Source organism: Dyadobacter sediminis (genome assembly GCF_005860765.1).
In the GTDB taxonomy this organism is placed as follows: Bacteria; Bacteroidota; Bacteroidia; order Cytophagales; family Spirosomataceae; genus Dyadobacter; species Dyadobacter sediminis.
Genome location: NZ_VCEI01000030.1, coordinates 57,297 through 172,639 on the forward strand (window position 1 = coordinate 57,297; position 115,343 = coordinate 172,639).

Annotated in this window: 89 protein-coding genes and 2 tRNA genes (1 of these 91 only partly in view); 48 read left to right on the top strand and 43 right to left on the bottom strand. The window is 43.7% G+C overall.

Going from position 1 to position 115,343, the window contains the following annotated elements:
* The 3 genes in view from FEM55_RS21675 to FEM55_RS21685 are tightly spaced (at most 48 nt apart) and all read right to left on the bottom strand, a layout consistent with a single transcriptional unit that may run on beyond the window.
* Positions 1 to 170, bottom strand: the 5' portion of a protein-coding gene (locus tag FEM55_RS21675; RefSeq protein ID WP_166444595.1) for an efflux RND transporter periplasmic adaptor subunit. It extends 931 nt beyond the left edge of the window; the window shows 170 of its 1,101 coding nt (coding positions 1-170); its start codon is at positions 168 to 170; the stop codon falls past the left edge of the window.
* On the bottom strand, positions 151 to 3,312 hold the full coding sequence (locus FEM55_RS21680; RefSeq protein ID WP_229208601.1) for an efflux RND transporter permease subunit: 3,162 nt from the start codon (positions 3,310 to 3,312) through the stop codon (positions 151 to 153). Before FEM55_RS21680 ends, FEM55_RS21675 begins: the two co-directional genes overlap by 20 nt.
* A gap of 48 nt (positions 3,313 to 3,360) precedes the next feature.
* Positions 3,361 to 4,740, bottom strand: coding sequence for a TolC family protein (locus FEM55_RS21685; protein ID WP_082218089.1), 1,380 nt, complete (start codon positions 4,738 to 4,740; stop codon positions 3,361 to 3,363).
* 184 nt (positions 4,741 to 4,924) lie between these two features.
* Between FEM55_RS21685 and FEM55_RS21690 the strand changes: the two genes are divergently transcribed.
* From FEM55_RS21690 to FEM55_RS21700, 3 genes are all read left to right on the top strand, one after another.
* Entirely contained in the window at positions 4,925 to 5,602 is a 678-nt protein-coding gene (locus FEM55_RS21690; RefSeq protein WP_082218088.1) for a response regulator transcription factor, read from the top strand.
* The gene (locus FEM55_RS21695) at positions 5,599 to 6,972 is read left to right on the top strand and encodes a sensor histidine kinase (protein WP_082218087.1); all 1,374 of its coding nucleotides are present in this window, start codon (positions 5,599 to 5,601) and stop codon (positions 6,970 to 6,972) included. The genes FEM55_RS21690 and FEM55_RS21695 overlap by 4 nt, the downstream gene beginning before the upstream one ends.
* A 98-nt stretch (positions 6,973 to 7,070) precedes the next feature.
* Positions 7,071 to 7,811: a hypothetical protein gene (locus tag FEM55_RS21700; RefSeq protein WP_082218086.1), complete on the top strand. Its 741-nt coding sequence runs from the start codon at positions 7,071 to 7,073 to the stop codon at positions 7,809 to 7,811.
* A 124-nt stretch (positions 7,812 to 7,935) separates the two neighbouring features.
* On the opposite strand, the gene FEM55_RS21705 is transcribed toward FEM55_RS21700, so the two are convergent.
* The 3 genes from FEM55_RS21705 to FEM55_RS21715 all read right to left on the bottom strand — a co-directional run bounded on the left by FEM55_RS21705 (position 7,936) and on the right by FEM55_RS21715 (position 10,331).
* Entirely contained in the window at positions 7,936 to 8,199 is a 264-nt protein-coding gene (locus FEM55_RS21705; protein WP_082218085.1) for a hypothetical protein, read from the bottom strand.
* A gap of 867 nt (positions 8,200 to 9,066) precedes the next feature.
* On the bottom strand, positions 9,067 to 9,750 hold the full coding sequence (locus tag FEM55_RS21710) for a DUF2490 domain-containing protein (RefSeq protein ID WP_082218083.1): 684 nt from the start codon (positions 9,748 to 9,750) through the stop codon (positions 9,067 to 9,069).
* Positions 9,750 to 10,331, bottom strand: coding sequence for a hypothetical protein (locus tag FEM55_RS21715; RefSeq protein ID WP_082218082.1), 582 nt, complete (start codon positions 10,329 to 10,331; stop codon positions 9,750 to 9,752). The genes FEM55_RS21710 and FEM55_RS21715 overlap by 1 nt, the downstream gene beginning before the upstream one ends.
* Positions 10,332 to 10,774: 443 nt before the next feature.
* Between FEM55_RS21715 and FEM55_RS21720 the strand changes: the two genes are divergently transcribed.
* From FEM55_RS21720 to FEM55_RS21745, 5 genes are all read left to right on the top strand, one after another.
* Positions 10,775 to 11,269, top strand: coding sequence for an RNA polymerase sigma factor (locus tag FEM55_RS21720; protein WP_082218081.1), 495 nt, complete (start codon positions 10,775 to 10,777; stop codon positions 11,267 to 11,269).
* Between the two features lie 171 nt (positions 11,270 to 11,440).
* The gene (lgt, locus tag FEM55_RS21725) at positions 11,441 to 12,253 is read left to right on the top strand and encodes a prolipoprotein diacylglyceryl transferase (RefSeq protein ID WP_082218079.1); all 813 of its coding nucleotides are present in this window, start codon (positions 11,441 to 11,443) and stop codon (positions 12,251 to 12,253) included.
* 474 nt (positions 12,254 to 12,727) lie between these two features.
* Positions 12,728 to 13,390, top strand: coding sequence for a DUF305 domain-containing protein (locus FEM55_RS21735; RefSeq protein WP_082218078.1), 663 nt, complete (start codon positions 12,728 to 12,730; stop codon positions 13,388 to 13,390).
* Positions 13,391 to 13,397: 7 nt separating this feature from the next.
* Positions 13,398 to 14,042: a DUF305 domain-containing protein gene (locus FEM55_RS21740; protein ID WP_082218077.1), complete on the top strand. Its 645-nt coding sequence runs from the start codon at positions 13,398 to 13,400 to the stop codon at positions 14,040 to 14,042.
* Between the two features lie 275 nt (positions 14,043 to 14,317).
* A complete protein-coding gene (locus FEM55_RS21745; RefSeq protein ID WP_082218076.1) occupies positions 14,318 to 15,571 on the top strand; it encodes a type II restriction enzyme NmeDI-related protein in 1,254 nt (417 codons plus the stop codon).
* A gap of 39 nt (positions 15,572 to 15,610) precedes the next feature.
* Here FEM55_RS21745 and FEM55_RS21750 read toward each other — a convergent pair whose 3' ends face one another.
* Together FEM55_RS21750 and FEM55_RS21755 are read right to left on the bottom strand one after the other, a co-directional pair.
* Entirely contained in the window at positions 15,611 to 15,958 is a 348-nt protein-coding gene (locus tag FEM55_RS21750; protein ID WP_082218075.1) for a DUF6799 domain-containing protein, read from the bottom strand.
* A 73-nt stretch (positions 15,959 to 16,031) separates the two neighbouring features.
* A complete protein-coding gene (locus FEM55_RS21755; RefSeq protein WP_082218074.1) occupies positions 16,032 to 17,237 on the bottom strand; it encodes a sialidase family protein in 1,206 nt (401 codons plus the stop codon).
* Between the two features lie 91 nt (positions 17,238 to 17,328).
* On the opposite strand from FEM55_RS21755, the gene FEM55_RS21760 reads away from it, so the two are divergent.
* From FEM55_RS21760 to FEM55_RS21895, 28 genes are all read left to right on the top strand, one after another.
* Positions 17,329 to 17,730, top strand: a complete 402-nt coding sequence (locus FEM55_RS21760; RefSeq protein WP_082218073.1) for an HYC_CC_PP family protein — start codon at positions 17,329 to 17,331, stop codon at positions 17,728 to 17,730.
* Between the two features lie 107 nt (positions 17,731 to 17,837).
* On the top strand, positions 17,838 to 18,905 hold the full coding sequence (locus tag FEM55_RS21765) for a YncE family protein (RefSeq protein ID WP_082218072.1): 1,068 nt from the start codon (positions 17,838 to 17,840) through the stop codon (positions 18,903 to 18,905).
* A 37-nt stretch (positions 18,906 to 18,942) separates the two neighbouring features.
* Positions 18,943 to 19,488 (top strand): heavy metal-binding domain-containing protein, encoded by a 546-nt coding sequence (locus FEM55_RS21770; protein WP_220466403.1) that lies wholly within the window; start codon positions 18,943 to 18,945, stop codon positions 19,486 to 19,488.
* A 30-nt stretch (positions 19,489 to 19,518) separates the two neighbouring features.
* Positions 19,519 to 20,184 carry a DUF2231 domain-containing protein gene (locus FEM55_RS21775; RefSeq protein WP_138283458.1) on the top strand — a complete coding sequence of 222 codons (666 nt, stop codon included), beginning with the start codon at positions 19,519 to 19,521 and terminating at the stop codon, positions 20,182 to 20,184.
* Between the two features lie 42 nt (positions 20,185 to 20,226).
* Positions 20,227 to 21,516 (top strand): efflux RND transporter permease subunit, encoded by a 1,290-nt coding sequence (locus FEM55_RS25315; protein ID WP_138283459.1) that lies wholly within the window; start codon positions 20,227 to 20,229, stop codon positions 21,514 to 21,516.
* A gap of 2 nt (positions 21,517 to 21,518) precedes the next feature.
* Entirely contained in the window at positions 21,519 to 23,453 is a 1,935-nt protein-coding gene (locus FEM55_RS25320) for an efflux RND transporter permease subunit (protein ID WP_138283460.1), read from the top strand.
* Positions 23,437 to 24,690 carry a TolC family protein gene (locus FEM55_RS21790; RefSeq protein ID WP_212748329.1) on the top strand — a complete coding sequence of 418 codons (1,254 nt, stop codon included), beginning with the start codon at positions 23,437 to 23,439 and terminating at the stop codon, positions 24,688 to 24,690. Before FEM55_RS25320 ends, FEM55_RS21790 begins: the two co-directional genes overlap by 17 nt.
* A complete protein-coding gene (locus FEM55_RS21795; protein WP_082218068.1) occupies positions 24,668 to 25,990 on the top strand; it encodes a heavy metal-binding domain-containing protein in 1,323 nt (440 codons plus the stop codon). The genes FEM55_RS21790 and FEM55_RS21795 overlap by 23 nt, the downstream gene beginning before the upstream one ends.
* 3 nt (positions 25,991 to 25,993) lie before the next feature.
* Positions 25,994 to 27,211: an efflux RND transporter periplasmic adaptor subunit gene (locus FEM55_RS21800; protein ID WP_138283462.1), complete on the top strand. Its 1,218-nt coding sequence runs from the start codon at positions 25,994 to 25,996 to the stop codon at positions 27,209 to 27,211.
* 28 nt (positions 27,212 to 27,239) lie between these two features.
* On the top strand, positions 27,240 to 27,803 hold the full coding sequence (locus FEM55_RS21805; RefSeq protein ID WP_171036629.1) for a DUF3347 domain-containing protein: 564 nt from the start codon (positions 27,240 to 27,242) through the stop codon (positions 27,801 to 27,803).
* 64 nt (positions 27,804 to 27,867) lie between these two features.
* Positions 27,868 to 30,591 carry a multicopper oxidase domain-containing protein gene (locus FEM55_RS21810; protein ID WP_138283464.1) on the top strand — a complete coding sequence of 908 codons (2,724 nt, stop codon included), beginning with the start codon at positions 27,868 to 27,870 and terminating at the stop codon, positions 30,589 to 30,591.
* 148 nt (positions 30,592 to 30,739) lie between these two features.
* On the top strand, positions 30,740 to 32,806 hold the full coding sequence (locus tag FEM55_RS21815) for a copper-translocating P-type ATPase (RefSeq protein WP_082218029.1): 2,067 nt from the start codon (positions 30,740 to 30,742) through the stop codon (positions 32,804 to 32,806).
* Between the two features lie 325 nt (positions 32,807 to 33,131).
* Positions 33,132 to 35,396: a heavy metal translocating P-type ATPase gene (locus tag FEM55_RS21820; RefSeq protein ID WP_082218006.1), complete on the top strand. Its 2,265-nt coding sequence runs from the start codon at positions 33,132 to 33,134 to the stop codon at positions 35,394 to 35,396.
* Positions 35,397 to 35,456: 60 nt separating this feature from the next.
* Complete coding sequence (locus tag FEM55_RS21825) at positions 35,457 to 35,666, top strand: heavy-metal-associated domain-containing protein (protein WP_082218007.1); 210 nt, start codon at positions 35,457 to 35,459, stop codon at positions 35,664 to 35,666.
* A 125-nt stretch (positions 35,667 to 35,791) separates the two neighbouring features.
* Positions 35,792 to 36,400 carry a DUF305 domain-containing protein gene (locus tag FEM55_RS21830; RefSeq protein ID WP_170916751.1) on the top strand — a complete coding sequence of 203 codons (609 nt, stop codon included), beginning with the start codon at positions 35,792 to 35,794 and terminating at the stop codon, positions 36,398 to 36,400.
* Positions 36,401 to 36,430: 30 nt separating this feature from the next.
* Positions 36,431 to 36,775, top strand: a complete 345-nt coding sequence (locus FEM55_RS25525; RefSeq protein ID WP_082218009.1) for a four-helix bundle copper-binding protein — start codon at positions 36,431 to 36,433, stop codon at positions 36,773 to 36,775.
* 174 nt (positions 36,776 to 36,949) lie between these two features.
* On the top strand, positions 36,950 to 37,411 hold the full coding sequence (locus FEM55_RS21840) for a hypothetical protein (protein ID WP_082218010.1): 462 nt from the start codon (positions 36,950 to 36,952) through the stop codon (positions 37,409 to 37,411).
* A gap of 763 nt (positions 37,412 to 38,174) precedes the next feature.
* A complete protein-coding gene (locus FEM55_RS21845) occupies positions 38,175 to 38,558 on the top strand; it encodes a DUF6799 domain-containing protein (protein ID WP_082218011.1) in 384 nt (127 codons plus the stop codon).
* A 611-nt stretch (positions 38,559 to 39,169) separates the two neighbouring features.
* The gene (locus FEM55_RS21850) at positions 39,170 to 40,045 is read left to right on the top strand and encodes a hypothetical protein (protein ID WP_082218012.1); all 876 of its coding nucleotides are present in this window, start codon (positions 39,170 to 39,172) and stop codon (positions 40,043 to 40,045) included.
* Positions 40,046 to 40,074: 29 nt separating this feature from the next.
* The gene (locus FEM55_RS21855; protein WP_082218013.1) at positions 40,075 to 42,084 is read left to right on the top strand and encodes an FAD-binding oxidoreductase; all 2,010 of its coding nucleotides are present in this window, start codon (positions 40,075 to 40,077) and stop codon (positions 42,082 to 42,084) included.
* 23 nt (positions 42,085 to 42,107) lie between these two features.
* Positions 42,108 to 42,869 carry a hypothetical protein gene (locus FEM55_RS21860; RefSeq protein WP_082218014.1) on the top strand — a complete coding sequence of 254 codons (762 nt, stop codon included), beginning with the start codon at positions 42,108 to 42,110 and terminating at the stop codon, positions 42,867 to 42,869.
* Complete coding sequence (locus FEM55_RS21865) at positions 42,866 to 43,636, top strand: cytochrome c3 family protein (RefSeq protein WP_082218015.1); 771 nt, start codon at positions 42,866 to 42,868, stop codon at positions 43,634 to 43,636. Before FEM55_RS21860 ends, FEM55_RS21865 begins: the two co-directional genes overlap by 4 nt.
* A 689-nt stretch (positions 43,637 to 44,325) precedes the next feature.
* The gene (locus FEM55_RS21870) at positions 44,326 to 44,541 is read left to right on the top strand and encodes an SHOCT domain-containing protein (protein ID WP_082218016.1); all 216 of its coding nucleotides are present in this window, start codon (positions 44,326 to 44,328) and stop codon (positions 44,539 to 44,541) included.
* 413 nt (positions 44,542 to 44,954) lie between these two features.
* Entirely contained in the window at positions 44,955 to 46,337 is a 1,383-nt protein-coding gene (locus FEM55_RS21875; protein ID WP_082218017.1) for an NAD-dependent succinate-semialdehyde dehydrogenase, read from the top strand.
* Positions 46,338 to 46,708: 371 nt separating this feature from the next.
* Complete coding sequence (locus tag FEM55_RS21880; RefSeq protein ID WP_131962168.1) at positions 46,709 to 47,290, top strand: hypothetical protein; 582 nt, start codon at positions 46,709 to 46,711, stop codon at positions 47,288 to 47,290.
* 806 nt (positions 47,291 to 48,096) lie between these two features.
* Complete coding sequence (locus tag FEM55_RS21885; RefSeq protein WP_138283466.1) at positions 48,097 to 48,408, top strand: transposase; 312 nt, start codon at positions 48,097 to 48,099, stop codon at positions 48,406 to 48,408.
* A gap of 5 nt (positions 48,409 to 48,413) precedes the next feature.
* Positions 48,414 to 49,298 (top strand): IS3 family transposase, encoded by an 885-nt coding sequence (locus FEM55_RS21890; RefSeq protein ID WP_138283467.1) that lies wholly within the window; start codon positions 48,414 to 48,416, stop codon positions 49,296 to 49,298.
* A gap of 233 nt (positions 49,299 to 49,531) precedes the next feature.
* Complete coding sequence (locus FEM55_RS21895) at positions 49,532 to 51,853, top strand: multicopper oxidase domain-containing protein (RefSeq protein ID WP_082218020.1); 2,322 nt, start codon at positions 49,532 to 49,534, stop codon at positions 51,851 to 51,853.
* Positions 51,854 to 51,982: 129 nt separating this feature from the next.
* Here the strand turns inward: FEM55_RS21895 and FEM55_RS21900 are convergent, their stop codons facing one another.
* The 17 genes from FEM55_RS21900 to FEM55_RS21975 form a co-directional block, all read right to left on the bottom strand.
* Entirely contained in the window at positions 51,983 to 52,903 is a 921-nt protein-coding gene (locus FEM55_RS21900; RefSeq protein WP_138283468.1) for an IS982 family transposase, read from the bottom strand.
* 302 nt (positions 52,904 to 53,205) lie between these two features.
* Complete coding sequence (locus FEM55_RS21905; protein WP_138283469.1) at positions 53,206 to 54,432, bottom strand: hypothetical protein; 1,227 nt, start codon at positions 54,430 to 54,432, stop codon at positions 53,206 to 53,208.
* Positions 54,429 to 54,872, bottom strand: coding sequence for a QcrA and Rieske domain-containing protein (locus tag FEM55_RS21910; RefSeq protein WP_082218022.1), 444 nt, complete (start codon positions 54,870 to 54,872; stop codon positions 54,429 to 54,431). Before FEM55_RS21910 ends, FEM55_RS21905 begins: the two co-directional genes overlap by 4 nt.
* Positions 54,873 to 56,069, bottom strand: coding sequence for a di-heme oxidoredictase family protein (locus FEM55_RS21915; protein WP_082218023.1), 1,197 nt, complete (start codon positions 56,067 to 56,069; stop codon positions 54,873 to 54,875).
* Positions 56,070 to 56,203: 134 nt separating this feature from the next.
* Positions 56,204 to 58,225 (bottom strand): heavy metal translocating P-type ATPase, encoded by a 2,022-nt coding sequence (locus FEM55_RS21920; protein ID WP_082218024.1) that lies wholly within the window; start codon positions 58,223 to 58,225, stop codon positions 56,204 to 56,206.
* Between the two features lie 13 nt (positions 58,226 to 58,238).
* On the bottom strand, positions 58,239 to 58,859 hold the full coding sequence (locus FEM55_RS21925) for a hypothetical protein (protein WP_082218025.1): 621 nt from the start codon (positions 58,857 to 58,859) through the stop codon (positions 58,239 to 58,241).
* A gap of 2 nt (positions 58,860 to 58,861) precedes the next feature.
* Complete coding sequence (locus FEM55_RS21930) at positions 58,862 to 60,076, bottom strand: efflux RND transporter periplasmic adaptor subunit (RefSeq protein WP_082218031.1); 1,215 nt, start codon at positions 60,074 to 60,076, stop codon at positions 58,862 to 58,864.
* 39 nt (positions 60,077 to 60,115) lie between these two features.
* The gene (locus FEM55_RS21935) at positions 60,116 to 64,504 is read right to left on the bottom strand and encodes a CusA/CzcA family heavy metal efflux RND transporter (RefSeq protein WP_082218026.1); all 4,389 of its coding nucleotides are present in this window, start codon (positions 64,502 to 64,504) and stop codon (positions 60,116 to 60,118) included.
* Between the two features lie 87 nt (positions 64,505 to 64,591).
* Positions 64,592 to 64,912: a DUF6660 family protein gene (locus FEM55_RS25435; protein WP_082218027.1), complete on the bottom strand. Its 321-nt coding sequence runs from the start codon at positions 64,910 to 64,912 to the stop codon at positions 64,592 to 64,594.
* 747 nt (positions 64,913 to 65,659) lie between these two features.
* Entirely contained in the window at positions 65,660 to 66,880 is a 1,221-nt protein-coding gene (locus FEM55_RS21940) for a site-specific integrase (RefSeq protein WP_138283470.1), read from the bottom strand.
* A gap of 250 nt (positions 66,881 to 67,130) precedes the next feature.
* Positions 67,131 to 67,206 (bottom strand) — tRNA-His (locus FEM55_RS21945).
* 98 nt (positions 67,207 to 67,304) lie between these two features.
* Positions 67,305 to 67,913 (bottom strand): superoxide dismutase, encoded by a 609-nt coding sequence (locus FEM55_RS21950; protein ID WP_138283471.1) that lies wholly within the window; start codon positions 67,911 to 67,913, stop codon positions 67,305 to 67,307.
* A gap of 64 nt (positions 67,914 to 67,977) precedes the next feature.
* Positions 67,978 to 68,430 (bottom strand): nucleoside deaminase, encoded by a 453-nt coding sequence (locus tag FEM55_RS21955; protein WP_138283472.1) that lies wholly within the window; start codon positions 68,428 to 68,430, stop codon positions 67,978 to 67,980.
* Between the two features lie 79 nt (positions 68,431 to 68,509).
* Positions 68,510 to 71,185 (bottom strand): Ig-like domain-containing protein, encoded by a 2,676-nt coding sequence (locus tag FEM55_RS21960; protein WP_138283473.1) that lies wholly within the window; start codon positions 71,183 to 71,185, stop codon positions 68,510 to 68,512.
* Between the two features lie 76 nt (positions 71,186 to 71,261).
* Positions 71,262 to 74,324 carry a serine hydrolase domain-containing protein gene (locus tag FEM55_RS21965; RefSeq protein ID WP_138283474.1) on the bottom strand — a complete coding sequence of 1,021 codons (3,063 nt, stop codon included), beginning with the start codon at positions 74,322 to 74,324 and terminating at the stop codon, positions 71,262 to 71,264.
* A 180-nt stretch (positions 74,325 to 74,504) separates the two neighbouring features.
* Entirely contained in the window at positions 74,505 to 75,212 is a 708-nt protein-coding gene (locus FEM55_RS21970; protein ID WP_138283475.1) for an ATP-binding cassette domain-containing protein, read from the bottom strand.
* 38 nt (positions 75,213 to 75,250) lie between these two features.
* Entirely contained in the window at positions 75,251 to 76,366 is a 1,116-nt protein-coding gene (locus FEM55_RS21975) for an acyltransferase family protein (protein WP_138283476.1), read from the bottom strand.
* 232 nt (positions 76,367 to 76,598) lie between these two features.
* On the opposite strand from FEM55_RS21975, the gene FEM55_RS21980 reads away from it, so the two are divergent.
* Complete coding sequence (locus FEM55_RS21980; protein ID WP_188584519.1) at positions 76,599 to 77,003, top strand: hypothetical protein; 405 nt, start codon at positions 76,599 to 76,601, stop codon at positions 77,001 to 77,003.
* Between the two features lie 15 nt (positions 77,004 to 77,018).
* Here the strand turns inward: FEM55_RS21980 and FEM55_RS21985 are convergent, their stop codons facing one another.
* The 5 genes from FEM55_RS21985 to asnS all read right to left on the bottom strand — a co-directional run bounded on the left by FEM55_RS21985 (position 77,019) and on the right by asnS (position 84,687).
* A complete protein-coding gene (locus FEM55_RS21985) occupies positions 77,019 to 78,686 on the bottom strand; it encodes a complex I subunit 4 family protein (protein ID WP_138283477.1) in 1,668 nt (555 codons plus the stop codon).
* Positions 78,687 to 78,724: 38 nt separating this feature from the next.
* The gene (gene nuoL / locus FEM55_RS21990; protein WP_138283478.1) at positions 78,725 to 80,674 is read right to left on the bottom strand and encodes an NADH-quinone oxidoreductase subunit L; all 1,950 of its coding nucleotides are present in this window, start codon (positions 80,672 to 80,674) and stop codon (positions 78,725 to 78,727) included.
* Positions 80,675 to 80,737: 63 nt separating this feature from the next.
* Complete coding sequence (locus FEM55_RS21995) at positions 80,738 to 81,949, bottom strand: serine hydrolase domain-containing protein (protein ID WP_138283479.1); 1,212 nt, start codon at positions 81,947 to 81,949, stop codon at positions 80,738 to 80,740.
* A gap of 94 nt (positions 81,950 to 82,043) precedes the next feature.
* Positions 82,044 to 83,183: a fibronectin type III domain-containing protein gene (locus FEM55_RS22000; RefSeq protein WP_138283480.1), complete on the bottom strand. Its 1,140-nt coding sequence runs from the start codon at positions 83,181 to 83,183 to the stop codon at positions 82,044 to 82,046.
* 67 nt (positions 83,184 to 83,250) lie between these two features.
* A complete protein-coding gene (gene asnS / locus FEM55_RS22005; RefSeq protein ID WP_138283682.1) occupies positions 83,251 to 84,687 on the bottom strand; it encodes an asparagine--tRNA ligase in 1,437 nt (478 codons plus the stop codon).
* Positions 84,688 to 84,882: 195 nt separating this feature from the next.
* On the opposite strand from asnS, the gene FEM55_RS22010 reads away from it, so the two are divergent.
* The 3 genes from FEM55_RS22010 (at position 84,883) to FEM55_RS22020 (ending at position 86,480) form a co-directional block, all read left to right on the top strand.
* Positions 84,883 to 85,521 carry a hypothetical protein gene (locus FEM55_RS22010; protein WP_138283481.1) on the top strand — a complete coding sequence of 213 codons (639 nt, stop codon included), beginning with the start codon at positions 84,883 to 84,885 and terminating at the stop codon, positions 85,519 to 85,521.
* Positions 85,522 to 85,541: 20 nt separating this feature from the next.
* Complete coding sequence (locus FEM55_RS22015) at positions 85,542 to 86,318, top strand: enoyl-CoA hydratase/isomerase family protein (protein WP_138283482.1); 777 nt, start codon at positions 85,542 to 85,544, stop codon at positions 86,316 to 86,318.
* Between the two features lie 88 nt (positions 86,319 to 86,406).
* Positions 86,407 to 86,480: transfer RNA gene (locus FEM55_RS22020), tRNA-Arg, on the top strand.
* An 870-nt stretch (positions 86,481 to 87,350) separates the two neighbouring features.
* Here FEM55_RS22020 and FEM55_RS22025 read toward each other — a convergent pair.
* From FEM55_RS22025 to FEM55_RS22040, 4 genes are read right to left on the bottom strand one after another with little or no spacing between them, the layout of a single operon-like run.
* The gene (locus FEM55_RS22025) at positions 87,351 to 88,292 is read right to left on the bottom strand and encodes a beta-1,6-N-acetylglucosaminyltransferase (protein ID WP_138283483.1); all 942 of its coding nucleotides are present in this window, start codon (positions 88,290 to 88,292) and stop codon (positions 87,351 to 87,353) included.
* A gap of 5 nt (positions 88,293 to 88,297) precedes the next feature.
* Positions 88,298 to 89,233: a DUF6625 family protein gene (locus tag FEM55_RS22030; protein ID WP_138283484.1), complete on the bottom strand. Its 936-nt coding sequence runs from the start codon at positions 89,231 to 89,233 to the stop codon at positions 88,298 to 88,300.
* Positions 89,199 to 89,966: a glycosyltransferase family 2 protein gene (locus tag FEM55_RS22035; RefSeq protein ID WP_171036630.1), complete on the bottom strand. Its 768-nt coding sequence runs from the start codon at positions 89,964 to 89,966 to the stop codon at positions 89,199 to 89,201. The genes FEM55_RS22030 and FEM55_RS22035 overlap by 35 nt, the downstream gene beginning before the upstream one ends.
* Before the next feature lie 25 nt (positions 89,967 to 89,991).
* Complete coding sequence (locus FEM55_RS22040; RefSeq protein WP_138283486.1) at positions 89,992 to 92,379, bottom strand: TonB-dependent receptor; 2,388 nt, start codon at positions 92,377 to 92,379, stop codon at positions 89,992 to 89,994.
* A gap of 213 nt (positions 92,380 to 92,592) precedes the next feature.
* On the opposite strand from FEM55_RS22040, the gene FEM55_RS22045 reads away from it, so the two are divergent.
* Entirely contained in the window at positions 92,593 to 94,110 is a 1,518-nt protein-coding gene (locus tag FEM55_RS22045) for a DUF6734 family protein (protein WP_308420228.1), read from the top strand.
* 29 nt (positions 94,111 to 94,139) lie between these two features.
* On the opposite strand, the gene FEM55_RS22050 is transcribed toward FEM55_RS22045, so the two are convergent.
* The 9 genes from FEM55_RS22050 to FEM55_RS22085 form a co-directional block, all read right to left on the bottom strand.
* Complete coding sequence (locus FEM55_RS22050) at positions 94,140 to 94,856, bottom strand: HlyD family secretion protein (RefSeq protein ID WP_138283488.1); 717 nt, start codon at positions 94,854 to 94,856, stop codon at positions 94,140 to 94,142.
* A 12-nt stretch (positions 94,857 to 94,868) separates the two neighbouring features.
* Positions 94,869 to 97,172, bottom strand: a complete 2,304-nt coding sequence (locus FEM55_RS22055; protein ID WP_138283489.1) for a peptidase domain-containing ABC transporter — start codon at positions 97,170 to 97,172, stop codon at positions 94,869 to 94,871.
* Positions 97,173 to 97,184: 12 nt separating this feature from the next.
* The gene (locus FEM55_RS22060) at positions 97,185 to 98,390 is read right to left on the bottom strand and encodes a radical SAM protein (protein WP_138283490.1); all 1,206 of its coding nucleotides are present in this window, start codon (positions 98,388 to 98,390) and stop codon (positions 97,185 to 97,187) included.
* A 32-nt stretch (positions 98,391 to 98,422) separates the two neighbouring features.
* Positions 98,423 to 98,602 carry a hypothetical protein gene (locus FEM55_RS22065; protein ID WP_138283491.1) on the bottom strand — a complete coding sequence of 60 codons (180 nt, stop codon included), beginning with the start codon at positions 98,600 to 98,602 and terminating at the stop codon, positions 98,423 to 98,425.
* A gap of 714 nt (positions 98,603 to 99,316) precedes the next feature.
* Positions 99,317 to 100,441 (bottom strand): sensor histidine kinase, encoded by a 1,125-nt coding sequence (locus FEM55_RS22070; protein WP_171036631.1) that lies wholly within the window; start codon positions 100,439 to 100,441, stop codon positions 99,317 to 99,319.
* 28 nt (positions 100,442 to 100,469) lie between these two features.
* Positions 100,470 to 101,300: a LytR/AlgR family response regulator transcription factor gene (locus FEM55_RS22075; protein ID WP_138283493.1), complete on the bottom strand. Its 831-nt coding sequence runs from the start codon at positions 101,298 to 101,300 to the stop codon at positions 100,470 to 100,472.
* 529 nt (positions 101,301 to 101,829) lie between these two features.
* Positions 101,830 to 104,991, bottom strand: coding sequence for a lantibiotic dehydratase (locus tag FEM55_RS22080; RefSeq protein ID WP_138283494.1), 3,162 nt, complete (start codon positions 104,989 to 104,991; stop codon positions 101,830 to 101,832).
* A 346-nt stretch (positions 104,992 to 105,337) separates the two neighbouring features.
* Positions 105,338 to 105,511 carry a class I lanthipeptide gene (locus FEM55_RS25040; RefSeq protein WP_171036632.1) on the bottom strand — a complete coding sequence of 58 codons (174 nt, stop codon included), beginning with the start codon at positions 105,509 to 105,511 and terminating at the stop codon, positions 105,338 to 105,340.
* Between the two features lie 92 nt (positions 105,512 to 105,603).
* Positions 105,604 to 105,783 (bottom strand): class I lanthipeptide, encoded by a 180-nt coding sequence (locus FEM55_RS22085; protein ID WP_138283495.1) that lies wholly within the window; start codon positions 105,781 to 105,783, stop codon positions 105,604 to 105,606.
* A 288-nt stretch (positions 105,784 to 106,071) separates the two neighbouring features.
* Here FEM55_RS22085 and FEM55_RS22090 point away from each other — a divergent pair, with 288 nt between their 5' ends.
* From FEM55_RS22090 to FEM55_RS25325, 7 genes are all read left to right on the top strand, one after another.
* Positions 106,072 to 107,280, top strand: a complete 1,209-nt coding sequence (locus tag FEM55_RS22090; RefSeq protein WP_138283496.1) for a lanthionine synthetase LanC family protein — start codon at positions 106,072 to 106,074, stop codon at positions 107,278 to 107,280.
* Positions 107,281 to 107,300: 20 nt separating this feature from the next.
* Entirely contained in the window at positions 107,301 to 108,527 is a 1,227-nt protein-coding gene (locus FEM55_RS22095; RefSeq protein ID WP_138283497.1) for a lanthionine synthetase LanC family protein, read from the top strand.
* Between the two features lie 11 nt (positions 108,528 to 108,538).
* Positions 108,539 to 109,462 (top strand): LLM class flavin-dependent oxidoreductase, encoded by a 924-nt coding sequence (locus FEM55_RS22100; protein ID WP_138283498.1) that lies wholly within the window; start codon positions 108,539 to 108,541, stop codon positions 109,460 to 109,462.
* 44 nt (positions 109,463 to 109,506) lie between these two features.
* Positions 109,507 to 110,379, top strand: coding sequence for an LLM class flavin-dependent oxidoreductase (locus tag FEM55_RS22105; protein ID WP_171036633.1), 873 nt, complete (start codon positions 109,507 to 109,509; stop codon positions 110,377 to 110,379).
* 23 nt (positions 110,380 to 110,402) lie between these two features.
* Positions 110,403 to 113,444 carry a SusC/RagA family TonB-linked outer membrane protein gene (locus FEM55_RS22110; RefSeq protein ID WP_138283500.1) on the top strand — a complete coding sequence of 1,014 codons (3,042 nt, stop codon included), beginning with the start codon at positions 110,403 to 110,405 and terminating at the stop codon, positions 113,442 to 113,444.
* A 10-nt stretch (positions 113,445 to 113,454) separates the two neighbouring features.
* Positions 113,455 to 114,846: a RagB/SusD family nutrient uptake outer membrane protein gene (locus FEM55_RS22115; RefSeq protein WP_171036634.1), complete on the top strand. Its 1,392-nt coding sequence runs from the start codon at positions 113,455 to 113,457 to the stop codon at positions 114,844 to 114,846.
* A 197-nt stretch (positions 114,847 to 115,043) separates the two neighbouring features.
* Positions 115,044 to 115,172: a hypothetical protein gene (locus FEM55_RS25325; RefSeq protein ID WP_262710603.1), complete on the top strand. Its 129-nt coding sequence runs from the start codon at positions 115,044 to 115,046 to the stop codon at positions 115,170 to 115,172.
* Positions 115,173 to 115,343 lie beyond the last annotated feature (171 nt).

Below are 115,343 nucleotides of genomic sequence, written 5' to 3' on the forward strand. Positions count from 1 at the left end.
AGCTGAACGTGCTGGCCTACTTTCGCAGAGCTTACCATCCCAAGCTTTACAGCTGGTTTGCTCACGCTTTTTTTCTGTGTTTTAGTGTCGGCAGACTCTGAGGACGAGCAAGCGCTGAACACGGTTAGCCCAATTGCAAGGGCAAGACAATTATATGCTATGTTTTTCATAAGTAGTTTGGTCTGAGTGCCCATTGACATGCAAATCTGATGGAGTGGGTAGCGCGTTTTCAAGGGGTAAAAGGGATGGATCTTTATAAGCTGTTTTATTTTGTAAAAACACATATACCTGGGGTACGATGTAAAGGGCTGCCAGCGTCGAAGCGATCAGCCCGCCGATGACCGCGCGACCAAGTGGGGCAACTTGTTCTCCGGCTTCCCCGGTTCCCAAAGCCATTGGCACCATACCTGCCACCATGGCAAAGCTGGTCATTAACACTGGCCTTAAACGCACACCTGCACTTTCTAATGCTGCCCGGCGCACGTCGCGGTACTCCCATCGCAGCCGCTCGGCATTGGTTACGATCAGGATCGCATTGGCAACGGAAATACCCGTTGACATAATGATACCCATGTAAGATTGCAGGTTTAGTGTACTGCCAGTCAATAGCAGAAATGCAATTGAGCCCACGATTACGGCTGGCACTGTTGAAAGGATCACCAGCGACAACTTAAATGATTGGTAGTTAGCAGCCAAAAGCAAAAAGATCACCACAATTGCAATGCCCAGTCCAAGTTGCAAGCTGTCCAGTGTTTCGGTCAAAAGCGATGACATTCCCTTTACTTCTGTTACCAGACCTTTGGGAGCCGCTCCCAACCCTGTGATTACTTTTTCAACTGATCGGGTGGCACTACCCAAATCCTGGTGATGGATGTTGGCTGAAACGGTTACAAAGCGCCGCGGCCCGATACGGGCGTATTCCCCTGGAAGTGTATCAACCGAAAAGGTTGCCACATCGGCTAGCACCGGTCTGGGCTGACCTGCTACCAGCGGGATTTCCTGTAACTGGGCCATGTTTCGCATCGCAAATTCTGGGATCTGGACCTGCACCTGGTAAGTATAGGCTGCCTTTTGATCGAGCCACTGGTTTTTTTCGGTGTAGCGGCTCGATGATGTTGAAGCCGTGATCGATCGCGCGGTTTGCTGTAAGCTCAGTCCCATTGTTGCCAGTTTCTGACGGTCGAGTTTAATATTGATGACCGGGAATTTAAGCGGTTGAATAATACGTACATCCCGCAGATGATCCTGCTGTGACAACCCCTTCACGAGTTTATTTGCATAGCCTTCAATTTCTTTCATATCCCTTCCTGCAACCTGTACTTCTATAGGTGTAAAAGCCCCGCCACTCATGAGCTTTTCAGTCAAATCAGCTGGTTCGAATGACAATGTAATCTCTGGCATCTGTTCGGCTACGGCCATTCGGATCCTTTCTTTCAAATCCTGCATATTGGTTTTATACTCAGGATCAAGGCCAACTTTGATCACCGCGTCATTGGGGCCGCTCGTGCTTACATATAAATTAGTAGTCGCGTAGTTGGTAGGAACAACGCCCACATAAGCAGACGAAATCGCCAGGTGGTCATCAGAAGCCTGGTTGACCAATGCCAACAGCTCACTTACCTTCTCCTCGGTCCGTTCAAGCCTTGTCCCATCGGGTGTTTTCATGCGGATCACCATTTGGCCGGAATTCAGCTGCGGAAGCATGTCTTTCCCAATCCAGACGAATCCTGCTGCCGCCAACGCAAAAACGACAACGAGATAAGCTCCAACAACGAGTTTGTTGCTTTTGACAAAACGCTCATTCTGGCGCATGAAGCCGCCCCTTACCCTATCAAAAAAAGTAACCTTACGCTCGGCACCAGCGGATTTCTCATGCACATGCTCTTTGAGCATCCAATTAGCAAGGATCGGCACCAGGCTCTGAGCCAGGAAATAGGATACCGTCATGGCAAAACCAATCGAAAGCGACAGCGGCAAGAACATCGCCCTGGGAACGCCCGACATAATAAAAGAAGGCGCAAAGACGGCAATAATACAAAGCAGGATCAGCAGCAACGGCAGGGCTACTTCCTTACAGGCATCGTAAATAGCCTGTTTCTGGGGCTTGCCCATCTCAATGTGCTGGTGAATGTTTTCAATGGTCACCGTGGCCTGATCTACCAACACGCCTATGGCTAGTGCCAAGCCCGACAAAGTCATGATGTTGATCGTTTGACCTGCAAGGCTTAGCATTAGCACGGCGGCGACGATAGAGACAGGGATCGTAATGATTACAATCAGCGAAGAGCGCCAGTCGCCCAGAAACAATAGTACCATTAGGCCTGTCAGAATTGCGCCCAGCCCTCCCTCAAACAGAAGGCTTTTTACAGAATTGATTACAAAAATGGACTGGTCGAATTCGTAAGCTACTTCAATGTCGTCGGGAAGCAGACTGCGCATTTCGGGAAGCCTGGCTTTTAATGCTGTCACCACATCCCATGTGGATGCGTCAGCGGTTTTCACAACCGGAATGTAAGAGGATCGGCTGCCATTGACCAGGGCGTACCCAGCCGTCACATCCGATGCATCAGCCACATTACCCAAATCACGAAGGAACACGGTCCGGTGCCCGTCTGTGGTGACGGGGATCTGGCCAAAGTCTGAGACCTGATCTTCCAGCGAGTTGAGCGTGGTTATATAAGATGTATTGCCAATCCGGATGTTACCAGAAGGGGTCATCGCGTTATTGGCAGCAAGGGCTTCCACTACTTCGTCAGGCGAAATGTTTAGGCTGCGGATTTTCTGCGGGTCAAGGTTGATGACGATCGTGCGCGAGTTGGTACCGATCGGAGGCGGCGCAGTAAGTCCAGGAACGGTTGAAAATAGTGGCCTGATCCGGGTAACGGCCAGTTCGTGGATCTCTTTAAGCGAGCGTGTTTTACTGCTGAATACCAAATCACCAATCGGAACTGACGATGCATCATAACGCACTACCTGTGGGGGCAATGCGCCGGGGGGAAAGAACTTCATCGCCCGGTTGACCTGGATAGCAACTTCGGCTGCGGCCTGGGCCATGTCGCTGCCTTCGTAAAAAGCCAGCTTGACAACAGTAAGCCCTTGGACGCTTTTGCTGGAAATTTCTTTGATACCGCCAATGTACAGGAACTGGTCCTGCATACGGGTAGCAAAGAAACCTTCCATCTGCGCAGGAGACATACCCCCGTAAGGTTCGATCACATAAATCACCGGTGAGTTAAGCCGTGGAAAAATATCAATCGGTATGCGGCTAGCCGACATAACCGAGAAAACAACAAGCCCCGCAATAAGTACCATGACTGATATAGGGCGTTTTAATGAAGCTGATAGCATATTTATACAGGGTTATGGACGCCTGAAAAGATCAAAAAATGGTTCAAAATCACTGGTAGCATAGGCCTTTTCCAGTCTGACTGCCACGGCGCGGCGCTGCACGTCGATCACCTGCCGCTCAACCCTGGTCAAAAGCTGCAAAGCATCGGTGATACCCAAGATATTTTCTATCCCATTATTATAAAGTGACATGCGTTGCTGGTAGGCAAGTGTAGCGGATCTTACCGTGACGGGAAGCTCACGCAGGGAAAGTCGGATGGACGACATTACAGAGTCTGCCATCGCTAGTGTGTTTTGCAGTTGCACCTGCTCGACAGTCAAGAGGCTTGCCGCTTCGCGCACACGCCACTGCTGCTGGATAGCGCGTGTTTTGACCCTTTTGAAATCAATGAGGTTGACCGTTGCGGCCAGTCCCACTAAAAAATTAGTACGGCTATAGCCGAAGCCCTGACGGATTGGGCCGAAGTTATTATCAATATCAAGGCTGGTTCCTCTTGCTGAGACAGCAGTAAGCAGCGTAACCCGGGGCAGAGCAGATTTACGGATCATGTCGATCTCTGCATTCTGACGGGTAAGCAGGTTACTGCGGTATCTGAGCAGTGGATGCGATGTCAGCACTGTACTTGGAGCAGGCTCTCCCAGCAGCAAACCACCATTGAAGGTGGTATCCACTTCCAGCTCATTTACCTGACGGCCCGTGAGTGTTGCCAGCTGGACATTGGCCCTACGGTACTCTTCCTGCATCTGATAGTAGCTCAGCTTGGCGCGTGATAGCTCGACAGAAGCCAGTGAAGAATCCAGTCCCGGCCGGATGCCGTTTTGTACCAGGTTATTGATAATACGCCTGACTGTATCAACCCTGGCCAGGTTCTGCTGCTCGATTTTGAGGTTTTGCCTGAGCCATACCAAATCCAGATAGGTTTTAATAACGACCTGGCGAAGTCCAAACTGCTCGCGTTCCAGTCCCGACTCCCCTACTGCGATGTCGGCATTGGCCAGTTTATTTTCGGCCCCAAAGCGGCCAAAGTTATAGATCTCCCAGTCGGCAGAAGCCAGTGCGATATTGCCCGAAGCCAGATCAGATGCGTTTTCGGGTCTTCTTCCACCAGACGTGGGAACAATAAGGCCCATCGAAAAGTAAGATCCCGAAAGCCCGTTGGCTGTTCCCAGGTTAACCTGGTCATGCAATTTGACATTAGGAAGCCGGTTATCACGCAGCACCTGCAAATTGGCACGGAAGGCTTCAAGCGCAGATCTTTGCGCTGCCAGCGTAGGATAATGGTTGATGGTCGCTTCAACGGCTCCCTCCAAACTCAGGGTTTGCCCCAGAGCAGGTGGATGCCGGTAAAAGACGAGCGTTACAAAAAGGGTTAGGATTAGACAGCGGCTCATAGCTTTAATATCGAGTAGCGCCTTGTTTGGCGCCGGGGTACATCTTACTGGCTTCAAATTAAAGGTGCACCTGGTTAGAGGGTGGTGAGAAGGTTATTAGAATTTGGTGAGAAGGGCCCGTTTTTAACGATATTCTAATCCCGATCCCTAATTTTACTCCGTCAAATAGCCAGAAAATAACAGCATGAATGTCTTAGTTGTTGAAGATGACCTGGAACTTACGCAGTTCATTCAGAAAGGGTTGCAGTCAGAGGGTGCGACCGTTGCGATAGCATTCGATGGGGTGATCGGAAGAAGTATGGTCAATGAGAACAAGTTTGACGTTGTTGTGCTAGACGTGAATTTGCCTGGATTGAACGGTTACGACCTTTGCAGGTTCATTAAGCAGAACTGGCCAGCCGTGCCGGTGATCATGCTGACGGCCCTGGGAAGCCTTGATAACAAAGTGATGGGTTTTGAAGCGGGTGCTGACGACTACTTGGCAAAGCCTTTTGCCTTTAAAGAACTGCTTTTTCGTTTGAAGGCCTTGGCAAGACGTCATCCATCGCGGGCTCCCAGGCCCAAGCGGCTGCAACTTCTTGACCTGGAAGTAGAAACGGATTCACACCGGGTTTGGCGCGCTGGCGAAAGGGTCGAGCTGACTGCCAGAGAATATGCGCTTTTGGAATACTTTATGCTCAACCAGGGGAAGGTCATCAACCGTGTGGATCTGCTTGAAAATGTCTGGGATGTACATTTTAATACCAACACAAACGTAGTTGATGTGTATGTGAACTACCTGCGCCGCAAGATCGACAAGTCGGAACCGCGCCTGCTACATACTGTGTTCGGGGTCGGCTATTTGATGGGGCCGGAGCCATGAGTATTAAGCAACGCATTACCATCGTTTTTGGCTTTCTGGTAGCGGCTCTGTTGCTAGTCTTTTCAATCTTCATTTACCAGGCTTATGAATCTTACCGACAGTCGCTGATGCGTAACCGCCTTCAGCGCAGGGCAGTGGCTGGACAATTATATTTTGAAAACCGCCTTGAATTTCATCGTTCCAGCTACCTGACCCTTCCCGACCAGCACGAATTTTTGGTAGATAGCAGCAACAAGGTTATTTATGAGTCTTCGGGAACGAGTGATTATAAGCTTACCTCGGAACTCCTTAATGAAGCCCGCAAGCAAGAAGTCTATTTCAGTTATAAATCCAGACCCTTAAAAAGGGTTAAAGAAGGTATTGCCTTGTCCTTTAAAGTGGATGGAAAGCGTTACGTCTCTGTTGTCACGGCGCACGATCTTAGCGGGATACAAGCAAGTGAGAGCCTTTTTTTTATTCTGGCCAGCGGCAATATTATTCTGCTGGTGATTGTTGCTTTTGCCGGGTTTTTCTTTGCGCGCCGCGCCATGCGACCCTTCGACGAGCTGATCGCTCAGATGGACCCGGCGGCAGTGAGCGACTTTTCATTCCGGTTGCAGGGCCGCAAAGGTGCTGATGAAGCTGCATATCTGGCAAATTCCTTTAATGAGCTGCTAAGCCGTTTAAACGCACTGGCTATCAGTCAGGAGCATTTTGTTTCCTACGCGTCACATGAGATCCGCACACCCCTAACAGTTGTAAAGGGAATCCTTGAAACCTCGCTGGCTTACGATAAGCAGCTAGCCGATGTCCAGCAAAGTATGGAAAAGGCGCTGGTTCGCTTAGAAGGTGCTATCGAGCTTGCCAACTCACTGCTGCATTTAGCGGAAGTCGAAGGTTTGCAGTCTGCAAGAGTCCGCGATGAAATTAACATCGTCGATACGGTGCTGGATACAATCACCTACTTTGGTGAGAAGCGGCCAGACCAGCAAATTGACCTGGTACTGACAGATACCTTTACCCAGCAAAGTTCTAATCTTAGGATTCTAGGGAATGCGACGCTACTGCGTACGGTTCTGACTAATATCCTGGATAACGCAAGCAAATACTCACGGCAAGAGCCAGTGGAGCTAAAAGTTGATTTAGAACCTTCGTGGGTCATTATTACAGTCACTGATCTGGGTATCGGCATCCCGGGCGCTGAGCTAGATGATGTGTTTTTACCGATGATGCGGGCTGGTAATGTGGGAAATGTGCCAGGCTTTGGTTTAGGGCTCACCATTGCAAAGAAGATTATCGACATACACAAAGGGCAGCTTAGTGTAAAATCCATGAAAGACAAGGGCACCGCCGTTTCAATAAGACTGTCTGCTCTGCCGCTGGCAGATTAGCGCGCTGCTTGCCTGCTAATATATCTTTAAAATAAGCTTTCACCTGATTTGCATCACCCATAGTGGCGCATTGTCCCCCCTTGTCAATGATGATAGATATGCCTGAAACTTTACTGCTAGTCAAAACGCCATTTGAAAAATCGCTCGCTCAGCGCATTAATTATGCTTGCTCTATTCTCGAAATCGTAAGCGCGTCCCAAATCTATGTGCCAAAGCGTGAAATGGATGCTACGGATGGATTACAAAAGTCGCTTGAAGCCTACTCACGAGTTAATACCCACTATTTTAATGTGTTTGAAAAATATTTTAAGGCAGCCACCGAGCGCAAATCGCTGATCAAAGGTGCAGGCCAAAGTGTAAAGCGAACTGCGCAGTTGATAAACCGGTGTATGATCAGTGATCTTACAATCGATCATGCCCGGCGCAAACAAATTAGTGCCCTTTACCGTAGGATCTACGCACAAAACCGTCTGAATGCACCTTATGACTTTTCCAGGCCATCTCACAATCAGGACATTCAAGATTACTTTCATAGTAATCAAGTGATACTCGATGTTTTCAAAGAGATGGTTGCTCAGCTTGATACGTATATATTTTCGGGGCAAAAGCAGCAGTTTTCACTCCCGCATTGTTACCTGCTGATTTCAGAAATGGAAATGTTTAATGCAGAGATAAGCCTGCTCACTGGCAAACTGAATGTACTCAACACTGAAAGGCTTGAAATTTTTGATCGGATTGCAGAGCGGTGCGAGGCTATTTGCAATAGAAGCCGGTTCATATTCGGCGCTAGCTCGCCTACATTCAAGCTTATTAAAAGGCGCAGGTTATCAGTCAGATAGGCCAACCCTTGGTTTCGCTGTATTGATTAATTATCAATGCTGCCAGAATTTTTGAATAACCCTGCCATGTTTGGTTTATCAGTATCGTACTACTTTTCAGGATATCTTAATATAAACCGAGGGCTTAACTGGCTTCTTCCTGCAAAAGATCTGCCAGTTGGTCAATCAAAGCATCACTTTGCTCGCAGTATTGTTTCTCACTTAAAAGGCCTTTATTGTAACGTGACAATAGACCATCCAGCTGGCTTTCTACCCTGTACCTGCTTCTACTACAGGCATGTTTTGTACCGCCTACCATAGCATGCTGTCTGGCAATTTCCAGGTGATTGGCAATTAAAAAAAAGACAACCCCCGTGGACAGTATAATCAGCAGGTCGACAAGTATCATAGCATTCCAGGTAATGACTGGTAGCAAGCGCTGCCACTGCTACTGCAAATTGGTGGACTCATAGAACTTCCTGTATTTAGGGCTACACGCCCATATCTTGTAGCATGATCGAGCACATCCGCTTCAAAATACTCCCTATACCTTGCAAAACGCCCAGCACAACACAGACAGCGAAAATAAACGGCAAAAAGATCAACCATCTTAGCGCCATCGTAGCATTGAATTTTCTAATGTTCCTGCCCATGTCTAATACATAAAGGTAACAATAATAAATATAATTTATAAAGGAAATACTTGCTCTTCGTAATTCAATTACTTGTAAGAGCTCTATCAACTATAACTCCAAAATGAACGGCGTAATAACACATGTAATTAAAAGGCTGCCCTATAATCATCCAATGGCTTAATGAGATGAAGATGCCCACAATTGACTTAATGCTGCTAACTGTTATCAACCAAGTGCTAGATGATCTCTCTGAGCCATCTGTTCACTTTCTTGTACACGCAGAATACTCCTTTACTGATGGCATAGATCCTATTTATGGACCAATTTTATTAAAACAGGATTTCATAGACATTCTTGAGGTCACCCAATCAGGTATAAACTGTAAGGTCCATGTCAACAAATCCGCAGATGATTCAGATTTTTTAATCAGAATACCGTATCAGAAAATTTGGAAAATATCGCGCTTCTATTCGCTGGATTTTAAAGATGAATACATCTTGTACATGAAAGGGTAAACTAAAAACATCATCAGTCGTACCTTACTTCGGGTTTAACCCAGAAGCAAGTCCCAACCATGGTTTACCTGGGATATCCAAACGTTTCTATTTTCATCAAGCAGGTTTTTAACTGTAATTCCGGCCTTATATACTTAGAAACCATCCAATAGTTAACCACAGTTGGTGGGATCTAACCACCTGTGAAAATCCATTCACACGGTATTCTAAACCAAGCTCAATTTTATTATCATCGGTTGCATTGTATCCCAGGGCAAGTGATGCACGGATCTCCAAATCTGCTTCTTTGTCTGACCAAAGGGCCAGATATTCGTTATTGACTTTCCCATAAAATTCCTTTGGATCAATCTGCTGGCCGCTTAACGGCGTTTCACCTCCAAAGCGGTACCGAAGCCTGAATTCTGGTGGACTCCCATCACTAAACGTCTCATCCAAGACAACTCTATGGGCGATAATGAAGACTTCCAGCTCTTTTACGTTACTAAACTGTTGTATAAGGCGATGCGTAAATTGGCCGTCCTCTAACCTGGCCAGGTACCCCCCACCTATTGTATTGTCTGCTGAAATCTTTTTGGTAAGTACCCAGCTTAGATCCGTTCTTTCATATTTCAACTGCTGATTCAATGGCGCCTCGCGCTGTTTTTCTCGAAAAATTTGTCTTGCCTCCAATTTCGTGTTCAACTTCCAGTTTTCTGCAACTTTGACGTTGACATTAAGTTGGGGAATTGACCCAGCCTTGTAACTGGCCTGACCAAAAGCGGTTGCACTAGTTAATACAAATAAAAAACAACCAAGAAGGGCTTTGTACATCAATAAATCAAGTTATCAGTGTTGCGTTGTACAATTTCCTTAATGCTAACGATTGTCCCGTCATTTTCAGAAAGTACTTCATAATAGCGCTCAACTTTGCGGCGAGACCCTTTCAAGATAATTTCATAACGGACCAGAACACCCTTTACAGCAATGTCTGCAAGCAAAGATTCTTTTAAGATGTGCTCGGGTCCCTTCCAATGCAATTGGGTCTTTACAATTTTATAACGTGAAAAGGATTTGCTTAGGGAATCTTTCAGTTTTGCTTGCCCACTTGAATTCATTTTACCAATACTTGACAATATTTCAACATCCTGAATTTCTCCGGATTCGTCGAACTCGATGCTGTAACGTTTGCCTGAATATTTCAACTTGGCTTCTACCGACTTTCCGGTCAGACTCTCTTCGCCATACCAATGGATTTTTGACTTCTTAAACACCGAGGAAACAAAATCAATTGCCTTTGCAGGAACAGCCTTGTGCTTGATGCTGAACTCGCGTTCATACTTTTGTTGTCCTAGGCAAGGTGTACAAAAAAACCAGGCAATCAGGCCAAAGATGATTCGATTATAAAATTCCATACTAATCATGAGATATTATTTCAGGCACTCAGGTACTGGCTAGGATACGGCGTTGGAATCTAAATATAAAACTATGTACCACATGCATTTACTTTGTCTGGTGACCAGCTCAATAAAAAACCTAATATTCTTTGCAAAACCGTCACACTAATCAATCGTGGAATATTACTACTAACTACCTTATCCGCCTCGATAATTCTTCCCATACTGTGAGAAGCTTCCGATTGATTTGAAGGTTATCAAGCAATTTAAAGAGAAAAGCCTAAGAAGGATCCTGGCCATCTAATCGCGTCCTTTACGGTGCTAAAAAGCAGGATACCTAACCTAATAGCCATGTTCTTCCAAGCAGAAAGAAATGTTAACATAAAATAAAAAAGCGAATTTGTGACAATCTCAACTAGAAAACATACTAACAATAAAAATGCTCTTGAAACTCAGTACTTATGTCTGTTGAAAAAGATTTTATCAAAACGATCCAGGAAAACACTGGTATAATCAATAGTATTTGCAACACTTATTTTTCCAGATCTGATGATTTCAAAGATGCCAGGCAGGATGTCATTTTACAGCTTTGGCGTTCCTTTCCAACATTTCGAGGTGATTCAAAGATCAGCACCTGGATTTACAGGGTAGCCCTTAACACAATTTTAGCCAAGAGGAAAAAGGATCACAACTTGGGTGCAAATGAATCGTTGTCGCAACTGCACCTTGATCATATTTCTTCTTGCGCTGATGTGAGCGCAGATTTTATCCAGGAATTTGCCTGGTTGGTTAGCACCCTCGAGGATTGTGACAAGGCTATTATCATCCTTTTGGCCGAAGGATATTCCAATAAGGAAATTGCTGCTATACTTGATCTAACTGCAACGAATATAAGCACAAGGCTGAACCGCATAAAACACAAACTCAAAGAACGTTATCTCAATGAACAACAATAGGTTAAAACACGCTTGGGAGCAACAAAAAATGAATTTTGAAGATCCGCTGATTTCTGAGGACGATATTTTATCTATAATACACCAAGAGTTCAGCAAACAGCAGAAACTTCAAAGGCTTCTTTATAATGCATCGTCCGTTATATTCTTGCTCATTTTTTGTCAAACCTGCTAATGCTAAACTACATAATCTGGGATGCTGAGCCCGAAGTATTCTCCTGGTCAAGTGTTCCGCGTTGGTATGGAATCTTTTGGGCAATTGGCATATTCCTGAGCATTTTTGTGGCGACCTACATCTTTAAGATTGAAAAGCGCCCTGACAAAGAAATTGACAAGCTTACCCTGTTTTTAATCGTTGGTACCTTGGTTGGTGCGCGGTTGGGGCATATTCTATTTTACGAACCCCTGCATTACTTGCAGCATCCAATTGAGATTTTGCCTGTCTCCTTAACCCCGTCATTTCATTTTACCGGACTTGCAGGGCTAGCCAGCCATGGCGGTGGGATTGGCCTGATTATGGCGGCTTTCATTTTCGCTAGGCGGAAAAAAATGGATTTCCTTTGGCTCCTGGACCGGATTGCTGTTGTAGTCCCATTATGTGGGGCATTCATACGATTGGGAAATCTAATGAATTCAGAAATGATTGGAATTCCAACTAATATGCCTTGGGCATTTGTATTCACCCATATTGATAATATCCCAAGACACCCGGCTCAATTGTACAAAGCGATTTATTGTGGTCTGATATTCGGACTCGTTTTTCATCTATGGCGCCGCAAACGTAACAAATGGGGAGATGGGGTACTATTTGGAATTATGATATCGATCCTTTTTTCATTCCGCTTTCTCGATGAGTATTTTAAGGAAAATCAGGAAGCTTTTGAAAATAGTATGCTGCTCAATATGGGCCAGATACTTAGCATCCCGTTCATTCTCCTCGGATTGCTTATCATTGTTGTCCAAGTGAACAAGCCTGCACATCGCTGAGTATTGACAATCAAAGTACAATTTAACGTATGCCGACAACACTTAACTGTAAAATATTCGCGTTCCCAGCCACGATATGCTATAAAATTGAAAAATGGGCATAGTTCGATTTAACCACGGTTTGAATGAACCCACCTGTGCAAACTATTTCTGTTTAAACTGCGCAAAACAATCCTAAAATTTACACTATGCGTTTACGATATATCTGACATTTTAAGCATGAGTATCCGGGCCGATTCTCAGCACTTACGTAAGCTTAAGGATGCAGCTGATCCAAGCGAGAAAGGTTGGGCAGACCGTGTTTTATTCATCCGGAAAATCATTAGACATTTCATCTGATTTTAGGGTTTTGCAAACTGCACAGACAGTGCCTCAAAAGGTTGTCTATGTGACCATAATAAGGAATGTCCTGTGAAAGCTGTGAGCACCACATAAAAAAGGAGGTTACGTTCGATAAGTTAGAGCTGCAATGGCATGAAAATTGTTGGAAGTAAGAAACTTTTTAATACTGATATGAAAACACTAAAAATCCTAGCACTATTAGCGGCAACGTCTTTTTACTCATGTAAGGATGATGCCGAAGGAATCATTGTCCAAGATCATGATACGAATGCTTTTATGGCAATCATGCACAGTATGAATGCTCAAATGGATGCAATGAAAATGACAGGTGACGCTGATCACGATTTTGCAAGTATGATGGTAATGCATCACCAAGGGGCAATAGATATGGCAAACAAAGAAATTGAGATTGGAGACGACGCCAATATTAAGGCAATGGCCCAGCAAATCATTGATAAGCAAACGGCCGAGAAGATGGACCTTACAGAATGGTTAAAAACCCACACTCCCCAATCAACTGCAGAAGGCCAGGCTTTTGATGCAGAAATGATGGAGGTGATGGTAAAAATGAAAAACTGGAAAGATATACAGGTGCTTACAGGAGATGCTGATGCTGACTTTTCAGAGCTGATGATTGTGCACCACCAGACTGCAACAGACAATGCATCCTCGATTCTACATCACGGTCATCACGCGGATATCAAAGAAATGGCCAAGATGATGATTCAGGATCAGAACAAAGAAATAACTGACCTAGCAGCTTGGCTAAAAGAGAACGGTCCTTCAAATCAATAATAATGTTATGAAAACAAGTATCATTTTTACGTCAATATTTGTGGCATTAGCATTATGCCATGCTTCTGCTTTTGTAGCGGATGACTTGCATCAATCAATGAGTAAGATGATGCAGAAAATGAAGTCAATGAAGATGACTGGTGATGTTGATAAGGATTTTGCAAACATGATGATAGAGCATCACCAAGGAGCTATAGATGCTGCTAACGTGGTTTTAAAATCTGGAAAAGACCCGAAGATTAATGCAATAGCAAAAAAAATAGTTGCGGAGCAGCCTAAAGATCAACAAAATCTGCGTTTGCATATATCCGCCGAACATAAAACTAACGCAGAAAAGGGGTCGGAACATGCTACCCATGGCAATAATCCTATAAGCGCTCCGCCCTCGAAGGGCAATCAATTTACGAATGAAATGAAAAACATTTTGAATCAAATGGATTTAAAAATGAAAAACATGAATATGACTGCCAATGTTGATCATGACTTTGCAAGCATGATGATTGATCATCATAAAGTTGCAACTGATATGGCCCAAGCTGAAACTAAATACGGAAAAGTTGTCGAAGTAAAGTTATTAGCAAAAAAAATTATGTCAGATTCACAAAAAGAGATCAGTGAATTACAAAAATGGATGAACGGTCATCACAAGTAAACTTACTGACTTGATTCAGTGAGCCATATTGAAGTTACTTTTCAGCCCTTGTCTTCGAAACGCAGACAGGGGCTTTATTGTTGTAGGATTTACAGTTGACCCTTAATTTTCTAAAATTTGCAAGCTGGTCTGCTTTTGACGTTGGTATTTTCACTAGAATACAATTTTTATAGCTAGAAACTTTTGAAGTTTGCTGGTAGTTGAGTTATTCATTTATACTATTGCTACCACTTAATTTGTATATGCCTTTAATGCTGAAAGCAAAGACCTAAACCATGATCAATATTATCAATCAATATAAATCTGATCCAGAATCAGTGTATCAAACCTGGTTTATTAATAATGAAGAGCGCTTAAAGGCTTTCCGTTCCATCCGGCGAGGTGTACAACAGATTGTATTGGACATCAAACAGGGCAAGTTTCCCAACGATTTCCGAGGATCCTCACTTGAATTTGTTTTGAACTGTATCACCGAGCAAAAGCAGGTGTTTGAAGGCGCTGCGCATCCTTTTTATTGGAAGCCTAAACTAAGGATACCTGATATTTATGAAAGTCAAGCCAATAAAAAAGCATTTGGCCAGTTTCTTGAAAACTGCCTGAATGCAAGTAAAGAAGAACAATTGATTAGAGAGATTATCCGGTTAGACGAATTGAAAATAAAGGGGTTAGGCCCTTCTGTTGCTAATATTTTGTATTTTCTACATCCTACACTGATACCTCCCTTTAATACTGCTATCCTTAACGGGTTTAATTACTTGTATAAAGATAAAAAGAAGCTGGGATCGTGGTCTGAATACCTCAAAATCCGCCAGGTTATACTTAACACAAATAAGGAGTACTGTCATGAATTGTCAACAGACTTAGGAGCATTTTCAGGATTATTATTTGAGATTGGTACCCAGAAAATGATCTTGGGTATGGATGGGTATTTATCCGTCGAAGAACGTCAAAGACTTGAAAAACTGATAGAAAAACGGCAATCTCAGCTTCGGGAAGAACGCCAGGATGAGAACTTACATACGGAAATGCAGTACCACCTTCTTAAAATTGGGCAAGCTTTGGGTTACGATGCTTTCCCGGCTACTAATGATCAATCAAGGAGCTTTGATGGCCATAAATTCTCATTTTTATGTCAGGCTAACTTTCCCACAATAAAATGTGATCCAGAAACGCGAAATACTATTAAACTAATTGATGTGCTCTGGTTTGCAAAGGGAACGAGTAAGGTGTTGGCAGCCTTTGAAGTTGAGAAGAGTACATCTATATACTCTGGGATTCTGCGTTTAACGGATTTGTCATATAGCATAGCCAATGGTGACGAAACATTCTTTTTAATCGTACCAGACCACCGGGAAAAAGATGTGTGTCTTCAATTATCACGCCCTTCTGTCAAAAGCAATAACGTTTTGATTAAATACATTTTGTTTTCTGATCTAAGAAAACACTGCGATTCTATTTGTAAATTCGGTGACAGTCACCAGATCATGAGCAAAATTGCAAAAAATGCCCCGTTGCATACTGTTGACTAAGTATCTAACGGGGCATTTATATATTATGATAAAAGGCCTTTACCTGGTTCCGGATTTTTTTGGCTTGTGTTTTTTCATGTCCATGTCCATGTCCATCTTGCCCATTTTTCCATCCATATAAATTCCTTCGCCTTCTTTAATCGGCTTTTTGGTACCATCTTTCATCATTACCGTCCCATCTTTCATAACCATCGTTCCGTTTTTCAACGTCATATCCTCGGTCATAGCAGTCATTTCACCGCCTTTCATAACCATCAACTTCCCATCATGCATCATGATACAATCTTTCATGGAACCATGCATCTTGTCCATCTTCTTTTCTTTATCCTGTGCATATACACTAAAGGATAAAAGAATTGCTACCGCAAAGGCAAGTAATTTTTTCATTGTTCTCGGTGGTTAAAATTTATAGTGGGATACTGCTCAATAAGTATGCCACAGAAATCTCTACAAGCAAAATTTACAGTACAAGGGGTTTCACCAGGATCTGTCCATCACGTTCGAAAACACAAAGTGAGGTTTTTTTATCAACCATCATGGCAAGCTTGGGATATTGGCCATTCCCTATCGAAACGGTCTTCTGCCCATTAGGGCTGCGAAATTGAATAGCCCCATCCTTTTGCCAGGCAATTGCAGGCCCTTTGCCGGTTTGCAAAATTACTGGGGTACGGCCCGCACCCAGTTTTATTTCCGGCTTCCCGGGCTCGGCTACATAGACTTCCAGTTGGCGCCTCCAGACTGTGGTAACTTTCCCATTTTCATCAGCTGCCAGGTCGCCGCCATCCATAGGACAGCCATCAATCATAAAGTCCCCTGTTCCAAGTTTCTGGGCTGTGCTAAAATGCTTGCCATTATCCTTGGAGCTGATCAGGTACATGTTCCGGGCTCCATCGAGCTTATTCCGGAACATAACATGCATACTGCCACTTTGATCAAAAGAAACAGTAGGCTTACAGCAGTCACAAATACCTTTTTGCTCTCCCTGATAGATCAATTGATTTTTCTCCCAAGTTAATCCACCATCTCTGGAAAGCGATCCATATAGATTATTGTTTCCCAGCCGTGAATCCAGCCACACGGTATACACATCGTTACCTTTACCTGCACTTAGGCCAGAGAGTGCTTCTTTGGCAGTTGAATCCGTATCAGTAACCTTCACAGGGGCAGACCATTGATTATCTGCATTGGTAAGCCGCATCGAAAACAAATCACCATTGTGGTCACCAACTGTAACAACTGTATATTCTGCTGTTGTAACAATTTGCGGCCCGCGGCCCATACCCAGGCCCATTTTCGAGAAGTTGCCTAGCAGGTCAGGTTTGGAAAAGGATTTTCCCCCATCATTTGAGGATACAAAATACAAGTCCTTGTGATCACCATTTTTGACCCCATATACAATCCGGACCGTTCCATTTTCATCAATAGCGATCTCAGGTTGGCTACCCGTACCTAAATTATATTCAGCATCCGCAGGCCGGGGCAGATCTGCTTGAAAAGCCAGAAAGATGGGAAGGGCAATCAATAGGCCAAGTTTTGCCAAAAATATGTTCATGGTTGATAATTTGAAAATGGAGCCGTTTTTTACAACATTTGTAATATAAATAGTAAGATGCATTACCTTAATTTTTACTAACTTAATATGGTTGTTTGCCGTAACAATGCCCATTGCTCATCAATCCAAAAATTATGTAAGTCTGATCCATAATTGTATAAGTAGGTAAGGTATTTTTTTCTGATATTTGCGTTTTAAGTCCATCATGAAAAAGCTTACTGTACTTTTCCTGACCTTTCTTTACCTGGGTACTGCAACCGGTGTTACCTTACACCTGCACTACTGTATGGGGGAAGTGGTCAACTGGGAAGTTACAAAGGCAGACCAGGGCCACTGTGAAAATTGTGGGATGGATAAAAACAAATCCACAAAAAACGGGTGTTGTAAAGACGAGTTCAAGAAAGTAAAGACAGACGATTCCCGCAAACTGACAGAAAATACTTTCAGTAATCCACTGCTTTCTGTGGCAGTGTTAAATGAAGGGGTAACATATGATTTCTCAGCACCCTCTTATCCGAATATTTTAGAGACGAGCAATCAAAGTAATGCTCCTCCCCGAAGTAAACCAGTCCCGGTTTATATTCTGCACTGTAGTTACCTGATTTAAAATTTCGTATCCCTTCTATGCCAGGCAAATGTATTTGTCGGGCTATTTGTGCTATACTCCTATCAGCACTGATCAATCTTTCTTTCAATTATTAAAATACAAAGTCTATGCTACGCATTAGCTATGGCGCATTTCTGCTGCTTGCCATTACTTCATTTTCCGCTTGCCGTAAACATGTCATGGAAGATATGCCCATGGAAAAAAATATCGACTATCCTGCTGCTTATGTGGTTAATGGAGAAGATGCAACGGTTTCTGTGATCCGGTTATCAGATCAAACAGTATCAGAGACTTTGGATCTGATGACTGGTTCAGCAGAGATGATTATGTGGCCACATCACATCTACCATCTCCAGAGTTTGGGAGAGCATAGGTTAACTGTTGCAGTTCCGGGAATGGATTTAAGTGAAGGGCATGCGGGAGCAATGGCCGGAATGAAAGGAAAAGTTCTTGTCTTGGATGCTGTAAAGGGTACAGTTTTAAAAGATTTGGAAGTGCCTGTCATGAATCACAACGCAGTTTATTCTCCTGATGGCAAAGAGATATGGACTTCTCAAATGGATATGGCAGGTAAAGTGCTTGTCTATGATGCAGCTACCTACACCTTGAAAAATACAATCGCTGTGGGTATGGAGCCCGCCGAAGTAACATTTTCCGCAGATGGCTCTAAGGTTTACGTTGCTAATGGTGGCGATGACAACGTCTCGGTCATAAACCCGGCAACAAAGGCCATCATTAAAACCATTGATGTTGGCGACAATCCAGTTGCCGCCTGGGTAGGATACGATGGAAAGATGTACGTGGACAATGAAGATGGTAAGTCAGTAAGTGTTATCAATGTTGCCTCTGATAAAGTAGTCCAGACCATCGCACTTGGATTTATGCCTGGCAGCGTTGCACACAACCCTACCAAAAAAGAGTTGTGGGTAACTGATCCGGAAAACGGTAAAGTACACTATTGGACCTGGGATGATGCCATGCAAGACTGGATGCATGGGAATGTCTTCGAAGCGGCAGCGGGCGCACACGCAGTTGGCTTCACAACAGATGGCAGTACTGCCTATGTAACCAATCAAATGGCGCAAAGTGTATCGGTTATTAATACCTCTAATCACACTAAAATCAAAGACATTCTCGTCGGTAAGAAGCCAAACGGCATCGTACTCAAACAATGACTGTAACATTTATTTACCCTTAATATTTACCTGAATCATGAAAACCATTCACGTTAAGAACATATTGCTCTTGATCATATTGATGATCCCTACGGTCCTATTCGCACAAGCCAATTATAAACAGCCCTTCAACATTGCCAAAGATGGCATGATCACTGATGCAGCAGGGACTACCATTGGCTCGGTTACGAAGGAAAATATTGTGAAGGACCACAAAGGCCACAAAATAGCATTCGTCGATGGAGAGGGCAGCCTGATTGATGCCCATACCAATAAGAAAATGGGGCGGATGGGTAAAGATGGTAAGACCTATTACAATGCAAATGGTGAAATATACCTGACTGTGAAAGACAAAGGTGAAACCTGTGAAATTTACGACGCATCTGGTAAGAAGATCGGGGATGTCCATTCCAGTTACAAGGGTATGGCCTGCGGGCTGCATTGTTTTGAAAATGGCCTGGATGCCAACATGCAAAAGAAACCTGTCTCGGCAGCTGCCTATGTATGCCCGATGCACCCGGAGATCACCGGAAAAGAAGGGGATAGCTGCTCAAAATGTCATATGAAACTGGTCAAAAAATAGGTCAAATAATTCACTTTAACAGATTATCCAATGAAATCAATAAGCAAAGTATTCTTTTTGCTGACATGCATGTTACTGCTGACAGGTTCATCACTATTTGCCCATAACGGGAAAAAGCACGGTAAAGCTAAGATTGACTCGGCCCAGGCGGTTGCGCCTGCTAGCCAGCACCAGCATGGCGGGCATGATAGTACAGCCATGCAAGCAGCTATGAGCCCTGATGGCGATCATCAGCATGGTCTTAGTGAGTTCCCCACACTACACCCCCTGGTCGTACACTTTCCAATTGTCCTATTAATCATTGCAGCCCTTCTTCAATGGGTAGGATTGTTGGTATACAAAAAAGAAATAACCATCGTTGCCTGGGCACTATTACTATTGGGCTTTATCGGTGCTTACGCATCATCGACCTGGTTTCATGCCCACACATCCCAGCTGGCACCGGCGATTCAAGCCGTTCTTGAAGAGCATGAAAAGTATGCGTCTTACACACAATGGCTGTCAGGGATAGCGCTCCTGGTACAGTCTGTTAATTTGTTTTTCCTGAAAAGGAATGTTTGGGTCAACGCTTCCATGGCTATCGTCATGAGTGCGGCCGCATTCTTTGTTGCCTATACAGGGCATCATGGTGCGGAACTGGTCCATAAGCATGGTGTTGGGGCAAAAGGTTATTTACTGGAACAACATCATCATTAATAAATATTAAGACCTGCTAAGGTTAGGTTACAAAAATTAAGTATGGTACATCGTATTATAGAATGGTCATTACAGAACCGGTTCATTGTACTGGTCTTATCGGCAGCACTGCTCATATGGGGCGCGTTTGCCATTAAGAAGAATCCTATTGATGCCATTCCGGATTTATCCGAAAACCAGGTGATCGTTTTTACGGAGTGGATGGGGCGCGGGCCCCAGTTAATTGAAGACCAGATTACCTACCCTTTGGTTACCAATCTTCAGGGGCTACCTAAAATCAAATATGTACGGGGCAGCTCCATGTTTGGGATGAGTTTCATTTACGTTATTTTCAATGATGACGTGGACGTATATTGGGGGCGTGAGCGGGTTTTGGAAAGATTAAGTACTGTATCCCAATCACTGCCAACTGGCGTCAGCCCACAACTTGGCCCTGACGGAACAGGGGTCGGACATATACTTTGGTATACATTGGATGCACCCGAAATGGACTTGGGGGAACAAAGGGCTTTGCAGGACTGGTATATCAAGTTTGCTTTGCAGAATGTAGAAGGGGTCAGTGAAATCGCCTCTTTTGGTGGTTTTCAAAAACAGTATCAAATTACCGTAGACCCTAATAAGCTGCTTTACTACCGCTTATCGGTACCAGAAGTGATGAGCGCAATCCGTTTGAATAATAATGAATCAGGCGGAAGAAAATTCGAATTAAGTGACATTGGCTATATTATCAAGACGTCGGGCTATCTTCAATCCATTGAAGAAATTGAGAATATACCGGTCAAAAACCAGGGCAGTATCCCCATCAGAGTTTCAGATATAGCTTCCGTGCAAATGACAGGCGAAACCCGACTGGGTATTTTTGATCAGGATGGGGAAGGCGAGCGGGTTGGCGGTATTGTGGTCATGCGCTATGGTGAAAATGCGGCTGCTGTTATTGAAAAAGTAAAGGCAAAAATGAGCGAAGCTGCCAAGGGGTTTCCCAAGGGCGTTAAATTCGATATAGTCTATGACCGGGGAGAGCTGATCCAGGAATCCGTAGATTCTATCAAACACACATTAATTGAAGAAATGATCGTAGTCTCCCTGGTAGTGATCATTTTTCTTTTTCACTGGCGCAGTGCACTAAGTATTATCATCCAGATTCCCATTACCCTTGCCGCCAGCTTCATTTTACTGAATGCCTTTGGGATCTCATCCAACATCATGTCCTTAACTGGTATCGCCCTTGCTATCGGCGTAATCGTTGATAACGGCATTATTATGAGTGAAAATGCCTATAAGCATCTTTCTCAGCGGTATGAAGAGTGGCAGGAACAGCAGAAAACGACATAATTATGAAATGGTTTAAGAAAAGAAAAGATAAGCAGCCTGATTGGATTACAGAATCCGAACGCCTGGCCATTATTGAAAAATCAAGCAAACAAGTATCCCGGGGGGTGTTCTTTGCGACAGTCATTATTATTACATCTTTTCTTCCTGTATTTATGCTCACTGGACAGGAAGGTAAGCTGTTTCACCCTTTGGCTTACACGAAAACCTTCATTTTGATCGTGGACGCGTTGCTTGTCATTACGCTGGCCCCGGTGCTGATATCCTTTATCATGAAAGGTAAATTTCGTCCGGATCACGCCAATCCTGTCAACAGGATTCTTGAACGTGTTTATGAACCGGTAATAAGAGGTGTATTGAAATGGCGTAAGACAACGCTGGCTATCAACATCATAGCACTTTTGATTACCATACCGCTGCTGGCCAGCCTGGGATCGGAGTTTATGCCGCCGCTGGATGAACAAAGTATCCTTTTCATGCCTGTAACGTTGCCAGATATATCGAATTCAGAAGCAAAACGGATCCTGCAGGTACAGGACAAAATCATTAAATCAGTTCCTGAGGTTGACAAGGTATTGGGAAAAGCCGGAAGAGCAAGCACTGCTACTGACAATTCTCCGATCAGTATGATTGAGACGATCATCAAATTGAAACCAAAGTCCGAGTGGCGCGCCGGGATTACAAAGAAGGATATCATCACCGAACTTGATGCTAAACTTCAGATACCGGGCGTGATCAATGGCTGGACCCAGCCGATCGTCAACCGGATCAACATGCTTTCAACCGGGATCCGCACGGATGTAGGTGTTAAAGTATATGGCCAGAATCTGGATACCATCGCCAATGTGTCTGAAAGGGTTAAAAGAACGCTCGAAGGCACGGCAGGTATCAGTGATCTTTATGTAGAGCCGGTAACAGGCGGCAAATATCTGGCGATTAATCCAAGAAGAGAAGATTTAAGCCGTTATGGGCTCAATGTCGATGATGTAAACCAGGCCGTGGAATTTGCATTGGGGGGCGCGCCGATAGGAAACACCATTGAGGGCAGAAAGCGGTTTTCAATCAGCGTCAGGCTTGCCCAAAATTACCGAAACAGTGTAGAAACCATCAAGAGGTTACCATTGATGTCTGCATCAATGGGTGAAGTACCCCTATCAGCAGTGGCTGATGTCGTATTTGAAAATGGTCCTCCGATGATAGCCTCCGAAAACGCCATGCTGCGTGGCGCAGTATTGTTCAATGTTCGCGGCCGTGATCTGGGCGGAACTGTTCAGGAAGCCATTGAAAAGATCAGTAAATCAAATGGCGTGCTTCCACCAGGTTATTATCTGGAATGGAGCGGACAGTATGAAAACCTGATACGTGGTAAGCAGACGCTTCTATGGATTGCTCCGGTCGTGCTGCTGATTATTTTCTTTTCACTGTATTTCGCTTTTCATTCCCTGCGCGAAGCGTTTTTAAGCCTGATTACTGTACCCTTTGCTTTAATCGGTGGGGCGTATATGATCTATTTCTGGGGTGTTAACCTCTCGGTTGCAGTGGCTGTGGGTTTTATTGCTTTGTTTGGTATTGCAGTAGAAACTGGTATTGTCATGGTCATCTATCTGAATGATGCCATGCAGCAGCTGGTCACTAAAAAGGGGAATTCTGCTCAGTCAATTACCGGAGATGACCTGCGCGAGTACGTAATCCATGGGGCGGTAAAACGTTTGCGGCCCAAGCTAATGACCGTGTGCGTTTCGCTGTTTGGGTTGGTGCCTGTACTTTGGGCCAATGGCGTAGGAACGGATGTGATGCAGCCTATTGTACTACCGATGATCGGAGGCGTGCTTACATCATCTACGCATATCCTGTTGGTAACACCACTAATTTTTTTAATGACAAAGGAGTATGAGCTACGTAAATACGGAAAACTACAAATCCATGATACACAGCATTAAACATGTAAAATGGTTGGTGCTGTTTTTGCTGCCGCTCACAAGTTGGGCACAGAAGCCGGTGTTTACACTGGATACTATTTTACAACGAATAGATAACAACAACCTGATGCTGCAGTCCTATGGGCTTAAAGCGGACAGTTACAAACATAGTGGTGATGCAGCTACGGCCTGGATGCCGCCTATGGTAGGTTTGGGAACTTTCATGACCCCTTACCCCAATCAAATGATTATGGAATCCCGCGACAAAGGCAACCTGATGCTGCAGATCGAGCAGGATATACCTAATCTGGCAAAGCTCAGTGCGAAAAGAAAATACATTGCTTCCCAGGGCAATGTGGAAAGGGCCAACCGTGATATTACCCTTAATACCTATAAAGCACAGGCGAAACGACTTTATTTCAACTGGCTCATTGCCCGCCAGCGTATAAGCGTGCTTGAAGAGAATGAGAAAATTATGGTCATGATGAAGAAAATTGAAGAAGTCAGGTATCCCTATAACCAGTCACAACTTGGAGGGGTTTTCCGGGCTGAATCGAAGATCCTGGAAAACCAGAATATGATCCGTATGCAGGAAGGAACTATCGGGAAAGCGAAAGGATGGCTTAATAGCCTGATGAATGTGGTTGGCAATCAAGATTTCGAAATTGACACTACATACATCCCCTCCTTTCAGCCAGCCATGTACTACGATACCGCTACGCTGGCCGACGTAAGAATGGATGTCTTTAAGATGAATGAAAGTATCCGGTCCATGCAGCTCAATATCGAAAGCATGAAACAGCAGAAAAAACCGGATTTTAAGATCCGCTTTGACCATATGTACCCACTCGACGCAATGATGCCTAATGCTTACAGCGTGATGGGGATGCTAAGTATCCCTATTGCACCTTGGTCATCTAAAATGTACAAATCCGATATCAAGGGCATGCAGCTGAACATCCAGGGAATGCAAAAGGAACGTTCTGCGATGCTGGTGGAAACCCAGGGCATGCTTTATGGGATGCAGTCAGAGATCGAGTCCATGCAGACAAGGGTCAGCACCATGCAGGAAAAAATAATCCCGGCCCTTCAAAAAGCGATGGACGCTTACTTTGCCAATTATCAGGAGAATAAAGCCCAGTTGCCTGTTGTAATAGATGCCTGGGAAGCTTTGACGATGATGCAAATGAATGTGCTGGACGAGAAATTGAAACTCTATGAAATGATTGTGGATTATGAAAAAGAACTATATCGTTAGCCAGCTCATAGTGCTTTTACTGGCTACCGTGTTTTTAACTGCCTGTGACAGTAAAACCCCAAAAGATGGGCATACTGCTCATGGGCAATCAGAGCAGTATACCTGCCCGATGCATCCGCAGGTAATTAGCAGCAAACCAGGCAAGTGCCCGATCTGTGGCATGGACCTGGTAGCAAAAGAAGCAAATAATGAACTGATCGTTGATACCAGCTTCAATGCATTGTTAAAGCCGGTGAATGCCCAGGTGATTGCCAACATCCCACTGACCAATGCCGAAAGCGGGATGCGAATTTTTTCAGCCCAGGCGCAAGGCGTTGTAACTTATGACAGCCGAAGCCAGGTCTCCCTTTCATCCAGAGTGGGTGGCCGTATTGAAAAGCTGCTGATCAAATATAACTACCAGCCTGTTAGGAAAGGTCAGTTGGTGATGGAGGTTTATTCACCAGATTTGGCATCAGCTCAAAGGGAACTTTTAATGCTTGGTAACGATGAAGGCAGCCGGGATTTACTATCGAAAGCAAAACAGCGCCTGCTACTGCTGGGAGTAGCCCCGGGGCAAATTGAAGACATCATCAAGTCAGGAAATATCCTATATAAGGTACCCGTATATAGTCCTGCCAATGGATACATCCTGGAACAATCAGCTAGCTTGCCTGCGGCAAGCGCGCCTATGCCGACACCTTCCGGCAGTGATGGAGCGGCAATGGATGAGATGGCTGGCAGTTCCCCTGCATCAGCAGCTCCTACTAGGCCATCGGCGGCGGTTTCGCCCGTCCTTTTGCGTGCCGGGCAATATATTACAGCCGGCCAAACCCTGTTTACTATTTATACCTCCCAAGGCCTGATTGCTGAATTCGCGTTATCGCCAGCTATATCTTCCCGCATCAAACCAGGACAAAAGCTGCTCTTTTATGCGGGCAATGACAAAGAAACTATGGCCAGTGGCCAGATAGGGCTGATCCAACCGGTCCTTCGAAGTGGCGAGAGTTTCACCTTGGCCAGGGTTTATCTTCCGGGAAAAAACCTGACGCCGGGCCAACTGCTGACGGCGAACATTCCCATTGTTTTTCAAAAAGGGTTATGGCTGGATAAAAAGGCGGTCTGGCAGACCGGCAGCAAGTCTATTGTATTTAAGCGGCAGGGTAAAGTGCTGGTACCTATGAAAGTTAAAGCCGGGGCAGTTGTAGATGGGATGGTACAGATACTATCTGATATCAAGGATTGGAAAGTAGCGTCCAATGCATCGTATTTGATAGATAGTGAGAGCTTTATTAAGGATAACAGTCTTGTTGAAAATTAAAATATGAAAAGAATCACATTTTTGAGGCTGGCCACTTTGGCATCTTTTGCTCCGGGGATGCTTCTGATTGCTTGTAAAGATAATCAAAAGAAAAAGGCCGCAGAAGCCGGGCAGAAGACTTATACCTGTCCTATGCATCCACAAATAGTTCAGGACAAACCGGGTAGTTGTCCTATATGTGGTATGGACTTGGTCATCTTTGATAAAAGTAATAAGGATGCCTCTATCACACTAGGTGAAAGTCAAATAGCACTGGCCAATATTACTACTATGACAATGGGCAGCGGCCTTTTGTCGAATTCAAAAAGGCTCAATGGCCGGCTTGCTGTGAACCCTGACCAAACCGCTGTTGTATCCAGCCGTGTGGCAGGGCGTATTCAGGTGTTATATATTAAAGAAACCGGTGTACCGGTAAGGAAAGGACAGGCGCTTTATAAAATATATTCTGAACAGCTTTCCGCATTGCAGCAGGAATATTTGTTGGCATATGCCCAATTAAAGCAGTTCCCTTCCGACACGCGGTTTGGAGCTATTGAAAAGGCCGCCCGTCAAAAACTACGTTTGTATGATCAAAGTGAAGAAGATATACAAGGCTTGACGGCAAGTCAGAAGCAGGAGCCATACATTACTTACCGGGCACCGATCAGCGGCACAGTATCAGAGCTTTCGGTAACAGAAGGTCAATATGTAAGCGAGGGAAGCGCGATACTACGCCTTGAAGACTACTCTTCTTTATGGGTCGAAGCCGATATTTATCCAGCAGAAGCGGCCAGCATCCGAACAGGGCAAAAGGTACAGGTGCAAGTTACAGGCTGGGAAGATAAACCCCAGCCAATGCGAATCGACTTTATTGTTCCGGCAATTCAAAGTGGCAGCCAGCTAATGCAGGTCCGGGGAACTGTTCCAAATCCAGGCAGCCGGTGGCAGCCAGGATTACAGGCTAATTTAATTTTACCCATTGCCCCATCTGCGAATGCTATGACTTTACCTGTCGATGCAGTGATCCGTGACGCAAAAGGTGCGCATGTATGGGTTGAAACGAAGCCTGGTACTTTTCTGGCTCGAATGGTCTCTACCGGAATCCAAAATGCTGACATGGTCGAAATAAAGGAAGGCATTGCCAAAGACGAGAAAGTGGTTGTCACAGGTGCTTATCTTTTATATAGTGAATATGTATTAAAAAAGGGGTCTGATCCCATGGCGCTGCATCAACATGAATAACCAATTTTTAACCATAAATTTTAGTAAGATGAAAAAAGTAACCAAATGGGCCCTGCCGGTGGCAATGATAGTATTTCTTTCGGCCTGCGGCAGCAAAAGTGAAGAAGGCAATACCAGTTCCCATCAGGATTCAACGGCCCATGAGCACCATGAAGGCATGGATATGGGTGGCAAAGAAACAGGTAAAGTCGTATTAAAAGATGATAAGCTTAATGCAGTTTACCAGCATTATATCCATTTGACCACGGCGTTAATCAATTCAGATACAGCAGAAGCAAAAATTGCAGCCAGTGCCATAGAAGCTGGTCTAGGCCAGGTTCCACAAGGATCTCAGGCCGCTAAAACGGCTTCTCGAATTATAGAGGCCAAAGACATTGAATCCCAGCGGACATTATATTCTGCACTAAGTGATGAGTTTATACCCCTTGTTAAAAAAGCCGGATTGAACAGCGGCGAACTGTATGTTGATTTTTGTCCAATGGCAAACAAGGATAAAGGCGGTTATTGGCTATCTGCCCAAAAAGAGATTAAAAATCCATACATGGGGGATAAAATGATTTCTTGCGGAGAGGTAAAGGAGACAATAAATTAACAGTGATACGTACTGGTTCAGGGCATGCCCTGAACCAATTTCAACAACATTTAAAACACTTCTGATGAAACTAGCCACTATACTACTACTATTATTGCTGCCCGTTGGGGAAGTTTTCGCGCAGCACCAACACGGCGGTGTATCAACCGTACCGACATCTGCTAAAAAACCGTTTTTAGAAAACTCAAAAGGGGGCAAGGTCGAATACCACCTGTATGTAAATGACACATTAGCCAACATCAGTGGAAAAAGAAAGGTCTCGGCACTTGCTATGAATGGTCAGATCCCTGCACCGACCTTAAATTTTACAGAGGGTGACACCGCCGTCATCCATGTCCATAATCTGATGCGCCATGAAACTTCAATCCATTGGCATGGCCTTCTTTTACCCAACAAGGAGGATGGTGTACCTTATTTGACAACAGCTCCCGTCGAGCCAGGCGGGCAGTACACATTTACCTTTCCCCTTATTCAAAGCGGGACGTTTTGGTATCATTCCCATACCATGCTCCAGGAGCAAAGTGGATTGTATGGTTCAATCGTGATCCAGCCTAGAAAGAAAACTTATGAAGTAGACAAGGAGTTTGTGCTCTTGTTATCGGACTGGACAGATGAGAACCCCAGGCGTGTGCTGAATGCGTTGAAAAGGAATGATCCGGCTAGTGAGTGGTATTCTATTAAAAAAGGGTATGCTCAGAGCCTTGATAAGTTAATACAGCACAAAGGATTGGGCAACAGACTCAAGAATGGCTGGAAACGTATGCCGCCCATGGACCTGTCTGATGTTTATTATGCAGCATTCCTGGCAAATGGAAAACGCAAAGAAAGTATTCCGGATTTAAAGCCGGGCGATAAAGTCCGGTTACGTGTCATTAACGGTTCAGCTTCAACCTATTTTTATCTGCATGGCGGGGCGGGGAAGCTGGAATTGATTTCATCCGATGGGATCGACGTAAAACCAATTAAAATAGATCGGTTGCTGATGGGGATTGCCGAAACTTATGATTTTCTGTTAACTGTACCAAAAAATAAAACCATGGAGTTTAGGGCAACAGCTCAGGATGTCTCCGGATTTGCTTCTTTATATCTTGGGAAAGGGGATACACTATCTGCCGCACCCATTCCCAGGCCTAACGTTTGGAATATGGATGAGATGATGATGAGTATGGCTGTTAACTTTCCTAATAGAATGAACCATTCGGGAATGGGTGAAATGGATCATAGCAAAATGAAAATGGAGCCTGCCGATAAAAAGCAGCCCGCTGCCAAACCTGAAAAAGGACACGAAGGTATGGACATGGACAAAATGGACCATAGCAAAATGAAAATGGAGCCCGCCGAGAAAAAGCAGCCTGCTGCCAAACCTGAAAAAGGACATGAAGGTATGGACATGGACAAAATGGACCATAGCAAAATGAAAATGGAGCCCGCCGAGAAACAGCAGCCCGCTGCCAAACCTAAAAAAGGGCATGAAGGTATGGACATGGACAAAATGGACCATAGCAAAATGAAAATGGAGCCCGCCGAGAAAAAGCAGCCCGCTGCCAAACCTGAAAAAGGGCATGAAGGTATGGACATGGACAAAATGAAAATGGAGCCCGCCGAGAAAAAGCAGCCTGCTGCCGAACCTGAAAAAGGACATGAAGATATGGACATGGACAAAATGGACCATAGCAAAATGAACATGGAGCCCGCTAAGAAAAAGCAGCCCGCTGCCAAACCTGAAAAAGGGCATGAAGGTATGGACATGGACAAAATGGACCATAGCAAAATTAAAATGGATGGGATGCAGATGGGTAAAACCGACTCGCTGACTATATTCAATTACGATTTATTGAGCGCGAAACAGAAAACAACCTTTGATAGCTCAAAGCCTGTTAGAACTGTGCATTTGAAGCTGACTGGGAGTATGTTCCGTTATGTGTGGTCTATAAATAACCAAGTACTTTCCCAAGCGGATAAGATTAGTATTAAAAAAGGAGAAGTCGTCAGGTTTGAGCTCGAAAATACCACGATGATGAACCACCCTATGCACTTGCACGGTCATTATTTTAGGGTGCTTAACAAGAATGGGGATCTTTCTCCCTTAAAGCACACCCTGGATGTTCCTCCAATGACAAGCATAACAATCGAGTTCGATGCAACGGAAGAAAAAGATTGGTTTTTTCATTGCCACATACTTTATCATATGATGAGTGGAATGGCCCGCGTCGTAACATATGAGGGAAGTAGCCGTGATACTTCTCTGTCCAGATATCCTCTCAAAAATTTATTAAAGGAGGACAAGATGTGGTTTTTTTACGGCAGCATTGCAGCCAAATCACACATGGCCGAAGCCAAGGCGAATTTTATTAATAGAAGTAGTGCTATCCGCTTTGAAGGGAATTATAACTATGGGTCTCAATATGAGGCCAATATCAGTTATGAGAGGTACATCGGAGACTGGCTGCGCCCCTATATTGGCTTTGGTGCTGTGAAACAGCGGTACTACAATATATTCAACGGGGAGAAAACGTTTGAGCAGGATTTTGACTTGCCAGTAATTGGTGTTCGTTACACACTACCATTTTTTGTCGACGCGGATCTTCGTGTAAATTCCAAGGGCCGTGTCCGGTTTGCTTTGGAAGGAGAGGAATGGCTGCTGCCTAAACTGTTTTTTAACTGGCGTATCAACACAGATAAGGAATACCATCTGGATTTGGAATATATGCTTGGCAAATACATTTCCCTATCCGGGGGCTATGATTCCAGGTACAAACTGGGTGGGGGCTTATTAGTAAGGTTCTAATAACGGTGATTTCTTAACAATGTGCCTGGACTTTCCTTTAAGTTGGAATCCTGGCAGCGATAACAAGGTTAACGGGCAGACCAAAGATGTTGCTGCGGCTGCCCACTCAGTGCGTTTAAGGTTCCAGTTTTTAAACAAAATCAAATCAATGGAAAATCACCACCACCATGAGCATCATCCCAAAAAGCCAGCGGAAACCATGCCTTCTATGACTGGATCTTCTCATGAGCACCACGCACCCACTGCGCAGGCTGATGGGCATAGTGACCATGACAAGCATGCAGGACATCACACCGAAGATTTTTTAAAGCGCTTCTGGATTTGTCTGGTCATCACAGTGCCGATCCTTTTACTATCGCATATGATCCAGCAGTGGATTGGTTTTAACTGGACGTTTGCAGGTGATCAATATGTGCTTTTAGCACTAAGTACGATCATATACTTTTATGGGGGCTGGCCGTTTCTGACGGGCCTTGTCAGGGAGCTAAAAAGCAAGAACCTGGGGATGATGACCCTGGTGGCGGTTGCTATTACTACTGCGTATGTGTATAGTGTAGCCGTGGTTTTTGGGCTGGAAGGGATGGACTTCTTTTGGGAGCTGGCTACCTTGATTGATATTATGCTAATCGGGCATTGGCTGGAAATGAAATCGCAGATGGCAGCTTCGCAAGCCCTGGAATCGCTGGTCGCTTTGCTTCCTTCAATGGTCCATGTTGAAAAAGATCATCAGGTAACTGACATCCCATTAAAAGACCTTCGCAGCGGTGATATATTACTTGTCAAACCCGGCGAAAAGGTCCCGGCCGATGGATTGATCCTGGAAGGTAGTTCTTATGTGAACGAAAGCATGCTCACCGGGGAGAGCGTGCCCGTCCAAAAGCAGAAAGACGATAAAGTAATTGGCGGAGCAATCAACGGCGATGGTGTTTTGAAAGTCCATGTTACCGGTGCAGGCAATGAGACTTATCTGCAAAAGGTGATCAACATGGTCAAGACCGCTCAGGGCGCAAAATCAAATACACAGAACCTGGCCGATAAAGTGGCGGGATGGTTAACGCTGGTTTCGATTACGGTTGGGGTCGTTACTTTTATTGTCTGGTATACAAGTGGGCAGAGTTTGGCATTTGCCTTGGAAAGAATGGTTACCGTCATGGTCACATCCTGTCCGCATGCGTTAGGGGTTGCCATCCCATTGGTTATTGCCATTTCGACTACCCTATCGGCAACGCATGGTCTTTTGATACGCAACCGTACCGCTTTTGAAAATGCCCGTAACCTTACCACGATCATTTTCGATAAAACAGGCACATTGACCAAAGGCTCCCATGAAATACAACAGATTATACCAATTGACGAGCAGTTATCAACAGATCAGATTTTGCAGTATGCTGCCGCAGTACAACAGAACTCGGAACATCATATCGCTCATGGAGTCATCAGAAGCTTAAAAGAAAAAGGCTTGCAGCTCTGGGTGTCAACCGATTTCAATTATATGCAGGGCATTGGTGTGACCGGTACCGTAGATGGCAAGAAAGTGGTAGCAGCCGGACCTAATTATTTCAAGCAGGAAAACAAGCCGGTGCCCACTATTCCCGACCAGGTTGATCAGGCGACCGACACGGTAAACTTCATACTTGTTGATGGCAAACTTGTTGGCTTGATCACCTTCGCCGATAGCATCCGCGAAAATGCAGCCCAGGCAATCGCTGAACTGAAAAAGATGAACATTAAAACCTTTCTTCTTACAGGGGACAATGAGAAGATTGCAGAAGCCGTCAGCAAAAAGCTGGGCATGGACGGGTACCTGGCTAATGTGTTGCCCCATCAAAAGCAGGATAAGGTAAAAGAGTTTCAAAATAAAGGTGAGATTGTTGCCATGACCGGTGATGGGGTTAATGATGCTCCTGCACTCGCGCAGGCAGATGTTGGCATTGCTGTTGGTTCAGGGACGGATGTGGCAGCTGAAACCGCCGATATTATCCTGGTAAACAGCGACCCGATGGATGTAGTACAAATGATCACCTTCGGCAGGGCTACTTACAGAAAAATGGTACAAAACCTGGCTTGGGCAATCGGTTATAACGTCATAGCAATCCCGTTGGCTGCCGGTGTGCTATATCCCTCTTTTATGTTAAGCCCTGCGATGGGAGCAGTCCTGATGAGTGCATCCACGATCGTGGTTGCCATTAATGCAAAGCTACTTAGGGTAAATTAAATGCTATGGTTATGACAAATCAACAATTTGATGAGTTTGTTAAGAACAGGCTGGAATCTTTCCGGCCTGTTTACCTGCACAAGGACTGGCTTGATTTAAATGAGCGGCTGGAAAGACATCGAAATAAAATGCCAAGGTCATCCTACACAGCCGGTCGCATTAAAGCAAAGCGGTCAAGGTAAGATCAGCAGCATTTCTCAGTAAGTTGGCTGCACTAAACGTCTTCTGATGAAGTTGAATTCACAAAACTATGCACACCTCATAGCTAATTGTGTAATAAAATCTTATGCGCTTCAGCTTAGTTTTGTATAAATAAATCAAGACAATGGAAGCACTTATTTCAGATAAATCAAGCATTAAAAAAGCTTCGAATAAATATATAAAGAAAACCTTTCCGGTCCTTGGAATGACCTGCGCAGCCTGCGCGGTAAGTGTGGAAAGCATGCTTAAATCCGCCAAGGGAGTCCAGGACGCAGGCGTGAACTATGCAAATCAGACAGCTTGGGCTGAATATGATGATGAAACGATTAAACCCGTTGGCTTGCAAAGTCTAATCCGCTCTGTTGGTTACGATCTGATTGTTGATTCGCAAGACCCACAGCAAGAGCAGCAAGATGCTCAGCTCAGTCACTATAAGCAGTTAAAAAGACGTACGCTCTGGGCTGCCCTTCTTTCTTTTCCTATTGTCGTAATTGGGATGTTCTTTATGGACGCGCTGCCTTACGGCAACTGGATCATGATGGCATTGTCAGCGCCCGTTGTATTTTACCTGGGACGCAGCTTTTTTATGAATGCCTTTAAACAGGCCACGCATGGAAAAGCCAATATGGATACCCTGGTGGCGCTAAGTACTGGGATTGCTTTTGTGTTTAGTGCCTTTAATACGATTTACCCGGAATTCTGGCACAATCAAGGTTTGCACGCACACGTCTATTTTGAAGCGGCAGCAGTTGTAATCGCTTTTATCTCCCTGGGGAAACTATTAGAAGAAAAGGCAAAGTCCAACACGTCATCTGCTATAAAAAAATTGATAGGCTTGCAGCCGAAAACCGTAAGGGCAATCATTGATGGCCTAGAACAGGAAATCCCGATATCAGCGGTAAAGGTTAGCGACATTTTATTGGTCAGGCCTGGCGAAAAAATTCCAGTTGACGGAGAGGTAACAGAGGGCAGTTCGTTCGTTGATGAAAGCATGATCAGCGGGGAACCCGTTCCCGTAAGAAAGAGCCTGGGAGAGAAAGTGTTTGCAGGCACAATCAATCAGAAAGGTAGTTTTCAATTTAAAGCACAAAAGGTAGGAGGTGATACGATCCTTGCCCAGATCATCAAGATGGTGCAAGAGGCCCAGGGAAGTAAAGCGCCTGTTCAGAAGCTGGTTGACAAGATAGCCGGTATTTTTGTGCCAGTCGTGATCGGTATCGCTGCACTGACATTTGTAACCTGGATGCTGGTTGGAGGCGAAAATGCGTTTACACACGCCTTTTTAACTTCCGTTACCGTGCTTGTCATTGCCTGCCCATGCGCACTTGGGCTCGCTACTCCTACCGCCATTATGGTAGGTATAGGGAAAGGCGCTGAAAACAATATCTTAATCAAAGATGCCGAAAGCCTGGAACTAGGCCATAAGGTAAATGTGGTAATCCTGGACAAAACCGGCACCATAACCGAGGGTAAGCCTGTGGTTACTGACATTTCCTGGAATGCAATTAAGGGTGAGCCAAAGATATTCAAGCAAATACTATTTGCAATAGAAGCCCAATCAGAACACCCTCTGGCAGAAGCCGTGACCAGCTTTCTCAAAGAGGAAAGCATTGAAGGTGTAAGCCTGCAGCAGTTTGAAAGTTTAACGGGTTTGGGCGTAAAGGCCAATTACGATGGGACTGAATATTTCGTCGGGAACAAAAAATTAATGGATGAGAATAATATCAGCATCAATAGCGGGCTTTCTTGTGGAGCAGAAAAATGGCAACAACAGGCAAAAACAGTAATCTACTTTGCAAATAACACAGAGGTAATATCAGTCATTGCCATTGCTGACAAAATTAAGGTTACGTCCAAGAAAGCTATTGAAACATTGCAAGACAGAGGTATCCAGGTTTATATGCTGACAGGTGATAATAAACAAACGGCAGCTGCTGTGGCCCAACAGGTTGGATTGAAACATTTTAAGGCAGATGTAATGCCTTCTCAGAAAGCAGATTTTATTAAAGAGCTGCAATCAAAGGGAAAGATAGTAGCCATGGTTGGGGATGGGATCAATGATAGTCATGCTTTGGCTCAGGCAGATGTCAGTATTGCGATGGGTAAGGGATCGGACATCGCTATGGATGTTGCAAAAATGACTTTGATTACTTCTGATCTGAACATGGTACCCAAAGCATTAAAGCTTTCAGGCAAAACAGTTAAGACAATAAAACAAAACCTGTTTTGGGCTTTTATCTACAACCTGATCGGTATCCCAATTGCTGCCGGCCTAATGTACCCCATCAATGGTTTTTTACTTGATCCAATGATCGCCGGAGCGGCAATGGCACTCAGTTCGGTGTCAGTAGTAAGTAATAGTTTAAGGTTAAAGACAGCGAAGCTTTAAAAATTTGCATCAGCAAGAATACGTACTTACAATTAATTCAAATTCAAAACAGACAATTTAATGGAAACTCTAAAATTCAAAACAAATATTAAATGCGGTGGTTGTGTGGCAAAAGTTACATCTGGTTTAAATGAAACCGCTGGAACTGGTAATTGGGATGTGGATATTAATAATCCGGAAAAGATTTTAACGGTAAGCTCTGACGGTAATGAAGACAGTATCATATCAGCCGTGAAAGAGGCAGGCTTTGTTATAGAGAAAGTAGAGTGATCATAATATTTAGATTGTCCTGCATCAAGCAGGTAATGGCATAGTTTTTTTTATTACTTAATCAGCCTGAGAATCAGGCTGATTAAACTTTATTTTAAGACAACCCCATGAAGACAACGTACAGAATGTTAGGACTTGCAGTTCTTATGGCTTTTACCACCGCATGTTCGGACGATAACGATGGTGATGATAAAATCACTATTCAAGCGCATGACCAAAATCAAATGATGACAGTGATGCACGATATGATGGCCGAAATGGAAACGATGAAAGTAACCCAGGATCCCGACATTGACTATGCTACTATGATGAAAATGCATCATATGGGTGCAATAGAGATGGCTGAATTAGAGTTAAAATCTGGAAGCAACAGTGAAATGAAAGCTATGGCGCAAGCCATAATTGATGCTCAGCAAAAGGAGATTGCTACCCTAGACTCATTTCTTGCCAGCGCTACGCCTACAACAATGAATATGGAGTTCCATATGAAAATGATGGAAGGAATGGAGCGTATGGAAAAACAGTCAGATCTTCAGATCATCAATGGCAGCATAGACCAGGATTTTGCCACATTAATGATTGGGCATCATCAAAGTGCCACGGAAATGGCTCAAATGCAATTATTAATGGGTAAAAGTGCTCAGCTGAAAACCTTATCAACGATGATTATTGAGGAACAAAACAAGGAAATTGCAGCGTTCCAGGCATTTTTACTAGCGAACAGAAGTAAATAATTTTTCATATAAAAATAAAAAAAATACCTTATGGCACATCAACAATTCAAAGACTGTATTGATGCCTGTGTGGCATGTGCAGTAGCTTGCAGCCACTGTGCAACAGAGTGCTTAAAAGAAGAACATGTAGCCCATATGGCCAAATGTATCCAGCTTGATCTGGAATGTGCTGCTATTTGCCGCAGCGCGGCAGAAGTAATGAGTTTGGGAAGTAGTTTCAGTGCACACCTATGCAGGGTTTGTGCAGACGTTTGTAAAGCATGTGCCGAAGAATGCGAAAAGCACGCTGAAATGGGTATGGATCACTGCCGGCAATGTGCAGAAGCTTGCCGACGGTGCGCTGAAGCGTGTGAGGAGATGGCCACACCGGTGTAAGGAAGATATTTTATCGAAAAAGTATAACGGATAATCAGTAATGGTTATCCGTTTTTATTTTGGATGATACGGCAATTTGGTTGGATTCCGATCATATTAAAAACTGATCCTTGTCATGTTTATATACTGTATTTTGAGGTAGATTTGTTGAAATCGTAAATATCTGATAATCAAATGAAAACGCAACAATTTATTCTTTTTTTAGCATTTCTTCTTTTTTTAGCTGGAAATGGCTCTTATGCACAAAATTACAAAATGCCAGTACCTTCTATTGATGCAACTGGAAAGATTACTGATGCAAAAGGAAAACACATTGGCTGGGTTACCAGTGATGGGATAATCAAAGATGCAGCAGGAGTAAAAATCGCCCACATCGACGATGCCGGGAATGCAATCGATGCCATAACAGGAAAAACCTCGGGCAAAGCCGCAAAAAACGGCACTTACCTTTATCATGTAAAAAGCGGGGCCATTGACAGCTTAACAGTATCTATCCCTATGAATGGGATATGCGAAGTCAAAGATACAAGTGGAAAAACCGTGCTTTTGGTTCATGAAAATTATAAGCAGTATGGAGCCTGCGCGATGCATTGTCTTCAGATGAAAAGCGCGCACAAAGATATGAAGATGAAATGATTGAAAGTTTGTGATATTTGCCACACCCACATTCAGGTCAGGGATCAGTTTATTAATATGTTAATTGTCTGATAATTAACATATTAACATTTTTCCCGTGAATGGATCGTGTAATAATTAAACTAAAAAAATGTGTTAAATATCATGCAGCATAATAACCAGAATTTTGCAAAGGATATTGGACTTAGTCCAATAGTTTAGACAATATGTGATATATACAACCTTTAAACAGGCTTTTGCAATATTTTTAAAAACAAGCGCACCGATCTTTAACCCATAGTAAATCTAATCATAGTTGCAAAGAAACCTTAGAAGAGAGTTTAAAAACTAAAAAAATGGAAATAGATAATGGTTTCAATTTTTGGAGCAATGCATTTCATGATTTGTGTGGATAGTACTTTTTTCTGGGAGTTTTTGCAGCTCCATACATTATCCCGGTCAGCAAAGTAAGAAAGATTTCCCCTTGATATTTTGAGGAAGCGATTCGGATAAACTTATAAATAGATGCAAAAACTAACAATGTTATTTTTAGCCTTTACTTTCAGTTTAGGCGTAATTGCACAGAATCTGGGAATGGTCATGATAATTTAAACAATAATTCTTCCTACTCAATAACAGAAATCCTTTTGGGAGTAATTTTAATTGTAGTAGTCATCGCATTGGTGATGCGAAGTTTTAATAGTTCCAGAATTGGAAAATAATTGTCGAGTTGTCAAAGAAATAGTAAAATAATTTATTTAAACAGGCAACCATTTACAAAACTATGGAAGCCACAACTTATAAAAAGATGAAAAATTTACTGATGTTAATTATAGCTCTTGCTTTAAGTACCACAGCATTCTCCCAGGCGAAAATGGGCGAAAAAATGAAAATGAATCACAAAATGGACATGAAGAAAGACCACATAATGATGAAGGATGGGCGAATGAAGATGATGAAAAATGGCGAAGAAATTCCTATGGATAAAGAAATGACAATGCAAAATGGTACGAAGGTGATGGCGGACGGGATGTATACAAACAAAGATGGTGCAACAATGACAATGAAGAATGGTGATATGATGGACATGGAAGGAATGATAAGCAAGATGCCATTGAAGGGAAAATCAACCAGGAAAGGTAGAATGGGCAAAATGAAGATGCAGTAATAGAAGAGTTGGAGCAAGGTTCCGTTATAAGTTTACGGTGTCAAAAAATAAAAATGGATAAAGGTGTGCCCATAGCATTTTGAAGGAATACCATTGAAAGAGATCATAATCTTAAGAACATGCTTATTGATAAGCAAAAGCAAAATGGAAGCACCAAAATTTAAATTAAGAATACAATACTGATGATACCTTTTCAATTAGTACGGTTATGTTTGCCCATGATGACAAAACGGATATAACATAAAGTTGGACGAAGAGAAACACGAGATAGACGTCAAGAAATACCATGTAATGATGACCAAATGAAGATAGAAAAAATGGTACATACCTTTAACATCTCAAATGCGGAGCTACTTATAGCTTAACTGTTTCTGCTCCAATGAATGGAACTTGTGAAGTCAAAGATAAAAATGGGAAAACGGTTCTTCTGGTCCATGGGAACTACAAACAATATGGTGGTTGCGCCTTACACTGTCTTCAAATGAAAAACGAACATAATGATATGGAAATGAATTGACACCAAGTAAGTAATTAAGTGAAAGGTATCGTATACAATACAAATTTAATTTTTCGAAACTCATAGTATTTTAAAACAGATAAAAATCATCATTATGGAAACATCAATTTCAATAAGCCGTATTTCTTTTGGTACAGGTTGTAGACTATTTATAGAGAGTAAAAGTACAGGTTTGTCATTAATGGTGGGCTTCATCATTATTTTATTTGCGTCTGCTTTCATCATTGGCTGTAATGGTAGTAATACTAATAATAGTCTAAAAACAGACTCTACTGCACAATCTAACGTGCAAAGGAATGGCGACGTTACTGAGGAAATCCATAAGGGAATGGAAATGATTAAATCCGGCAACGAACTGGTTAACAAAGGGGAAAAAGCCAATGATAAGTCAATGATAGATAATGGGATGGCTGAAATGGATAAGGGAATGCAAATGGTAAAAGCCGGACAAAGTACCATGAATAGGCCTGAACATGAAAATGAAGATATGGATGATAAAATGGCAATGGGTGATAGCATAAAAAAGACAGCAGGAAAAGATATGGATATGAGTGATAACGGAATGAATATGATTCATCAGGGATTAGACGTAGCTAAGTCTGGCAAAATGATTACCCAGCATGCACTAAAAAACAAGGATAAGCCGATGATGCAAACCGGCATGAGTATGATGGATAAAGGTATGGCGATGATTACCATGGGTAAAGAAATGATGGGAAAAGACAGCAACGTTATGGCCGATAAACCCATGTCTGATGATATGGATATGATGGATAAAGGCATGGATATGATGGATATGGGCAAAGGTATGACCAGCAAAGCTATGGGACCAGCAGATAAGCCCATGATGGATGATGATATGGATAAGGGTATGGATATGATGGACAAGGGCATGGACATGATGGGAATGGGCGCAGATAAAATGAAAAAAGACAAAAAACCAATGCCTATGAAGGATGATGATATGTAATTTTAATAGACGACCATAAATATTCTACGATGAATTTGTTCCGTTGTATCATTTTTACTGCTCTTTTCTGCATAATTTTTACTGTTTTTGCATTTTCCGCTATTGCACAAACTGCTGATGAGCATGCAGGCCACCATCCCGACAAAGTAGCAGCAGATACTGCTGCTTCAATGAATAAGATGGCAAATGCAAAAGATGCCAGCGGTGCCACGAAGGATATAGGTGCTGGTAAGAAAGCCAGTGGAATGGGGGCAGGCATGGGCGATATGATGAAGGATATGGGCAAGCCTACCAATAAGGAAATGTATCCTACACTGATGCAGGCAAATGAGCTCACCCCGGAAAAACGTATTGAAATAAACCAGTTAGCAAATAAGCAAATTACCGAAGGTAATGCCTTGCTGGATATAGGTTTAAAACAACTTTCAGGTGCCACCCGTTTGCAGGATCTGGAGGCTATGAAAGAAGCAAACCAACAGATGCACCGCGGACAAATGATGCTGGAAAGCGGCCTGGAAGGCCAGCGGGCATTAGCAGAAAGTATAGACCCACGCCTTACAGCTTTACAATGGTTTAACAGGGAAATGAACCTTAATGCCATCGAAAATGCAAAAAAGCACAGTTTTATGGGGCTTTCCTGGTTTCATTACATCACCATGTTTTTGCTCACCGCGTTTGCAGTAACGATGGTTTGGATGTATTTCCACAAAATGAAACGTGCCAATGCACTTGTTGAAAAATTATCGGGCAATCCAAAAGAGGATGTACCACCACCAGGTTCGGATAAATCAGGTGCAGCATCTGCCGCAGATAAACCGGGCACTATTCCGACTGCTTCCCCTGCTGATAAAGCCGGAGCACCACCTGCTGTAAATCCCGATAGTGCACCATCAAAACCAAATTCATGGACAGGTACTTTGCTTGTTGCAGAAATTTTTTTAGAAACGCCCAATGTAAAAACTTTCCGCCTTACAGAACCAGGAGGTAAAAAAATCCCCTTTAATTTCCTGCCCGGCCAGTTCATTACAGTAACCATTAATCCAGCGGGTGTACCTGTAAAACGTTCGTATACGATTGCTTCCTCGCCCACACATACAGAATATTGCGAAATAACGGTTAAGCACGAAGAGAAGGGAACGGTTTCGCATTATATGCACAACGAAGTTCATATTGGAGAATTAATGCAGTTTACCGGGCCCTCTGGCAAATTCACTTTTACAGAAACACATGCAGACAGCGCTGTATTCATTGGTGGTGGCGTAGGATTAACGCCAATGATGAGTGCCGTCCGTTATTTGACAGACCGCTCCTGGAAAGGTGAAATTTATTTTTTCTTTACATGTAAGAATGAAAGCAGTATTATTTTTCGAGAAGAACTATTATACCTGCAAAAACGCTACTCTAATTTACATGTGTTTTTTGTACTTAGCCAACAACAAGGCGAGGCCGGGGTTGACTTTATCCCCGGTCATATTACTAAAGAAATAATAACAGAACGAGTGCCGGATATTATATCCCGTATGATTCACATTTGCGGGCCAAAACCCATGATGGATGCGGTAAAATTGATGATGGATGCGTTAAAAGTGCCTAAGGAAAATGTGATGGTAGAGGTATTTGCCGGCCCGCCACCAGCAGCTAAAACGCCGATACAACCAACTGGTGCTCCTGTAAAACCACCAGAGGGAAGTGAAGCAGCGCAGCCAGCTGCCACACCTGAAGAAGGAAAAGCTGCGGTGTCCCAGAATAAAGAACCTGCTTCACCTGAGCAAGATAAGGGTGGGGTGGTCACGTTTGTCAAATCAAATAAAACAGCAGTACTTACAGCGGATAAGTCGGTACTCGAAGCATCGGAAGAGGCCGGCGCTAACATCGATTATTCCTGCCGCGTTGGAACATGCGGTGTGTGCAAAATAAAGTTGATTTCAGGTATGGTGACCATGGCCGTAGAAGATGCATTGACAGAGGAGGATAAGGCGGAAAATATAATTTTGGCTTGTCAGGCAAAGGCAACCGAAGCTGTTTCAGTTGATGCTTAAATTTTTACGAAAGGAATACATAAATGAAACGGGAACGCACCATCATGGTCTCCATGCTTATACTACAACTTATTTTGTGGTTAGGCTTTTTGGTGCATCAGTCTCCACGGTTTGCAGGTAGCCTTACCGGTGGCATACTGGCAATTACAGCCGCTTTGCTGATGATTGTGCCGCCTCTTTTATATTCAGCCACCAAACGGATACCTTTTTTTAAAGAAAAAATTACAAAGCGTATTTCAATGGGCACATTACTTACCTGGCATGTTTATACAAGCATCGTTGGTGCCATTCTTGCTATACTCCACACGGGCCACCGATTCGAAAGCAATCTTGGTATATGGCTTACCGTAATGATGATGCTTACGGTATTAAGTGGTTTTACAGGAAGGTATTTTCTTAGTTATTCATCAAAAGAAGTCAATGAGAAACAAGCTGAACTCAACCTTTTGGCTACGCAATACAACCAGTTAATTAATGAGATAGGTAAGCAACCAGAATCAGGGGCGAGTCATGTTGTCTCCAATAATTTGATAAGCCGTGCCTTCAACAGCTTTGTAGGCACTCAGGGTATTGCTACAGATCCTAAATCCCTGCTATCGCACCGGGCTTTGCTTTTGACTGAGTCCATTGCGGATCTTGAATATGCTATTAAAACACACGAATTACTAAAACGAAGAACAGCCCGATGGTTAAAAATCCATATCATCACATCTTCTGCGTTTTATATTTTACTGATACTGCATATTTGGTCAGCCATTTATTTTGGGTTAAGATATCTTAGATGAAAAAATTAATTGGCATACTTATTCTTATATTTTACATAGCGGTAGTTTCTCACTACGGTAATTTTGATTTTACAGAAAAAAATAGCTGGCAAGCACAAGCAAGTCCAGGTAAATTGTCTTCTGCCCATGAAATGCTTTCAGCCAATTGTGCAACCTGCCACACGGCTACAATGGGTGTCGACAATGCAAAATGTATCACCTGCCATGGCGATAACAAGGCCTTACTAGAGCGGCAGCCCACTGCTTTTCACGGTGTGATCGGCAATTGTTCCTCCTGTCATATTGAACACCAGGGCCCAGATGCGAATTTGCGGGTGATGGACCACGAGGCAATGGCGCTTCTTGGTGAAAAAATAATTGGCGATGAAAAAAAATCTTTTCAGTTAGATGAATCAATCATACCGGCTGACCACCCGCTGGTTTCAGATCAGATTGCAAAACTTAATTGTGCCACCTGCCACGGCACAAAAGATAAGCATCTTGGTTTGATGGGCAATAATTGTGCATCCTGCCATGCCGCTACCCAGTGGACAATTCCTGAGTTCCAGCATCCGTCGGTACTTTCTATTAATTGTTCCCAATGCCACCAGGCTCCGCCGAGCCACTATATGATGCACTTCGAAATGGTTTCTAAAAAGGTTGCCGCCCGAAGTGATGAAAAAGGGAACGGTTGTTGCGAAGCTGTTTTAGTTAATCAATGTTATTCTTGCCATAAAACAACTTCATGGAATGATATCCAGGGAGTGGGTTTTTATAAACACCATTAAAACACATTGAATAAGCATCTGCTATACTTCATCAAACCAATGAAATGAAAATAATCGACTATAGTCAAATGCTAATCGATGGCCAATGCTATCTGAGCTTTATGGCGCTGTGGATGCGCCAATGCTAGGAAAAAGCCTAATGTAAAAAGCGGTATTGAAAAAATCGAAGGCACCATTGGTAAGCCCTGAAATTGCTGCTGCTATTTTGCTTTTTAGCATCAAATAAGCAAGCTTTATCAATGGCACTGTTCTGGTGGTAGATGGAGGAAGGGTGCAGGTATATAATCAATAGCAAAGGTCTGTTTAATAACAACCTTAGTTTACAATGAACAAAGCACTTTCGCTGTAACCGTGACTTGTATCCGTTCTCTCATTTTTATATCAGTAAATTATGCAACTTAAACCCAAAGGTATGTAAGATTATTCGTATCAATAAGAGGAACTTTGCTATGAAGGGAAAACCACTTATGAGGATTGATTAAATACATAGGTATGGATACCGGGTTGTAAAAAAATAAAATTGAGGATTGTCATTTCCAAACATGACCACTATCATAAAGCGCTGAAAGAAGAGGTTCTACTTTTAATCAAATTTAAATAGCTTGTTTTGAAGTGGTTACAATAACTGCTTCCATCTATTCCGTTTAAAGACTTCTCATAGTTAATCTTCTAATTTTAAAAACAAAAAAATGTATAACAGCGGTTATCAGTTCGTGGGAATGCACTTTATATGGTGGTTCATTTGGCTAGGATTAATTTTCTGGATTTTTGCTACGCCTTACAATATTCCAGGTCAGCGAAAAAAGAAAGATACTCCTCTTGACATTTTGCAGAAGCGTTTCGCTTCAGGACAAATAACAAAGGAAGAATACCAGGAGCATAAAAAAATTTTGCGGGTAGTTTAACCATATTAAATAACTGCAACAAATCTATCTGTTAAAGATAAATGATTTTCTTTTAAACCGGTAACCATCAGGTTTAGCTGTGGAAATGTATGAAGAAGCTACTGCCTTTCATTGCTGCCTTTTCTTTAAGTTCATGTGTAATATTTGCCCAAGAACACAGAATGGAGAAAATAGGCAAAAGGATTTGGTCTAAAATGATTTAAATGATAAACAGTTGTGAGCATATCCCTAATTGTGCTGACCGTTTCGGCATTTGTCTTCTTTACCGGCCTTTCTGTTATGGCAAAGCATAACTAGCCCCTAGTTTTTGCACAGTCTCACGGTGTTAAAAAATTGTTCTTCTGTGCGATTCAAAAAATGAATACGAGAAGGCAAAGAACTTGAAATATTAATCAAACTAAAAAGAAATAAACATGTCTATTCAAACAATTAATCCCACAACAAACCTTGCGCTCAAGACTTTTGAAGAAATGACAGAGGAGGCAGTGGATGCTGCTGTAGCACAAGCCTTAACAGCATTTGGCGACTGGAAAAGAACCACTTACGAGCAACGTGCCCGTTTATTGCACAAGGTAGCTGACTTGATGCGCGAAAAAAAAGAAGCATTGGCAACAACAATCACTTTGGAGATGGGCAAACTCATCTCCCAGGCGGAAGCTGAAATAGTTTTAAGTGCTGATATTTTTGATTACTACGCCGACAATGGTGCCGTCTTTCTCGCCGATAAAAATCTTAGCCCCGAACATGGAAAAGCGTTTATCCGCCACAGCCCAGTAGGTGTGCTGTTAGGTGTAGAACCGTGGAACTTTCCATATTACCAGGTGGCCCGTTTTGCCGCGCCTAACATAATGATAGGCAATACAGTGCTGGTAAAACATGCGTCCATCGTGCCTCAATGCGCCATCACCATAGAAGAATTGTTCAAAGAAGCGGGTGCCGCACCGGGCATTTATACCAACCTTTTGATATCAGGCAGCCGCGCTTCGGTATTAGTGCGCGATAAAAGAATTAAAGGGGTTTCCCTTACTGGCAGCGAGGAAGCGGGGGCAAGCGTAGCATCTGAAGCCGGCAAAAATTTAAAAAAATCTGTTCTTGAATTGGGGGGAAGCGACGCCTTTATCATATTGGAAGATGCCGATATTGAAAAGACAGTTGAATGGGCAGTTGTGGGTAGAATGAATAATAACGGGCAATGTTGTGTGGCATCTAAACGGTTTATTGCCGTAGAAGCTGTGGCCGACGAGTTCCTGGAACGATTCAAAAACCGGTTGTCTAATATAGTGGTCGGCGACCCAATGGACAAGACTACTGAATTAGGACCCCTGAGTAGTGAAGGCGCAGCAGTACAGTTAGCCGACCAGGTCAAGCGGGCTGTAGATGCAGGAGCAAAAGTATTGATAGGTGGCAAGCGTGTTGACCGCCCTGGCGCTTTTATGCAACCTACTATTCTCACCGATATTAAACCAGGCAATCCTGCATATCTGGAAGAGTTGTTTGGACCGGTTGCCTCTTTTTACCGCGTCAAAAATGAGCAGGCTGCTATTGACCTTGCTAATGACTCACCATTTGGTTTAGGCGGTTCTGTTTTCACGCAAGACATTGAACGAGGCCAGCGGGTGGCTGACCAGATTGATACCGGAATGGTTTTCATTAATCACCCTACATGGACACAAGCTGATTTGCCTTTTGGGGGCACCAAGCGTTCAGGTTACGGACGTGAGTTATCAGAGTTAGGTATTGATGAATTTGTAAACAAAAAACTTATTCGCACAAGCGAACTAACCGACCCTTTTTAATAATCTCTAAATAGCGCTGTTATTCATTTCAAAGCTATTTATTTCCTGCTGAATAGAACCATAAAAGTCCACGGGAGTGATATATGGATGCTTGACAGACAAACAAATGTCGGTGCTAAAAAATAAACAAGAAAACGACTTTTGTTCTTTTATTACAATTAGAGCAGAAGCTGATGCGGCTGAAAAAGAATTTTTTAAGTAGGATTTTTATGTACCAGGAAATGTCACTTTAATCATCGTTGCGTCGCACTCTTGTGCATTTTGTATAACAGGCAGCAATGAACATTTACCAGAGCGAACCAAATGACATTCAACGGTACGCAAAATCGCCAATGATGCTTTCCCATGTTGAATTTGAATAATGAAAATGTATGTGTGTTGTAGAAATGCTATCGCGATTAATTAAAATTCGAAAGAATTGGCAATTGTTTCTTTTAGCTGCCATGATAATAAATAACCAACAACTGTCTGCGCAAGCACTAAAAGCGACTAATCCGCCAATGTATTTTCTGAATACAGGAGTGTTTTTTTCACCCTCAATGGAGGATACTTATTTCAGTCCGGCATTGGATGTAGAAACGGGATTTTGGAAAATGAACAACAAGAATTTTTTTAGCTGGGGCGCTTCTGCTGAGGTTTGGCACTTTAGCAGTATAATGTATGGATTAAATAATCCAACCATAAAGAATAATACTGATGCTTTTATTAATCTGAATGGGATGTTTTATTATGATAACAAGATCATCACTCCATATGTGATGCCAACCTTTTCTTTTGTTTCAGATTTTAAAGATGTTGGTATTGCCGCAGGAATTGCCTTGGGGCTAACTCACAAAACAAGCAAAAGGTTAGAAACCTTCATACAAGCGAAATCAATCAGATTTTCTAAACCACTCAATTATCTGAACATGAATTTTATTATGATTGGACTATCTTTAAAATTATCAGAATGAATTATACGGCGAACACCAGGGCATTGTTTAAAGAGAGTAATGAATATTAATTTTTTCTATAACAAATTCTGGAACCACGGTCCGGCGAGAAATTTTTGGAAGTTGGACCGGGTCCCGGCATTCAGGCGCTGCCCTGTAGCGGAGGCTTTGCTACCGGGAGGTACACTCGATGTTCTGGATATACAGCGGAAGATGCTGATGCACTTGACCACCTGGCAACAAAAAGGCACGTTATCAACATACGGGCAAAGTTTGGAGATGCGCAAAATACCGCTTTATCAGGATGCCGTATTTAATGCTGTGTACATGATAGGAACCCTCGGGGAAATTCCGGATCAGCCCGTGCGCTGATGGGTTTCTCCGGCTACTAAAACCGGACGGGCGACTTTATAACAAGCGAAGTTATTATTGACACGGATTTTATATCTCTTGCTGCCTCTAAAAAAGAAGGCATGTGAGGCGAGCTTTGCGTATGAGCGGAGTAGCGACCAACCATTTCTTATTTCACAAGATTTAGGCGAAAAGACAGAGGTACTTTAATGCCACGAGACAATATGAAATTCATTTATATGAGCCCGGCCTTATTGCTGCCATGAAGCAGCCATTGCATCGCACTCTTGTACAGAAGGTTCAACCACTCACCATTGCAAAGCATTACTAAGCAAACTGATGTATGAATAGAAACAGGCTTATCAAAGATTTAAGCTATGAGTTAGTTGTGAGCTTACGTGAGGGGATTGTGTCTTAGCCCCCTAAATGGTTGGACAAAATTGTAAAAACAGTTTAGTCCATTTAATTTAGGAATCATGAGTAAACAACGGCGAACATTCAGTGCAGAAGACCGGTACTCGATCGTACAGGAATCTCTTCGGAGCGGACCTTCCGAGGTTAGCAGAAAGTATAGCTTATCACCATCTCTTTTGAGGAGGTGGAAGGAAAAATATTTGGCAAGCGGCAAGGACGGCCTTCGGGATTCTTATCCACGAGTTGATCCGCAAGTACGTATCTTAGAAGAAGAAAACGAACGCCTGAAGCGCATAGTAGCCAAGCAAGCTCTCGAACTAGAGGTAAAAAGTGAACTGCTAAAAAAAACTCCTATCGGACCCAGGAAAAGATAGCCGTCATGACTCAATACCAGCAATCTACAACGCGAAAGGAGCTGTGCCGGTGGTTAGAACTTCCCCGTAGTGTGACTTACTACAAACGTCGGCAAGGTAAACCGGGGGCAAAACCTAGTCAAGTAACGATGACAATCGACGGAGTTTTGGTACCAAACGAAGATGTGACCTTACGTATTCGACAACTTCTTGATACTGAATTCAATGCATTTGGCTATGAATATATTACACATGAACTGAAAAAAGAATATATAATCAACAAGAAGAAGGTATATCGCTTAATGCTTGCCAACGATCTGCTATTAGGAAAGATGATTCGACCAGCTGGAAAGCGGGATTTTGTTCAGTTTCGACGAATTGAAGCCACAAAACCCTTGGAATATCTCTGCTGGGATATTAAGTATATCTGGATCCATGGTGAGCGACGCAATTACTATCTCCTGTGTATTTTAGATGTATACACTCGTAAAATCATCGATTGGGTGCTTCAGAGCAGCATTCGACAACTGGATTTGATAAATTTGCTAAGGCGAGTGAATAGTTTTCACCAATTGCAGGGCGTCGTTTTGCGAAATGATAACGGGAGCCAATTCATTGCTCACAAAGTGCGTAATTTTTTAAAAAATTCAGAAGTCCGGCAGGAATTTACGCATGTAGCAACACCGGAAGAAAACTCCTATATCGAGGCATTTCACAGTATTTTGGAGCGTGAAGTAATTGAACGGAATGAATTCGCCAGTTACTACGAAGCAAAGGAAACAATCCAGCGCTTCATCAAGCATTATAATGAGCGTAGGTTACACCGTTCCATTGGCTTCACCACACCCCAACAAAAATGGGAAGAAGCCATGCCAAACGCCTTAACCATGCTTGAAGAAATGTCCAACTAATAAGGGGTCAAGACAATTGCTTCATAAGTTTTTGAAACAAGTTCGTTTGAAAATGATGAGAAAAGCGGTGCAAGTACAAGTGAGTGACACAACGATGTTTAATTGAAAAACAAATGACTGACCCAGAAGTTCAGGTAAACAAAATAGGTTCAACTTTGCAAAAATTTATCAGGCTTGAAGGGTAAATGAAGTAGCAATAAGGCAACTGGTAACAACAACATAAAGGTTACACAATGAAAAAGATACTTTTAATAGCCGCAGTAATGACAATCTATTCTGCTACATTTTCGCAGGATATGAAAGGTATGGACATGCCAAAACCTCAGGAAAAAGGAAGTGATAACATGGATGGTATGAACATGCCAAAAACAGCAACATTAAAAGTTCCCGGTAAAGCCGTAGCCTACTATCTTGATGTTACCGATACGCTTGTAACTTTTGCAAAAGGAAAATTAAAACCCGCCATTGCCATTAACGGCACCATACCTGCACCTACGTTATATTTTACTAAAGGCGATACGGCTATTATTCATGTTCGAAATTTGATGAAAGAGGAAACATCTATTCACTGGCATGGCTTGCTTTTGCCCAACGAGGCAGACGGCGTTCCTTATCTGACTACTCCACCGATTGAGCCAGGCAGTACCTATACATTTTCGTTTCCTGTTATTCAAAACGGCACGTACTGGTATCATTCGCACACTGCGCTTCAGGAGCAGGTAGGTCTTTATGGAGGTATCGTTATCTATCCCGCAGACAAGATGGCTCAAAAAGAAAAAGTGATTTTGTTCTCTGACTGGACTAACGAAGACATGTCAACCGTTGTGCGTTCGCTGAAGGCGGGTTACGAATGGTATGGCATTAAAAGAAACTCCGTGCAAAGCTGGGGTGAAGCATTGGTAAAAGGATACTTAGGCGATAAGGCAAAACAAGAATGGGGACGCATGCCGCCGATGGATGTATCCGATGTGTATTACAACGCCTTTCTTGCCAACGGACGGCAATCAAGCGAGTACCCGGAATTTAAACCGGGCGAAACAATTTTACTAAGGCTTATCAATGGCGCTGCCGGTTCTTATTTTAACATACAATTTGCTGGTGGCCCAATGACAGTCGTTGCTGCGGATGGTATTGATGTAAGGCCAGTAAAAATTGATAAGATTGATTTTCCTATTGCTGAAACGTATGATGTGCTCATTACCATTCCTGCGGAAGGCGCTTATGAATTAAGGGCTACGGCTGCTGATATTTCAGGCTATAGTTCGGTTTATTTTGGAAGTGGTAAAAAGGTGGCTGCACCCAACATTCCTGCGCTGGATTATTTTGCTATGTTAAGGGAAAGAAACAAAATGGATATGGCTGGTTCTGGTAAAAAAGGAACCTCCATGGAAGGCATGGACATGGGCAATGAAGATAAAAAAAGTAGCTCAGTGCCCGGCATGGATATGAGGAAGAAAGAGGACGAGGTAACGAAAATGGATGGTATGGATATGGGCTCAAAAAAAGAAGCTACTGCTGCAACGGAAAAATCAGACATGGCTGGCATGAAGATGGACAACGGTAAAAGTGCTGGCACGCTTACTTACGATATGCTGCGCTCCATACAGCCAACTGCATTTGATGAAAATCTATCAGTACGTACGGTTCCCTTAACGCTTACCGGCAACATGATACGCTACATCTGGTCGTTTGATGATAAGCCTCTTTCTAAATCCGATAACATCATGATAAAAAAGGGTGAGGTAGTGAGGTTCAAAATGTTTAACAACACGATGATGCGGCATCCAATGCACCTGCACGGGCACTTCTTCCGTTTAATAAATGCACAGGGCGATTACTCACCACTCAAGCACACGTTCGATATACAACCGATGGAAACAGTCACCATCGAGTTTTTAGCCAATGAAGAAAAAGACTGGTTCTTTCATTGTCATATTTTATATCATTTGGTTGCCGGCATGGCTCGCATTGTAAGCTACGAAGGCTCGGAGCAAAATGAGTTTGCAAAAACCGGTTACAAAGAGCTGAAAAAAGAAGACAATGCAATTTACAAGTGGGGCGATTTAAATGTGCTGTCCAATGGGGCCTTTCTCGAAAGCTTTGTATCCAATAATAAAACCCAGTTTCGTTTTGAAGGGCGGGTAAACTGGAAGGGTAATTTCGAAACGGAAGCCCACTTGTTGCGATTTATTGACAAACAGGATTATTTCGCCGCTTTTATAGGCTATGATTATCGTAGGAATAAAGAAGTGATCACAGATCCAAAAGACAAATTGAATACAAAAGACAACCGTAGGCAATTTGAAGTCGGCTTAATATATCTCTTGCCCTTTTTTGTTGAAGCCGAAGTCCGGGCAGATCCGACGGGCCGCTTCCGGGCACAGTTGCAACGAAGGGATATGCCCATTACTACAAGAATATTTTTTGATGGTAAGATAAATACTGACAAAGAATATTTAATGGGGCTCCGGTATTTTTTCAGCCGCACATTTTCAATCAGTGCTTTGTATGATAGTGATTACGGAATTGGTGCGGGTATAAGCATTCGTTATTAATCAAGAAATAATGAAAATAGTACGTAATCTCCGCGTTAATGTTGGCAGCTATTTTTTTCAGGCTAAGACATTACTTTGTGCTGCATTGGAAATGATAATAATTAATGTTGGTGAACCCGTTGGGTGAAACTAAGTAATCTGAATTTTAATATTGTTGATGTTCCTTTTGAACAAGTATTTGTTGATATATTGAATCGAAGTCAAGGCCGTGATTTTGGCCAGAACTCTGGTCTTAAATCCTTCAAAACTCTTGGCATAATTTCTTCTGATCATAAACTGATCACAGAGTTGTGAAAAGAGGGTCTCAATTCTTTTTCTAGTTTTACGAAAAACAAAAGGCTGCTTTTTGTAGTTTTTCTGATTAGTTCTCATTGGAGTCTTCAAACGAATATTAACTGATTGAAAAAGGTCCAATTGTTGCTGGCTTGAAATATACCCCTTATCTCCAAGTAGCACCATATCAGATAGTTGAGATTTGACATCTTTCAGGTAAGCGATGTCATGAACGTTTGCCTTTGTTATGTCAATTGCACTAAAAACACCCGTCACTGTGCAGATACCGTGTAATTTATATCCGTAAAACCAAGAGTTTTGGGATGCGCAATAACCTTTTTCTGGTGCTGTTTCGAACGTTTCCTTACAAATTTTAGCCCTTTTGCTTCTAGCCATTTTACAAATTTCAAGCGGCATTGAATCGACAACAAAGTAGTCTTCAAATTCTACAAAACTGCGACTTAGATTGCTCCTGATCCGTTCAGTCAGGCCAAATAATTTACGTCTACGTTTATTAAATTGACTTCTTTCGAGAATGTTTTCGATGGAACCTTCTGGAATCATTTGGAACAATAGATTTTCACTGTCGAGTGACATATACTCAGCCGTAAGACTCAATGCAATAACTTGAAACTCAGTCATCTTAGGTCTTCTTCCCACTTTTTTTGTATCCAGTGAAATGTTTAAGGACTCAATAGTTTTAAGAATTCTATTTTTACTATTTTGACATGCATATTGGGGTTTGTTTGGTGACTTTAATCTACTGAATTTCAGCATATTAACCCAATATGCACTTTTCTTTTTCTTACTATTTTATTTCACCCAACGGGTTTGGTGATAATACTTTTACTGTCCATTTCATATAGCCAAGTAGGGCATTAAGGCTTTGTCCTAGATGCTCCGCATATAAATTGAAAATATCTCACCAATAATCCTAAGCAAGAGAGCCTTGTTGTTGCTCCAAATTAATAATATTATTGCTTAAAAGTCCTTATCCTGGTGGCATTTGAACTAATTAATGATTAAGCCCAATCTGAGTAATATACTTGTCGTTAGCTTATACAAGGATGAACATTGTTTCAAAAATAAGTTGAAAAACCAAACTGGAACCCAGCAGTCTGGGAAGCTGGGTTTCTTAATAAATCAGTACGTCTTTCATAACGGTAATTGGCCCGGACTACGGTCTGTGCGGATGGCCTGAAGCTGATCGCTGGCACGAGGGCATACACATGATCAGCTATCCTGAGCCCCAGCTCCTGAAAATTTCCAACATTGTAGTCTGCATATTCCAGGCGCAGGGCAATGTTGAGCACACTTTCAGACCAGCCAAGCATTTTGCCTTTTTTTATTGGCTGGACAATATCTAAAAACCCACCTTGCTGGCGGCTGCCAAATTGCTGGATGTACGTATCGGGGACATCTACATAAGCCCAAACCCATTCTCCATTCAGGTAAGTGTCTTTTAGAATAGTCGAATTGATATCCAGGGCAATAAAGTTAAGGGGCCTTTTTTTATCAAGGACAAGACCATCATCCCTAAACTTGTTATACACACCTCCCATCCAGGATACTCCTATCTCAGCGATTTTTCTGTGTTTAATCGCCATTTTTAAAGTTTTCAAAGGCACACCATTAAAGCTTTCCTCAAAGCGTTCCCTATTGGCTTTGCTGGCAGGGAACCATGTCCGGTTCTGATTGTTATTAATGATTTTGTCGTCAAAACCATTTGAAAGGTAGGCTTCATAAGCCCACACCCAATTCTTTTTGGAGTACTTGCCAAACAGCCCAAAGCCTACATTACTCCAAGTACTAGGAATAATGGTTGTCGATGAAATTGGCCTGCTTACAAATTCCCATTTCGGACCATCATGGTTTTGATTAAAAGAGCCGATCGGGTTCATGATCACGCCGCCCCGCAGGTTAAACAGCGGATTGAATTCCAGGTCGAGCGCAGCAAATTCGATATTGATTTCCCGGCCACCTTCTTCAAACTCTATTTCTGTCATAAACTTGATCCGCTGCCGGATACTCGCCGACATGAACATAGTTAGCCGTGGTAATTGAAAAGAGAGGCCTTCACTGATCCCATCTGTACTAAAATAGCTGCTATTGGCTTCCAGGTACCCGCCCAGGGAAACAGGGAGCTTTCCCATCTGCAAAAAAGGCCGGTTATAGACGGCGTCCATATTGAGCTTCAATTTGCTGGAATCCTGCTTGACTCGGGTAAAGAAAAAGCTCGTATCGGTTTGTCCGTAAAGGGCCGGGCCAAAGATGGTCAGCATGAAGAGTAGTAATAGTTTCTTCATGCGAGTTCAATGAAGATGGTAGTCTGATCACTGCGCACATTGAACCTGCGCAAATCCTCTTTTGCCGGGCCTTTGGTTACTTTTCCCGAGCGGTCGTATTCACTTCCATGTGCAGAGCATGACAAAGAGTCGCCATGGACACTGACCTCATTGCCCTGATGGCTGCATTTAAGCCAAACCGCCGTGTATTTGTTATTACCATCGTCATATACAGCCACAGGAAATTTAAGGTTGTCAACATTGACAACCACAACCTGGCGGGCTATTTTCTCCCCTGACTTTTTGGTCTCAAAAAAAGAGTCCTTTGGAAAAGAAATGGTCTTATCTGAAACGGCACCCTGAACCGAATAAACGCTGGCGCATCCTGATAGTGAAAGGGTAGCTGATGATAGTCCAAGGCACGAAATACCACACGCTTTGATGAATTGCTTTCTGTCCATTTATAGAGATTTTAAAAACTTTATGAGATCTGCCTGCTCGCTTTGAGCCAATTGTTTGAAACGGTTTTTACTGCCAGTAGCTTCGCCTCCGTGCATTTCTATGGCCTGCTCAATACTTCTTGCCCGGCCATCATGCATCAGAAAATACTGTCCGCCCTGAGAATTAGGCGATAAACCAAGGCCCCAAAGTGGTGGTGTTCTCCATTCGGAAGTTTTTGCGCTGCCTTCGGTGTAACCGTCATCAAGTCCGCCGCCCATCTCATGAAGCAGCAGGTCGGTATAAGCATGAAAGGTTTTGTTTGAAAGGGCGAAAATCTGGGAAGGACCCGTTTTTAAGGTCTGCTTATGGCAGCTCTCGCAACCCAGTTCTATAAACGTTTGCTTCCCTTGCTTGACCTGCGGATCATTTTGGTCCCTTTGGATAGGTGCCTTCAAGGTTTGCAGATAAAAAACTACATTGTTAATGGTAAGGGTTGAAATTTCCGGATCGATTTCAAGACCCGAATAAACATCAAAAGGGGCAAAAGAGGAACTGATACCAATGTCCTGGCTGTAAGCATTCACGGTTTGGTGCAGTAAACTGTATGCAGCAGCTTTCTTACCAAATCGATGTATATACCTGCCATTTTTGGGGACTGCATTTGGCAATGGGTTCAAAAAAGATGGCAGGTCGCCGTAATTTGGCACCCCTGATATTCCATCCTTATCCGCATCAGATGGATCAGCCATTGCCAGGATATCCGCATCGGTAACCATCTCGATAAAGCCAAGCCCTGTATTGGCAGGGGGCGTAAAGCGGGAAAATGTTGCCCCTGCCGGAATACTTTCTGGTGTATATCCTGGGATAGCCCGGTTCTGCAACTGCGGCCCACCCAGGTGCAGGAATTTATTGCCTGTATCATCGCTTTGTCCGAACCTGGTCAGGGTTGTAAACAAAGTGCCTTTGCCATCACCTGCATGGCAGCTTCCGCAGCTGGTGGCAACAAAGACAGAACCAAGGCCTGTTTCGCTAGTGAAAATTTCGTCATTAAAGGCCACGTCACCTGCTAAAAACCGAGTCTTTTCCGCAGATGTAAGCCCTTCAATGGGACCATCCAGAATTTGATCGTCTGCCGGAACCCTGGGCGTAATACGCTCACAGGATATAATTAAAATGGCTTCAAGAAGGATTGTAAAAATAAGTAACCGGCTATTCATTTAGATTATTCTTAACAATATTTTAGATAAGCCTAAAATTTATATAAAGGTAGTTTAAATTTTTACAAAGCAAATATTGGGCATAAAAAAAACCTTCGGATGTAGCCGAAGGTTTTCTATTGCATCTGAGCAGGTTAGATCTTTTTACCTTGAATGCGGAAGGCGTTCAGGATCGCCAGCAGCGCTACCCCTACGTCAGCAAAGACAGCTTCCCATAATGTAGCAATGCCTTCTGCACCCAAAAGAAGTACAACTGCTTTCACAGACATGGCAAGGATAATATTTTGCCAGACGATTGAGCGGGTAATTTTTCCTGCCCTGATTGCCGAAACGATCCTGGACGGCTGGTCATTTTGGATGACTACATCGGCAGTTTCTATCGTGGCATCCGAACCCAGTCCGCCCATGGCAATGCCTGCATCAGCGAGTGCGACAACCGGCGCGTCATTGACACCATCCCCGACAAAGGCCAGATGTCTGCCGGCATCTTTAAAGCCCTGCACTTTTTCAACCTTCCCTTCTGGCAACAGGTCCCCATACGCTTCATCAATCCCTAGCTCTTTTGCCACTTTCTGGGCAACTACTGATTTGTCCCCCGAGAGCATCACGGTCTTGATTCCCAGGGCATGCATATCTTTGATAGCCTGGGGGGCATCCTCTTTTATCTCGTCGGCAATCGTGATGTAACCGGCATACTTGCCATCGACGGCGACAACAACAATGGTTTCCTGGATATCCTTGATATCACCCGGATAGGAAATTGAAAATTTATCCAGAAGTTTTAAATTACCGGCAAGCAGCGCTTTGCCTGCCACTTTCCCCTTCAAGCCATGCCCTGATATTTCTTCTACTTCGGTGGGATCTTCCGATTTTTTGTCCTGCTGGTATTCAATCACTGCCCTTGCCACCGGGTGTGTGGAAGCGCTTTCCAGCGATGCCGTCAGGTAAAGGAATTCTTCTTTTTCCATATCAGTGACAACCTGCTGTACTTTAAATACCCCCTTGGTAAGTGTGCCCGTCTTGTCCATGACAATGGTATCGACCTTGGTCATCACATCCAGGAAGTTAGAACCTTTAAAAAGGATACCGTTACGGGAAGCCAGACCAATACCTCCAAAGTAACCCAGGGGAATAGATATGGTCAGTGCACAAGGGCAGGAAATAACAAGGAAAACCATCCCACGGTAAAGCCATTGATTAAACACATAATCGTCTACAAAAAAGTATGGCAGCACTGTAATGGCCAGGGCCAAAAAGAAGACAATCGGTGTATATATTTTGGCAAACTTGCTGATAAACAGCTGGGTCGGGGCTTTTCTGGCCGTCGCATCCTGCACCATTTCCAAAATCCTGGAAAGCTTTGAATCTTTGAAAGCCGTTGTCACTTTCAGCTCGATAGGCCTATCCAGGTTGATCATACCGGCCAGGACTACACTGCCTTTTTCTTTGGTATCCGGCTTGGACTCACCTGTTAATGCAGCTGTGTTAAAACTGGCCGAATCGGTCAGCAGCTCACTGTCCAGGGCGACTTTCTCCCCTGGCTTAACCATGATAATATCACCAATTGCCGCATCGGAGGGGTTAATGACCTTATTGCCTTCACTTCTCTTAACGGTCACTTTGTCGGGGCGCACGTCCAACAGCGCTTTAATAGAGCGTTTAGACCGGTTGACTGCCAAATCCTGAAAGAGCTCGCCCAGCTCGTAAAAAATCATGACAGCAACCCCTTCGGCAAATTCACCGATATAAAATGCGCCCAGTGTTGCCGTTGTCATGAGCGTGAACTCATTAAAAAAATCGGCTCTTTTGACGCGTCTGAATGCAATTTGCAGTGTCTTGTGGCCAGCCAGGATATAGGCAATGACCATCAATCCAATCTCGACGGGCTTAGCAACAGGGACTTTAAAGCCTTTGCTTAGAAGAATAAAGCCTAGCAGGATCAAAAGGCTAAGCCATAATGCCCACCTGCTTTTGATCAGGCTTTCGCTTCCTGCTTGCCCGCCATGATCATGCCCGTCCCCTTCACTATGACCTGTATCATCATCATCATGCTCTTCTCCTTCGGCATGGTCATGGCCTTCGTGCTGCTGTTTGGTAGCCAGTGCGCCGACAACTGGGCCCTGCTTTTCAGGCTCTTTATTTTGGTTTTCTTCCATGATATTGCTGCTTTTAAATTTCTACAATAAAGTTTAATATGGCCAGGGCAATAAGTGTAAGCCCGGTAATGAGCTGCTCATAGTGTTCCAGCCAATGAATGTTTATGCTTTTAATCCCTTTCCTTCCCAGGCTTACCATCAGCATCATCCCTGAAAGGGTCAACACATTGTAAATAAGAACAATTGTCAAAACCGCATACCACCCAATTGCTCCGGCGTTCAAAAAATAGGCGTTGATCTCAAAGCAAGGTGAGAGAAACATCATCAGCATCAGCGACAACAGTATCCTTCGGTGGCTGCCGTATTTCAACAATTTTTCATCGATATGGCTATGTGCCTGATGGCGATAATGTTGCATGACAAACCACAGTCCCAGGAGCAGCAAAAACAAGGGTACAATCTTACTGGCAATAACACTTTGGTTCTCTGAGAGCTGAAAGCCAGCAAAGCTGACCATCAACCCAAAGATGGTTGTACTTAATGTATGCGCCGCCCCTGCCAAAAATGTAGTATTCAGGACCTGCCTTTTGCTCCACCCCATAGAGTTTCCGATCGTAACAAAAGGAAGCCAATGGCTGGGGATCAGTGCATGGATCAGGCTAAGTGCAATACTGCCAAGGATAATCTGGTTCATAGTTAGTGGCCTTCTTCTTCCTCTGAATTTTTAAGTTTCGATAAAAGGGCATATGCCCCTTTGAGAACAATCTTCGGGGCTTGGTCGTCAAATTCCTGCGGGAATTTTATTTGTGTGTACCCGTTTTCTGATACCCCTTTGCTTACCTGTACCATCTCAAAAGTCAGTCCCTCTGACTCTGCACCCTTTGAGGTACTGTCTGTGTGGGCACCTTCGGCACGCTGCACGAAAATGTATGATTCCCCTTCAAAATCAACGATAGCCTGGCTTGGAAGCGCAGTCACAGGGTTTGCACCGGTTTCGATCACTGCTTTTACAAAATTTTGTGGCAACAGGCCCTTATCATCTTTCTCCAGGTGACAATGCACGCGCACTGTGCGGTCTTCATTGATCTTCTGGTTGATCAGGTATACCTTGGCCAGGTACTCCTTGCCCGGGTTGTTGCTGACTGTAAAGCGCACCAGTTGGCCTAGTTTAATTTTGGGGATATCCTGCTCAAATATCGAAAGCTCGACATGCAAGTGGTCTGTGTCCACAATTTCAAACATCACATCGGTCGGGTTCACGTATTTTCCAAGGTTCACATTCACAGTCGTGACCGATCCGCTGATGGGTGAACGTATCACGGCGCTGTTGACAATGGTTCCCTTTTGTAAGACATTTAGGTTTATGCCAGCCGTAATAAGCCTTTCTTTTAAACCTGCCAACCGAGCTTTCTGTGTCTTTACCTCGGAGGTTGCTTGTTGCAATACTTTTTGGGCATTGATATTTTCCTTGCTCAACTCCAACTGACGGCTGTACTCCTGCTGGGCGTATTCCAGCTTACTTTCCGTTTCCAGGTAGTCTTGCTGGATCTGGATAAAATCAGGGTTTTCGATGGTTGCCAGTACCTGTCCTTTCTTAACCTGCATGCCCTGCAAAAGCTCGGTTTTTCTGACAAAGCCACCCAGCGGGGCTGAAATGCTCACCAGGTTTTGCGGCGGGATATCAATTACTCCGTTGGCAGTCACAACAGCACTCAGATTACGGGTACTGGCCGTGCCCAATTTGATAGCTGCCGTTTCATATTGCGCTTTGGTCAGCTCAACGACATTACTTTCTTCTCCTTCATGATGCTCTTCGTCTTGATGGGCTGGCTCCTGCTGCTTTTCTTCTTGCTTTTTACCGCAGGCCAAAATGCCTGTTAGAAGAAAGAAGACCACTAATATATTTTTCATTGTATACATCATTAGTAATGATTGATTGTTTTAAACCGGTCATTGCTGTCCGGAGACCAGAAATTCAATTTCGATGACCGATTGGTTATAACTGTCAAGCAGCTCCATATAAGTAGACCTGATATTTAAAGCTCTGGTCAGTGCCTGCGAAAACTCGACATAGCCAATCTCGCCCGCTTCATATGCCTTTGTGGCATTGCCTGCGATCACATTTGCTAAAACCAATGTTTTTTGTTCATATAAAACCAGGCTCTGATTTGCGCTCTGATAAGACTGGATAGCCTGCTGCAAATTGTTGCCTAACTGCAAGCGTGCAAGATCCACCTGGTTCTGCGCTAGTTTTTCATTAAGCTCGGATGCTTTAACGCGCGCCCTGGCTGCACCGCTGAATACAGGAATAGAAACACCTAGTTGAAAGCCCTGGAAACGCTTCCCTGCGCCATAAAAAACTTCTGTACCATTGATGTTTTGCCCGCCAATTAAAGACTGGTTAAAATATCCAATGCTAAAATCAGGCAACAGGCTGGTGCGTGAAACGGCAGTAGCCTGTTTCTCAATGGCGATTTGCTGGCTTAGGTACTGTAAATAGGGATTTGAATTAATCCCCGCAGTATCAAGTATCTGTCCAAGGTCACGTCTTACCAATGTGTCAGTCTGGGCTTCGACTGGCTGTGCGCTGTTAAGCAGCATTTGCAGCTGCTTTTGCAGGACTAGCAAACTGCCCCGGTTTTGAATAAGGCGGGCCTGGATTTCACCCTGCTCACTTTCGGCCACTGAATATTCGAGCTGACTTGTTTCGCCAGTTTTAAAGCGCAGGGCTGCTGCTTTTACAAACCGGTCCGCCCGCAAGCCTTCCCCTTGTAGCAACTGCTGCTGTTGTTTTAAGAGTACCTGCTGATAATAATTGCTTTTAATTTGCCGGATCAGCTCCGCCTGGGTTACTTCAAGCCTTGCTTGTGCGCCGTTAATTTGGGCAGACAACAACGCTTTCCTTTTGCTGGCCACCTTTGGGTGGGGCAATGTCTGCGAGATATTGAACTGGTTATCAAACCTGTTACTGTTATACTGCCCGCCCATCCAGGAGATATCCGTTTTTGCGATATCAGCAGAACTCCCAAGTAGCGCACGCTGATAATCGATCTGGTAAATTCCTGCTTTCACTTCCAGGTTTTTACTGGCCGCTTCACTAATTGCTGTTTCAAGAGAAATTTTGCGGCTTACATGCGTGGAATCTTGTGCCTGGACACCTGGAACAGAAAAGCTGCATACAGCAAAAACAAGCAGAAGTGCCCCGGCCTGTTTAGTGGCAGCACCACCAAAACGCTTTTCAACAATCAGGTAAAGCACCGGCAGTACCAATAGGGTTAAAAGCGTCGCAGAAACAAGCCCTCCGATGACCACAGTTGCAAGCGGGCGCTGGACTTCAGCGCCTGAGCTATTGGACAAAGCCATGGGCAAAAACCCGAGTGATGCCACAAGGGCTGTCATCAGTACTGGTCGCAAACGGGTTTCGGTTCCCTGAAATATGACCTTTTTCAAATCACTCATCCCTTCTTTTCTAAGCGAATTGAATTCGGCAATGAGCACGATACCATTTAATACGGCCACACCAAAAAGTGCGATAAAGCCGATGCCCGCCGATATACTGAAAGGCATTCCACGAAGTGAAAGGGCAAAGATGCCCCCGATTGCAGACAGCGGGATAGCCGTAAGGATCAAAAGGCTTTGGCGCAGTGAGTTAAATGTAAAATAGAGCAGCACAAAAATCAGCAGCAATGCAATTGGCACAGCAACACTTAAACGGGTGTTGGCCTCTTGCAAGTTTTGGAACTGGCCGCCATAAGTTGTGTAATAGCCCGTAGGAAGCTTTATCTGGCTATCAATTTTGGCTTGTAGCTCTTTTACAATACTTTCTACATCCCTGCCACGTACATTAAAAGCTACCGTTATCCGGCGCTTGGCGTCCTCCCTCTGGATTTGGTTTGCGCCTGTCTTCATCTCGACGGTAGCAATCTGGCTCAGTGGCACCTGCTCTCCATGTGATGTAGTAACAAACAACGCTTGTACGTCTTCCAGGGCCTGACGGTTTTCGCTTTTAAGCCTGACTACCAGATCATACCGCTTTTCGCCCTCATAAACCAGGCCAGCACTGCTACCGGCAAACCCGGTATTAATGGTGCGGTTGGCATCCTGGATGCTGATGCCAAACTGGGACATGCGGTCACGGTCAAAAGTAACGACAATCTGCGGCAGGCCACTTACTTCTTCCACATACAGGTCTTGGGCCCCTTCGACAGATGCCACCAGTTTTCCTATCTTGCCTGCCTGCTGGGCTAATACATCCAGGTCTTCCCCAAAAATCTTGATGGCCACGTCTTGTTTCACCCCTGAGATCAGCTCATTAAACCGCATCTGGATAGGCTGTTGAAAACCAAATGTTACGCCGGGAATGGATTCAGTTAGCAGCTGCTGCATTTTATCAGCAAGTTCTTCCCTGCCTTTCGCCTTTGTCCACATAGATTTTTCCTTTAATATAACCATCACATCACCGGCTTCTACCGGCATTGGGTCGGTCGGGATTTCGGAAGACCCAATTTTTCCAACCACTTCTATGACTTCATCCGGAAAGTTTTTACGGAGTAACCCAGCTGCTTTTTGTACCGCGTCGATAGATTCAGAAAGGGAACTGCCAGTCAATACACGCAGCTCTACGGCAAAATCACCTTCGTCGAGCTGCGGGATAAACTCACCGCCCATATTTAAAAACATCCAAAGGCTGACAGCGAAAAGTGCCAGTGCTGTCAAAACTACAATTAGTCGTCGCCGTAGGGCGAAGCCTAATGCAGGCAAATAAAGCCTGTGAAAAAAGGCTATGATGCGGTCTGAAATATTGGGCTTAAGCTCATTTTGTTTACTTAAAAACAAAGCTGAAACCATCGGCACGTAGGTCAGGGAAAGAATAAATGCGCCCAGGATCGCAAAGCTGACGGTCTGCGCCATTGGCCGGAACATTTTCCCTTCAATGCCCACAAGGGCAAGGATCGGCAGGTACACAATCAGGATAATGATTTCACCAAAGGCCGCTGAATTCCGGATTTTGGAGGCCGATTCATAAACCTCATTATCCATTTCCTGCTGCGAGAGCCGGTGTGTATATTTCTTGCCCATAATATGGTGCAGCGTGGCTTCCACAATGATAACAGCGCCATCTACGATCAAGCCGAAGTCAATCGCGCCAAGGCTCATCAGGTTGCCCGATACGCCGAACAGGTTCATCATACTGACGGCAAAAAGCATCGCCAGTGGGATCACCGAGGCGACCACGAGCCCGGCGCGCAGGTTGCCCAGCAAAAGTATCAGAACAAAAATGACAATAAGCGCCCCTTCGACCAGGTTTTTAGAAACAGTGCCAATGGCATTATTGACCAGTTTTGTGCGGTCCAAAAACGGCTCGATCACCACACCTTCCGGGAGCGTTTTACTGATCTGCTGGATTCTTTCTTTTACATTGCCGATCACTTTGGCTGCATTTGCGCCTTTCAGCATCAACACCAGCCCGCCAACCACTTCACCTTCATCATTGCGCGTCATTGCACCATAACGGACAGCACTGCCGTACTGGACAGTTGCGATATCACGGATCAGGACAGGCAGGCCGTTTGCAGTCTCTTTGACCTGGATACTTTCAATATCTTTCAGGTTTGCAATCAGCCCCTCGCTTCTGATAAAGTACGCATTGGGCTTTTTGTCGATGTAGGCCCCGCCCGTATTCTGGTTATTTCTTTCAAGGGCCGAAAAAATCTCGCTCATCGAGATTTGGGCACTTCTGAGCTTGAAAGGATCAATTGCGATTTCGTATTGTTTGAGAAATCCACCAAAACTGCTTACATCAGCAATCCCTTCGGTACCCAACAGCTGCCGTCTGACAATCCAGTCCTGGATACTTCTAAGCTCCATAGGCGGATACTTTTTCTCATATCCTTTTTTGGTGTGCAATACATACTGATAAATCTCGCCAAGACCGGTAGTAACTGGTGCTAGCTCGGGTGACCCTGCGCCAGGTGGTATCTGCTCCACCGCACTTTGCAGGCGCTCGGAAACTTGCTGCCGGGCCCAGTAAACGTCAATGTTGTCTTTGAAAACGATCGTCACAACTGAGAGCCCAAACCGCGACATGGAGCGGATTTCTTCCGTGCTCGGGATCGTTGCCATGGCTGTTTCAACCGGGAACGTTACAAGGCGCTCTACTTCCTGCGCGGCCAGCGAAGGACTGCTTGTGATGATCTGCACCTGGTTGTTGGTAATGTCGGGCACAGCATCAATGGGAAGCTGCGTGAGCGAATAGATCCCCCAGACGACAAGGGCCAGGGTAAATATGCCAACAACAAGCTTATTATGAATTGAAAAATGAATGACTTTATCTAACATCTGAACTTAGAATTTGTGTAGAATGAGCCTATAACCGTGACTTAAAAAGCCACAGCAATAAGGCAAACCATAAATGAATGGGTTACACTAAATCCTGGGAGGTTGCCAGATTGATGTCAGACCGCCGCCATCATTACGGTCGGTATAGGTAAAAGCCTTATCACTAAAAAAAGCAGTAGATGCTACTTCTGGCAAAGACATAACGGGATCTTGAAGCGTTATGCCGGCGCAGCATGCACAAATACAAAACGGGGAACAAAGGTCAACAATTCCCTGATCCTGGTGATCGGCATTGGCATTAATGGTGGCCTTAGTGGCCGGGTATGAGACACGCAATACTTCATCCTGGCAGGGAATGCAGGAAAGTATCACCGTGTAAAAAGCTAATATGTAAAGAGCTAATCTCATAATACTGCAAAATTAGCTCAATAAAACATGCAACAGGTAGTCAGAAACAAATAAGATCTAAACCATATTTGCAGTCTTGCATGCAAGCACCCAAAGCCATGAAAAGCAAAAAGGTCATTCCGCACATTACAAATCGTACAAAGCCGGTGAAGTCCCCGTACCGTTCATTGATGAAGGCATCAAAGCCCACTAAGCCATCTACCTTGCTAAGGATTCTTTATTTTCTGTTAGGAGCGTTCTTGGTGACAGCGATATTTTTAAAACTTAGCCACTATTTTATGGCGCATTAAAATGCGGCCATGTTTGTAATGATCAGTCAGTCAAAGCCGACCACTGCACCTACCTTCTTTGCCATTCACCAGGCTAAAATTTCTCTGTAGCAGGGAAAAGTACAGTTTAACGTGCTCTGTTTCAAAATGGCAAAACATTAAATCGTTGTTTTACAAGTACTTAATTAACAGTTTTAAGCCATTTTCAAATTACAAAAATACCACGGTTTAAATGAACTTGATACTGCACAATATTTCTATTAAAACAGGGCTAAATAATTTTAAAATTCACTTTCAGTTTACTGCTTGAGTATATTGCTGTGTAAAATTTAAAATTTTCAAAAAACAAATTGATGAGTGTCGTAAAATAGCACAAGCATTTCATTGCATCTATAACTAAGTTAGGATACATGTACAAAATGTCGTAACGCTGTAACGACATTTTGTATTATTCAACGCAAAGAGCCGAAACCAGCTTTCACATTCTCTTCAACCGCTCCCTTAACCCTTTCATATCCTCACTAATCTTCACATCTAAAATCTTCGCATAAATCATAGTCTGCTTTAAAGACCGATGCCCCAGCATCTTGGAAACTGTTTCAATCGGCACCTTATTACTAAGGGTCACCGTGGTAGCAAATGTATGCCGCGCGATATGAAAAGTCAGCGTCTTGGAAATCCCGCATAGAGTTGCAATCTCCTTCAAATAAGCATTCATTTTCTGATTACTCAGAACCGGCAGCACAACGCCAGCCGCACAACACTGCGGATGATCATTATACTTCCCAATAATTTCCAGCGCTGTATCTAGCAGCGGAATACGTGTAGGCGCATCCGTTTTCTGGCGAGTGGTATCAATCCAGGGCTCCCCATCCATGCCGACAACAATATCCGTCGTCTTCAATTGCTTTACATCTACGTATGCAAGGCCAGTATAGCAGCAGAATAAAAAGATATCCCGCACCTGGCTGATTCTTTCGACTTCAAATACTTTTTCAGTGAGCCTTTTTAACTCTTCCCTCGACAATGGATTCTTAACAACCTCCTTCTTCGTCAGCTTAAAACCTTGGAACGGATCCTTCTTCAACCATTTATTATTAACACAGATTAGCACAACCTTTTTCAAGTTACTCATGTACTTGATCGCTGAATTATGATTGCAACCTCGGGCACTCCTAAGCCAAAAGTTGAATTCTGTGATAAATTCAAAGTTCAGGTCTTTGATCGCCATGTCATCCTTCTTGTATTTCCATTTAATGAAAGAGGCGGTATGTTCTTTCGCGGTCTTATAGCGCTTTAAAGTGAGCGGTGCGAACTCCTGACCGACCAGCGCTTCCATCTGCTCATTATGGTGCGCAAAGACTTCGAGGATCATGCGGGTTTCATTGCTCTTTCCTAGCAATATGTTTTTTAGCCCTTCCGCAGAAATTTCCTTATCATCCTCTGTAAGAATTTTCTTGGCCTGGTAAACTTTGGCAGTGAGCATATCCAAATACGCATTGAGCGTCTTGGCATCTTCTTTGTTTCCGGCGAGGCGTCCGACTGATGAATTCCACCTTTCGGTATTCCATAACTTCTTGGTAGATAGTTCGGCGACCTTGCCGTCGACGGTAATTCGCAGATAGATGTAGCGAACTGTTCCTTTTTGATTTCTGACGGGCTTTAAATAGAAAAGCAGGCCGAATGTTTTTTCCAACATAACACAAGCATTTAAAAGTGGTTAAATATCGAATTACCACGCTTGCCAATCAAGATGTTTACGCCGTAAACATCTTGCTATCAATTTGTTATGCCGTTTCCAGTGAGTCTTTTTCTCAAAGTGAGTGAACTACACGAAAGACTCACTGGAAACATAGGAATTTTTGCATTTTTTGATATGATCTGAAAAACAAAAATGCCCGCAAATCATTGATTTACAGGCATTTTGTTTGGGCTTTGAATTATTTCAAGGGAGGGAGACGGGTCTCGAACCCGCGACCTCCAGAACCACAATCTGGCGCTCTAACCAACTGAGCTACAACCTCCGTTTTGAGGACACAAACTTATAAAAAGGTTTACAGCTTGCAATGACTTTATTCAAATATTTTTGCAAGCTGTAAGCCATGCTGTTCAGCTTTTAACGCTTACTTCGACGCAACGTAAAGAGCATCAGCAGCTTTCCAGTCTACTACGTTCCAGTATGCATCGATATAATCCGGCCGCTTGTTCTGGTATTTCAGATAATATGCATGCTCCCAAACATCCAGTCCGATTACCGGAGTGCCTTTTGCCTCTGCAGTATCCATTAATGGGTTATCCTGATTCGGTGTTGATGTAATGGCAAGTTCACCGCCCTCTTTCACAATTAACCATGCCCAGCCTGAACCAAAACGGCCGGTAGCCGCTTTTTTGAACTCGTCTTTAAATGCCGAAAATGAACCGAATTTGGAATCAATGGCTTTTGCCAGTTCACCCGTTGGCTCTCCGCCGCCGTTTGAAGAAAGGCTTTTCCAGAAAAAAGAATGGTTCCAGTGGCCGCCTCCGTTATTGCGAACCGGAGCTGGTGCCTTGCTGATGCCGGCAAGCAGTTCTTCTATGCTTTTACCTTCCAGCTCAGTGCCTGCTACCGCTGCATTCAGATTGGTAACATAAGCCTGATGATGACGGTCGTGATGTATTTCCATTGTCAATGCATCAATATGTGGCTCTAACGCATTGTTAGCATAAGGTAAGGGATCAAGTGTAAATGCCATTTCAGTGTAGTTTAATGATTGATAAAAATTATACGTAACAGTTGGCTAACAGCAGAAAAAACGTTTATGTTCTTAATTGCCTAAAAAATTTAAGCAGCAACTCCTGCGATTCCCCGGCAAGAATTCCGCGCGTCAGCATGGTTTTCGGATGCAGGATGTTCTCACGAAGTCTGGAGTAACCGCGTTTTTCATCCACGGCGCCAAATACTACTCTTTTCATCTGCGTCCAGTAAAGCGCCCCCGCGCACATGATGCAGGGTTCAAGTGTAACATACAATGTACATTCCTGCAGATACTTTCCGCCAAGATGATCCGAAGCGGCTGTAATCGCAAGCATTTCCGCATGGGCAGTTACGTCGTTGAGCTTTTCCGTCTGATTGTACCCTTTTCCGATGATGCGCTCTCCGATGACAACGATTGCGCCAACCGGAATCTCACCTTCTTCATACGCAAGCTCGGCCTGGCGCATCGCTTCGGCCATGAAAAAGTTGTCAAGAATGTCTGCCTGAATATTCATTTTAAAAATGGTCTGAACATGAAAACGGGACATTTATATCTTGCAACAAATGTCCCGTCCTGTTTTATAAAGAAACCTTTCAGCGTTTCATAATGCGTTTGACAGTGTTAAGATTGCCATTCTGGATGCGCAACAGATACAATCCTGAAGGAAAGCCTGAAAAATCCATTTCCGTTGTTTTTTGACTGACTTTTTTAAACATTCTGGAACGGCCGTTCAAATCTACAATTTCCACATTTGCTCCTTTTGCGGAAATGGTTCCGGAAACTTCCACGGTACACTGCGCTGCAATAATGGTAGGATAAACGTTAACCCAGTCTGCAGCAACAGGCGGTTCAATGCCTAATATCGGATCAACCTGGATTCTGGCCGAGCCGGCACCTTTTCCGGTTCCGCAGGCATTTGTAACCTTTGTTATGGTATAAAATGTCGTCGTTCTTGGCGAAACTTTAAAATTATAAGGCGTTCCTGCCGCAGTGATCAATGAATCTTTTGCTCCGTCATTCAGCGTAAATGTCCAGGGTGCACTGCCTGTAGTCTCAACTTTAAGGTTTGCACTTTGTCCGGCCAGAATGGACTGTGCTCCCGACAACGTGGCTACGGGCAGCGGGTTAGCTGTCAGGGTAATTGCACTTACATTCCCTTTTACGATAAAATCCTCATTGGCTGCCGAACTGATCACTCTTATAAAATAACGCCCGCCTGCGGTTGTATCAGGCAATGTCGCCGTTATGATACTGGAGGTAGCTACCGAAGGGATTGTGTAAAACCGGCTGTCGTCGTTAACCGTGGAAATCTGTACGCTGAATTTATTTTCTGCCGGAAACTCTCCCGATTGCTGAAACGGCACATTAAAGGTTTTTCCCGAACAAACGGTGGAAACAGAAGGATTTCCGGAGCTGATCGTCGGAACTTTTACCGTTACAAGCGCGCTTCCGATCGGAATTCCTTTTCCGCAGTCATTGGAAACTTCCGTGACCAGATAAGTGGTTGTTATACTCGGCTTTACGGTAATGGTGTGCGTAGCCTCGTCCGTAGTATCCGTTGTACCATTGGATAAAACGTAAGCCCAGGGACCGTCTCCTGTAAATCTCAGTGTGACTGATGCCGTCTGGCCCAGATCAATGCTTGCGCTTCCGGTAATGGTTGCAGAAGGCAATGGCTTGATATGAATCTTGATTTCTTCTTTCGGACTTTCACATCCGTTTGCACCGGTTTGTGTTACGTAAAATGAATAGTCCTGTACTTTTTCGGTAAATGGAGTAAACGGCACGCCCTGAAATTCGCCGCTGTTCGCTTCCCGATACCATTTCAAAACGGATCCGGTTGCATCCAGAACAGGCGCATTCTCGTTCTGGCAATAGGCAAGATACGTAGTTGTTTGCGGTTTGGGCGTCGTATTGATCTTTACATCAATTTTGGCCGGACTTCCTGTGCATCCTGCGAGCGTCTGCGCAACATAGTAAGAAGTAGTTCCACCTTTTTCTGTTGAAGGTACAGGCGCCGATTTCAGTTCCTTTTCTCCGGTCGGATCTGTTCCGTACCAGTTGAGTGTCGCCTTGGAAAGTGGCTTGGCCGTTAACGGCTTTGCTTGTACAAACTGGCAGTATTCAATAACAGACTTTTCAATTACGGGTGGAACCGGCAAGGCATTTACAACAACTCGCTGTATGGTTCTCTTGGCACTTTCACAACCTTTCGCGGTTTCCTGTGTTGCATAGAAAACATATTCGTCGGCTGCTTTCAGACTGACGGAAGGAGTTTCAATGTTTGAGCCGCCCGTCAGTGCAGTGTACCAGTTCACCTTGTTTCCGGTAGCCTGTTTGGTAGTAAAAGTATAATTCTTGGCCTTGCTGTCCTGACAAACCGAATCGGAAATTACAGGTAAATTGGCCGGTAAAGAATGAATGGTTATCGTGATCTTTCCTTTCAAAACCGGGCTTTCGCATTTGTTTGCCTCCGTTTGTGTAATGAAGTAAATGGTTTCGCCTGCATTCTCCGTGGAAGGAACCGGAGCTTTGGAAAGCTTGTTTCCATCTTCATCATACCAGTTGATATCTGTTCCATTCGCAACCAGCGCAGAAGGTTTTTCGCCGATGCAGTAATCATCTTTGGAAACCAGTTCCGGCACGGCCGACGCAGCTTTAACTATAACTTTAACTTCTGTTCTGGCACTTTCACAGCCATTTACCGACTGCGCCACGTAATACGATTCTGTTCCGGCAGCATCTGTTTCAGGAACAGGTGCTGCACTCAGCGGACTCGAACTTGTGGCACTTGTATACCACTTGAATGTGGCACCGCTTGCACCGATCGCATTCAGGACCAGTGCTTTTTCATTCTGGCAATAGATAATTTCCGTATCCGAAACAGGCTTTGCAGGTTGTGCATTTATTTTCAGCTCCGGACTTGCATTTCCGGTTACTGCAGGAGATTTGGTGATAACTCTTACTTTATAGGCAGTTCCTGCAGATGCAGTGGCGGGAATGTCCGCATTGAGCGGCGATTTGGTTCCGGTTCCCAGTTCCACAGGTGTTGCCGGAAAAACTCCTTTTGCATCCGAAAGCTGTACGATAAAAACGGTACCCGCAGCAAAAGTTCCTGTTGTCGTAAAAGGCACTGAAATATCACTTCCGGCACATATTGTAGCCGGACTTACGGCTCCGGTCGTAATGGTTTGAGCTATTGATGAAACTACCGCTGAAAGAATCGCAATGCAGGTAAAAAACCCTTTTCTAATAAATGTAATTTTCATGAAATTGTGTATCTATCTTTTCACTAACCTGTTTAACTGTAAAGTTAGAGATATTTTTTCAATACACTTCCAACCATTACGGGAGCTCGCTCTTCCTTTCTGTCAGTGAACTATAAACAATATCATGAATTTTTCTTCGGGTACGCTGCGTAGTAATACTTGTATTTTCAGCATCAGGATTGACACGATTGGAAAGAAACACAAACAGCAGATCTTCTTCCGGGTCCATCCAGACCATTGTGCCCGTAAATCCGGTATGTCCGAAGGAGTTCATGGAAGCCTGTGGAGACACATACGAACTGTTTCCGTCGCCCGGAGCCTTGTCCCAGCCCAGCCCGCGGTGATGCGATTCATCGTAAATCCTTGAAAAGAAAGGCACCGTTGCAGCTTCGTAATACCTTTTGCCGGCATAACTTCCTTTCCATAAATTCATCTGGAAAAGGACCGCCAGATCTCTTGCTGTACCAAACAAACCCGCATGTCCACTGACGCCGCCCACAATGGCCGCCATCTGATCATGTACGGTCCCCTGCAGTAACTGGCTGCGAAAACGATAATCCTGCTCGGTCGGCGCAATCTGTTTTTCTGAAAAACGATGCAATGGATTGAAGCCAAGATAAGCCAGTCCGAGCGGCTCGTAAATGTTGGAAGAAACAAAAATATCCAGCGGCTGTCCGCTTACTCTTTCCACAATCTTTTGCAGGGTCAGGAAGCCGAGGTCGCTGTAAAGATAGCCGTAACTGCCCGCTCTGTCCTTTCTGTTGTTCATCGGCGATTCCACAACCCATTTCCATACCGAATCGCGTAAAGCACCTTTTGCATACAGTTTTGGCGCAACCTGAAGATAATAGGCCGTGTCGGACTTGGAACTGTAATATTCGGGCAGCAATCCGCCGCCGCCCGTTTTGGTTCGTTCCCAGAGAGAAGGATAAAATGAAATCAGGCCCGACCGGTGTAAAAGCAAGTCACGGACAGTAAAGTTCTGCTTGTTTGTTCCGGCAAGTTCCGGCAGGTAAAAAGAGGCTTTCTGATCCAGCTCAATTTGCTTTCTATCATATAAAAGCATCACTGCCTGCAAAGTAGCCGAAACTTTTGTGAGCGAAGCAAGGTCGTAAATCGTTTCCGAATTAACTTTTTCCGGCGTTCTGTAATTCAGCCCGCCGAATTGTTTGTCATAAATGATTTTTCCTCTTCTCGCCACCAGCACTTCACATCCCGGAAATACATGGTTACTGACCGCCGCATTTGAAATTTCATCAATTTTTTTGAGCATATCCCCGTTCATCCCGACGCTTTCCGGCGTTCCGAAAGCGATCCGGTTAATGGCTGTTGTGCTCACGCCAGTTCCTGATTTGTAGGAAAGAACCGAAACGGGTAATTTGCCTTGCGAGCGCATCGCGCCAAAAATGATCTGCGGAACAATTTCCTGCTGGTCCTTTCCGTCCTGGTTTGCACAAATCAGGACGTCGGTCTGCGGGAAAAATTGAATGCTGTAAGGCGTTCCGAACAGGCAGAGGATCACTTTCTTATTCCGTTCTTTCAGTTGACCGACAAAATTCGCCATTTCAGCTGTTACGCCATAGTTCCGCCGCGGATTGTACGCGATGCCGTGTACATCTACGATAACCGTATTGTAAGGTTCCAGATAACCAAGCATTTCCGTAATCTGCTCCTGCGACGACGGGCCTTCGTAAAAAGTATAGGAACGCATGGGCTTGTAAGTGGACAGCATTTTCTGAAATGCGGCGCTGCTTCCTTCTCCGATGCTCACCGAAGCCATTTTATCATCCATAACCGATCCGACCGGAAGCATATCATTGTCATTCCGGACTACTGTAACGGACGCTTCGCAGAGTTCTCTATACAATTCCTTACTTCCTTCACTGTTCAGATCTGCGTACAGATTGTTGGTATCAACGGGTTTGTACTCGCTCAATCCGGCCCAGTATTTGGCCTGAAGAATCCGTTTTACCTTGTCGTCAATAATTTTTTCACTGATGATCCTGCGATTGATGGCGTCTTTGATTTTTGAAACCGTTTCTGCGATACTTTCAGGATAGAGCAATACGTCATTGCCTGCAACAAGCGCCTTCAGATTTACTTCCGCAGCCTTGCCCGTTTTCAAAACGCCTTTCATATTCATGGCATCCGTAAAAACCAGTCCGCGAAAACCCAGATCTTTGCGTAAAAGGCCGGTAATGACTTTTTCAGAAAGTGAACTTGCCAGATTAGGCGTGCTGTCCAGCGAAGGAATGTATAAATGCCCGCTCAGAACACCCATGAGACTGTCTGCGATCATGGAGCGGTAAGGATACAAATCCGTTTCGGTGAGTTGCTCGGCAGAATGCGTCAGTACGGGCAGGGTAAAATGAGAATCTGCATCCGTATCGCCGTGCCCGGGAAAATGCTTGGCCGTAGCAATCACTTTGTTATGCTGCAAACCTTTCATGTAAGCAATGGCTTTGCGCGTTACATTCTCGCGGTCTTCCCCAAATGAACGTATACCGATCACCGGATTGGCCGGATTGCTGTTGATGTCCGAAACCGGTGCAAAATTGATCTGGATTCCAAGTCGGCTGCATTGCCTGGCAATGTCGGCGCCCATTCTGTAAACAAGCGCATCGTCCTGAATGGAACCAAGTACCATTTGTTTCGGGAAAGAAATCGTACTGTCGAGCCGCATGCCTAACCCCCATTCGCCGTCAATGCCGATGAAAAGCGGAACTTTTGTCTGCGACTGATACCGGTTTGTCAGCTGGGCCTGCCCTACCGGCCCGCCCTGAAAGAAAATCAGACCGCCGATGTGATATTCATTGATCAGCCGGTCAATGTATTTATAATGCGATTCATCGCGGTTGGAAAAGGTAGCAACCATAAACAGCTGACCGATTTTTTCCTCTATGGAAAGTGCGTTCAATGTACTGTCCACCCATTCGTTTTCGGGAAGCACCAGCACAGGGTCCAGCCTTTTTCCGGCTTTTTTGGCAACAACCTTTTTGGCAACAGCAACTTCGGGTTTTACCAGAAAGCTGCTCCGGACTGCCATAAGTTTCCATGCAGCGGAAACCACCGAGCTTAAAATAACCAGTACAATTATGCTAAATACAACGCGAAACCGGCTGAACCACCAATTTTTCATATTACAAATCACTGAACTTTATAGAGGGAGAATTTAGATAAACGGAATGCGGCATTACATATCCAGGTTTAACCATAGTTACAAAAATAACAATTTTACATGATCTTTAAATCCAAATAAATGTAGTTTTAAGGCAATTCTAATAATTGCTTCACTTATTATTTGACTGGCAACCATATGTCAGCTCGTAAGCCTCCTGAAAATTTCTTCCAGTGAATTTCCCGTATTTCTCAGTTCCTGCAGCGAGCTGTCGTTCACTACTTTTCCTTTACTGATAATGATCACACGGTCACACAATGCTTCCACTTCCTGCATAATATGCGTGGAAAAAAGCACTGTTTTATCCTTGCCTGCTGTACGGATTACGTCTCTTATTTCCTGAATCTGATTAGGATCCAGCCCCGTTGTCGGCTCATCCAGGATCAGCACCGAAGGATTATGTAAAAACGACTGCGCCAGGCCGACGCGCTGGCGGTAACCTTTGGAAAGCTGCCCGATTTTCTTGCGTTTTTCCGTTTCCAGCCCGCACAAGACAATGACTTCCTCCACACGCGATTGCAGCGAAGTGCCCTTCATGCCGTACAGCTTTCCCGAAAAAAGCAGAAATTCCGTTACGTACATATCCAGATATAACGGATTGTGTTCAGGCAAATATCCGATCGATCTTCTGGCCGGCATCGGTTCTTTGGAGACATCAAAGTCGGATACTTTTGCAATGCCTTCCGTAGCTCTGAGATAGCCTGTCAGGATTTTCATCGTTGTGGATTTGCCGGCACCGTTCGGACCGAGAAAACCAACAATTTCTCCTTTTTTTAAAGAAAATGAAATGCCGTCAACGGCGCGCTGACTGCCGTAAACCTTGGTCAGATTGGTAACTTCAATGGACATTTCTAATGTGTGGATTGGGGATGAAAAACTTGATACCGTTATACTTTCAGGAAAAGTCTGTTCCGGAACAGCAGATACATAAATGCCCACTGAACCATAATATATGCGATAATGGCACCCATTTCTTCAACCGGCTCCGGAAAATAACTCAGGATTCCCCCGAACAATGCATGCGCGGTATAAAAGAAATCGATAAACCGGCCGATCATGTAAATGACAATGGAATTCATGCCGATCACGACAAAAAACAATGTCCATTTACGGAAATTGAGAACATCGATAAACCAGTAAAACAAAGCCAGCAGCAACGTGCTGAAACCGCCGGCACAAAGCACAAACGAGCTTGTCCAGAGATTTTTGTTGATCGGGAAAAAGTAATCCCAAACAAGGCAAAGCAGCAAGCTTACAATACCGGCGGCTACAAGGTAAACGACTTTACTGTTCCGGTGGATAATTTCATCATTGATCCTCAGAAGTTCTCCTGCAAAAATGCCCATCAAACCCGTTGCAATGGCAGGAAAAGTAGAGACAAGCCCTTCCGGATCGTGAATGGTGAGGTGCAGACGGCCTGGAATAACCATTCTGTCGATGTAGCTGGCCGGGTTGCAATCCATGGTCAGCAGGCCGGCGCCGCAGCCCGGAACAGGATAAAATTTCATAAACAGGTAATATGTAACCAGGATTACTGCAAACAAAATCCATCTTGTTTTTTTATCGGTATACAGATAAATAATCTGCGCAAACATTCCCGCCAGGCCAATCCGGGCCAGAACGCTCGGATAACGCATTTTTTCCCATTCTGTCTGGAAAATACCGTTGTTATAGATGATACCGAGAATAACCAGAATAATGCCCCGCTGAATTACTTTCCGGAGCAGCTGGGAAGCGGGAACGCCTTTGTCCAGCCGGCTGCCGAGGGAAAACGGTGTGGAAACACCCGCCATAAACAGGAAAGTAGGAAAGATAAGGTCATAGGCGCGAAAACCGTTCCACTCGGGATGCGTCAACTGATGCGCTATCAGAATGGCCCACGACCAGCCTGTCACTTTTGCAAGCACTGCGAAGACTTCTTCGCCGCCTGAAATCCAGAACATATCAAAACCACGCAGCGTGTCGAGTGACAGCAGCCTGTGCGACGTAGAACTATCTTTCATTTGATAAAAAAGGGAATAGGAAAATAAAATTTGGAAAAGGCGGCATAATCTGAAATAAAAGCCAATCTAAATTACAGTAAAGTTGGGTAAAAAACCTATTGATACTTTCCCGCAAAAGTACATTTATTTAAATAAACATATTAATCTTATGGATAATGAAAGAATATATATTTCTCAAAAGCCCGCCTGCGTTATAAGGGTCCATTATTTCTTGACAAAAAGATCTGACTCCATGAAAAAATCCCTGATGCTGTACTTTCTGTTCGCAACGCTTTGTTTTACCGGCTGTGCAACTTCCAATACTTCACGCGTTGATGATGAAACGTACCGAACGGAAGAAACGGCCGTAAACAGCAAGCTGAACAACCGCAGGCTGGAAAAAAACATGAGCCGTTTTTCAGAAGAACTCGACTTGTCGAAGCGCCAGCAGAAACAGCTTAAAAAAATTGACAGAAGATATAATCGAATGGAAAGAAAGCTTTCCAGAAACGACGACGCCAAACGCCGCAACCGCAAACGTCTGGCAGAAGAAAAAAGGCAGGAAATGATCGAGGTACTGACCGCAGAACAGCAGCAGAAACTGGAATCCCTTTCCAAAAAAGGAAGGTTCAGCTTTGATCAGTTGTTTGGAAAATAACTGATTTATCAGGATTTATCTCAATCCTTCCAGCCATGCCTGCACAGTAGGCCCCGTCATATCAAACAGGATTCCCGGCAGTATTCCGAGCAGCACAGTAAGGAATACAAGCGGAAGAAGCAGTCCGATTTCACGTGCGGTAAGGTCGGTCAGGATATGGCTGTTTTCATTTTTATACCAGAATTGACCAAAAAACATACGCTGGTAGGTCCACAAAAAATAAGCTGCTGCAAGTACAATCCCGAGCGTTGACAGCGCCGGTATCCATACAGGCAGCGCATTGGACTGAAATGCGCCCATCAGTGTAAAAAGTTCGCCTACAAAGCCTGAAAATCCGGGAAGTCCGAGTGATGCAAAAAACGCAATTCCGGTCATGATCGTAAAACGCGGCATCACGCCGATGAGTCCGCGGTAATGATCAATGTTACGGTCGTGCGTCCTGTCGTAAATGACGCCGGTAAGCAAAAAAAGCATGGCAGATAATACGCCGTGACTGACCATCTGATAAATAGCGCCGTTAATTCCTTCTGCAGTAAGCGCGGAAATTCCCAGCAGCACAAAACCCATATGCGAAACTGAAGAGTACGCGATCATTTTTTTCAGATCACTTTGACCCAATGCGTTAAAGCCGCCGTAAACAATGGAGATCATGCCCAGCACTGAAAGCGGGATCATATTATATTGCGCTTCAACCGGAAAAAACCCGTCCACAATCCGGATAAAACCGTAGCCTCCGATTTTCAAAAGGATGCCGGCCAGCACAACCGAAACAGGCGTGGGAGCTTCCACGTGCGCATCCGGCAGCCAGGTATGCACCGGCACAACGGGCAGTTTTACAGCAAACCCGATGAACAGAAACCAGAATGCCAGCAAACGGACCGGCATGTTTCCGATCAGATATTGTGAAGCCGCATCCAGCAACGAGCCGGGAATGTAGTTTCCGGGATCAGCAAGGAACGCGAAACGAAATGTGTGCACGAGTTGCTCGGGGGCAATTTTGCCGTCAACAAGCCATTGCTGAATTTGCGGAATGAGATCGGGATGAACGGTATCTTCCATGCCCAGAATGCCGACAACCCGCGCCGTTTCCAGCGGATCAATGACCGAAAGGTACAGGCATATCATAACAATCAGAATGAGCAGCGAACCGAAAAAAGTGTAAATAAAGAATTTCAGTGCCGCATATTCTCTCTTTGGACCGCCCCACAAGCCAATGAGAAAATACATCGGCAGAAGCATGAATTCAAAAAACAGGTAAAACAAAAAGAAGTCCTGCGCAAGAAAACAGCCGATGACACTTCCGGTGAGCAGCAGGTACAGCGCAAAATAAGCCCTTGTTTTCTGCATGATATTCCACGAGCTGACAACGCCCGCAAAAAGAACGACTACCGCCAGCAGAACCAACGGGAAACTGATTCCGTCCACAGCCAGCGCATAATCAACGGAAACTATTCCCAGCGAACCCACCGGCAACGTTATCCAGTCCGAAACTTCACTGAGCTGATAACCGGGATTTTGATTATTGAAAGACAAATACAGATAAACAGAAACCAGCACTTCCAGAACAAGCGCGATGAGGGCAATAACGCGGAAGCTTTCAGGACGGTGAGACGGCCAGACGGCCACGGCCGCCGCGCCCAGTAATGGAATTGCAATTAATAAGGTGAGTATATGGTCAATCATCAAAAATTAGGTTAAATAGCCGGGCCAAATGCAGCTTCTTACATGACAACCAGCCATAATATCAGTAAAAATACGCCGGCAGCCGTTACAATGTAATAAGACTGGATTTTTCCATTTTGCAAACTCCGGGCAGCCTGTCCTGCAAAGCGAATGACATATACAACGGAATTTACAACGCCGTCAACAAGATTTTTGTCAAACCAGCTTGTTATATGCCCGAAAATGACACTTCCTTTTGCAACCGCATCGACGCATGCATCAATGTAATTTTTATCAAGAACTTTAAGCCACTTTGTGACAAATGAAAATGGAATGATGAAGAAATGCTCATTGGAGTAATCCCGGAGCCAGTTCCAGCCCGGTTTTGAAGCCGTATCTGTCAAAGCGGCTTTTACATAAAAAGGATCGTTGCTTTTCATTTCCCTGTAAGCCAGAAAAATGGAAATAAAAGTTACAAGGCTTGCAATCACCGGAACCCAGGCCAAATGACCTGATTCTTCAAAACCGATAAAGGACAAAAACCAGCCCGATGCATTAAATGGATTCCAGGAAAACCAGATAAATAATGACAATGCAGAAAGTATGGCCATTGGCAGCCACATCAATGCCGGAGATTCGTGCGGATGAATACTGGATGAATATCTTTTTTCGCCAAAGAAAACCAGCCAGACTTGCCGGCTCATGTAATAGGCGGTCAAACCGGCGGACAGGATAATGACAACCGGAAAAATATAAAAGACAGCTCCATGTTCCGCAGCCCACAAAAAACCTGCTGAAATAACCGCATCTTTTGACAAAAACCCGGAGAAAAGAGGAAGTCCGGCCAATGCTGCCGCACAGATTGTAAAACAGATAAAAGTAATCGGCAATGCTTTGCGCAATCCGCCCATTGTGCGTATGTCCTGCGGATCAAAAGATGCGTCCGTTTCGGAAGGCGTTACGGCATGAATAACGGAACCTGCCGAAAGAAACAGGCCCGCTTTAAAAAATGCATGCGTAGTCAAATGGAAAAAAGCCGTCTGCCAGCTTCCAAACCCTGCCGCAATCACCATTAATCCAAGCTGTGACATGGTTGAATAGGCAAGAACTCTTTTGATGTCCCACTCGCGGGTTGCTTTAATGGCTCCCGTAAGCATGGTGATGGTTCCGATAATGGCGATAACCAGCCGCGCATCCGGCGTAAGCAAAAAGGAAATTCTGGCCAGCAAAAAAATACCTGCCGCGACCATGGTGGCTGCATGGATCAGTGCGGAAATCGGCGTAGGGCCTTCCATGGCATCCGGCAGCCAGCCGGATAAAGGAAACTGCGCCGACTTTCCCATGCAACCTCCGAAAAGGCACAAACCGATTGCTGTTAAAATTCCCGGACTGATTGAACCGACTTCCAGGGAAAGCACTTCAAGATCAGAAGTTCCAATGTAATAAAACAGCATTAAAATGCCGGTCAGAAATGCAGCGTCGCCAATCCGGTTCAGCACAAATGCCTTTTGCGCAGCCCATACCGCACGCGGCCTGAAATACCAGAAACCGATCAGCAGGTACGAAGAAAGACCCACCAGTTCCCAGAATATGTACATGACCAGCAGACTTTCTGCCAGCACAATCCCGATCATGGAAAAAAGAAACAACTGGATAAATGCAAAATACCGGTTCAGGTTTTTGTCATCGTGCAGATAAGCCATGGAATACAGCTGAACAAGCAACGCAACAAAATGCACCACCAGCAGCATGATGCATGTAAGCGTATCAAAGCGGAAGGAAATTTCAATGGAAGTATTGCCGATTGCAATCCAGCTGAACCGGACGATATGAAGCATTTCCGGGTCCGCGAATTTGAGACTGACTATCAAACCTGCGGCTGTAACAAGCGCCCCGATCCAGCCGGCAAGCTTGCCAATCTTTTTTCCTCCGAGCCATAATAATATGAAAACCAGAAACGGCAGCCCCAACAGCAGAAAAGCAGGTAAAAGGTATGCGGAATCGGGCATGAGGAACTTGAATTCGTTTGTTTCCGGCAAATATCCTGAATTCGTGTCCGAATTCAAACAATGCTAGATCTCTTTCTCAATATCTTCCATTTTGGAAGGGCCATGAATGACCTCAAGAATTTCTTTCAGATCATAGGTCGAGCGGTTGTATGTGTTGCCTAGAACTATAATAACGGCTTCATCTTCGGGACAAACCCAGAGCATCGTATTATACCCTTTCCACCAGCCGCCATGATAAATAAAGCGCGGCGTATGGTCTTCTTTGATGTGCATCCGGAAACCGTATCCGTAATTGCGTATGCCGGCACGTTCAAAACTTCTGGGCTTGAATGCCTCGTCGAGCAGCTTTTTATCGAGCAGCAGCCCTTGCGTAAGCCCGTTGTAAAAACGATAAATATCGCCCGTTGTCGAGTACAATCCCTTGTCACCCACAACGTCGTCGTAATAATCTTTTTCAAGCCGGCGGCCATACTGATGCCCGGCAGTGCGGTTTTGCATGGAGGCTTCGGTGGTATCTGTTACCAGAAAGGTGTTCAGCATTCCGAGCGGCAGCAGGATTTCGCTGGAAAGGTATTTCCCGAAATCGTCGCCGGTCACTTTTTCAACGATTGCTGCAAGCACACAATAATTGGTATTGCAGTAATTGAATGATCTTCCCGGACGGTTATAAGGCGTTGGCGTAGGCACTACTTTGGCGTACCAATCCATGATATCGAGGTTGTCAGGATATTTTTTTCCATGCCGGACGCTGTCGTTAAATGAGTAAATATAATTCGGAAGCCCGCTGCGGTGACTCAGAAGCATGTCCACCTTTACGCCGTGGTAGGGAAAATCTGGAAAAAACCGCTGAATGGAATCGTCCAGACTTACGCGTCCTTCCTGCACCAGTTTGAGCACGGCAACAGCCGTAAACGGTTTGGAAAGAGAAGCAAGCTGGAACCTTGAATTGCTGTTAAGTGAATCCTTTTCCTTGATATGCGCATAGCCGAAAGAATTCTGGTAAAGGATTTTTCCTTTCTGGACAATCAGCACATTTCCGTTGAAGCCGGCATTTTTTTTCCTGCGGAATATATCTTCAATTTTGGATACTTTAAGCGCGGTTGCTGCATCCGGATTTTTTAACGGAACAGGGTCAAGTACCGAAATCACCTTCCCGTCAACGACTCTTTCTCCCGGCGTAGACTTTGTTTTCCTGACAAGGCCCCAGGAAATCAGAAAAATCAGAACAGCTCCTACCGCTATCCACCAAACCTTCGGCTGCACTTTTTTTAACATAGGCTTTTGGCCATTAAATTTCATACGTTGCTATGCTGACAAATATATCACAGGTATTTCTTACTTCTCTGCAATACAAATTAAGCACATTAAATTATGGAACTAACACTTTCACATGTTCTTTACGCGCGTTTTTTTCGTAAGTCAAAATGAATAATCCGGACGAAAGAAGCTGTAAAGGAAACAGGTTTATGAAGTCATTGGCATCTGTCTGAATATGAAAAGGGATTTTTTTACCCGAAGAACTGGTAAGAATCAGAAACGCTGGATCCACATGCGGTGCGTACAGCCGAATCCTGTCCGGCGCAGCAGGATTCGGTATGGCAGCAAGCGAAATGGCTTCTGAAAATGCTGTTATATCCAGCGTTTTTGAAAAGGAAAAACCATTGTTCATATCCGTCATGCGCACACGGTAATAGGCAGTTCCCGGCAGCGGCGCCTCATCTGTAAAAGTGTACTGTGTCCGGCCGGATGCATCGCCAGCTGCATTCAGATTGGCAATCGGGAAAAACTCCTTCATATCCGAACTGCGTTCCACCATGAAGGCCTTACTGTTCTTTTCCCAGGCCGTTTCCCAGAAAAGCTTTACTCTGCCTTCTTCCGGAATGGCCTTGAAACCAGCGAAATCAACCGGAAGAATAATCGGCAGCACTTCACCATTTATGATAATTTCGTCAAACCATAAAACACCCAATGTAATATGGCCCGAATTATAGCCGTAAATGCGAACTGAAAAAGTGTTATCGGTAAGGTTATGAAAAGAAACCGGCTGAATGAAAGGATAAAATACATTAAAATTCGAAAGGGAAGCTGTTGTCAGGTCCGAAGTGAAACCATCGAGGCTTGTACGCATTTTAATCTGTTTCGGCCCCGTATCCGACCTTCGCAGGCGAAAGGCAACGGACGTGATGTTGTATTTGAATGAATTTGCAGTAAATGTAAATTCCATGTACCGTGCTCCTGAAAATGCTGCCGGCCACGGTCGTACAATATAAGCGGCTACGATTGCTTTATCAGCAGGATATATGCTTGGCAGTGCATATGTATTGGCGCCGCCGGCAAGTTTGGCATTGGCCGGCGTAAAATTGGCATGACTGGAAACGCCTGCCTGCGTATAATCCATCGTCCATTTTATCTGAAAGTTCTCCTGCGCATGCGCTGTAAAAACAAAAGACAGTACCGCTGACAAAATCAGCGAAGTACTGTCTTTTAAAATATTGAAGTGCTTTTTCAAAAGTGTGTTTTTTAGAACTCACATGATGTACACAATCAATACGTAAATTTTCAAAAAGGTAACAAAATCAGAATTCGGCACTTTTCGGATATCGCGGGAACGGGATCACGTCGCGGATATTTCCCATTCCGGTCACAAACTGCACCAGCCGCTCAAATCCAAGTCCGAAACCGGAATGCGGTGCCGTTCCAAACTTGCGCGTTTCAAGATACCACCACAGATTCTGCGGATCAATGCCGACTTCGTGCACTCTTCCAAGCAGTTTTTCGTAATCTTCTTCCCGCTGGCTGCCACCGATAATTTCGCCGATTCCCGGAAACAAGACATCCATGGCGCGTACCGTTTTTCCGTCTTCGTCCAGTTTCATGTAAAACGACTTGATTTCTCTCGGATAATTGGTCAGGATTACGGGCTTCTTAAAGTGTTTTTCGACAAGGTACCTTTCATGCTCGCTGGAAAGGTCAATTCCCCAGCCAACCGGAAACTGGAATTTCTTTTCCTTGTGCGGTTTGGATTGAAGCAGGATTTCAATGGCTTCCGTGTAAGTCAGGCGTTCAAAAGGATTGTCCACGACAAAGCTCAGTTTTTCGAGCAAGGGCAGTGAACGTTCATTCTGGGGCTTGCTTTTTTCTTCTTCTGTCAAACGGTTTTGTAAAAAATTCAGATCATCCTTGCAATTTGTCAAAGCATAGGTAATCACCTTTTTCACAAAATCCTCGGCAAGATCCATGTTGTCTTCGAGTTCAAAGAAAGCCATTTCCGGCTCGATCATCCAGAATTCGGCCAGGTGACGGGTTGTATTGGAATTTTCAGCGCGGAAAGTCGGCCCGAACGTATATATTTTGGAAAGCGCCATGGCGCCAAGTTCGCCTTCCAGCTGTCCGGAAACGGTTAGGTTTGCTTCACGGCCAAAGAAATCTTCCTTGAAGTTGATATTTCCTTCTTCAGTTCTGGGCAGTTTGTTCAGGTCCAGCGTTGTAACACGGAACATTTCTCCTGCGCCTTCGGCATCGGACGCCGTAATGACGGGCGTATGCAGATAGAAAAAACCTCCGTCATTGAAATACTGGTGTACAGCAAACGCCAGTGCATGGCGTATCCGCAGAATCGCGCTGAACGTATTGGTGCGAGGGCGCAAATGCGCGATTTCCCGTAAAAATTCAAGTGAATGTTTTTTAGGCTGCAACGGATAAGTATCAGGATCGGCAGTTCCGTAAACGAAAATATCGTCGATTTTAACTTCCACCGTCTGGCCGGAACCAAGCGATTCCACAAGCTGGCCGGTTATTTTCAGGCAGGAACCGGTTGTAACCGTTTGCAGCAATTCCGCAGAAAACTGGCCCGGCCCGGCTACGGCCTGTATATTATGAATGGTCGAACCGTCATTCAGTGCAATAAAAATTGCATTTTTGCTTTCACGTTTTGTTCGTACCCATCCTTTTAGCGTAACGGTTTGTTTCTCAGGAGAAGTGTTTAATAGTTCTTTGATCTGCAACGGTCCCATTTTAATCTGATTCAAGCTGTGATTTCCTGTTTATTTTACTTTATCCGGCTTCCCGAACGAGGCGCAAAATTACAAATTACGCCACGAAAACCTATTCTGGCGCACGAACTTACTTTTCTGATGGAACTGACGGTTGCAGAGTCTGGTTTTCAGCTTAATTTTGTTTCTTGTAACCTGCATTAAAGAACTCCTGTTTTGAATAACCGCATCGCCATAATCCTGTCAGTCCTGTTTCATCCGCTGATCATATCCACTTACCTTTTTGCAACCCTGTTTTTCCTGACACCGGAACTTGCAGGCGTCAGCGCGTTCGGGATTCCGGCTCTGGGCAGCATTTTACTGCTTCTGTTCCTGAACACGTTTATCGCACCGGCGGTGGTGATCTATTATTTTCAGAAAATGGGTCTGATCAGTTCCCTGCATGTAGATGATCTGGCTGAGCGCCGCCTGCCTTACCTGGCGAGCACCCTTATATATGCCATTGCAACTTATCTTTTTGGCTGGCACTTGCAGCCGGTCAGCGAACTCGCGCCGCAGATTTCCATTATTCTTGGAAGTGTAACCCTTTCACTTGTTCTTGTTACCGTCATCAGCCTGTTCTGGAAAATCAGCGCGCATGCCATCGGAATCGGCGGAGCAATCGGGATGCTTTCCGGACTGCTTGTCCGTTCAGGCGAAAACGGACTTCTTAATCCATTACTGATTGCCATTCTATGCGGCGGCTGGCTTCTGAGTGCACGGCTGCATCTGAATGCACACACCCCGAAACAAATCCTGGCCGGGTTTCTTTGCGGCATTCTGGTGAGTAGTATCACGGTTTACTATTTCTTTTGATACAAACACTTCCTGCGGCTATGTATCAGAACCTTTTATTTGAAAGTAAAAACGGCATTGCAACCATTACGCTGAACCGTCCGCAGGTTTACAATGCGCTAAATGCTGAACTGCTGACTGAAATCACCAACGCAGTGAAAGCAGCCGCAGATGACAATTCCGTCCGAGTACTGGTTTTAACCGGTGAAGGCAAGGCATTCTGTTCGGGAGCGGACCTGAAAGAAGCGTCGGAACGCGGCAAAAGCGCCGGAGAAATCCTGGAAGTTTATTACAACCCGCTTATCAATGCCATCCGTACTATTCCGAAACCGGTGATTTGCCGGCTCAACGGACTGGCTGTCGGAGCCGGATGTTCCCTGGCGCTGGCTTGTGACATGGTTATTGCGAGTGAAGAAGCCTATTTAAGCCTGCTTTTTATACAGATTGGTTTGATGCCGGATGCGGGTGCTACTTTCTTTTTGCCAAGATTGGTCGGCATGGCGCGGGCTTTTGAACTGGCAACTACGGGACGCCGCATTTATGCACCAGAAGCAGCAAGCATCGGGTTAATTTACAGCTCCGTTCCAGCCAGTGACCTTGACAAAAAGGTAGCAGAAGCAGCCGCATATTACAGCACCGCACCGACATTGGCCATTGGCTCCATCAAGCAGGTTTTTAACCAGTCATTTCATTCCGATTTGTCGCAAATGCAGCAACTGGAAATGACTCATCAGGAAAAACTGCTGAAAAGTCGTGATGCAATGGAAGGAATTTCTTCTTTTCTTGAAAAGAAAAAGCCTGATTTTCAGGGCAAATAATATAATTAAGAACTTTATTGACATTTTTAGCGTCTAGAATTTGGACTGAAAGAAAGCATTCAATATCTTTGCAGTCCAATTCGGAAATGGTTTCGTAGCTCAATTGGATAGAGCACCTGACTACGGATCAGGAGGTTTGGGGTTCGAATCCCTACGAGACCACATCAATTCAAAGACTTAGCAAATTTTGTTAAGTCTTTTTTGTTTTTATTGCAGTAAAAGTTGCAATAGATTATTACCAGTGTTTCTGATCAACAGTTTTACAAAACTAGCCCTTTCCGGAAGATTATATTAGCTTGAGCAAATACTGACAGTTGCGTTTATTTAGCATTGGCGGGTTAATAACAATAATATAATTAGATAAATGCTTTTAGAATTTAGGCATGACGCCTCCTTGTGTTTCAAACTATCATAATTCAGATTGTTTTGGTAAATCTAGTTTAAAAGACTTTGCATCTTATTTACCAATGCAAAGGCAGGCTTAACCCTGGGGTTTTCAAGGGCTTCACAAGTTCCTCCTGAGGCAGAACCCTTGACAATCATTTCACTCTCAGCTTGTTTTGCATTATGCAAATAATGCGGTCTGCCGCCGTGGCGAGAAAAATAATTGCCAGTATTTTTCCTGACTTATTATTTTGATGGATTCATGCCTTTTTTGCTGTTTTAAAATCGGTAATATTCTGCAATTTTCCACTTAGCATAATGACAGATGCGGACGCCGCGCGCGATGATAAAAGTAGAGCAACTGATAATGCGTTTATTGCCGCAACGGAATTGAGCACTGTGATTCAGAACAATCAACCGGGGCGCCGGGCGTCAGAAATACATCTATCTAAATCCTGAGAAAAACGGTCTTGACCTTTACCAAGAAATCAATCATTTTCTCAAACGTTATAATTCCGGAAAGCATCAAGGTATCGGTCGCAAAAAACCAGTAAATTGCTATCTGAATGCAGCTTGAATTTAATTATCAATGATCAACTGATGATCCGAAAAGAAGGGAGTACTTCGAAATTCTGGTTATGACGTAGATTACATTTGTAATCTTACTTGGGCAGGTTCTTCCTGATTACTGCAAATTGATCCAGTAGAGGGAGTGTCAACATATGGCTCTTTAAATTTGGAAATATGCTCTTCTATTTGAGTAAGAACGGACTGATCGTGATTGATATCAAACTTGCGGGCCCAAAGTTTCTCAGAATCTATAATGCGGGAAAAGTCGGTAATACCAAGTAAATTGGGGTGAGGTTTCCCACCTTCAAAAACAATGTACCGGAGGTTATCATTGACTACATTTCCACTAAAAGGTGAGTTAAGAAGTATGGTGCTGAAAAATGATTCATCAGGAATTAATGTTGTTTCAAAAAAATCACATACAACAGGGTGCCGTTCAATAAAATCCAGCATATAACGTATACAGTGCAGAGTAAGACACCACCATTGCGATCCGCCGTATGGAGGATAATCTTTGAAATAGGCTCGTTCCATATTATTTTCCTGCTGAAACCGGCAGAACAGATTACTGTTATACATTCCAATCTTATCCACAAACCAGTAATACTTAATCCGGTCAAGCCCGCCATTGACCCAGCCTTTATACGGCATCTTCCAAAAATTCATGAATTCACTTCCTTGATTCTCCTGAAAAAAAGAATAGATGTTTTCATTAGACCGTAATGGAAAGTCCTGCCCACTAAGCAAGATATAGTATCCCTCCCTTTCTTTCGAACTGGCTGCTTTCATAAGGTTCAGTGTCGCTCTGACCATACTGAATCCACCCCAGTATATGGCTATGCGGTTTCTGATTACTTTTACGCGGTCACTCGAGGCAAACCGATACTTTTTGATTTCGATGGCCGGTACCCGTTTATCAATGTGAATATAAACATAGGTGGATTCGCCCATGAGGTTGTCAATGAGCCTGTCTACCTGTGCTAGATTTTTATGAGCTAGTATCAGATAATTAAGGTACATATTATTCAATCGAATGTTTTAGTCGTTAATGAAAACCCGTTTTGAGATATATGAAACTCGTTTGGAACTTCCTTCCAGAATGGTATAATGAATGCAGGATCTTTTTTCAAAAAATGGAAATGAAATGAAAGGTATTCTGTTTTGTCATCCTGATCGTACAAAACACCATTATCCCAAAACAGCCGGTTTGATAATTCCTCGAGAGATCCATTTGCTAAAAGTTTGTCCTGTTCTATTACATGTGATTCAAAATAAGCGCGTATACGACCTTTTGCAGTAAGTCTTTTTACAACATGAGACATGCTTTCAATCCGGGATGGGGTACTAAGAATATCGCCGCCTGACAGTAACTTCCACCACAGAAAATTACATTCGTCAAATGCATAAGACCGAGGACTTTGAAAAACTTCACGGTAATCCGCACTTTCAAGAAACAGTCTGTTTGTAATAGCTGCGTTACGATATAATGTAAAATGTCCAACCAAATATTCTCGTTTGGCAGTAATTATGTCATAATTGGCAAGAACTTCATCTGTCACTATTTTACGTATATTGCCAAAAACTATATCCGTATCGCAAGTACCCCAGAACCAGGAATCTTTTAGGTATTCTTCGAAAATCAGTCCGAATGCAGGTCGAAAGTCACAAATTTTATATGCACTTTCAAGGCTTACGTTCATCTGCAATTTCCTCATTGCCCGGATGCGCAGTTCTTCCAGATTAGTTTGCACAACTCTTACGTTACGGTCAATACCAGGGCAAATATGATCTGCAAAAATCAGGAACGATACGTCATTATTGGCATAGCAACTCTTTAAAAAGAAAGGCTGCCAGGCAGGTACAGGACCAAAAAAAGGAATAATCAACGTAATTGGTCTCTTTTTCATTTCACAAAAAGCTAGGGATTTACCATAGTAAGGGCTTCCAGCCCTGATGCTCAATAAAATGTCGTATTACATTGGATCTGATTTCAGAAAAGCCGTCCCTTTTCCAGGAAGCATGTTCGTCGAGACTGTAAGACGGCCTGAGATTTCCTGTATCATTCCGTGACGTTTGCTGCGGAACGATACAGGAAATACCGCCCTTTATTTTGCAGCTTGCGGCAAAATGAATATCCTCAGCCGTTTCAAAAGTCACCGGCCAGATTTCCCAAAAATGCCTGATCCATTCAGTCCTGAAAAAATAACTGCTGCAGGGAAAATCAATGACGGTATCAACCTCGCACAAGTTTACTGAATCACCAGACTTGCTGTCGCCGATAAAAAACTGATTGATATAATTCGGGCCTTTTAATCTTTCCGGATAAAAATCATTTTTGGGAATGATCCTTCCGTTGCTGGACACGATTGAATTATATTCCCGTGAAGTATGGATGCATTTCTCAATCCAGTTAAACGAGGGTATAATATCATCGTCAAGAATCCAGGTAAACTCGGTACGAACGTGAATGCCAATACTGAATCTCGAAAAGTATTTAAGATCTTCATCAGACCGAAAATATTTTATGTCTGGAAATTCCTTTAAAACATCCGTTATAGATACATGCTGCATACACTGAATTACCCAGATGTGTTTAGGCAATACTGTCTGAGCTAGAAGCACTTCTATTTGCTCCCTCAGATGATTACGTTTCCAAACCGTCAAAATAACTGTCAGATCTGCTTGCTTTTTCATAAAATAGGCTGATTTCAAAGGTGACTTACCTACCGCCCATCCGGCCTTTTTCGGCTTCATTACCCAAGGTTCTGTATTTTGAACCCTTAACAGTCCTTTTTCCGAAATTGTAAGAGAAAGAAACCCTGAGCCGTTGCGAGTCAGCGTAGAAACGGCTTTGTATGTTGACTGGTCCGTACACCACGTGTATGCGGTTAATCTGTGTTCGGAAAATATCTTCGAAAGCCACCCGGATGTTACCATATTTGAGCACTTCTTTGTTAAGGCTCAACGATGCCCAATAAAGCGACCGGGTTTTCCATATTGTGTAACGGTTAGGAGAATTATAGTTTAGAAAGACCTCTGCTTTAAATCCTTTGCCAATCGAAAAAATGTTGGTGCTGTTGAGCACTACGCCATACCCATTGAGCTTCACCCCGGGCACATCGGCAATGCGAGAGTGCGTTTGTGTTCCCGAAACGGTAACACTGCTATTGGTTTGCCACCAACTGATAATATCCTGTGACCAGTTAATCCCGGCATAAGCATCGTTAACGCTGTTCAGGTTACCCATCGTCTGAACGTAGATCTTGCTTTGCTCATCAGCAAAAAGCACATCGGATATCAGGTCTTTGGTATGCGTATAATTCGCATACAGTGATATGTTGCCAAATGAATAATAAACATCCGCTGTATTTGCAAACGAAGGTTTTAATAACGGGTTACCTTCTACGATGGAGTAGGGATCCACGATTGTTCGGAATGGTACCAGGCTGTACAGGCTGGGACGAGAGATTTTACGGCTATAAGAAATACTGAAGTTGGATTTGTTCGCAAATCCCTTGTTTAATCCAAAGCTTGGAAAAAGGCCGGTATAATTTCTGCTCAAACCCGAACTTTCCAGCTCCTGTCTGGTCTGTTCCAATCGCAACCCGGCTTGCAATGACCACCCATTCTTAAAGGAGTTGCTATAACTTCCATATCCTGCATAGGTATGTTCACGATAGACACCTGCATTGCTGAATGCTGTATCCAAGCGGTACAATCCCTCCATCTGATTCTCCTGACGCAACTCGTTATCATTTCCAATTGCAATATATTTCATCCCTAACGCCCATTTCCCTGTTTTGGATGGCAAGGTCAGATCTGTTTGGGCAATCAGACTTTTCTGGTCGTTCGGATTGGTAATGCGCAACTGTGTAGGACTGCCGATCGGCACTGCCTGAATATCCTGCCTTTGATAAGTCAGATTTTGAACTGACGATTTGTTAAAGAAACTTTGCGTTATGTTTACGGACAACTCTTTTCCAGTGCTATCCAGCTTACCATTATAGTAGAAGTTAAGATCGTAGGTTTGTCCTCTTTCTTTACCGATGTTGGAGACATGAAGTAAAGAGTCGAGCGCCGATGAGGCTCCCCGGAAACTGGTTTTTGTTTTAATGTCACTATTTTTTTGGGACCACGACCCATTCAGACGCAGGCCCAGGGAATGATTCGAACCAGGTGTGAAATCAATGCCATTAAATGATGAAAGACCTTTGTTGCGGTCCAGGCTATTCACATTATTACCCAGAGAACTTCCGGGGAACTGGCGCTCCAGAAACTGGTCATTGTAATAATCACTTCGCACCCCGCTTGCGCTGGTAAAGAAGTTCCATTTGCGCGTACGGAAATTCAGAGTACCATCAGGCGTAAAACGACCATATTCGCCTTGAGAGTAGTTCATGGCTATTCTTCCATTCATTCCTGTTTCAAGACTCTTTTTGGTAATGATGTCGATCACCGCACCAAAGCTGGCATCGTACTTGGCCGGAGGATTTGTAAGAACTTCAATTCTGAGAATATCCTCAGCTGAAAAATTCTGCAAAAAGCTCGACAGAGCGCCTTGACCTGTTTGGCGACCATCCACCAGGATCAGCACATTCCCTTTATTTGCAACTTTGATTCCGTCGTTTGATACTCTTACCAGAGGCGTGTATTTAAGCAGGTCGTTGACCTTGTTACCTTTTGCAATTACGCTCTTTTCAACATTAAGAATCATCCGGTCGTTTTTTTGCTCAACCAGACTGCGCTGGCCTTTTACCGTTACTTCCGAAAGATTCTCGACATTTTCTTCCAATGGCAGATTCCCGAGGTTCAGGCTCTGCACTGAATCGCTTAATGTAAATACAGGTGACCAGGTTTTTTTGAACCCCATATACTGGACATTGATGAGGTAACTTCCGCCAGGTATGTTGTCGATTCCGAAAGCACCTGTTTCGTCAGAAATGGCTCCCTTCTGAATGCTTGAATCTTTGGCTGCTACCAATGCGATCGTTGCATATGCAGCGCCTTGTAAGCCCTTTTCAGAAACTTTTCCTCGTACCTGAAATTGAGCTGTCGCCGATGTGGCCAAACACGCCAAGACGATTAATAAAGTTAAGTTCTTTTTCATTGCTACTGAATTTTGTTGACAGCATTACTTTATCTGGTAGCACAAAAGAGCTTTAAAACTACTTTGTTTGAAACATTCTTATACCAATCTGCGGAAAAACACGACAGGACAATATCTTGCACTTCGTCGATAAGAAAACGGCTTTCATCTAAGAAACTGGCATTGGCTCAGGTACTCAATTATTATTAAGATTTAAATGCAAATACAATCCTAATGGATGCTATACAGACTTTCTGGACCATTCCCGGACAGCCGGCGGAGCAAACGCACGGGGGATGGCTCGATCCCCGGTTTCACCTGATGAGCTGGGCACTCAGCGCATCCCTGCTCCATGATCACTTCGGATCAGTCACCCTTCACACAGATCTGGCAGGAAAGACAGTGCTTGTCGATCTGCTGGAATTGCCTTATTCAAGGATAAATATTACTCAGGAAGGGCTGGGTGATATTTATCCCAAAAATTGGTGGGTAATGCGTAAAATGTACTCCTATTCCTGTGCTGATGGCCCGTTTGTACATGTCGATGGAGATGCTTTCCTATGGAACGGGCTGTCTGATCATCTAAGACAAAAACCGCTAATTGCTCAAAATAGTCAGAATGGTTTTCAGTGCTACCAGATTGCTGCAGAACAGTTGAAAGAGGCAGGTATACCAATGCCCTACTTTCTGAATGAGGGCCTGGAACAGTACAATGCGGTGAACATGGGTGTTATAGGCGGCACCGACTGGCTATTTTTCAAGAATTTTTTTTATGAAATAAAAGACTATTACGAAGCTCATTTGTCTCAACGAACCTTTGCTGCCGGTACTACCGGCTTCTTAAACACAATGATTGAAGAATGCTTTTTTCAGCATTATGCTCAACATCACGAAAAAAAAGTAGACACCTGGATATCCGCTCCGCTGACACAGGGTTATGAAACGATCGCCAACAGCATGGATAATCGTCATGGGTTCACGCACATGATCGGTACTAACAAAAAAGACATTTATTTTTGCAAGCAGGTCGAATTTCAATTAAAAAGACGATATCCGGCTGTTTTCAGAAGGGTTGTCGCAATGATAGAGCGATTTCCCAACAACAGCCGCAAGCTATTTAATTTCCCACAAATTGATCCGTTTACAGAAAGCAATGTAGCTATATCCCGCATCGAACCGGATCTTCAGGTTACAATTGAAAATTGCAACGCTATTCACGATACTTTCAAGAATAATAATGCCGGCCTTTCAAGCATCATCCACTTTGAGATCTCCAAATACCGGTCATTCCTGAAATTACTTAATAATACCCGAAATCTGGACAGGCACCAGCAGGAGAGACTTTCATTAATTGATGAACTGCTGAAATCACCAGTATCAGAGCGCCTGGATGATCTGATTTGTTTTAAAGAGCATATTCCATTGACACGCTTTACATATCCTTCCAAAAATGTGCCTTATCATTTAGCAACGATTTACGATTTCGCATTTGAATACAGACACATTGCTCACCGCCTGCTTGATAACCTGGCTATTTTCATACTTGTCTCGGCAGACCAGCCCATTAGCCTTGCGTCATTGATCAGATTACTTGGAGCGAAAAAAGGTATGCAGATTGACGAACAAGTAAATGCCCAGTTACAGCAGCGAACCGACCTTAAAATAAAGGAGTTGATCTTTCTCGGGCTACTTGACTACCTTCCCGTAACAAAAGCATTGACTGCTGAACATGAAAAAGCCGTCAGCTTTTAACTGCCGGCTTTTAACAGAATATCTGGATTTTAGATCAGGTTTTTAAAAATCTTGTCAAAAACAGAAGAGTTCTCTGTAATGATCTCAGCGGTACCGCTTACACTTGCCTGCATTGGAATACGTTGATTGATATTTGTTATTAACCCATTATCAAGCGTAACCTTTATCCGGTAAAATTTGTCAATTGGAACCAACATAGTAGTGGCTACTTTACCAATGAGAAATCCATACTTGCTCTCCGGAAATTCATCAAGCCGTAGAATTACCTTCTGTCCTTCTCGTAACTGGCCAGCGCCGCTCACAGGTACTTTAAGTTCCACTATGTAGTCCGAAAATTCGGGAATGACCATGAGTACCGATGCCCGTGGCATTTCTTCAGTTCCTTTAAACAATGCGACCTTGCCTTTGGTCGTCGATGTATAATACTTTTTTTTGTTGGTTTGGGTATTTATCTCCATAAGCAATGTATCATTTTTTTGTACCAATGCATGCTCCGTTACACGAACGATGTAATCAACTGCAGGATCGGTTTTCATCCATACTACCCTGAAATATTGCTCTTTTGCATTCAGGGTTGCAGTGGCTTTGATAGATACAGGCAGATACAAATACCGCGACACCCACAGTACTACTAATAATAGAATCAGAGAAAAAGTAATGCCCCATCGTACTACTCCGCTGGGAACCTGTCCGATGATCTCTTGAATCTCATCGTTAGGCTGGTGATATTCTATTGAATCTGCCATTTTAAAATTTACTTATGCCGCATCCAGCTCCAGCTGGTTTTTGACGAGTTCGTAATAAAATCCCTTGCGTTCGCAAAGTTGCTTGTGATTGCCGATTTCTTTCACTTCTCCACTGTCAAGTACGATAATTTGATCCGCATTTTTTACTGTACTTAAACGGTGCGCAATTACTACGACAGTTCTGCCTTTGAAGAAGTTTTCAAGATTTTGCATAATGATCTTTTCATTATTCGCATCTAAAGCACTGGTGGCTTCGTCGAAAAAGATATAGCTGGGATCCTTATACACGGATCGTGCAATAAAAAGCCGTTGCCGCTGTCCACCACTCAGGCCTGAGCCTGCACTACCTATTTTTGTTGAAAATCCAAGCGGCAATTTGCGCACATAGTCCTGAATATTTGCCGTAACCACCGCATTAAGTAACCGGCTTTCGTTTATTCTCTGACCATCTACTGCAATGTTTTTAGCAAGGGTATCTGAAAAGATAAAGCCATCCTGCATGACCGTTCCGCACATGCTTCGCCAGGTACTAGCCTGCATATCGCTCATTTCAATGCCGTCAACCATAATTTCTCCTTCTTGCGGAAAATAAAATTTGAGAAGGAGTTTTAAAAGTGTTGATTTTCCACTCCCGCTTGCCCCTACAATGGCCGTAACTTTTCCTTTTGGAATATGTAGGTTGATATTTTTCAAAACCCAGGGGACGTGAGGGCTTCCATACCGAAACGACAGATTCCGAATCGTAATTCCTTCGTCAAAACCGCTGAGAAGGCTGTTAAACCGGATATCATTAACAGCATCTTTGAGATCTTTTTCATTATAAGTCGTAATAGCACTCCGTTTTCCAAATACATATTCCTCATTCAGTTCCTCATCCGGTTTGTTATGGATCTCACTAAGCCTGTCAAGGCTCATCTTGGAATCCTGTATACTTTTTATAAATTCTATAATCTGGCTCAAAGGGCCGTTCAGCTGACCAATTATATAGGAAATGCTTAGCATTACACCAAGTGATATCTCATTGTTGATCACCTGCGTGGCCGAAATATAGGTGACAATAATATTTTTGAGTTGTGTAAAAAATGATGATCCAATCTCCTGATATTGCTCCAGACTAAGACTTTTGACATTTACTTTAAACAATTTTGCCTGAATTCTTTCCCATTCCCACCGTCTTGCGCGCTCGCAATTATTTAGTTTAATTTCCTGCATTCCGGTAATAAGCTCAAAAATACCGCTCTGATTTTCTCTCATGCTCTGAAAACGCTTATAATCAAGGTCACGACGTTGTTTGAGAAAAAGAAAGACCCATGCAAAGGATAGCGTGCTGCCAATGATGAAAACAAGTAGTAGCTGCGTGCTGTAAATACCCAGTACAACAGAAAATATGATAATGTTCAAGACGGAAAACAATGTATTGATGGTCGTACTTGTCAGGAAAGTCTCGATCCGGTGGTGATCACTGATCCGCTGGGTGATATCACCAATGTTTTTGCTTTCAAAAAAACTGATTGGCAACTTCATCAGTTTGATTAGAAAGTGGGAGATAATGCTAAGGCTGATCCGGGTATTTACATGCAGAAGGATCCAGTTCCGGATCATGTCAACACCGATCCCTCCCAGAAAAAGCATCAGCTGCGCAACAAGAATCAGGTGTATCAGATCCATATTGTGCTGATGTATTCCGTAATCAACCAAAGATTGAGTCAGGAATGGAAAAGTAAGACTTACCAGACTTCCGAACACCATTCCAAGACAAACCTGAAAAAGATATTTCTTGTAAGGAGCCAGATATTGGAACAAAAAGCCAAACCCTGCATTCGGTTTCTGGTCTCCTTCAATTTCCATCTGTGTGAATTCGGGAGTAGGCTCCAAAAGCAGTGCTACTCCTACTTCCTGTGCATTTCCTCCGGCCCAACAACGTAGGAAAACCTCTCTATCCAAAGATACCAATCCGTGTCCAGGATCTGCAACAATATAACGGTCTTCAAATTTTCTTTTTGTCAATGAAAATTGACGCTTTACATCATAAAGAACCACATAGTGTTCCTGGTTCCAATGTAAAATGCATGGAAACGGTGCCTCATTGCTTAACTTGCTGCAATTGATCCGGACCATCAGCGTTTTAAATCCTATTTTTTCAGCAGCGAGACTCAGATTAGCAAGGCTTACACCCGATCGGGAGACGAATGCATTAGCTCTCAAATAGTCAATTGAATAGTCTTTCCCAAAAAAAGCAGTTACCATTTTCAGGCAGGTAGGGCCGCAATCCATGAAGTCCAGCTGCGCAAAGAATTTATATTTATTTCCAGCCATAACCCTTTGTATTTATACATTTATACTATCCAGTGCATCTGCATAGGACATCCGGGTAAGTCGTGCCTGACGGATGGTCTCAGCCGACAAACGATCTAGAAGCCTGTTCTGAATATGGGTCAGCAGCTTCATAAGATCAAAACAATACACAGAAGAATTGCTGAATCCTCTGCCATTCCCATAGCGATGTGCAATATGCCCTCCGCCACATACATCCCTGATACTACACTGCCTGCAGGTATCTGCAAGCATACGGTGGCTTTGCCGATGCATTTTCATTAATGGTGCATTTAGAGCATCTGAAAGTTCGTGGGTTGTTATATTAATCCCTTCTTTGGTGAATCCGTTGCCACATGCTTTTAAGTAATCCGAGGCTTCGATCTCGCCGTCAGTTTCAATGATCAGATACCGGTTTTCTTCTCCGCCCAGGCTTTCAAACCCTGCGTCCACACCAAGGATCATCAGTATCACCTGGTTGAGGAATCTGATTCTTGGCTTGTTGTGGCTATCATTGAACCAGTAATCAAACAATGTAATCCACCAGTCACCGAATGGTGTATACGTTGGTGAAGATACTTTCCTTAGATACAATTCTGGTAACTTTTCATGGTGATGATCAGGCCATAGAAAATCGAGATCCTTAATGTTCAGCCCTTTGAAATAATCATACATTTCGATAGGGTTCGAAGTTGCATCCATAACGGACAATACACCAATTTTACATTGTTCCTTTTGGGCAGCACGCAGGCCCGCGATGGTTTTCGCATGAGTACCGTTTAGCTGATGGTCCATCCGGTACTTGTCATGCCACCAAGCGGGCCCGTCGATACTGATCCCTATGTTTATTGATAAAGTGTTCAATAACTTGCACCAACCGGCATCAATCATTATACCATTTGTCTGTACCCCGATTCGGACACTGACTCCAATAGCTCCCAATTGTTGCCGTGCTTTTTTGGCGAATCTTTCAAAAAATTCCTTTCCCGCCAACAGTGGCTCACCTCCGTGCAGGATAAATTCGAACTCTTTGATTTTGTATTTTTTACAATGCTGGATTGTCTTTTCAATAAGCCAGTTTACTGTGTTCTCGGTCATCACTTTTGGTAAAAGCCGGTAACTTTCGTCACCCGAATTGTACATATAGCAGTACGTGCAATTGATATTACACCGACTTGCCACCTTGACAACCAATCCGCTTAGACCATTCTGAAATGCCATAATTCATTCCTTTTTCTATTAGTATTCCTGTTTTATTCCTGCTGTTTATTCTTGTCGTCATTCGCAATTTTACCACCACCAAATTGCAGCCAGCCACCTTGCACATGATCGCCATCAATTGGATCACTACCCTCATCGCGAAGCTCTTCCAATGATTTACGGGTACTTTTCCTGTCCCGTTTATTAATTGAGAAACGTCCTTTTTCTTTCATGGTCATTACTGTTTTAATGAATGTTGAGTCCCAGCTTCTCGAGTAAGGTTGCTGATCGAATTCCCGTTCTACTAGTCTTGGTTTCATAGATGACCGGCATATATGGCCTGTCACCACCCCTTACTTCTTCACAGTTGTCCTGGTTCAGAATCTCTGCCCCAGCATGTTGAACAGGATTCGTTCCATCCAGCAACTCCATCCAGAATTGGTCAAAGCTTTTTCTCATAACGGTAGTATTTTTGTAAAACTGATATACAAAGGTGCTGGCTTAATTAAATCATTCACAGCTTTATCGACGAATTGCCCGGATTGTTCGACTATTTCAAGAAATTCGACCAAGCATGTTGGAGGCCATGAAAAATGCCTTTGCACCGTTGCCGTTCTTCTATACGGACTTACGGCACAAAGGCATTTAATGTGTCGACAAAAATGTGTTTCTAGTTCATGATGGTTTTACATAACATGGTGCTAGCCGTATCCGAATCGGTAAAATTGCCTTCACTACCGGCTGAAGAAAAGCCATTGAGACGCGCAACGGTGAACTTGGTTAATTGAAGCTTGGCGGGAGTTGTAGATTTTTTTTTCATTTCAAAGTCTAAGATTTGTGGTTGGTTGTTGATACAAATTAAATAAGCAAAATTCAATTAATTCATATATTTATACCAATTGCAGTAACCTTTCGACCAAAGTGCCAATATGATCGCACAAAGCTTATTAAAGTGGTAATTTTAGAGTTACTCTGAACTCTCCGTCCGCATCAATCTTTTCAAATTTATGATTACCTGGATAGTAAATTTCCATTCGCTTTGCCAGATTCACGAGTCCTATACCCCCGCTGCGATCATTTTTTTTACTTCGCATAACAGGTTGCTGGGGTTTACTGTTCACAATGATGAATTCGAGCGAATCTGGAAGGATATAGATACGGATGTCTACATACGAATTATGACGAGTAGCATGTACGCCATGTTTGAATGCATTTTCAACAAGGGTAATCAACAGAAGAGTAGGAATGCTATGCTGTTCGCAAATTTCGCCATGCTGCTGTATGCTGGCCTTGCAGCGCTTCTGGCTTCGGATGGTTTCCAGCTCAACGTATCGGTTGAGATAAGAGATTTCCTTGTCTAGCTGGATGAACTCGTCAGTGGTTTCGTAAAGTGAAAAACGGAGGATTTCAGAAGCCTTTTCCAGGTATTCGGCCGCATCTTCCGAGATTGGCAAAATTTTGGCATATGCCGCGTTTAACACGTTGAATACAAAATGCGGATTAATCTGTGATTTCAAGACCTTTAACTCCATACTCAATGCGGCGTTCTGAACTTTTTGCCTTATGATATTCTCCTCTGCAGCGTACTTGACTATCTTTAATGCAACCGGCAAAATAAAGAATTGAGCTTCGGACAAGTCAACGGTGAATACCAGCCAGGAATTAATATCCTGAAAGTTGAAAGGGGAAAGATACATCTGGGCGAACATCCTGAACCGCTCAGGCATTTTTTCAAGGCCAAATGCATAATCAACCCACAAAAACAGTAGAATTGAGACCAGGTGGTTTAGCAGAATTACCGATAACAGAAGTATGAAAAATAAAAAAAAGCCATGGATGTATTTTCGCAGAACATTGTAAATGCCTATGCATATATAATACTCTGGTATCGTTTTCGCAAAATAGGCAAAACCTGCAAGTGTAACGCTTGGATCTGCTGCTTTTTGAGCCAGCGTAGGTAAAGCATATGCATAGTGGAGTAATATAAAAAGTACCCAGAAACAGATGTGGTAGAAGGCTCTTAGCCCTTGTGTAGGAGGAAATAGCAACCTTTCTACCAGTGGATCTTTCATTTTGATACTATCCATTCACCACTTGCATTTACTTTTCTGTCAATTGCCTGAAAACTTCGTCACGTGTTGGCGAAACGGCAATGGAAACTTTCATACCGTTCAGCATGGTGACCATGTTTCCCTCAATCATTTTGATACTGTTTCGATTTACGATATACGAGCGGTGTGTTCTTACAAAGGGTGGAGAGGGAAGCATTTTCATCATGGAGCTCATAGATGCGAGAGTAACCAGTACTCCATTGGCATAATATACTTTTACATAGTCTTTTAACCCTTCAATAAAATAAATGTCTTTGAACCAGATGCAGTACATTTTTCGGTCGGCCCGAATCCACATGTATTCTTCCTTTACGGCATTGCTCTTGTATTCATCTGATATCTGGCCTGCTTGAAACATTGAAGTATCTGATGGATTTATTTCTGCAGTTACCGCATTTTCTTCTGCCAATGGCTGGCTTCGTTCACTGGCCGACTGGTTATCACCTAAAAGTTTTCTGACTTTGGTAACGGCTTTTAAAAACCGATCGAAACCGATAGGTTTCAACAGAAAGGATGTAACGTCAAAAGTAAAACCGTCCACTGCATATTCAGGATATGCAGTGGTCATGATCACGTGGGAGTTTGGAACTTTTATAATACTTAATAGGTCGAGTCCTGATAGCTCGGGCATATTTACATCGAGAAAAATAATATCCGGCTTCAATTCCGGTATTACTTCCAATGCATCTACGGCATTGTAGCAACTTCCTGCGTAGGAGAGCCATGATAATTTTGCAATCAGGAATTTGAGAACTTCATGAGCTGGCTCCTCATCGTCGATGATAAGACAACTTATTTTACCCGTCAAATTTGAACTCATTCCGGACAGTAAATTTTAGTTGTTTATAGAACGCTAAGCTAAATGTAACATTAAAAAAGCCGGAAATAACCATTAAATGGTTAAATCCCGGCTAACAAATATGAGAATTATCATTTAATTTATCACTAATTAATTCGAGTTGTTAGTTTATTTGATTAAATATAAAAGTGATTACATACATTACTTTTTGATTAAAAAAATTTTGAGCGTTTTACTTAAATCTTTTTGAAATAAAAGTTTCTGATTTCAATGAAAATGATTCCAATTTTTTCTACTACGCAATTTCAAAAACCTTTTCCGAGGCAGTACTCATCCGATTTTTGAAAGTAAATTTTTTGCCATATAAAGCCTTATGGAATCAGCAACAGAATCTGTACCTTCCGGCCATTTACTAAACCGGGTCATCAGCGTAAAAAAAATTATTACAGTACTACTCTCTCAGAGCACAGTTCGATCTTTTATAGAATCATCAAGACTATCATTTTTCAGAATACTTCCTGTTTAACTTTTATCCAGTAACTCAGATTCGTTACTGCTTTTCCAAAATGTCTTTAACAATCTTGTTTTTATTCCTTGCAAGCTTTGACTCGTAGTACTTCTTTAAGTAATGATATATGACGAGTTCATGAACACGCTGCCTGGAAACGAAAAGCCGGTTGAGAAACATATGGATAAGACTGCTTGCAAAATTACGCATTGGAATTTCCATTGCCGGTAACAGTACAGTCATGCTGGCCCGAATACGGGAGGAACGCTCTTCAAGCAAGATAATTACGTCTGCAATTCCATTTTTCTCGTCATCTGAAGGATTCAGAAAACTCTGAATATCCTTGTTGTGCGTTCGATACTTGTCGTTTAGCTGGACCGTTAGCTGGGTATTGCCATGAAATTCTTGAAAAAAATGTTCCTGCAAACTGTCCATCAGCTTTTTTTTGTCTTCCAGAATAAAGTTCAGATCGTCGAGTAGCATATCTACTCCTCTCAGTCCTACCAGCCAGCGATACCTTTCTCCTTCGTCTCCCGAAAGCATATCCAGAAAGGATACCGTAGCCTGGCTGTCTGCAAAGAAAATGGATTCTACCTCTTCATATGCATGACGCCCATACCGTTCTAGTTCTCTTTTATATGTATCAATTTGTACTTTCTGTACCATTCCATTATCTATCAGTGGATCCATCAGCGTATTCAGCGCTGTCAGTACTATATGCCAGAAATCAGGCTGTTTGCCGTTATAAAAACGCAGTCTGATATGATCGTCAGAATCTGCAAAGCGAAGGAAGAACCACTTTTCGATCATTTTATCGGCAAGAAGGCTATCTGCAAACGGCTTAATTACCGATGTGAGCAAGCGATCCGCCGTTTTGGTACCAGCATATATTTTAACATACAACCATTCGCTTCCAGCCATAAAATTACGCCTCACTTCATCATGCCTAATCGTGCGGACCTCGGCTGGCTGCAATGCTGGCTCCGTTTCATCTTTATGTAATAACGGAACCAGGATTTCACTTACATACCTTTCTTTGTATCCGCCAATAACCGTATTTTCAGTCCCTTCCAGGAATTCAGTAAGGGTAATCTTGCCATACTTGCGCATTGAATCACAAAGTATCTGAATGGAAATACTGGAATCACCGTCAATCAGGAATTCACTATCTCCCTGACGAAGCTGAACAAAGCGGGGAATACGATAAGCTTGCCTTAGCGCATGCCATTCTCTGACATGCGAAACATCTTTTCCAAGCAGCTTGCTGAATAATCCCTTCTCAAAATTCCAGGTAGCACGGCACAGAATCCAGTGTTTGTATTCAACCCGGGGAAGAAATATATTGGACGATAGAAAATTCCAGTTCCAGCTAAAATACTGATGATCGACTTGATAGGCAAGCTCACAAAGAAAGCGGTATACGGGCAATCCTATTCCAAAATTATGCGCATTGGTCAGCCTCGGAATTACACGCCTGTTAAGTCTTTTTGATCTTAATATCACCTCACCAGATCCGGATATGGAAACCATCAGATCGTCGGGAATAATCTGTTTTTCTTCGGGCAATGAGGAGCCTGCCAGGTAAGGAATTTCAAATTCACGAAAATGCGGGCGCATAAGTACGTTCCCGACGCGGGCTTCGGGCAAATGGGCTATTTCAGCAAAAATAACATCTTTGTGCAACGCTTCTTCCTCGTTGATTGCTTTTTTCACCCACTTGGTGAGTTCCTCGTTCCCATGGCAAAACCGTCCGATTAGTTTCAGGCCGGAAGGGCCACCCATCGCTTGAAATGCAAATTTAAAATTGCCGTTATCTACATCCTCCTGAGAATCTGAGATCAGATTACCAAATAAATAAAAGCTGTCTGGTGCCGTCCTTGTAAGTGGCATGTCCTTCCGAAGCTCTGCCAGCATTGCATCGGTCAGGGAAATGGAATGTGCACCTTCCGCAATGGCTTGCTGGTAAATCTTTTCCCGGAACTTCACCAATGCTGACCATTCAGTGGATAAAGGCTTGACAATACCCGGCAACTGCATTTCATCCAGTAGTGGCAGGTTATCTGCCTTTCCACCAGTGACTTTACCATAACCGATTCCCGTTTCATTGTCCAGCACTTCAAGCAATGGCATTTCGCGGTATTCGTATTTTTCAAAAAAGCTTTTTTTAAACTGTTCCATTTCCGGTTGTGGATTCCGGTGGCCCAGTATTTCAATGTTTTTGTATTCGTTTGTAAGCGAGCTGATCACCTGCTCATTAAGCGTGCACGATTTTGTTTTATAGAATAAGTCGGTTTGGATCAAATCCTTGCTGCCGGTTGTTACGAAGTGGGAAGCAATTACGGATTCCACATCCTTGTATTTGCTGATTCCCCGTTCTTGCGATTGTAACAATCCTGCAATTTTCTTTAACTGAAATACATCGTCGTCTGTGCCTTGTAGTCCTTCCAGTTTTCCAATAATTGTATGAAAAAATTCTTCTCCTGAAACGGTGGCTTCCAGTTCAGAAACCAGTATTTGAGCATCGATGATGGCATTTACATACTCCTCTGCTTCTTCCCGGCTTATATCGCCGGATATAATACAACTGGCCAGCTCGTTAATACTAGCTCCTTGCCGGGCTACCGATAATACCATATCGATGTACATACTGGCTTCAACGGATGCCAGTATGTACATTCTTTTCTTATTTTTCAGAAAGCTTTCGACATACCGATAGGTGTCTCCAATCCGGTAAAGACTGGTATTGATAAAAAATTTCAGTTGACTGCGAATATTACTTTTTTTCAAAAGACCAGTAGTCATTTCTGCTACATAGTTCATATCCAGCCTGGCGTGCGTATAATATGGTTCGTTATCATTAAATACAATGCTGGTCTGATCTCCCAACTGTCCCATTGTACAGCCGGCAAACAAGCCATATGGAGTGCTGCGGGAGGTCATCCGAACCAAATATTTGTATAAGGTCTTCAGCAACTTATCAATCCCCGTCTTCACCCTTCCTTCCAGCAAACCGGTAAAAGAATCATACAACTCGGGCGACGCAACATAGATGGCTTCCAGAATCGCCGGTTGTGAAAAAAACCGAATAATTTCATGCTCGAACAGCTCGGGCTGATTATTTACTCGTGTGTTGAAGTCATAGAAAACGTCCAATGGAAGTTGTGGACGTCTTAATAAAAAGAAACCCTGGGAAAGAATAGCCATGGTGCCGGGGGTTTAAGGTCTTTGTTTAATTATCCAGGATAAACTTAATCAATAATATCTGCTTCTAAGTACAATTAGAGGGATATATTGTATTATAACAAGATACACAAGCCGTAAATGAGGTAACACCGCCCTGAACTGCATTAGCCTGTTCTGATAAAAGCTGTTCAAGATTCAGGTGCGCAACAATTTCCTTATCCAGAGATAAACGATTTTTGTTTGATTTCTTTTTCATAACAATGTAAACCTGATGAGTAAGCTGAATTTCAAAAAGCTTGTAATCTGCCCTGCCATTTACTGCTGGATATCCGGACAGATTACAAGCGTGGTAATTAACACCAGTGGGTTATTTATTGCAGGATGTGTAAGTACTTTCACCACAGCAGGAAGCACCTGCGGTGAAGTTAGTTGCTCCACCTTGTACTTCATTAGTCTGCTCTGCCGAAAGTTGTTCAAAATTCAGATTAGCAATTGTTTCTTTATCAAGAGAAAGTCGGCTTGTTGTTGATTTTTTTTTCATGATCTTTTCTGTTTTGAATGTTTAGATTGATAGTTGAAATGAAAGGAAAATGTCAGCAGAGGGTTTGACACCTTTGCTGACATTCTGTGACACTAGGCGCAGGAAGTATAAGTTCCTGTATTGCCAATGCCGCAGCAGGAAGATCCGGCAGTAAATGCAGTTGCACCGCCTTCTACTTCCTGTGTTTGTTCTGTAGAGAGTTGTTCTTCATTCAGGCGAGCGATGGTTTCTTTGTCCAATGAAAGCTTCGAGGTTTCTGTTTTCTTTTTCATGATAAATTGATAAATTGATTGATTGATGGTGATGTAATGAATCATAACGTTCTTGATTGGGCCCGAACGAAATCGTTACAAACTTGTGATATAGCGTAGCGGAACCTAAATTATTTATACGAACCATGAATTATCATCGACCGGAGCTCTATCACCATGAATAAATACCAGCAAGTGCATTGCCTTTCCGACCAAAACAACATTTTATCCTTCGTCGAGGTAATAAAAGCATTGGTCTAAAAACTTCTCTATTCTCCCTGTAAGCGTACACATTTGTACACGAACTTAATGCGTACGATAATGACATTATTAGGGACATCGAAGATTTCCGTCAATGTTGCAGCAGGCAAAATTGATGAAATCTGCCAGGCTGTAAACACACACAGGCAGCAGTTGACGAGTTTTGGCTTCTCGCGAGGATATCTTGGTGTGTCTGTATTCAACTACCTCTATGCGATGCATTCCGGTAAGGAGGAGTTTTTGGACGAGGCAAGGCAAACATTTGATCAGGCCTGCGATATGATTGACAGCGATCTGCACAAAACCTATCCACAGGATTTCGCCGAACTGGGAATAGTAACGCAATACCTTCATAAGGCAGGCGTACTGGACCTTGACCCGAATACTTTCCTGGACGATGTAGACACTATATTGTTGCAAAAAATGCGCTATGAGTTGAGCATTAAAAACATTGGCGGGTTTGTAAATGGTGCACTCGGCTATGGACTCTATTTTCTTCACCGTTGTCAGTACAACCGCGAAAAGGCAGAGCCTGCTATTACAGAATTGATAAATGGAATTATGAATAGCGCGATTCGCACGAGCAAGGGTTGTTTCTGGAATTCGAGATTAAATCCGAAAAAGGAAAATACCTACTTGTCAATGCCGCATGGTTCAGCAGCAATTTTACTTTTCATGGCACGCGCTGTTGAAATGAACCTGTTTCCGGCGAGTCGCTTGCAGGAAATTGCGCACGAGACCATTTCGTACATGGAGGCACATAGTGTTCAGAATGAATATTATCAATTTATCGACATCGTTCAGGATCCTCATAAAAGCCGGTTGGCTCTTTGCTATGGTGATCTGGGCATTGGTTATACCTTGCTCAGGGCTGGTAATGCATTTAAAAATAAAGAATGGTCTCGGAAGGGTCATGCAGTCCTGCAAAGCTGTTCGATGCGTCGTAGTGAGAGTACCACTGGTGTGCAGGATGCAAGTATTCTGTTTGGCGCCACAGGATTGGCACTGGCGTTCGACCATATCAGTCAGCTGATGAACGATACGATGTTTAAGGAAACAGCTGGTTTCTGGTACTCGGAGATTCTTCGGCTTGACGGATCAGCAGATGGCTATGCAGGTTATAAAGCCGCTTACAATCAGTGGCATTCACATACCAATCTGGCATTCAGTGAAGGCATCATCGGAATTGGTTGTGGATTGATCAAAGGCCTGCATTCCAGTAAGGTCAACTTTGACGAACTAATCTGGTTGCTTTAAATAATTTACCTATTCTCACCATGCTCGATATCACTACAAACATTTGCCCGCCTCGATTGGTTGAACAATTGCCGAAGCTGACAAGCCTTATTGCCAAAAACCCCGTTACCCAGAACAATGTATCTCGTGGGGAACTTGGAGTAATACTTTATTATTTCTATCTATCTCGTGCATCAGGTGAAAGCAGGTACGCGCATGAAGCTTACCAACGCCTGGAAACATTGCTACGCAATCTTACTGCCAATAATACAACAGACCTGATGAACTCAACCCTTGCAGGTGGGCTGGCAGGCCTGGGCATGACGCTGGAAGTTTTAATCAATGAAGGCTTTATAGAGGACGAGTATGACGACTTTCTGTTCCGCCTTGATCAGTTGGTGTTTGACAATGCATTGAAAAAGATCGAAAAAGAAGATACCGATTTTTTGCATGGTGGTACAGGCGGGTTTCATTACCTCTACTACAGGTTCAGCAAAAACCCCGATGTACATACCTATCTGAACAAGTACGTAAGTACACTGGCTGGTATTTCGTATAACTATCAAACAGCAGCTTATATTAGAAATACTTATTTACAACCGATATCTCAGCCTGGAGAAGTGAACCTGGGTTTGTCACACGGCATGGCAGCAACTATTCTGATTCTGCTTAATCTTTACGAATCAGACATTAATCAGCCTCTGACTGAATCCCTAATTAGGAAATACATCCGCTTTTTACTTCGCTATCGCAATACAGGCACTTATGAACAAGGCAGGCATGCGCTATATCCCAATACGGTAACGCTCCGAAATGGTCATTTTGAACCTACTGGTCCCAGCAGCTATCAAGGAGGATTGCGATGGTGCTATGGCGACCTGAATGTAGCTCACGTTCTTCACCGTGCAGGTAACCTGTTGAGTGAACCGGAATGGAAAAACAAAGCTGCCGAAACAGGTCTGGCCACGTTGGCAATACAAGACGTTGAAATAGCACGTTGCCATGGCTCTCTTTTCTGTCATGGTGCCACAGGCATAGCACATTATTATGATTATCTACAGAGGATTTCGGGGATACATGAATATCGCTTGGGCTATGACTACTGGATTCAGGTAGCAATAGATGAATTTCGTAAAGAGGAAGAACAGATGCTACACACCGACATCTCAGGCTACTTTCTGGAAGGAGCTGTTGGATCCGGGCTTGTAATTATGAACAGAATACTGGATGAGCCGGGATATTGGGAAAAAATATGGTTACTGACTTAAACTAATGCACAATGAAAAAGCCGAAATGTGGCATATTGGATTTTGGTTTCCGTGAAAACGGACTGAACAGCCTTCTCAAACTGGATGACGTAATTCATTCGGCAGAAATGGCTGAACAGCTTGGGTTTACCAGATACTGGATCAGCGAACATCACTTCTCGCAAAAATCGCTTGCCTGGTCGAATCCGCAGGCCGTATTGCCGATTCTGGCCGCATCAACAAAAAAAATCCGGATTGGTGTAGCCGGGGTGTTACTGAACCTTTACTCGCCCTATCATATCGCGACATTTTTCAAGATGCTTAATAATGTTTACGGCAACCGGATAGACCTGGGAATTGCAAATGGCAAACCCAGCGCACATGCAATCCGGTATGCCACTGGCCAGGACACGCTTGACAAAAGTTCGGTATTCGAGGAAAAATTCGCTGATTTACTACATTACCTGCGCGATGAAGACGATTTGTATCAGGACGGTACAGGAGTGGTTGTTCCTCCATATAAAGGCCATGTACCGGAAGTATGGTCGCTTTCCAGTTCAGCATACCGGTCCAATGAGCGGGTTATTAATTTGAAAATCAACCTTTCCAGATCCATTTGCCATGAATATGCCGAACAGGGATTTGCCAAAGATCGCCTTACTCAGTTAAAAGAGGACTTCTATGTAACAAATGGCTTTTACCCCAAAACCAATCTGGTCGTCGGCTTCATCTGTGACAGAACAATGAAAAAGGCAATGAAGACTGCAGAAAAATTTAAATCAGCTGGTCCATGCCTGAATCTGGTTGGATGTCCCACCTATTTTCAGGAAAAACTGGCAGAATATCAGGAAGAGTATGGAGTAGATGAATTCATCCTGTACAATTATAGTGTCGATTCAAAAGAACGGAACCTTGCCATGCGGCTGATTAGTCAGGCTCTTCAGATAGTAGCATAACCTTCATCAACGGACTTACCATGAAACCAATACGAATAGGACTAATGGACTTTGGACAGCGCTCGCCTCATCTGAACAGCATGCTGAAATTACAAAACATGATCGATTATGCAGTGGCAGGAGAGGAAATGGGTTTCGACAAGTTCTGGCTGGGCGAGCATCATATGCCCAAGCCCACTCTTACCTATAATAATCCAACCAATCTTGTACCGGTTCTGGCAGGTTACACAAAAACCATGAGCATTGGTACTGCCGGAACGTTACTTTGCATTCATAACCCTTATCACATCGCTTCGTCTTACAAGTTCTTTAATAGTGTTTTTCCAAACCGCATTGAATTAGGTTTTGCCAATGGTATGCCTTATCAAGCTATTTCCATGCATTCAACGGGGAAAAAGAACGAGGACGCCTTTTATGAATTCGAGAAAAAAGTAAATGAAACGGTTTCACTTCTGCGAAATGAAGAGGAGTATTTCAAAAATGAGGGTATCGTATTGCCGCCTTATAAAGGATTGCTTCCCGAGCTCTGGACGCTCGGTAGTTCTGAAAACAGTTTCCGTCGTGCATTAAATTTGGGCACGAACCTCTGTATCTGGACAAGCCGGGAATTTAAATCTGAACAAAAAGAAAGATTGGACGTCTTTCGTCAGCGCTTTTTTGAATTACATGGACGCCACCCACAAATCAGATCAGTTGTAATCGGTATCTGCCACCCGTCCCGCCGAAAATCACTGCAAATTGCGCGCGCTCAGAATGACGATGAAAAAATGCCATATGGAGATGTACAATCCTTTTACGACTTCATCCAGCAATACCGCTCATTCTTTGATTTGCATGACTTTATGTTTTTTAACGGTATCCTTGATCCCCGGTATCGCATGCAGGGTGTCGAGAAGTTGAAGCAATTACTTAGCTAGCTTTTACCTACTATTTCCGGATAATGACTACATGGGCCCTTCTTGCCGGCACAATGCTTTGGTCTACCCTGTTGCAGGCTCAAGGAATTTTTATTTCCGGTCATGTCAGTATTGCCAAAGCTATACAAACAGTTGAGATTCCAGCCATCAGAGTGCCGGCCGCGGGAGTGACTGTTCGTGTAAAGGGTACTTCCTCAGGTGTCATTTCGGACTCCTCCGGGTATTACCGGGTTGCGGTACATGAGCTAGGTGCTACACTTGTTTATCAGGCTGTTGGAATGAAGACACTCGAAATTATGGTGACTGACACTGCCAGATTGGATGTCCAGCTGAAAACAGATGCAACGGAGCTGAAAGAATTAATAATAACAGGCTATACCGAACTTCCTCTTGAAGAAACAACCGGTGCCTATTCAACTGTAAAAATGGATAGGATTTCCAATACGCCACTACTGCCAATCGATAAAGCACTGCAAGGGCAGGTGGCAGGTCTTCAGTCCATGGGGGGCTCCGGGCAACCCGGATCGGTTCAAAACATCAGGATCAGGGGAACAGGCTCCATCAATGCTGGTTCCGAACCGTTGTATGTAGTTAACGGCATCCTGATTAACACAGGTGTCCTTGCGCGAAACAACCCGAATGCCAATACAATTGCCGGAATTGATATTAATGATATTGAACAAATTAGTATTTTAAAAGATGCTGCTGCTACTTCGGCCTATGGCTCCCGGGCCGCTAATGGTGTTATCATCATCACATTAAAACAAGGAAAATCCGGTAAAACTTCATTTCGGCTTAGCACAGAAACAGGACTGGCTATCAAGGCTTACTCCAACCCGGCAAATCGCCCGCTCAATACAGCTGAATGGCGATCTCTCACAGCAGAAGGTGTCCAAAACCGTTTTCCAAACCAGTATCCTGATGCTGCGGGTGCCTTGGAATATGTCGATCAATTAATTGGTGTAAACCCATCAGTCGATACCGATTGGCTCCGTGAAGTGACTCAGATTGGAAAAAGCTGGCAATACCATCTTTCAGCCACAGGCGGGAACGACAAGACTCAATTTTATATCAGTACCGGTTACCTTTCACAAACAGGCAACGTTATAGCTACAGGACTGCGGCGAATCACAGGCAGCATTTCATTCGCACACACTGCTAGCAAGCGACTGACATTCAATACTTCTATACATATCAGCCATACCCGCCAGCATGGCCCAGACAACGGCGGGGCTTTTTCTAACCCTGTACTGGCAGCCTATTTTCTACGCCCCTCTCTGGCTCCTCGTACGCCCTCAGGCGAGATCAACGTTTCACCACCTGATTTCCCGGCCGGCAGCCTGTATAATCCACTTGCTATTGCAGATATGGATAAACGCCAAACGAGCAATATGAAGGCACTTACATCCTTTACAGCAGATTACAACTTGTTCCGAAACTTTAAACTTACATCCAGAATCGGTATTGATTATAACATTCTGGAAGAGGATCAATACAACAATCCTTTTTATGGGGACGAGGTCAATGAACAGGGAAAGATAACAAGAGCTTATTCAAGGTATTTTAATTGGATATGGAGCAATCTTGCGACCTATCATCGTGCTTTTACTGACTATTCTTTTCAGGTCACAGCAGGTTACGAAGCACAGAAATCAATGTATTATTTCAATCAAACATCTGTCTATGGCCTGCCTTTTCACCTTTCAGTACAAATACCTTCGGCAGGTTCCGGATCACAATCTGCCGAAGGCAGCAACAGCGATTATGCATTTTTATCCAAGTTCGCCTTATTGGATTTCACCTATAGACACAAGTGGATGTTTTCGGGAAGTATCAGGCATGATGTATCATCAAGGTTCGGCTCCGGGCAGCGCTCAGGCATCTTTTGGTCAACCGGATTAGCCTGGCAGCTTAATAAGGAAGAATTTCTCAAAACCGTTCAGTTTATAGATCAATTAAAATTAAGGCTTTCTTATGGTTTCAATGGCAATGCAGCCATCGGAAACTACGACTGGCAGGGTACTTATGCATACGGTAAATCTTATAACTATCTTGGGAAAACCGGATCCGCCCCAGTTACTCCCGGCAACAATAATCTCACATGGGAATTTAACAAGCCACTGAATTTAGGTCTTGATATGGTGCTCCTGAACAATCGTTTCACATTGGTACTGGACTGGTATAGCCGCATTACTTCCAACCTGCTCATCAACCAGCCGCTTCCCGGAACATCCGGATTTAACAGCTATAAAAACAATGCAGGTTCTATTCGGAACCAGGGACTCGAATGGAGTATTTCTGTACAAGTTGCCAATTCAAAAAACTTTCAATGGAGCATTTACTTGAATGCTTCTCGGAATAGAAATAAAATAATTTCATTGCCTGGTAACCGCGATATTGTTTCGGGTACATCAATTTACCGTTCTGGACAAGACCTGCAATCCTTTTACATGAGACAATGGGCAGGTGTTGACCCAGAAAGCGGTGCTCCCCTTTGGTACACTGATGCTACCCGTAAGAAAACAACAAAATCATACAATGAGGCATTACTGACGTTGGCGGGATCAGCCTCTTCAAAGCTTTATGGAAGCCTGGGTTCAACTATTAAATACAAAGGTTTTTGTACTGACTTTCTGTTTTATTTTAACCATGGAAACATGATCCGGGATGCCTGGGGAAGTTATACCCAGAGCGATGGTGCCAATGTGAACTTTAATGTTGTTGCTGCTCAACTGAACCGCTGGCAAAAACCAGGGGACCAAACAGATGTGCCAAAATATGTATATGGAGGCAACAATGCTTCCAACTCCATGTCAAGCAGATTCCTGTACCGCGGCAATTACCTGCGCTTGCGATATGTCACGATCAGTTATGAAGTACCACGCCATATTTTGTCGGCGTTTGCATTTTCCGGTTTTAAATTATTTGTCCGGGGAACAAATTTGTTAACCAAAGCCGCAGACAAAAATCTCCCTTATGATCCGGAAACGAATGTCAATAGCACTTCAAACTTTGATATTTTCATTCCAAAAACTTTTACAGCAGGCTTACAGGCTAACTTTTAAGTGGCTCATTATGAATAAGATTCCTCATTTATTGCTTTTTATAATTCTGCCGTTGGTACTCTCTTGTGGTGAAGGATTTCTTAAACTTGATCCGTATATGGAAGTCTCCTCAACCTCCGCAATACAGACAACTAAGGATCTTGAAACGGCGTTAAATGGATGCTATGCCCAACTTCGAAGCCCGGGACTCTTTGGGCGTAACCTTCCGGTTATTGGCGATCTTGCCGCTGATAATGTATACCTCTCGACACGTAATTCAGGTAAATACCAGGCATTTGAACAGCATACAATTACCTCAAACAATGCCGAATATAGAACCATATGGTTTGAAGCTTATACTGCGATCCTTCGTGCCAATAACGTGATCAATAGTACGCTGCCAGTGGATTTTGTTATATCGCAGTTAAAAGGAGAGGCTTATGCCTTGCGTGCGCTTATGTACTTCACATTGGTAAAGACGTTTGCCCGGCCATACACCTATAATCCTACTATGCCGGGTATTCCACTGGTATTCCAGGATAATCCAACTTTACGTCCACCTCGCAACACCATTGAACAAGTTTATAAAGCTATTACAGCCGACCTTGATTCTGCTTCACAAATGATGACAGCCGATCAAGGCTCAGCTCGCTTTTCCAGATATGCCGCAATCGCTCTTCACGCAAAAGCAAGATTTTACATGGGCGATTACACACGGGCTTTGATGTTGGCCAGTCAGGTAATCAGGCAAAGTGGATATAAGCTGCTGCCTTATACTTCATTTATTCAATACTGGTCATCGCCAGTCTCACAAACACCTGGTCAGCGGCTTGAAACACTTTTTGAAGTTTCAGCTGATGCATCGCTCAATGCATCCTCTAATGAGCTGGGCTATATGTATCAGCAAACTGCTTATGGAGACTTGTTGGCAGGAGGATCTCTTACAAGCTTGTATGGTTCCGGCGACATCCGCAGAAAATTGTTTATTTTGGGTAAAAGGGAATCAGCTGAAAATCCGGCATGGATCGTAAACAAGTATCCTACTGGCCATAGTGATTGGGATGATAAAAAAATTCTCAGGTTATCAGAACTGTATCTGATAGCTGCCGAAGCAGCCTTCCGCATAGGCAACGAACAAGAAGCGTTAACGTACCTTAATCTGCTTATAAGTGAACGGGAGCCTTCTTTACAATATACAAATTCCGGCCAGGCATTGTTAGAGGCAATTATTACCGAACGACGGAAAGAACTGGCATTTGAAGGGGACCGCTTTCACGACCTTAATAGATTGAACAGAGAAATTCATCGTATGGACGGTCAATTTAAGGCTATCATTCCATTTTCCAATTCAAGCCGCATAGGCCCCATCCCCGAAGTAGAAATTATTGAAAATGAGAATTTGGTTCAGAACGATGGCTATTAGCAATCTGTAATACTCCCCAAAATTGAGACCATCGGTTAAGTTTATTAACTTGACATAAAACCGATGAACAAAATGAAACAAAGCCGCAGAAAATTCACATCAAAGTTTAAGGCAATGGTAGCCATTGAAGCCTTAAAGAGCGGCAATCACTGACTGAATTGGCTACCCGATTTGAGAGTCACTCTACTCAAGTATCATTGTGGAAACGAGAATTTCCGGAACGGGCTGAAAAGGCTTTTGCAGATGAAGCAGCCAAGGACGAAGAAACCGTGAATGTTGACAATCTTTTCAAGCAGATTGGTCAGCTGCAGGCGGCCGCGAATTAGGACCAGAGCTGTAAGGTTGGATATGAGCCGATTAGAATTACAGGCATAAAGGCTTCTTAAAAGTATCAGCTGGCTCCAATCACGGTAAAGTTTACTTTTAATTCGTTTAGAGTTATGACATTCACTTCATTTTGTTGGTATTGACATATCTAAATTATCGATCGATGCCGT

What these genes read in the sequence shown, in the direction of transcription:
- FEM55_RS21680 (WP_229208601.1), bottom strand. Translation starts at nt 3,312, where the DNA reads ATGGTACTTATTGCGGGGCTTGTTGTTTTCTCGGTTATGTCGGCTAGC.
- FEM55_RS21685 (WP_082218089.1), bottom strand. Translation starts at nt 4,740, where the DNA reads ATGAGCCGCTGTCTAATCCTAACCCTTTTTGTAACGCTCGTCTTTTAC.
- FEM55_RS21690 (WP_082218088.1), top strand. Translation starts at nt 4,925, where the DNA reads ATGAATGTCTTAGTTGTTGAAGATGACCTGGAACTTACGCAGTTCATT.
- FEM55_RS21695 (WP_082218087.1), top strand. Translation starts at nt 5,599, where the DNA reads ATGAGTATTAAGCAACGCATTACCATCGTTTTTGGCTTTCTGGTAGCG.
- FEM55_RS21700 (WP_082218086.1), top strand. Translation starts at nt 7,071, where the DNA reads ATGCCTGAAACTTTACTGCTAGTCAAAACGCCATTTGAAAAATCGCTC.
- FEM55_RS21705 (WP_082218085.1), bottom strand. Translation starts at nt 8,199, where the DNA reads ATGATACTTGTCGACCTGCTGATTATACTGTCCACGGGGGTTGTCTTT.
- FEM55_RS21710 (WP_082218083.1), bottom strand. Translation starts at nt 9,750, where the DNA reads ATGTACAAAGCCCTTCTTGGTTGTTTTTTATTTGTATTAACTAGTGCA.
- FEM55_RS21715 (WP_082218082.1), bottom strand. Translation starts at nt 10,331, where the DNA reads ATGGAATTTTATAATCGAATCATCTTTGGCCTGATTGCCTGGTTTTTT.
- FEM55_RS21720 (WP_082218081.1), top strand. Translation starts at nt 10,775, where the DNA reads ATGTCTGTTGAAAAAGATTTTATCAAAACGATCCAGGAAAACACTGGT.
- lgt (WP_082218079.1), top strand. Translation starts at nt 11,441, where the DNA reads ATGCTAAACTACATAATCTGGGATGCTGAGCCCGAAGTATTCTCCTGG.
- FEM55_RS21735 (WP_082218078.1), top strand. Translation starts at nt 12,728, where the DNA reads ATGAAAATTGTTGGAAGTAAGAAACTTTTTAATACTGATATGAAAACA.
- FEM55_RS21740 (WP_082218077.1), top strand. Translation starts at nt 13,398, where the DNA reads ATGAAAACAAGTATCATTTTTACGTCAATATTTGTGGCATTAGCATTA.
- FEM55_RS21745 (WP_082218076.1), top strand. Translation starts at nt 14,318, where the DNA reads ATGATCAATATTATCAATCAATATAAATCTGATCCAGAATCAGTGTAT.
- FEM55_RS21750 (WP_082218075.1), bottom strand. Translation starts at nt 15,958, where the DNA reads ATGAAAAAATTACTTGCCTTTGCGGTAGCAATTCTTTTATCCTTTAGT.
- FEM55_RS21755 (WP_082218074.1), bottom strand. Translation starts at nt 17,237, where the DNA reads ATGGGCATTGTTACGGCAAACAACCATATTAAGTTAGTAAAAATTAAG.
- FEM55_RS21760 (WP_082218073.1), top strand. Translation starts at nt 17,329, where the DNA reads ATGAAAAAGCTTACTGTACTTTTCCTGACCTTTCTTTACCTGGGTACT.
- FEM55_RS21765 (WP_082218072.1), top strand. Translation starts at nt 17,838, where the DNA reads ATGCTACGCATTAGCTATGGCGCATTTCTGCTGCTTGCCATTACTTCA.
- FEM55_RS21770 (WP_220466403.1), top strand. Translation starts at nt 18,943, where the DNA reads ATGAAAACCATTCACGTTAAGAACATATTGCTCTTGATCATATTGATG.
- FEM55_RS21775 (WP_138283458.1), top strand. Translation starts at nt 19,519, where the DNA reads ATGAAATCAATAAGCAAAGTATTCTTTTTGCTGACATGCATGTTACTG.
- FEM55_RS25315 (WP_138283459.1), top strand. Translation starts at nt 20,227, where the DNA reads ATGGTACATCGTATTATAGAATGGTCATTACAGAACCGGTTCATTGTA.
- FEM55_RS25320 (WP_138283460.1), top strand. Translation starts at nt 21,519, where the DNA reads ATGAAATGGTTTAAGAAAAGAAAAGATAAGCAGCCTGATTGGATTACA.
- FEM55_RS21790 (WP_212748329.1), top strand. Translation starts at nt 23,437, where the DNA reads ATGATACACAGCATTAAACATGTAAAATGGTTGGTGCTGTTTTTGCTG.
- FEM55_RS21795 (WP_082218068.1), top strand. Translation starts at nt 24,668, where the DNA reads ATGAAAAAGAACTATATCGTTAGCCAGCTCATAGTGCTTTTACTGGCT.
- FEM55_RS21800 (WP_138283462.1), top strand. Translation starts at nt 25,994, where the DNA reads ATGAAAAGAATCACATTTTTGAGGCTGGCCACTTTGGCATCTTTTGCT.
- FEM55_RS21805 (WP_171036629.1), top strand. Translation starts at nt 27,240, where the DNA reads ATGAAAAAAGTAACCAAATGGGCCCTGCCGGTGGCAATGATAGTATTT.
- FEM55_RS21810 (WP_138283464.1), top strand. Translation starts at nt 27,868, where the DNA reads ATGAAACTAGCCACTATACTACTACTATTATTGCTGCCCGTTGGGGAA.
- FEM55_RS21815 (WP_082218029.1), top strand. Translation starts at nt 30,740, where the DNA reads ATGGAAAATCACCACCACCATGAGCATCATCCCAAAAAGCCAGCGGAA.
- FEM55_RS21820 (WP_082218006.1), top strand. Translation starts at nt 33,132, where the DNA reads ATGGAAGCACTTATTTCAGATAAATCAAGCATTAAAAAAGCTTCGAAT.
- FEM55_RS21825 (WP_082218007.1), top strand. Translation starts at nt 35,457, where the DNA reads ATGGAAACTCTAAAATTCAAAACAAATATTAAATGCGGTGGTTGTGTG.
- FEM55_RS21830 (WP_170916751.1), top strand. Translation starts at nt 35,792, where the DNA reads ATGTTAGGACTTGCAGTTCTTATGGCTTTTACCACCGCATGTTCGGAC.
- FEM55_RS25525 (WP_082218009.1), top strand. Translation starts at nt 36,431, where the DNA reads ATGGCACATCAACAATTCAAAGACTGTATTGATGCCTGTGTGGCATGT.
- FEM55_RS21840 (WP_082218010.1), top strand. Translation starts at nt 36,950, where the DNA reads ATGAAAACGCAACAATTTATTCTTTTTTTAGCATTTCTTCTTTTTTTA.
- FEM55_RS21845 (WP_082218011.1), top strand. Translation starts at nt 38,175, where the DNA reads ATGGAAGCCACAACTTATAAAAAGATGAAAAATTTACTGATGTTAATT.
- FEM55_RS21850 (WP_082218012.1), top strand. Translation starts at nt 39,170, where the DNA reads ATGGAAACATCAATTTCAATAAGCCGTATTTCTTTTGGTACAGGTTGT.
- FEM55_RS21855 (WP_082218013.1), top strand. Translation starts at nt 40,075, where the DNA reads ATGAATTTGTTCCGTTGTATCATTTTTACTGCTCTTTTCTGCATAATT.
- FEM55_RS21860 (WP_082218014.1), top strand. Translation starts at nt 42,108, where the DNA reads ATGAAACGGGAACGCACCATCATGGTCTCCATGCTTATACTACAACTT.
- FEM55_RS21865 (WP_082218015.1), top strand. Translation starts at nt 42,866, where the DNA reads ATGAAAAAATTAATTGGCATACTTATTCTTATATTTTACATAGCGGTA.
- FEM55_RS21870 (WP_082218016.1), top strand. Translation starts at nt 44,326, where the DNA reads ATGTATAACAGCGGTTATCAGTTCGTGGGAATGCACTTTATATGGTGG.
- FEM55_RS21875 (WP_082218017.1), top strand. Translation starts at nt 44,955, where the DNA reads ATGTCTATTCAAACAATTAATCCCACAACAAACCTTGCGCTCAAGACT.
- FEM55_RS21880 (WP_131962168.1), top strand. Translation starts at nt 46,709, where the DNA reads ATGTGTGTTGTAGAAATGCTATCGCGATTAATTAAAATTCGAAAGAAT.
- FEM55_RS21885 (WP_138283466.1), top strand. Translation starts at nt 48,097, where the DNA reads ATGAGTAAACAACGGCGAACATTCAGTGCAGAAGACCGGTACTCGATC.
- FEM55_RS21890 (WP_138283467.1), top strand. Translation starts at nt 48,414, where the DNA reads ATGACTCAATACCAGCAATCTACAACGCGAAAGGAGCTGTGCCGGTGG.
- FEM55_RS21895 (WP_082218020.1), top strand. Translation starts at nt 49,532, where the DNA reads ATGAAAAAGATACTTTTAATAGCCGCAGTAATGACAATCTATTCTGCT.
- FEM55_RS21900 (WP_138283468.1), bottom strand. Translation starts at nt 52,903, where the DNA reads ATGCTGAAATTCAGTAGATTAAAGTCACCAAACAAACCCCAATATGCA.
- FEM55_RS21905 (WP_138283469.1), bottom strand. Translation starts at nt 54,432, where the DNA reads ATGAAGAAACTATTACTACTCTTCATGCTGACCATCTTTGGCCCGGCC.
- FEM55_RS21910 (WP_082218022.1), bottom strand. Translation starts at nt 54,872, where the DNA reads ATGGACAGAAAGCAATTCATCAAAGCGTGTGGTATTTCGTGCCTTGGA.
- FEM55_RS21915 (WP_082218023.1), bottom strand. Translation starts at nt 56,069, where the DNA reads ATGAATAGCCGGTTACTTATTTTTACAATCCTTCTTGAAGCCATTTTA.
- FEM55_RS21920 (WP_082218024.1), bottom strand. Translation starts at nt 58,225, where the DNA reads ATGGAAGAAAACCAAAATAAAGAGCCTGAAAAGCAGGGCCCAGTTGTC.
- FEM55_RS21925 (WP_082218025.1), bottom strand. Translation starts at nt 58,859, where the DNA reads ATGAACCAGATTATCCTTGGCAGTATTGCACTTAGCCTGATCCATGCA.
- FEM55_RS21930 (WP_082218031.1), bottom strand. Translation starts at nt 60,076, where the DNA reads ATGAAAAATATATTAGTGGTCTTCTTTCTTCTAACAGGCATTTTGGCC.
- FEM55_RS21935 (WP_082218026.1), bottom strand. Translation starts at nt 64,504, where the DNA reads ATGTTAGATAAAGTCATTCATTTTTCAATTCATAATAAGCTTGTTGTT.
- FEM55_RS25435 (WP_082218027.1), bottom strand. Translation starts at nt 64,912, where the DNA reads ATGAGATTAGCTCTTTACATATTAGCTTTTTACACGGTGATACTTTCC.
- FEM55_RS21940 (WP_138283470.1), bottom strand. Translation starts at nt 66,880, where the DNA reads ATGTTGGAAAAAACATTCGGCCTGCTTTTCTATTTAAAGCCCGTCAGA.
- FEM55_RS21950 (WP_138283471.1), bottom strand. Translation starts at nt 67,913, where the DNA reads ATGGCATTTACACTTGATCCCTTACCTTATGCTAACAATGCGTTAGAG.
- FEM55_RS21955 (WP_138283472.1), bottom strand. Translation starts at nt 68,430, where the DNA reads ATGAATATTCAGGCAGACATTCTTGACAACTTTTTCATGGCCGAAGCG.
- FEM55_RS21960 (WP_138283473.1), bottom strand. Translation starts at nt 71,185, where the DNA reads ATGAAAATTACATTTATTAGAAAAGGGTTTTTTACCTGCATTGCGATT.
- FEM55_RS21965 (WP_138283474.1), bottom strand. Translation starts at nt 74,324, where the DNA reads ATGAAAAATTGGTGGTTCAGCCGGTTTCGCGTTGTATTTAGCATAATT.
- FEM55_RS21970 (WP_138283475.1), bottom strand. Translation starts at nt 75,212, where the DNA reads ATGTCCATTGAAGTTACCAATCTGACCAAGGTTTACGGCAGTCAGCGC.
- FEM55_RS21975 (WP_138283476.1), bottom strand. Translation starts at nt 76,366, where the DNA reads ATGAAAGATAGTTCTACGTCGCACAGGCTGCTGTCACTCGACACGCTG.
- FEM55_RS21980 (WP_188584519.1), top strand. Translation starts at nt 76,599, where the DNA reads ATGAAAAAATCCCTGATGCTGTACTTTCTGTTCGCAACGCTTTGTTTT.
- FEM55_RS21985 (WP_138283477.1), bottom strand. Translation starts at nt 78,686, where the DNA reads ATGATTGACCATATACTCACCTTATTAATTGCAATTCCATTACTGGGC.
- nuoL (WP_138283478.1), bottom strand. Translation starts at nt 80,674, where the DNA reads ATGCCCGATTCCGCATACCTTTTACCTGCTTTTCTGCTGTTGGGGCTG.
- FEM55_RS21995 (WP_138283479.1), bottom strand. Translation starts at nt 81,949, where the DNA reads ATGTTAAAAAAAGTGCAGCCGAAGGTTTGGTGGATAGCGGTAGGAGCT.
- asnS (WP_138283682.1), bottom strand. Translation starts at nt 84,687, where the DNA reads ATGGGACCGTTGCAGATCAAAGAACTATTAAACACTTCTCCTGAGAAA.
- FEM55_RS22015 (WP_138283482.1), top strand. Translation starts at nt 85,542, where the DNA reads ATGTATCAGAACCTTTTATTTGAAAGTAAAAACGGCATTGCAACCATT.
- FEM55_RS22025 (WP_138283483.1), bottom strand. Translation starts at nt 88,292, where the DNA reads ATGTACCTTAATTATCTGATACTAGCTCATAAAAATCTAGCACAGGTA.
- FEM55_RS22035 (WP_171036630.1), bottom strand. Translation starts at nt 89,966, where the DNA reads ATGAAAAAGCAAGCAGATCTGACAGTTATTTTGACGGTTTGGAAACGT.
- FEM55_RS22040 (WP_138283486.1), bottom strand. Translation starts at nt 92,379, where the DNA reads ATGAAAAAGAACTTAACTTTATTAATCGTCTTGGCGTGTTTGGCCACA.
- FEM55_RS22045 (WP_308420228.1), top strand. Translation starts at nt 92,593, where the DNA reads ATGGATGCTATACAGACTTTCTGGACCATTCCCGGACAGCCGGCGGAG.
- FEM55_RS22050 (WP_138283488.1), bottom strand. Translation starts at nt 94,856, where the DNA reads ATGGCAGATTCAATAGAATATCACCAGCCTAACGATGAGATTCAAGAG.
- FEM55_RS22055 (WP_138283489.1), bottom strand. Translation starts at nt 97,172, where the DNA reads ATGGCTGGAAATAAATATAAATTCTTTGCGCAGCTGGACTTCATGGAT.
- FEM55_RS22060 (WP_138283490.1), bottom strand. Translation starts at nt 98,390, where the DNA reads ATGGCATTTCAGAATGGTCTAAGCGGATTGGTTGTCAAGGTGGCAAGT.
- FEM55_RS22065 (WP_138283491.1), bottom strand. Translation starts at nt 98,602, where the DNA reads ATGAAAGAAAAAGGACGTTTCTCAATTAATAAACGGGACAGGAAAAGT.
- FEM55_RS22070 (WP_171036631.1), bottom strand. Translation starts at nt 100,441, where the DNA reads ATGAAAGATCCACTGGTAGAAAGGTTGCTATTTCCTCCTACACAAGGG.
- FEM55_RS22075 (WP_138283493.1), bottom strand. Translation starts at nt 101,300, where the DNA reads ATGAGTTCAAATTTGACGGGTAAAATAAGTTGTCTTATCATCGACGAT.
- FEM55_RS22080 (WP_138283494.1), bottom strand. Translation starts at nt 104,991, where the DNA reads ATGGCTATTCTTTCCCAGGGTTTCTTTTTATTAAGACGTCCACAACTT.
- FEM55_RS25040 (WP_171036632.1), bottom strand. Translation starts at nt 105,511, where the DNA reads ATGAAAAAAAAATCAACAACAAGCCGACTTTCTCTTGATAAAGAAACA.
- FEM55_RS22085 (WP_138283495.1), bottom strand. Translation starts at nt 105,783, where the DNA reads ATGAAAAAGAAAACAGAAACCTCGAAGCTTTCATTGGACAAAGAAACC.
- FEM55_RS22090 (WP_138283496.1), top strand. Translation starts at nt 106,072, where the DNA reads ATGCGTACGATAATGACATTATTAGGGACATCGAAGATTTCCGTCAAT.
- FEM55_RS22095 (WP_138283497.1), top strand. Translation starts at nt 107,301, where the DNA reads ATGCTCGATATCACTACAAACATTTGCCCGCCTCGATTGGTTGAACAA.
- FEM55_RS22100 (WP_138283498.1), top strand. Translation starts at nt 108,539, where the DNA reads ATGAAAAAGCCGAAATGTGGCATATTGGATTTTGGTTTCCGTGAAAAC.
- FEM55_RS22105 (WP_171036633.1), top strand. Translation starts at nt 109,507, where the DNA reads ATGGACTTTGGACAGCGCTCGCCTCATCTGAACAGCATGCTGAAATTA.
- FEM55_RS22110 (WP_138283500.1), top strand. Translation starts at nt 110,403, where the DNA reads ATGACTACATGGGCCCTTCTTGCCGGCACAATGCTTTGGTCTACCCTG.
- FEM55_RS22115 (WP_171036634.1), top strand. Translation starts at nt 113,455, where the DNA reads ATGAATAAGATTCCTCATTTATTGCTTTTTATAATTCTGCCGTTGGTA.